The sequence below is a fragment of the Streptomyces sp. A0642 genome, from assembly GCF_004795105.1.
GTDB lineage: Bacteria > Actinomycetota > Actinomycetes > Streptomycetales > Streptomycetaceae > Streptomyces.
This window is the reverse complement of the sequence record NZ_SSBL01000006.1, coordinates 114,976-227,662: the sequence shown is the minus strand read 5'-3', so window position 1 is coordinate 227,662 and position 112,687 is coordinate 114,976. Positions and strand designations below refer to the sequence as shown.

104 protein-coding genes and 1 pseudogene (2 of these 105 running past the window's edge) are annotated in these 112,687 nt (G+C 70.9%); 54 read left to right on the top strand and 51 right to left on the bottom strand.

What is annotated here, in order from left to right; translation table 11 throughout:
* Together E6R60_RS14675 and E6R60_RS14670 are read left to right on the top strand one after the other, a co-directional pair.
* A protein-coding gene (locus tag E6R60_RS14675) for a MarR family transcriptional regulator (protein ID WP_240802556.1) crosses the window boundary here: on the top strand, window positions 1-207 show its final stretch. 252 nt of this gene lie to the left of the window's left edge; 207 of the gene's 459 nt are visible here — the last part of the coding sequence; its start codon lies beyond the left edge, outside the window; its stop codon occupies window positions 205-207.
* A gap of 56 nt (window positions 208-263) precedes the next feature.
* Complete coding sequence (locus E6R60_RS14670; RefSeq protein WP_136327116.1) at window positions 264-1,667, top strand: MFS transporter; 1,404 nt, start codon at window positions 264-266, stop codon at window positions 1,665-1,667.
* Between the two features lie 115 nt (window positions 1,668-1,782).
* Here E6R60_RS14670 and E6R60_RS14665 read toward each other — a convergent pair whose 3' ends face one another.
* The 4 genes from E6R60_RS14665 to E6R60_RS14640 form a co-directional block, all read right to left on the bottom strand.
* Entirely contained in the window at window positions 1,783-2,763 is a 981-nt protein-coding gene (locus E6R60_RS14665; RefSeq protein WP_136326987.1) for an NADPH:quinone reductase, read from the bottom strand.
* The gene (locus tag E6R60_RS14660) at window positions 2,705-3,340 is read right to left on the bottom strand and encodes a PadR family transcriptional regulator (protein WP_136326986.1); all 636 of its coding nucleotides are present in this window, start codon (window positions 3,338-3,340) and stop codon (window positions 2,705-2,707) included. Before E6R60_RS14660 ends, E6R60_RS14665 begins: the two co-directional genes overlap by 59 nt.
* A gap of 921 nt (window positions 3,341-4,261) precedes the next feature.
* The gene (locus E6R60_RS14645; protein ID WP_136326984.1) at window positions 4,262-4,600 is read right to left on the bottom strand and encodes a thioredoxin family protein; all 339 of its coding nucleotides are present in this window, start codon (window positions 4,598-4,600) and stop codon (window positions 4,262-4,264) included.
* Between the two features lie 484 nt (window positions 4,601-5,084).
* Window positions 5,085-6,224 carry a PucR family transcriptional regulator gene (locus E6R60_RS14640; RefSeq protein ID WP_136326983.1) on the bottom strand — a complete coding sequence of 380 codons (1,140 nt, stop codon included), beginning with the start codon at window positions 6,222-6,224 and terminating at the stop codon, window positions 5,085-5,087.
* 86 nt (window positions 6,225-6,310) lie between these two features.
* Between E6R60_RS14640 and E6R60_RS14635 the strand changes: the two genes are divergently transcribed.
* The 4 genes from E6R60_RS14635 to E6R60_RS14620 all read left to right on the top strand — a co-directional run bounded on the left by E6R60_RS14635 (window position 6,311) and on the right by E6R60_RS14620 (window position 10,910).
* Complete coding sequence (locus tag E6R60_RS14635; RefSeq protein WP_136326982.1) at window positions 6,311-7,366, top strand: ferredoxin reductase; 1,056 nt, start codon at window positions 6,311-6,313, stop codon at window positions 7,364-7,366.
* 7 nt (window positions 7,367-7,373) lie between these two features.
* The gene (locus E6R60_RS14630) at window positions 7,374-8,492 is read left to right on the top strand and encodes an acyl-CoA desaturase (RefSeq protein WP_136326981.1); all 1,119 of its coding nucleotides are present in this window, start codon (window positions 7,374-7,376) and stop codon (window positions 8,490-8,492) included.
* Window positions 8,493-8,822: 330 nt separating this feature from the next.
* Window positions 8,823-9,083, top strand: a complete 261-nt coding sequence (locus E6R60_RS14625; protein ID WP_136326980.1) for a hypothetical protein — start codon at window positions 8,823-8,825, stop codon at window positions 9,081-9,083.
* 369 nt (window positions 9,084-9,452) lie between these two features.
* Window positions 9,453-10,910: a serine/threonine protein kinase gene (locus E6R60_RS14620; protein ID WP_136326979.1), complete on the top strand. Its 1,458-nt coding sequence runs from the start codon at window positions 9,453-9,455 to the stop codon at window positions 10,908-10,910.
* Window positions 10,911-11,237: 327 nt separating this feature from the next.
* Here the strand turns inward: E6R60_RS14620 and E6R60_RS14615 are convergent, their stop codons facing one another.
* The 4 genes from E6R60_RS14615 to E6R60_RS14600 all read right to left on the bottom strand — a co-directional run bounded on the left by E6R60_RS14615 (window position 11,238) and on the right by E6R60_RS14600 (window position 15,270).
* A complete protein-coding gene (locus tag E6R60_RS14615; protein WP_136326978.1) occupies window positions 11,238-11,576 on the bottom strand; it encodes a MerR family transcriptional regulator in 339 nt (112 codons plus the stop codon).
* Window positions 11,577-12,520: 944 nt separating this feature from the next.
* Window positions 12,521-13,123, bottom strand: a complete 603-nt coding sequence (locus E6R60_RS14610; RefSeq protein ID WP_240802554.1) for a DUF6328 family protein — start codon at window positions 13,121-13,123, stop codon at window positions 12,521-12,523.
* 273 nt (window positions 13,124-13,396) lie between these two features.
* The gene (locus E6R60_RS14605; protein ID WP_136326977.1) at window positions 13,397-14,464 is read right to left on the bottom strand and encodes a glycoside hydrolase family 43 protein; all 1,068 of its coding nucleotides are present in this window, start codon (window positions 14,462-14,464) and stop codon (window positions 13,397-13,399) included.
* A gap of 299 nt (window positions 14,465-14,763) precedes the next feature.
* Entirely contained in the window at window positions 14,764-15,270 is a 507-nt protein-coding gene (locus tag E6R60_RS14600; RefSeq protein ID WP_240802553.1) for a TspO/MBR family protein, read from the bottom strand.
* A gap of 154 nt (window positions 15,271-15,424) precedes the next feature.
* On the opposite strand from E6R60_RS14600, the gene E6R60_RS14595 reads away from it, so the two are divergent.
* The 3 genes from E6R60_RS14595 (at window position 15,425) to E6R60_RS14585 (ending at window position 17,936) form a co-directional block, all read left to right on the top strand.
* Window positions 15,425-16,429 carry a YdcF family protein gene (locus E6R60_RS14595; protein WP_136326976.1) on the top strand — a complete coding sequence of 335 codons (1,005 nt, stop codon included), beginning with the start codon at window positions 15,425-15,427 and terminating at the stop codon, window positions 16,427-16,429.
* A gap of 238 nt (window positions 16,430-16,667) precedes the next feature.
* Window positions 16,668-17,234 (top strand): DoxX family membrane protein, encoded by a 567-nt coding sequence (locus E6R60_RS14590; RefSeq protein ID WP_240802552.1) that lies wholly within the window; start codon window positions 16,668-16,670, stop codon window positions 17,232-17,234.
* 189 nt (window positions 17,235-17,423) lie between these two features.
* Window positions 17,424-17,936 (top strand): hypothetical protein, encoded by a 513-nt coding sequence (locus E6R60_RS14585; protein WP_136326974.1) that lies wholly within the window; start codon window positions 17,424-17,426, stop codon window positions 17,934-17,936.
* Between the two features lie 369 nt (window positions 17,937-18,305).
* Here the strand turns inward: E6R60_RS14585 and E6R60_RS14580 are convergent, their stop codons facing one another.
* The 3 genes from E6R60_RS14580 to E6R60_RS36690 all read right to left on the bottom strand — a co-directional run bounded on the left by E6R60_RS14580 (window position 18,306) and on the right by E6R60_RS36690 (window position 20,123).
* A complete protein-coding gene (locus E6R60_RS14580; RefSeq protein ID WP_136326973.1) occupies window positions 18,306-18,599 on the bottom strand; it encodes a DUF1330 domain-containing protein in 294 nt (97 codons plus the stop codon).
* A 382-nt stretch (window positions 18,600-18,981) separates the two neighbouring features.
* The gene (locus tag E6R60_RS14575) at window positions 18,982-19,839 is read right to left on the bottom strand and encodes a PhzF family phenazine biosynthesis isomerase (RefSeq protein WP_136326972.1); all 858 of its coding nucleotides are present in this window, start codon (window positions 19,837-19,839) and stop codon (window positions 18,982-18,984) included.
* Complete coding sequence (locus tag E6R60_RS36690) at window positions 19,827-20,123, bottom strand: hypothetical protein (protein ID WP_168713602.1); 297 nt, start codon at window positions 20,121-20,123, stop codon at window positions 19,827-19,829. The genes E6R60_RS14575 and E6R60_RS36690 overlap by 13 nt, the downstream gene beginning before the upstream one ends.
* Window positions 20,124-20,709: 586 nt before the next feature.
* On the opposite strand from E6R60_RS36690, the gene E6R60_RS14565 reads away from it, so the two are divergent.
* From E6R60_RS14565 to E6R60_RS14555, 3 genes are all read left to right on the top strand, one after another.
* Entirely contained in the window at window positions 20,710-21,078 is a 369-nt protein-coding gene (locus E6R60_RS14565) for a helix-turn-helix domain-containing protein (RefSeq protein WP_136326970.1), read from the top strand.
* 316 nt (window positions 21,079-21,394) lie between these two features.
* Window positions 21,395-21,784, top strand: coding sequence for a hypothetical protein (locus tag E6R60_RS14560; protein ID WP_168713600.1), 390 nt, complete (start codon window positions 21,395-21,397; stop codon window positions 21,782-21,784).
* 184 nt (window positions 21,785-21,968) lie between these two features.
* Window positions 21,969-22,631 carry a DUF4230 domain-containing protein gene (locus E6R60_RS14555; RefSeq protein ID WP_136326969.1) on the top strand — a complete coding sequence of 221 codons (663 nt, stop codon included), beginning with the start codon at window positions 21,969-21,971 and terminating at the stop codon, window positions 22,629-22,631.
* Window positions 22,632-22,886: 255 nt separating this feature from the next.
* On the opposite strand, the gene E6R60_RS14550 is transcribed toward E6R60_RS14555, so the two are convergent.
* The 3 genes from E6R60_RS14550 to E6R60_RS14540 all read right to left on the bottom strand — a co-directional run bounded on the left by E6R60_RS14550 (window position 22,887) and on the right by E6R60_RS14540 (window position 25,783).
* On the bottom strand, window positions 22,887-23,669 hold the full coding sequence (locus E6R60_RS14550; protein WP_136326968.1) for a phosphotransferase: 783 nt from the start codon (window positions 23,667-23,669) through the stop codon (window positions 22,887-22,889).
* Window positions 23,670-23,746: 77 nt separating this feature from the next.
* A complete protein-coding gene (locus E6R60_RS14545; protein ID WP_136326967.1) occupies window positions 23,747-24,055 on the bottom strand; it encodes a hypothetical protein in 309 nt (102 codons plus the stop codon).
* Window positions 24,056-24,988: 933 nt separating this feature from the next.
* On the bottom strand, window positions 24,989-25,783 hold the full coding sequence (locus E6R60_RS14540) for an SDR family oxidoreductase (protein WP_136326966.1): 795 nt from the start codon (window positions 25,781-25,783) through the stop codon (window positions 24,989-24,991).
* 332 nt (window positions 25,784-26,115) lie between these two features.
* Between E6R60_RS14540 and E6R60_RS14535 the strand changes: the two genes are divergently transcribed.
* From E6R60_RS14535 to ppk2, 3 genes are all read left to right on the top strand, one after another.
* Window positions 26,116-26,388: a hypothetical protein gene (locus E6R60_RS14535; protein ID WP_136326965.1), complete on the top strand. Its 273-nt coding sequence runs from the start codon at window positions 26,116-26,118 to the stop codon at window positions 26,386-26,388.
* A gap of 575 nt (window positions 26,389-26,963) precedes the next feature.
* Entirely contained in the window at window positions 26,964-27,137 is a 174-nt protein-coding gene (locus E6R60_RS14530) for a CsbD family protein (protein WP_136326964.1), read from the top strand.
* A 300-nt stretch (window positions 27,138-27,437) separates the two neighbouring features.
* Window positions 27,438-28,388 (top strand): polyphosphate kinase 2, encoded by a 951-nt coding sequence (gene ppk2, locus E6R60_RS14525; RefSeq protein ID WP_136326963.1) that lies wholly within the window; start codon window positions 27,438-27,440, stop codon window positions 28,386-28,388.
* 6 nt (window positions 28,389-28,394) lie between these two features.
* Here ppk2 and E6R60_RS14520 read toward each other — a convergent pair whose 3' ends face one another.
* Together E6R60_RS14520 and E6R60_RS14515 are read right to left on the bottom strand one after the other, a co-directional pair.
* Window positions 28,395-29,168, bottom strand: a complete 774-nt coding sequence (locus E6R60_RS14520) for a DUF4097 family beta strand repeat-containing protein (RefSeq protein WP_136326962.1) — start codon at window positions 29,166-29,168, stop codon at window positions 28,395-28,397.
* Window positions 29,169-29,352: 184 nt separating this feature from the next.
* Entirely contained in the window at window positions 29,353-29,628 is a 276-nt protein-coding gene (locus E6R60_RS14515) for an SMI1/KNR4 family protein (RefSeq protein WP_136326961.1), read from the bottom strand.
* A gap of 420 nt (window positions 29,629-30,048) precedes the next feature.
* Here E6R60_RS14515 and E6R60_RS14510 point away from each other — a divergent pair, with 420 nt between their 5' ends.
* Both E6R60_RS14510 and E6R60_RS14505 read left to right on the top strand, forming a co-directional pair.
* Window positions 30,049-31,284, top strand: coding sequence for a lycopene cyclase family protein (locus E6R60_RS14510; RefSeq protein WP_206309422.1), 1,236 nt, complete (start codon window positions 30,049-30,051; stop codon window positions 31,282-31,284).
* A gap of 340 nt (window positions 31,285-31,624) precedes the next feature.
* A complete protein-coding gene (locus tag E6R60_RS14505) occupies window positions 31,625-33,121 on the top strand; it encodes an FAD-dependent oxidoreductase (protein ID WP_136327112.1) in 1,497 nt (498 codons plus the stop codon).
* Window positions 33,122-33,175: 54 nt separating this feature from the next.
* Here E6R60_RS14505 and E6R60_RS14500 read toward each other — a convergent pair whose 3' ends face one another.
* The 5 genes from E6R60_RS14500 to E6R60_RS14480 form a co-directional block, all read right to left on the bottom strand.
* Window positions 33,176-34,180, bottom strand: coding sequence for a DUF5914 domain-containing protein (locus tag E6R60_RS14500; RefSeq protein WP_136326960.1), 1,005 nt, complete (start codon window positions 34,178-34,180; stop codon window positions 33,176-33,178).
* Complete coding sequence (locus tag E6R60_RS14495; protein WP_136326959.1) at window positions 34,177-35,181, bottom strand: phytoene/squalene synthase family protein; 1,005 nt, start codon at window positions 35,179-35,181, stop codon at window positions 34,177-34,179. Before E6R60_RS14495 ends, E6R60_RS14500 begins: the two co-directional genes overlap by 4 nt.
* Complete coding sequence (gene crtI / locus E6R60_RS14490; RefSeq protein WP_136326958.1) at window positions 35,168-36,742, bottom strand: phytoene desaturase family protein; 1,575 nt, start codon at window positions 36,740-36,742, stop codon at window positions 35,168-35,170. Before crtI ends, E6R60_RS14495 begins: the two co-directional genes overlap by 14 nt.
* Window positions 36,739-37,953 carry a polyprenyl synthetase family protein gene (locus E6R60_RS14485; RefSeq protein WP_136326957.1) on the bottom strand — a complete coding sequence of 405 codons (1,215 nt, stop codon included), beginning with the start codon at window positions 37,951-37,953 and terminating at the stop codon, window positions 36,739-36,741. Before E6R60_RS14485 ends, crtI begins: the two co-directional genes overlap by 4 nt.
* 207 nt (window positions 37,954-38,160) lie before the next feature.
* On the bottom strand, window positions 38,161-39,465 hold the full coding sequence (locus E6R60_RS14480; protein WP_136327111.1) for an APC family permease: 1,305 nt from the start codon (window positions 39,463-39,465) through the stop codon (window positions 38,161-38,163).
* Between the two features lie 551 nt (window positions 39,466-40,016).
* On the opposite strand from E6R60_RS14480, the gene E6R60_RS14475 reads away from it, so the two are divergent.
* The 5 genes from E6R60_RS14475 to E6R60_RS14455 all read left to right on the top strand — a co-directional run bounded on the left by E6R60_RS14475 (window position 40,017) and on the right by E6R60_RS14455 (window position 44,925).
* A complete protein-coding gene (locus tag E6R60_RS14475; protein WP_136326956.1) occupies window positions 40,017-40,277 on the top strand; it encodes a hypothetical protein in 261 nt (86 codons plus the stop codon).
* Between the two features lie 517 nt (window positions 40,278-40,794).
* Entirely contained in the window at window positions 40,795-41,661 is an 867-nt protein-coding gene (locus E6R60_RS14470; protein WP_240802550.1) for an SDR family oxidoreductase, read from the top strand.
* A 197-nt stretch (window positions 41,662-41,858) separates the two neighbouring features.
* A complete protein-coding gene (locus tag E6R60_RS14465; RefSeq protein ID WP_136326954.1) occupies window positions 41,859-42,461 on the top strand; it encodes a DNA starvation/stationary phase protection protein in 603 nt (200 codons plus the stop codon).
* Window positions 42,462-42,581: 120 nt separating this feature from the next.
* Window positions 42,582-43,448, top strand: a complete 867-nt coding sequence (locus tag E6R60_RS14460; RefSeq protein ID WP_136326953.1) for an oxygenase MpaB family protein — start codon at window positions 42,582-42,584, stop codon at window positions 43,446-43,448.
* 190 nt (window positions 43,449-43,638) lie between these two features.
* On the top strand, window positions 43,639-44,925 hold the full coding sequence (locus tag E6R60_RS14455; protein ID WP_136326952.1) for a PP2C family protein-serine/threonine phosphatase: 1,287 nt from the start codon (window positions 43,639-43,641) through the stop codon (window positions 44,923-44,925).
* A 117-nt stretch (window positions 44,926-45,042) separates the two neighbouring features.
* On the opposite strand, the gene E6R60_RS14450 is transcribed toward E6R60_RS14455, so the two are convergent.
* The gene (locus E6R60_RS14450; protein WP_136326951.1) at window positions 45,043-45,693 is read right to left on the bottom strand and encodes a type III effector protein; all 651 of its coding nucleotides are present in this window, start codon (window positions 45,691-45,693) and stop codon (window positions 45,043-45,045) included.
* A gap of 152 nt (window positions 45,694-45,845) precedes the next feature.
* On the opposite strand from E6R60_RS14450, the gene E6R60_RS14445 reads away from it, so the two are divergent.
* Both E6R60_RS14445 and E6R60_RS14440 read left to right on the top strand, forming a co-directional pair.
* Window positions 45,846-46,280, top strand: a complete 435-nt coding sequence (locus tag E6R60_RS14445; RefSeq protein ID WP_136326950.1) for an Hsp20/alpha crystallin family protein — start codon at window positions 45,846-45,848, stop codon at window positions 46,278-46,280.
* A 387-nt stretch (window positions 46,281-46,667) separates the two neighbouring features.
* Complete coding sequence (locus E6R60_RS14440; protein ID WP_240802549.1) at window positions 46,668-47,102, top strand: DUF2267 domain-containing protein; 435 nt, start codon at window positions 46,668-46,670, stop codon at window positions 47,100-47,102.
* 222 nt (window positions 47,103-47,324) lie between these two features.
* Here the strand turns inward: E6R60_RS14440 and E6R60_RS14435 are convergent, their stop codons facing one another.
* Window positions 47,325-47,660: a MerR family transcriptional regulator gene (locus E6R60_RS14435; protein ID WP_136326948.1), complete on the bottom strand. Its 336-nt coding sequence runs from the start codon at window positions 47,658-47,660 to the stop codon at window positions 47,325-47,327.
* 1,050 nt (window positions 47,661-48,710) lie between these two features.
* Between E6R60_RS14435 and E6R60_RS14430 the strand changes: the two genes are divergently transcribed.
* The 3 genes from E6R60_RS14430 (at window position 48,711) to E6R60_RS14420 (ending at window position 51,672) form a co-directional block, all read left to right on the top strand.
* Complete coding sequence (locus E6R60_RS14430; protein ID WP_136326947.1) at window positions 48,711-49,511, top strand: alpha/beta hydrolase; 801 nt, start codon at window positions 48,711-48,713, stop codon at window positions 49,509-49,511.
* A complete protein-coding gene (locus E6R60_RS14425) occupies window positions 49,508-50,761 on the top strand; it encodes a SpoIIE family protein phosphatase (RefSeq protein ID WP_136326946.1) in 1,254 nt (417 codons plus the stop codon). Before E6R60_RS14430 ends, E6R60_RS14425 begins: the two co-directional genes overlap by 4 nt.
* 272 nt (window positions 50,762-51,033) lie before the next feature.
* Complete coding sequence (locus E6R60_RS14420) at window positions 51,034-51,672, top strand: hypothetical protein (protein ID WP_136326945.1); 639 nt, start codon at window positions 51,034-51,036, stop codon at window positions 51,670-51,672.
* 210 nt (window positions 51,673-51,882) lie between these two features.
* Here the strand turns inward: E6R60_RS14420 and E6R60_RS14415 are convergent, their stop codons facing one another.
* The 4 genes from E6R60_RS14415 to E6R60_RS14400 all read right to left on the bottom strand — a co-directional run bounded on the left by E6R60_RS14415 (window position 51,883) and on the right by E6R60_RS14400 (window position 54,974).
* Window positions 51,883-52,053: a hydrophobic protein gene (locus E6R60_RS14415; protein ID WP_136326944.1), complete on the bottom strand. Its 171-nt coding sequence runs from the start codon at window positions 52,051-52,053 to the stop codon at window positions 51,883-51,885.
* Window positions 52,054-52,306: 253 nt separating this feature from the next.
* The gene (locus E6R60_RS14410; protein WP_136326943.1) at window positions 52,307-53,677 is read right to left on the bottom strand and encodes a DEAD/DEAH box helicase; all 1,371 of its coding nucleotides are present in this window, start codon (window positions 53,675-53,677) and stop codon (window positions 52,307-52,309) included.
* A gap of 389 nt (window positions 53,678-54,066) precedes the next feature.
* Window positions 54,067-54,501, bottom strand: coding sequence for an SRPBCC family protein (locus E6R60_RS14405; RefSeq protein WP_136326942.1), 435 nt, complete (start codon window positions 54,499-54,501; stop codon window positions 54,067-54,069).
* 92 nt (window positions 54,502-54,593) lie between these two features.
* Complete coding sequence (locus tag E6R60_RS14400) at window positions 54,594-54,974, bottom strand: VOC family protein (protein ID WP_136326941.1); 381 nt, start codon at window positions 54,972-54,974, stop codon at window positions 54,594-54,596.
* A 275-nt stretch (window positions 54,975-55,249) separates the two neighbouring features.
* Between E6R60_RS14400 and E6R60_RS14395 the strand changes: the two genes are divergently transcribed.
* On the top strand, window positions 55,250-56,137 hold the full coding sequence (locus E6R60_RS14395; protein ID WP_136326940.1) for an NAD-dependent protein deacetylase: 888 nt from the start codon (window positions 55,250-55,252) through the stop codon (window positions 56,135-56,137).
* A 736-nt stretch (window positions 56,138-56,873) separates the two neighbouring features.
* Here E6R60_RS14395 and E6R60_RS14385 read toward each other — a convergent pair.
* A complete protein-coding gene (locus E6R60_RS14385) occupies window positions 56,874-59,324 on the bottom strand; it encodes an ABC transporter permease (RefSeq protein ID WP_136326939.1) in 2,451 nt (816 codons plus the stop codon).
* Window positions 59,321-60,013, bottom strand: coding sequence for an ABC transporter ATP-binding protein (locus tag E6R60_RS14380; RefSeq protein ID WP_136326938.1), 693 nt, complete (start codon window positions 60,011-60,013; stop codon window positions 59,321-59,323). The genes E6R60_RS14385 and E6R60_RS14380 overlap by 4 nt, the downstream gene beginning before the upstream one ends.
* 221 nt (window positions 60,014-60,234) lie before the next feature.
* Between E6R60_RS14380 and E6R60_RS14375 the strand changes: the two genes are divergently transcribed.
* Window positions 60,235-61,533 carry a histidine kinase gene (locus E6R60_RS14375; protein WP_136326937.1) on the top strand — a complete coding sequence of 433 codons (1,299 nt, stop codon included), beginning with the start codon at window positions 60,235-60,237 and terminating at the stop codon, window positions 61,531-61,533.
* Window positions 61,530-62,219, top strand: coding sequence for a response regulator transcription factor (locus tag E6R60_RS14370; RefSeq protein WP_136326936.1), 690 nt, complete (start codon window positions 61,530-61,532; stop codon window positions 62,217-62,219). The genes E6R60_RS14375 and E6R60_RS14370 overlap by 4 nt, the downstream gene beginning before the upstream one ends.
* 189 nt (window positions 62,220-62,408) lie before the next feature.
* Here the strand turns inward: E6R60_RS14370 and E6R60_RS14365 are convergent, their stop codons facing one another.
* Window positions 62,409-63,416, bottom strand: coding sequence for an arabinan endo-1,5-alpha-L-arabinosidase (locus tag E6R60_RS14365; RefSeq protein ID WP_136326935.1), 1,008 nt, complete (start codon window positions 63,414-63,416; stop codon window positions 62,409-62,411).
* Between the two features lie 902 nt (window positions 63,417-64,318).
* On the opposite strand from E6R60_RS14365, the gene E6R60_RS14360 reads away from it, so the two are divergent.
* Both E6R60_RS14360 and E6R60_RS14355 read left to right on the top strand, forming a co-directional pair.
* The gene (locus E6R60_RS14360; protein WP_136326934.1) at window positions 64,319-65,875 is read left to right on the top strand and encodes an alpha-L-arabinofuranosidase B; all 1,557 of its coding nucleotides are present in this window, start codon (window positions 64,319-64,321) and stop codon (window positions 65,873-65,875) included.
* Window positions 65,876-66,521: 646 nt separating this feature from the next.
* Complete coding sequence (locus E6R60_RS14355; RefSeq protein WP_136326933.1) at window positions 66,522-66,725, top strand: cold-shock protein; 204 nt, start codon at window positions 66,522-66,524, stop codon at window positions 66,723-66,725.
* Window positions 66,726-66,852: 127 nt separating this feature from the next.
* Here E6R60_RS14355 and E6R60_RS14350 read toward each other — a convergent pair whose 3' ends face one another.
* The 3 genes from E6R60_RS14350 to E6R60_RS14340 form a co-directional block, all read right to left on the bottom strand.
* Window positions 66,853-67,248 carry a DUF2267 domain-containing protein gene (locus E6R60_RS14350; protein ID WP_136326932.1) on the bottom strand — a complete coding sequence of 132 codons (396 nt, stop codon included), beginning with the start codon at window positions 67,246-67,248 and terminating at the stop codon, window positions 66,853-66,855.
* Between the two features lie 66 nt (window positions 67,249-67,314).
* Window positions 67,315-67,740 carry an Hsp20/alpha crystallin family protein gene (locus E6R60_RS14345; RefSeq protein WP_136326931.1) on the bottom strand — a complete coding sequence of 142 codons (426 nt, stop codon included), beginning with the start codon at window positions 67,738-67,740 and terminating at the stop codon, window positions 67,315-67,317.
* Window positions 67,741-68,084: 344 nt separating this feature from the next.
* Complete coding sequence (locus E6R60_RS14340; protein WP_136326930.1) at window positions 68,085-69,542, bottom strand: cytosine permease; 1,458 nt, start codon at window positions 69,540-69,542, stop codon at window positions 68,085-68,087.
* Window positions 69,543-69,610: 68 nt separating this feature from the next.
* On the opposite strand from E6R60_RS14340, the gene E6R60_RS14335 reads away from it, so the two are divergent.
* The 3 genes and pseudogenes from E6R60_RS14335 to E6R60_RS14325 all read left to right on the top strand — a co-directional run bounded on the left by E6R60_RS14335 (window position 69,611) and on the right by E6R60_RS14325 (window position 72,612).
* Window positions 69,611-70,303: a TetR family transcriptional regulator C-terminal domain-containing protein gene (locus E6R60_RS14335; RefSeq protein WP_136326929.1), complete on the top strand. Its 693-nt coding sequence runs from the start codon at window positions 69,611-69,613 to the stop codon at window positions 70,301-70,303.
* Window positions 70,304-70,325: 22 nt separating this feature from the next.
* Window positions 70,326-71,951 carry an amidohydrolase gene (locus E6R60_RS14330; protein WP_136326928.1) on the top strand — a complete coding sequence of 542 codons (1,626 nt, stop codon included), beginning with the start codon at window positions 70,326-70,328 and terminating at the stop codon, window positions 71,949-71,951.
* Window positions 71,952-72,052: 101 nt separating this feature from the next.
* Window positions 72,053-72,612, top strand: a pseudogene (locus E6R60_RS14325) (GNAT family protein).
* A gap of 243 nt (window positions 72,613-72,855) precedes the next feature.
* Here the strand turns inward: E6R60_RS14325 and E6R60_RS14320 are convergent.
* The gene (locus tag E6R60_RS14320; RefSeq protein WP_136326927.1) at window positions 72,856-73,269 is read right to left on the bottom strand and encodes an SRPBCC family protein; all 414 of its coding nucleotides are present in this window, start codon (window positions 73,267-73,269) and stop codon (window positions 72,856-72,858) included.
* Between the two features lie 234 nt (window positions 73,270-73,503).
* Here E6R60_RS14320 and E6R60_RS14315 point away from each other — a divergent pair, with 234 nt between their 5' ends.
* Window positions 73,504-74,004, top strand: coding sequence for a metallophosphoesterase (locus E6R60_RS14315; protein WP_136327110.1), 501 nt, complete (start codon window positions 73,504-73,506; stop codon window positions 74,002-74,004).
* A gap of 78 nt (window positions 74,005-74,082) precedes the next feature.
* On the opposite strand, the gene E6R60_RS14310 is transcribed toward E6R60_RS14315, so the two are convergent.
* The gene (locus E6R60_RS14310) at window positions 74,083-74,709 is read right to left on the bottom strand and encodes an alpha-ketoglutarate-dependent dioxygenase AlkB (protein ID WP_136326926.1); all 627 of its coding nucleotides are present in this window, start codon (window positions 74,707-74,709) and stop codon (window positions 74,083-74,085) included.
* Window positions 74,710-74,991: 282 nt separating this feature from the next.
* Here E6R60_RS14310 and E6R60_RS14305 point away from each other — a divergent pair, with 282 nt between their 5' ends.
* The 3 genes from E6R60_RS14305 (at window position 74,992) to E6R60_RS14295 (ending at window position 80,316) form a co-directional block, all read left to right on the top strand.
* A complete protein-coding gene (locus tag E6R60_RS14305; protein WP_136326925.1) occupies window positions 74,992-75,204 on the top strand; it encodes a hypothetical protein in 213 nt (70 codons plus the stop codon).
* 176 nt (window positions 75,205-75,380) lie between these two features.
* Window positions 75,381-76,118, top strand: a complete 738-nt coding sequence (locus E6R60_RS14300) for a dienelactone hydrolase family protein (RefSeq protein WP_136326924.1) — start codon at window positions 75,381-75,383, stop codon at window positions 76,116-76,118.
* A 286-nt stretch (window positions 76,119-76,404) separates the two neighbouring features.
* Window positions 76,405-80,316, top strand: a complete 3,912-nt coding sequence (locus E6R60_RS14295; protein WP_136326923.1) for a glycoside hydrolase family 2 TIM barrel-domain containing protein — start codon at window positions 76,405-76,407, stop codon at window positions 80,314-80,316.
* Window positions 80,317-80,409: 93 nt separating this feature from the next.
* On the opposite strand, the gene E6R60_RS14290 is transcribed toward E6R60_RS14295, so the two are convergent.
* Window positions 80,410-82,236 (bottom strand): NAD-binding lipoprotein, encoded by a 1,827-nt coding sequence (locus E6R60_RS14290; protein ID WP_240802548.1) that lies wholly within the window; start codon window positions 82,234-82,236, stop codon window positions 80,410-80,412.
* A gap of 580 nt (window positions 82,237-82,816) precedes the next feature.
* Here E6R60_RS14290 and E6R60_RS14285 point away from each other — a divergent pair.
* Both E6R60_RS14285 and E6R60_RS14280 read left to right on the top strand, forming a co-directional pair.
* Window positions 82,817-84,607, top strand: coding sequence for a cellulase family glycosylhydrolase (locus E6R60_RS14285; RefSeq protein ID WP_136326922.1), 1,791 nt, complete (start codon window positions 82,817-82,819; stop codon window positions 84,605-84,607).
* A 619-nt stretch (window positions 84,608-85,226) separates the two neighbouring features.
* Window positions 85,227-86,396, top strand: a complete 1,170-nt coding sequence (locus tag E6R60_RS14280; protein WP_136327108.1) for an aromatic acid exporter family protein — start codon at window positions 85,227-85,229, stop codon at window positions 86,394-86,396.
* Between the two features lie 128 nt (window positions 86,397-86,524).
* Here E6R60_RS14280 and E6R60_RS14275 read toward each other — a convergent pair whose 3' ends face one another.
* Complete coding sequence (locus E6R60_RS14275) at window positions 86,525-86,728, bottom strand: cold-shock protein (protein ID WP_136326921.1); 204 nt, start codon at window positions 86,726-86,728, stop codon at window positions 86,525-86,527.
* 381 nt (window positions 86,729-87,109) lie between these two features.
* Here E6R60_RS14275 and E6R60_RS14270 point away from each other — a divergent pair, with 381 nt between their 5' ends.
* From E6R60_RS14270 to E6R60_RS14260, 3 genes are all read left to right on the top strand, one after another.
* Window positions 87,110-87,598, top strand: a complete 489-nt coding sequence (locus E6R60_RS14270) for a flavin reductase family protein (RefSeq protein WP_136326920.1) — start codon at window positions 87,110-87,112, stop codon at window positions 87,596-87,598.
* Window positions 87,599-87,814: 216 nt separating this feature from the next.
* On the top strand, window positions 87,815-87,985 hold the full coding sequence (locus E6R60_RS14265; protein WP_136326919.1) for a hydrophobic protein: 171 nt from the start codon (window positions 87,815-87,817) through the stop codon (window positions 87,983-87,985).
* Window positions 87,986-88,135: 150 nt separating this feature from the next.
* Window positions 88,136-89,026, top strand: coding sequence for an LLM class F420-dependent oxidoreductase (locus tag E6R60_RS14260; protein ID WP_136326918.1), 891 nt, complete (start codon window positions 88,136-88,138; stop codon window positions 89,024-89,026).
* Between the two features lie 129 nt (window positions 89,027-89,155).
* On the opposite strand, the gene E6R60_RS14255 is transcribed toward E6R60_RS14260, so the two are convergent.
* The 3 genes from E6R60_RS14255 to E6R60_RS14245 form a co-directional block, all read right to left on the bottom strand.
* Window positions 89,156-89,605, bottom strand: coding sequence for a spore-associated protein (locus E6R60_RS14255; RefSeq protein ID WP_136326917.1), 450 nt, complete (start codon window positions 89,603-89,605; stop codon window positions 89,156-89,158).
* Window positions 89,606-89,732: 127 nt separating this feature from the next.
* On the bottom strand, window positions 89,733-90,830 hold the full coding sequence (locus E6R60_RS14250; RefSeq protein ID WP_136327107.1) for a serine hydrolase domain-containing protein: 1,098 nt from the start codon (window positions 90,828-90,830) through the stop codon (window positions 89,733-89,735).
* A gap of 184 nt (window positions 90,831-91,014) precedes the next feature.
* Window positions 91,015-92,532 carry an isocitrate lyase/phosphoenolpyruvate mutase family protein gene (locus E6R60_RS14245; RefSeq protein WP_136326916.1) on the bottom strand — a complete coding sequence of 506 codons (1,518 nt, stop codon included), beginning with the start codon at window positions 92,530-92,532 and terminating at the stop codon, window positions 91,015-91,017.
* A gap of 65 nt (window positions 92,533-92,597) precedes the next feature.
* Between E6R60_RS14245 and E6R60_RS14240 the strand changes: the two genes are divergently transcribed.
* Complete coding sequence (locus E6R60_RS14240; RefSeq protein ID WP_136326915.1) at window positions 92,598-93,275, top strand: winged helix-turn-helix domain-containing protein; 678 nt, start codon at window positions 92,598-92,600, stop codon at window positions 93,273-93,275.
* A 486-nt stretch (window positions 93,276-93,761) separates the two neighbouring features.
* On the opposite strand, the gene E6R60_RS14230 is transcribed toward E6R60_RS14240, so the two are convergent.
* Window positions 93,762-95,783 (bottom strand): prolyl oligopeptidase family serine peptidase, encoded by a 2,022-nt coding sequence (locus tag E6R60_RS14230; RefSeq protein WP_136326914.1) that lies wholly within the window; start codon window positions 95,781-95,783, stop codon window positions 93,762-93,764.
* 209 nt (window positions 95,784-95,992) lie between these two features.
* Here E6R60_RS14230 and ligD point away from each other — a divergent pair, with 209 nt between their 5' ends.
* From ligD to helR, 5 genes are all read left to right on the top strand, one after another.
* Entirely contained in the window at window positions 95,993-96,961 is a 969-nt protein-coding gene (ligD, locus tag E6R60_RS14225) for a non-homologous end-joining DNA ligase (RefSeq protein WP_136326913.1), read from the top strand.
* A gap of 124 nt (window positions 96,962-97,085) precedes the next feature.
* Window positions 97,086-97,496, top strand: a complete 411-nt coding sequence (locus E6R60_RS14220; RefSeq protein ID WP_136326912.1) for a VOC family protein — start codon at window positions 97,086-97,088, stop codon at window positions 97,494-97,496.
* A gap of 124 nt (window positions 97,497-97,620) precedes the next feature.
* The gene (locus tag E6R60_RS14215) at window positions 97,621-98,133 is read left to right on the top strand and encodes an AraC family transcriptional regulator (RefSeq protein ID WP_136326911.1); all 513 of its coding nucleotides are present in this window, start codon (window positions 97,621-97,623) and stop codon (window positions 98,131-98,133) included.
* A gap of 85 nt (window positions 98,134-98,218) precedes the next feature.
* A complete protein-coding gene (locus tag E6R60_RS14210; RefSeq protein WP_136326910.1) occupies window positions 98,219-98,674 on the top strand; it encodes a pyridoxamine 5'-phosphate oxidase family protein in 456 nt (151 codons plus the stop codon).
* A 307-nt stretch (window positions 98,675-98,981) separates the two neighbouring features.
* On the top strand, window positions 98,982-101,141 hold the full coding sequence (gene helR, locus E6R60_RS14205) for an RNA polymerase recycling motor ATPase HelR (protein WP_136326909.1): 2,160 nt from the start codon (window positions 98,982-98,984) through the stop codon (window positions 101,139-101,141).
* 144 nt (window positions 101,142-101,285) lie between these two features.
* Here the strand turns inward: helR and E6R60_RS14200 are convergent, their stop codons facing one another.
* Both E6R60_RS14200 and E6R60_RS14195 read right to left on the bottom strand, forming a co-directional pair.
* Window positions 101,286-102,851, bottom strand: a complete 1,566-nt coding sequence (locus E6R60_RS14200; RefSeq protein WP_136326908.1) for a right-handed parallel beta-helix repeat-containing protein — start codon at window positions 102,849-102,851, stop codon at window positions 101,286-101,288.
* Window positions 102,852-103,437: 586 nt separating this feature from the next.
* Window positions 103,438-103,848, bottom strand: a complete 411-nt coding sequence (locus E6R60_RS14195; protein ID WP_136326907.1) for an SRPBCC family protein — start codon at window positions 103,846-103,848, stop codon at window positions 103,438-103,440.
* Window positions 103,849-104,061: 213 nt separating this feature from the next.
* On the opposite strand from E6R60_RS14195, the gene E6R60_RS14190 reads away from it, so the two are divergent.
* Window positions 104,062-104,760, top strand: a complete 699-nt coding sequence (locus tag E6R60_RS14190) for a DUF2470 domain-containing protein (protein ID WP_136326906.1) — start codon at window positions 104,062-104,064, stop codon at window positions 104,758-104,760.
* A gap of 4 nt (window positions 104,761-104,764) precedes the next feature.
* On the opposite strand, the gene E6R60_RS14185 is transcribed toward E6R60_RS14190, so the two are convergent.
* Both E6R60_RS14185 and E6R60_RS14180 read right to left on the bottom strand, forming a co-directional pair.
* Window positions 104,765-105,256, bottom strand: a complete 492-nt coding sequence (locus tag E6R60_RS14185; RefSeq protein WP_240802547.1) for a hypothetical protein — start codon at window positions 105,254-105,256, stop codon at window positions 104,765-104,767.
* An 83-nt stretch (window positions 105,257-105,339) separates the two neighbouring features.
* Entirely contained in the window at window positions 105,340-106,440 is a 1,101-nt protein-coding gene (locus E6R60_RS14180; RefSeq protein ID WP_136327105.1) for a M20 family metallopeptidase, read from the bottom strand.
* Between the two features lie 248 nt (window positions 106,441-106,688).
* On the opposite strand from E6R60_RS14180, the gene E6R60_RS14175 reads away from it, so the two are divergent.
* On the top strand, window positions 106,689-107,588 hold the full coding sequence (locus E6R60_RS14175) for a LysR family transcriptional regulator (protein WP_136326905.1): 900 nt from the start codon (window positions 106,689-106,691) through the stop codon (window positions 107,586-107,588).
* 65 nt (window positions 107,589-107,653) lie between these two features.
* Here E6R60_RS14175 and E6R60_RS14170 read toward each other — a convergent pair whose 3' ends face one another.
* A complete protein-coding gene (locus E6R60_RS14170) occupies window positions 107,654-108,769 on the bottom strand; it encodes an alkene reductase (RefSeq protein ID WP_136326904.1) in 1,116 nt (371 codons plus the stop codon).
* A 52-nt stretch (window positions 108,770-108,821) separates the two neighbouring features.
* On the opposite strand from E6R60_RS14170, the gene E6R60_RS14165 reads away from it, so the two are divergent.
* Window positions 108,822-109,199, top strand: a complete 378-nt coding sequence (locus E6R60_RS14165) for a MerR family transcriptional regulator (RefSeq protein WP_136326903.1) — start codon at window positions 108,822-108,824, stop codon at window positions 109,197-109,199.
* Between the two features lie 106 nt (window positions 109,200-109,305).
* Here E6R60_RS14165 and E6R60_RS14160 read toward each other — a convergent pair whose 3' ends face one another.
* On the bottom strand, window positions 109,306-109,650 hold the full coding sequence (locus E6R60_RS14160) for an NIPSNAP family protein (protein WP_136326902.1): 345 nt from the start codon (window positions 109,648-109,650) through the stop codon (window positions 109,306-109,308).
* 459 nt (window positions 109,651-110,109) lie between these two features.
* Here E6R60_RS14160 and E6R60_RS14155 point away from each other — a divergent pair, with 459 nt between their 5' ends.
* Entirely contained in the window at window positions 110,110-110,298 is a 189-nt protein-coding gene (locus tag E6R60_RS14155; protein ID WP_136326901.1) for a DUF6381 family protein, read from the top strand.
* 172 nt (window positions 110,299-110,470) lie between these two features.
* Here E6R60_RS14155 and E6R60_RS14150 read toward each other — a convergent pair whose 3' ends face one another.
* From E6R60_RS14150 to E6R60_RS14135, 4 genes are all read right to left on the bottom strand, one after another.
* A complete protein-coding gene (locus tag E6R60_RS14150) occupies window positions 110,471-110,869 on the bottom strand; it encodes a DUF6221 family protein (protein WP_136326900.1) in 399 nt (132 codons plus the stop codon).
* A 121-nt stretch (window positions 110,870-110,990) separates the two neighbouring features.
* Entirely contained in the window at window positions 110,991-111,437 is a 447-nt protein-coding gene (locus E6R60_RS14145; protein WP_136326899.1) for a nitroreductase family deazaflavin-dependent oxidoreductase, read from the bottom strand.
* Between the two features lie 198 nt (window positions 111,438-111,635).
* Window positions 111,636-112,151, bottom strand: a complete 516-nt coding sequence (locus E6R60_RS14140; protein ID WP_136326898.1) for a DinB family protein — start codon at window positions 112,149-112,151, stop codon at window positions 111,636-111,638.
* 40 nt (window positions 112,152-112,191) lie between these two features.
* Window positions 112,192-112,687, bottom strand: partial view of a DUF4389 domain-containing protein gene (locus E6R60_RS14135; protein WP_136326897.1) — the 3' portion only. 287 nt of this gene lie beyond the right edge of the window; only the last 496 of its 783 coding nucleotides appear in the window; its start codon lies off the right edge, out of view; the stop codon is at window positions 112,192-112,194.

Below are 112,687 nucleotides of genomic sequence, written 5' to 3'. Positions count from 1 at the left end.
GTGTCCGACAAGCGGGTCACGCTGGTGTGCCTGACCGACGCCGGCGCCTCCTATGTCCGGACGCGGCGCCAGGCCGGCGTCCACGCGTTCGAGCGGTTGATCGGCGAGCTCACCGGCGACGAGGTCGACGCGCTGGTGAAGGCGCTTCCCGCGCTGACGCGTCTGGCCGAGCTCGAAAGTCACGACCGCGAAGGGCCGAAGCAGTGACCGGGCAGCCGGTCGGCGGAGAGGCGGTCGGCGGAGAGGCGGTCGGCGGGAAGGCGGTGAAGACGTTCCCGAGGGCGCATTCCGAGGCATGGCCGCTGGTCCCGGCCCTGGTGTTCATCGCCCTGGTCGTGGCGGCGGTCGCCAGCCTCGGAACGCCGCTCATCACCAGCGTGGCCACCTCGTTCCACGTCTCGCTCGGCAGCGCGCAGTGGACGCTGACCGTCGCACTGCTCAGCGGCGCCGTCGCCACGCCGGTCCTGGGCAGGCTCGGAGCCGGCCCCCACCGGCGGGTCGCGATCCTCGCCACGCTGGCGGTCGTCGTCGCCGGCAGCGCGCTCACCGTCCTGCCCCTGCCGTTCTCGTGGCTGCTGACCGGCAGGGCGGCCCAAGGCGTCGGGCTCGGGCTGACGGCGCTGATGATGGGCGTGGCCAGGGACCACCTCCCCGAGCAGCGCAGCGCGGCCGTGATCGCCCTGATCTCGGTGGTCTCGATCATCGGGGCCGGCGTCGGTTACCCGCTGGCCGCACTGCTCGCCGAGTTCGGCGGAGTACGGGCCGCCTATGGCCTCGGCCTGGTCGTCACCGCCGCCGCCCTCCTGACCGCGTGGCGCTCCCTGCCCGAAGCCCCCGAAGGCCGATCCGCCCACGTGGGCGTGGCACGTGCGGTCGTCCTGGCCGCTGCGCTGCTCCTGGTGCTGTTCCTCGCCGGCGAACGGAATCTGTGGAGCCGGCACCTCGCCGGGGCGGTGGGCCTGGCCGTTGCCGCGGTGGTGCTGCTCTGCGTCTGGGTCGTCATCGAGCTGCGCAGCACGACGCCCTTGGTCGATGTGCGGGCGGTGCGGCACCCGGCGGTTGCCGGGGCGAACCTCGCGATGTTCGTCGGCGGAATCGGCATGTACCTCCTGCTCACGCTCATCACCCGGTACGCGCAGACGCCGCACCGCGCCGGCTACGGCTTCGGGCTGACGACTTTCGTCGCCGGGCTGGTCCTCATCCCGTTCTCGGTGCTGGGATTCGTCGCCGGCAAGCTCACGCCGCGGGTCCGGACGCGGATAGCCGACCCCCTGCTCCTGGCCGGCAGCGCCGTCGTGGTCGGCGGCGGGTTCGCCCTGTTCGCGGCGGCCCGGTCGAACGTGGTCGAACTGTTCGCGGCGATGGGCGTGCTCGGCTTCGGCGTCGGCGGCTTCTCGGCCGCGATGCCCGGCGTCATCCTGGCCGTCACCCCCAGGAGCGAGACGTCGAGCGCCATGAGCTTCAACTACGTCGTCCGCAGCGTCGGGTACTCCCTGGGCAGTGCCGTCGGCGGCCTGATCCTCGCCGCGGGCACCGGCCCCGGCCACCTCTTCCCCGACGACGGCGCCTACACCACCGCGGCGCTGGTCGGCATCGGCGCCATGGCGATCACGACGCTGACAAGCGTCGCTCTCGCCCGCCGACGCTCGTCCGAAACCAACCCGTAAGTCAGATGCACTCATGGGAAACGCCCTGATCGCGACCGTAGCGGCGGCGGGGGCCACCCGGCCGATGCCCGGGCAACGACCGTGGGAGGAGTAAGGAGGTTCCGCCAGGTCTTCTCTACTGGGGGACGTCGATCAGGACGCGGCCGTGGCCACCGGCGTCAACGCGGTCGTGGGCCTTGGCGATGTCGGCGAGCGGGAAGCGGTCGCCGACATCGACGGTGAGGGCGCCGACGGCGGCCGCGGCGGTGAGGTCGCGGGCGGCCTGGCGTTTGGCCCGGCCGGGGAAGTCGTCGCTGCCGAGCAGGCGCAGGGTGACGTTGTTGAACAGCAGCGTCCAGAACGGGATCTCGGTGCGGTCGTCGCGGGTGGCGTACGCGGCGATGACGGCCCCGTTCGCGGCGACGGCGTCGTCCAGGTCGGCGTTGGCGGACAGGGCGACCTCGATGATCCGGTCCACGCCGGCGGGTGCGTGCGCACGGATCGCGGCGGCCGGATCGCCCGAATCGAGGGCGACGGCGTGGGAGACGACCGCGGGATCGATCCGCCCCAGGTCGGTGCCGCGTCGCACGGTGCCGATGACCGTGGCCCCGCCCCAGCGGGCGAGCTGGGCGGCCAGGGAACCGACCCCGCCCAGGACGCCGTTGACAAGCACGAGTTTGCCGTCGACGGGGCCGTCGGCGAAGACAGTGCGGTGCGCGGTGATGCCGGGGATGCCCAGGCCCGCGCCGAGGTCGTCGGACAGGTGGTCGGGCAGCGGGACGGCGAGGTCGCCGGGGACAACGGTGTACTGGGCGGCGGTCCCGAAGGGGCGGTAGGACTGGGCCCCGTACACCCACACGCGCTGCCCCACGCGGCGCGCGTCGACGCCATCGCCGACGGCGTCGATGACGCCGGCGGCGTCGCTGTGCGGGATCACCCGCGGATAGGGCATGGCCGAGCCGGTCCAGCCGCGCCGCTTCTTGGTGTCGCCGGGGTTGGCGCCGGAGACAGTGACGCGGACACGCACCTCACCGGGGCCGGGGGTGGGCTCGGGCACCTCACCGAACTGGAGCACCTCGGCGGCCGGGCCCTGCTGGTCGTACCAGGACGCAAGCATGTTCAGTCCTTCCGATCACGGGTGTGGGTCTGGGGCGGGGCTGCCCGTCCGCCCCTGGGATGCCGTTACCGTCCAGCACCTCGTGGAGCCAGGCGCGTTCGGCGCGGCTGGTGGCGCGGGCGGTGAGCATCATGCCGCGCCGGTAAGGGTCACTGACCTGCTCGGCGCGCAACGGTGTGTGGCCGTCGTAGAAGAAGCTGGCGGGAGCCTCCAGGAAGTCCAGGCGGCGGCGCAGCACGGCGCGCTGCTCGGCCCTGTCGGGCAGCAGCGAGAGGAACGCCAGGATCGCGAACCAGCGGGAGAAGTCGGTGATCTCGTGCTCGGCCGGTTCCCGCAGCCGCCGCAGCATGTCCTCGCGTCCCGCATCCGTCAGGTTCAGTACGTACCGGCCGCCGCCCGACTCGGGTGCAGGGCGCCTTTCGATCAGCCCGGCCTTCGTCAGCCGGCTGATCGCCGGGTAGAGGGTGCCGTCACTGACCGGACGGCTGTAGCCGGTCAGGTGCGTGATGCGCCGTCGCAGCTCGTGACCGTCCAGGGGGCCTTCGGCGAGGAAGCCGAGTATCGCGAGTTCCGGCATGACCCCAGGATCTCAGAGGGCGATACGTAAGCTGACGTCCGTTGACCTCGTCGGCGGCGAGTCGTGTCAGCAAGGTTGGGACCCGGGCGCCTGCGGCAGTGCGGCCCGGAACACCTCGCGGACCGTCCGGCATCAACCGTTCGACCAATCCTGTCGCTGGTAGCCTTCGCCGCGGTGTCCGGGCGTTGGAGCCGTGTGCGGGCCGCGCCGACGACCAGGTGGATCCCTGTGCCGAGGAGTGCGAGGTTCAGCAGCATCTGCAGTGAGACCACGATCCTCGCCCGTCTCACTGACCGGGGTGACGTCTCCGAACCCGACCGTAGGGAAGACGGTGATGGTGAAGTACAGGGATTTCACGCGGGTCAGCGGGTCGCTGAAGGCGCCGGGGCCTGCCAGGGAGAGGGTGAGGTAGCACGTGGCGAATGAGCACAGGAACAGTGCCACGAGCGTGAGCAACGCCCGTGCCGCCCGCAGGACGGGGCGCTCTGCGCGCGAGATCGTCCGCACCCGGTAGGCCATCACGACGGCCACCGGCAGCACGGCCCCGGCCCGTCGCAGAGCGAACGACCATGGGTGTCGGGGTGTGGTCGGCACCAAGGCGTAGGCGCCCGGCAGGAGGCCGGCGGCTGCCAGGCACTCGACGATGGTCCGGGTCAACGCATGTGTACCGCCAGACCCCGTTCTGGGCCATCCGTGCGTCCATGACCCCGACGTGGGCCCGCGAGATGCGCGCGATGGACAGCTTCGGCGATGGCCTCCCCCGCTTGAAGTCGACACTCCTTGCTGCACACCGTGCTGCGACGCCGCGCGAACGGCGAGTCGGTCGAGCAGATCCAGCCCGGCCTGATCATCCCCACCGGTACACGCAGGGGCCCTTTGCGAGACGTGACGGGCGTCGCAGCCGCGTACCGCAGACCCCGCTCAGAGGTGGTCGCCCAGGAGCGTGCGCACCTCGGGGACGGTCATGGGCCCCGCGCCGTGCGCCACCACCTCCCCCTCCTTCAGCAGGACGCAGGACGGGGCTCCGGTGATGCCGTATCGCTCGGTGACGGCCGGACAACGCGTGATGTCGATGCGGACGGCCGTAAGGCGGCCCTGGTACTCGTCGGCGATCCCACCCACGACGAGGTCCATCACTCGGCAGGGCTCGATCGCCTTGGGCCAGGTCCCGGTGAAGTACGCGAGGACCGGAACCGCGCTCATCCCGAGGATGAAATCGAACTCCGCGTCCTCACGGGGTCGGTGAACCCGCATCGCCATGAAAGCTCCTGACCTCACGTTCCGTCATTCCGGCCCCATCATCCCCTGCGCGTGCGCCAGGCCGATCCCGCCGGTCGTCGGGTTTGACGTGTCGGAAGGGAGGCGCGGGGGCGCCGCAGAACCCGGCCGCAGCCCACCGCGTGCCCGTGGGTCGGCTCGTGCCAGGACAGCGACCTCCACGACGGCGTTCAAGCCGTTTCCTTGGGAGCGGCCCGAATCGGCCACCAGATGCCGATGAGCCGGCCGGTGCAGATCGTCCACGGGATCCGGTCGAGCCGCATCCGCCCACCGTGATTCTCAGAGACAGCTCCCCCGACGGCGTCCCTGGGCCGAGTCCGGTTTTCACATCGGTCTTCACGTCACCCCCGGCCTCAGCCGCCTCATACCGCTCCTCACCAGGCCGATGGGCCCTCTGAGGACACGGAGAACGAGGCACGATTCCCGGACCACTCGCGGACGCAGTCGTGGACGGTCGGAGCCCGTATCAGCCGCCCCGCAGACCGAGCGCCAGCGTCAGTTCAAGGACTCGTCGCGGCGTGGCGAGATCCGGAAACAGCTCCCGCAACTGCGACATCCGGTACCGCACGGTCTGGGGATGGACGAACAACTCCGCCGCCACCTCGTCCCGCCTGCCCTGGTGCAGCAGCCACGCCCGCAACGTCTCCTCCAGCCGTCGCGCCGTCGCGCCAGGCAAGGTCCGCAACGGTGCGAGGGCTCGCGCACGCAGGTCTGCGAACGCGTCCGCGTCGGCGCTCAGCACCAGTTCGGGCAGGTGGTCCTCGGTGTCGCAAATTGCAGCGGAGAGGGACCGCGCGCGTACGGCTCGGGCGTACGAGGCGGACGCACGAGTCCATGGCCGGGCCGGCCCGACGACGGCGGTGCGCTCCTTCAGCTGCCGCAGGAGATGTGAACGGTCGGCATCGGGCACGAGCAGCACACCGGTGGCATCCGGCAGATCGTCGAGGACGAGGGTGCTCGGGTCGAGCACGCGGTAGGCCGGCCGGGTCTGGGCGGCGGGCAGCAGGACCGCGGTCAGCGAAACCGGAGGCTGCCACCCGGCCAGCTGAACGGAGGCCAGCAGCACGTCCGGGCTCGCGCCGGCGAGGAGGGCGCGCGCCAGGTGTTCCAGGTGGCGCTCGTGGGCCCTCCCCCGGGCCGCCAGTTCGTCGGCGTGGCCCGCGGCGCTCGCGGCGGAGAGCTCGTCGATGTAGGCGAAGGTCAGCTCGGCGAACTTGGCGACCTCGGCGGCGGGCAGACCTGCGGGTACGGCGCCCGCTGCCAGGCATCTCCAGGCCACGCGGGCGCCGACGCGGTAGGCGCTGAGCAGGGCGTCCATCGAGCGGCCTTCGCGCACCTCGCCGCGGCCCAGCTCGTAGGCCGCGTCACCGGCGTCGCCGCCTGTGGCGTTCCCGCTCGCGAGGTCCAGGTAGTGCCCCAGAGCGGTGCGGACGGCTCGGCGGATGGTGCCGCCCATCCGGCCCGAGAGGGCGTTGGCGTAGGAAGGGACCTCGTCGATGATCGCCTGGACCACCTCGTCGGCGGTGGTCTTCAGCTCGGCCCGAAGTGCGGTGACCGTCGTCTCGTCCAGCGCCAGTTCTCTGGCCCTCCGGATTGCATGGCTCACGTTTTGTTCCCTACGAACAATTCTGCCGACCAGATTTACGTCCTGCGGTCAGGACTTTACGCCTTGAGGCGCAGCAAGCTGGATTCATGACGAGTGCAGCCCTCCGCAGCAGGGCGTGGAAACTGCTGGAGATGGTCACGACGCCGCTGCTGCCGTCGGACTACCTCGACCTGGTCAGCCCGCTGCGGGCGGGCGCCGACCTGCGTGGGCGCATCGAGGCCGTGCACCCCGAGACGGGTGACGCAGCGACCCTCGTGATCAGACCGGGACGGGGCTGGCGCGGCCACACGGCCGGCCAGTACGTGCGGATCGGGGTCGACGTCGACGGGACGCGCCTGTGGCGCGCCTACTCCCTCACCTCGCCGACCACCCGCCAGGACGGCCGCGTCACGATCACTGTGAAGGCGATCCCGGACGGCAAGGTCAGCAACCACCTGGTCCGCAGGGCGAAACCGGGCACGCTGATCCAGCTCGACCAGCCGGCCGGTGATTTCGTGCTGCAGGGAGCCACGCCCGCCAAGGTGCTCTACCTGACGGCCGGCAGCGGCATCACGCCCGTGATGGGCATGCTGCGCGACATCGAGCTCGACGACGTCGTCATGGTCCACTGCGCGCCACAGCCGCAGGACGTGATCTTCCGCGACGAACTTCACGGCCTGGTCGCGGACGGGAAGCTGCGGCTCACTGAGGTGCACACCGACACAGACGGCATGCTCGACATCGCCCGTCTCGACGAACTCGTGCCCGACTGGGCCGAGCGCGAGACCTGGGCCTGCGGGCCCGCAGGCCTGCTCGACGCTGCCGAAGAGCACTGGACCGAGCACGGCGTCGAGGAGCGCCTGCACACCGAACGCTTCCGCCCCGGCATCGTCGTCGCAGGCGACGGCGGCAAGGTCACGTTCAGCGCCACCGGCAAGACCGCCGACGCGGGCGGCGCCACGCCGTTGCTGGACATCGGCGAGGAGGCCGGGGTGCTCATGCCCTCCGGGTGCCGCATGGGCATCTGCTTCGGCTGCGTCTCGCCACTCAAGGCGGGCGCCGTCCGCGACCTGCGCACCGGTGAGATCACCGAGGCCGCGCCGGGCGTCCTCATCCAGACCTGTGTGTCCGCCGCGGCGGGCCCCTGCGACATCGAACGGTAGGAGCACCTTGACCGCCATTGACCCCACCGCCCACCTGACCGCGCAGCAGATCGAGGAGCTGGGCCGCGAGCTGGACGCGATCCGCGACGAGGTGATCAGCAGCCGCGGCGAGAAGGACGCCGCCTACATCCGTAAGGTCATCGCGGCGCAGCGCAAGCTCGAGCTGGTCAGCAGGGGCGTGCTGCTGTTCTCGATCTTCCCTCCCGCGTGGCTGATCGGCACCGCCGGTCTGTCGGTGGCGAAGATCATTGACAACATGGAGATCGGCCACAACGTCCTGCACGGCCAGTGGGACTGGATGCGGGACCCGAAGATTCACTCCACCAGCTGGGAGTGGGACCACGTCTCGCCGTCCGAGCAGTGGAAGCACTCGCACAACGAACTGCACCACACGTACACCAACGTGATCGGCAAGGACAACGACCTCGGCTACGGCATCATGCGCGTCGACGAGGACCAGAAGTGGCATCCGCTCCACCTCGCCCAGCCGCTGTGGAACTTCATCAACGCCTGCTTCTTCGAGTACGGCATCGCCGCGTACGACCTGGAACTCGGCAAGAACCTGCCCAAGCACCGCCGCACGAGCCCGGAGTTCCGCGCGCGGGCCAAGGCCGTGGGCCGCAAGATCCGCAAGCAAGTGCTCAAGGACTACGTGATCCACCCGCTCCTGTCGGGCCCGTCGTTCGTCACCACGCTCGCCGCCACGTTCACCGCGAACCTGGTCCGCAACGTCTGGTCCCACTCGGTGATCATGTGCGGGCACTTCCCCGAGGGCGTGCAGGTCTTCGAGCGCCGGTCGATCAACGGCGAGACGCGCGGCCAGTGGTACCTGCGCCAGATGATGGGCTCGGCGAACATCAGCGGCAGCAAGGCGATGCACTTCATGACCGGGAACCTGTCCCACCAGATCGAGCACCACCTGTTTCCCGACCTGCCGAGCAACCGGTACGCCGAGGTCGCGGTGAAGGTGCGCGCACTGTTCGAAAAGTACGAGCTGGAATACGTCACCGGCCCGCTGCCCAAGCAGGTGTTCTCCGCGTGGCACAAGGTCTTCCGGCTCTCACTGCCGAACAAGAAGCCCAAGGTCAGGACGCCGGACCGCGCGCAGGAACTCGTCGCGGCCTGATCCCGGTACCGGGTCGGACGTTTCGGCCGCCCCGGCGCCAGCGGGTCCGGTGAGAGCCGTCGGGGACGGTGGGCGGCCGCGACGTCGGACGTACGACACGGAATCCGGACAGCCCAGCGCCCGGCTGCGCCCGAACGGAGGCAGCGACGACTCGCCCGGCACGGGGCAACTGGCGCTCAGGCGGCGCGGAAGTGACCAGCGCCCTTCGGGGCCCTGGTCGGCGGGGGCGCGTCTTGTCCGGCCGGTCGAGTTGTCCGAAGGCCGGTCTCTCGGATTCCGAGGTGGCGAGGCCGCGGTTTCGGGCTGGGGCGCAGGGGCACCCGCCCTTTCATGGACGCTATTGAGGACAACGCGGAAGTAGTTCCTACGCAGGGCGATGAGCACCATGTCGTTCTCAGCGCCGACACCAACGGGGACGGCAAGCCCGATGTCTGGATGACGGACACGACCGGTGACGGCAAGGCCGACCTGTACCAGTTCGACACCACCGGTGACGGGGTGATCGACGTGACGGTGGTCGAGGGAGCCGAGGAGCCCGGAACCGACCGGCTCGTGGTCGAGGGCGACGGTGGTCACCCGCAGGCCGTCTGAGCCAAAACCCAGGCGGGCGGCCGAAGGCCGCAGCCTCCTGCCCGGACCACCAGCCGCAGCACCCGGTCCACTTCGCGGTCCTGGAGCAACGGGCCGGGGTGCTGCCGTACAGGGGACGAGGGGCGGCTGTGGAAGCGGCCTCACCTCGCTGCCGTCGAGAGGGAAGGCATGCCCCGCGATGCCCGCGCCTCCGACGGCCGGCGCCTCTGGGCGGCACCCGGGCCTCGTACATCCGGCATCGGGAAGCGCCGACGGCGGCCCACGAGGCGGCGGGGCGTTACACGGCACTTCGCGGGTACGCGAGGTCTGAAGGTGCGTCGGGTCCGGATCACCGACTGGCGTAAGCCCTCCGACTCAGTAGGAGAGGGAATGAGGCTGCACGAATCTGCTCAGGCCACAGCTTCCCGGCTTCACGCCCAGGTGCTGGGCGGCCGGTACCGACTTGACGAGCTTCTCGGTTCGGGCGGTGTTGCGGACGTCCACCGGGGCTTCGACCTGCGGATGAAACGGCCGGTCGCGGTCAAGGTCTTTCGGCCCGATGCCTGCATCGACGCCGAGGAGAGCTGGCGGGGCGAAGCAGTGATCCTGGCCCAACTGCATCACCCGGGGCTTGTCACCGCCTTCGATGCCGGGCACCACGACGGGCGCGCCTTTCTGGTGATGCAGCTGATCGAAGGCACCACGTTGAAGGAGCGCATCACCAAGGGGCCGCTGGACCCCGCTGTGACCGCTGAACTCGGAGTGGGCCTTGCCCAGGCGCTGGCTCACGCACATGAGGTCGGAATCGTCCACCGAGACGTCAAACCGTCCAACATTCTCCTGGACTCCGCGCGGCGGCCCTACCTGGCCGACTTCGGCATCTCCCGGCCGCTGGACGCCACCACCCACACCGCGACCGGCACGCTCATGGGCACCGCCGCCTACCTGTCTCCCGAGCAGGTGCTCGGCCGGCCCGTGGGGCGGCCCGCCGACATCTACGCCCTCGGTCTGGTGCTCCTCGAATGCCTCACGGGCAGGCTCGAGTACGGCGGCGGCCCCGTCGAAGCCGCGATCGCCCGACTGCACCGTCAGCCTGCGCTGCCTTCCGACGCACCGGAACCATTCCGTGCTCTGCTCAGCGGGATGACGGCGATGAACGATCAGGACCGCCCGACGGCCCATGACTGCGCCCGCGCTCTGACGGCGTTGGCCGATACGGCACCCACGGTGGCCGGCTCGCCGGCCACCACCGTGCACCTCTTCGCCGACCCCGAGCCGGCAGACCTCACGCACCCGAATCGGCTGCTCGACAGGGACGAGAACGCCGCTCTCGGCGCACGGACACGAGGACGCACCCTTATGGCGGGCGGGGGTGTGGCGCTCGCCGCCGTCGCAGCAGTCGTATTCGCGGTCACCGGCAGCTCTGCCCCGCCCGACACCGACCGGAGCGCGACCGGGACTTCCACCGCTCCCACCGAAAGCACTCACGCTCCCGACCGCGGAGCACCGCGTGGAACGACCACACCGCCTTCGACGGCTCGGTCCTCCACCCCGCACGCTGCCGCCGGTTCGCATTCCGCCGAGGCGCCCGGGCTCACCTCCTCCTCCGCCTCCCCCGATACGGCAGGCGAGCCCACCGACGGCACCGACTCGAACGGCTCGACCCGCTCGGCTGAACCCACTCCGAGCACAGCGCCCACCACGTCGAAGCCCTCCACCGCCTCGGCCACACCCAGTGACCAGGCCACATCGGCACCGGCGACACCGAGCGCCACGGTGACCGAGTCCCCCCGCCTCCCGCCCGGCCAGGCGAAGAAGACAGAAACGGCCGGGAGCGGGGAGAGCTGAAGCACCGACTCGGTGCCACGGTGACCCTGCGGGACCGTGTCTCGTCCGGCCCGGCATCTCGTCTTCCGATCGCACGGAGCACCCCGGCCGCACACCGGCCCACCGGGCCGCTTACCCCGGCGCGGGGCTGAGTGAGGCGAAGGCCAGGATCAAGGTCGGCGGCGCGGAGCTCACCGACCCTCCCAAGGTGGGGACCACCACCGCACGTCGAAGACCCCCTCCTCGCGGGTGGCCCCGTCGTCACCGCGACTACCGCGCCCGTGCGCGTTCCTGCTCACCGGCCGGTCGGCGTGGGGCCCGCCGGTATTCCGGCGGGCGCGCAGGGCTTCAAGCCGCGGGCGGTGTGCCGGCCGACTGGCTGCCTCGGTGGGATTCGGCGTTGATGCGTCGGGCTTCCTCGAGTTGGTCCTCGAGGATGACGATGCGGCAGGCGGCCTCGATGGGGGTGCCCTGGTCGACGAGTTCCCGGGCGCGGGCGGCGATGCGCAGCTGGTAGCGGGAGTAGCGGCGGTGCCCGCCGGCGGAGCGGAGCGGGGTGATCAGGCGGGCTTCACCGATGGCGCGGAGGAAATTCTGGGTGGTGCCGAGCATCTCGGCGGCCCGGCCCATCGTGTAGGCGGGGTAGTCGTCGTCATCGAGACGGCCGAACGAGTCGTCTGCTGTCATCTGTACCTTCCTGTGGAGCACGCGTGGGAGGGGCCCTGGTGCCAGTGACACCAGGGCCCCGAAGGAACTGCTACACCATCAGCCGGCCTCGATTGGCTACGCCGGCTCTGTGTTTCCGCATACCGGCCGGGAAGAGGTCCGGGGGTTGCGGGGATCGCGGTTGCTTGACCGGAGACCACCTCACTATCGATGTTCTGCGGTACCCGGGCCCACATCGTTCACCCGGGCGATCCTGATGGCGTTCAACTCCTCCGTTCTTCCTCTGGGATCAACTACCTACTCAGCGGAAACTGCTTGCCCGCTGATACCTCGAACCGCTGGTGGCCTCTCACAGCGCCACTTCGGCAGCCAGCCCCGTCGCCCGTCCTGCGTCTGCTCTTGGCTTGGAACCCCACTGCCGAACGTCCCGGTACGCGCGCCCGCAGCCAGACGCCTTTACCGAGGTGCTGCTCTGTTCGCTGCTACGTGGTACTCGCGGCGGCCCCTGCACCTGCGGGCCACCCGGTCCGGTCGTCAGCCCCGTCGCCATCGTGCCTAACTCCGGCTTCGGAACTCCACCACCGCACCGACCTGCACTTACGTGTCACTTCCCGGCAGTTCATCTCTGCCGGGCCTGCTCGATCTCTTGGCTACGGACAAGACAATAACCCAGCAGCAACCAGATGTCTACCTCCGCCATGACAGGTTTCCTGTGATGACTGACAGCAATGTTCTGCGGTGCGCAGCCCTTGAAACGTGCACTGGGGGACATCGCCGGGAGCTGGGAGGAGCTACCGGAAGTTTCCGCCCGGTGCTCGCGTCCCGCCGATTCGCCGAGCAGGCAGGAAGGTGGTCTTCGGCGCGCGGAACGAGGGGCGTCTAGATGCTCGGCATCCAGACGCCCCTCGTGGCCCGAGCCCTCCGCGTCCGGCTCGGACGCAGCCCAGCAGCCGCTTCTCGATCACTCAGTCGACGCCACGGCCCGAGCGCATCTTGAGAACCAGGGGGAGTACGAACCAGGCCGCGGCGAACCACGCCATCACGGTGCCGACAAGTATCTCCGCCAGAAGGTCGGTGAGTACGGTGTGCAGCAGGAGAAGGAGCGTGCAGCCGATGGTCAGTGCGAGCAGGACCATGCCGCACACCATGAACCGGCCGGCGACGGCTACCACTTCGTCCTTCATTTGGGAGCCGGAAAGGAACCGGTGCAGCGCGACGGGCGCTATGAGGGCTCCGATGGCGGCGGCACCGAGGACGACGGTGACGACGTAGACACGGTGGTCGAAGTCGCCCAGCCTTTCGAACCTCTGAGTGAAGGCGACGCTGAGCAGGAAGCCGAAGAGGATCTGGATACCGGTCTGAGCGACCCTGGTCTCCTGGAGGATCTCGTTCCAGCGGCGGTTGACCCGCTCCCTGGGGTCTTCTTCCGCGCCCCGCTTCGGATCCCCTTCATCCTCCCCGGCCGGCCGGCGCGTCCCCTCCCGGCTCACACCCTCGGGCACGGACGCTCCGCGCTCGACGGGCCTGCGGCTCTCCGTGTCCGGGGGCGCGGAGTCCAGTGGCTTCATGATGCCTCCTCTCATTGGCTCTCATGTGCCCTTCTTGGACATGCTTACGCCCGGTATCTGCGGCACCCGGGGCCATGGACCGCACCGCCCGAAGCGTTCCCCGAGGTCCGGGCTCAGCGCTGTTCGCGCGGCGGGACATGTGCATGGCAGGGCGGCTGCCCGGCGCCCCGAAGGGGAGGGCGGCAGGCAGGGGTGGTACCCCTGCCGGGAACGCATCCTCACGCGCCCTCCGGACGGCTCCGGTTCCACGGACCCGCGCCGCACCCTGCTGCTCTACTCGAAGAACTTGAGGCTCCAGCCCGTGTCGGTGGTCGGGCCCGGGACATTGGCGCGGCTGTAGGTGGTGTTGCCCCACCAGGCGAACGTGCCGGTATACCAGTACCGGTTCTCCCACGCGTACGGCGTTCCCTTCGGCACCGCGTGGAACATCGAGGGGAATCGGGGGCCGGCGGGAGGGCTGGTGCTGATGTCCCCGTTGAGCAGGACGAAGCTGTGGTGGCCGGGACCGTTGACGTACAGCGTCGGGTCCCAGCCGGACATCATCGTCGCCCGGTTGGAGCCGAACAGGCAGCCGTTGGACTTGTACCAGTCCCAGACGTACGCCGGGTCGCCTCCGGGGCGCAGGCGCAGGTCGGCCAGGCAGTACTGGTCGCTCCAGCTGCCGTTGGCGGAGTACACGATGTGCAACTGCCCGTTCGGGTCCTTGATGGCCTCGGGGGCCTCGTTGATGAACGGGTTGCCCACCACCCGTTCCCAGCTCTCCCGTGGCTGGGAGATGACGTGGCGTGCGCCGGTCGGGGTGGTGGGAGTGCTCATACGCGCGAGGTAGAGGTTCTGCTCGACGTTGGTGTCACCGGCCCAGCCGGACCAGACGAACCAGCGTTGCCCACCGAAAGTGAACAGGGTGCCGTCGATCGCCCACTTGCCGTCCGGCAGGGCCAGTCGGCTCTCCCTGGTGTAGCCACTGTCCGGGCTCGCCGAGCTGATGACGTACATCCGGTGGGCTGCCCCCCGGCCGGCCGAGAAGTAGATGTAGTAGCGGCCGCTGTCCGTGACGATCTCCGGAGCCCAGACCTCACCGAGACCGGCGGCGTCCGACCACACCTGCCGGGCGGGCGCCGAGGCGAGAGCGGCCGTCGAGGACGCCTGCCGGACGGCGATGCCCCCACCGGCCGACTGCACCGATATGTAGGTGCCGCCGACCCGGATCACACTCGGGTCGGCGGCCCTGATGGTCTGTTCCGCCCGAGCCTGCTCCGCGGACGACAGGGACATGATGAGGGCGAGCACGCCGGACAACGCAAGGGCGGCGGCGCGGGAAAGACGGCCAGTGAGTTTCATGGTCCCGTTCCAAGGTCGGCCTCCGCTGCGTCACACGAGTCGGCGGCGGCGTTTACATCGATGGAAGGCGCTCTCGCAGGATTTCAATCCGTCCTGGACATGTCAATGACATCCGCAGACCGCCCGTCGTCCCCCGCCGCATCCCCATGACTCGCGAAAGCACGTCGCTCACCGCTCCGACAGCAGGTCACCCACCGCCCCCCGGACGCGCCCGAGGCCGACTCGGCCGCCTCGCGTCGGGTGCCGGGCAGCCGGGAGCGCGCGGCACGGAACGGATGAGCGCGCCGACCGACGTCGGATCAGCGCCTGTTCCGGCGTGCGAGGTCTGCGTTCAACAAGGTGGCGAACCCGCACCAAGCGGCATACGGGACCAGGGCGAGAGCAGCCGTTCGGTCGGCCTTCGCCGCGCGGGCGATGAGTTCCGCGTTGCTCACATCGAGCAGTACGGTCCCCACCAGACCGGCTTTCGTGCTGCGCATCCGGAAGAACATCCAGTTCCAAGCCGTGTTCACAGCGAGGTTCGCGCCGAGACTCACCGCCAGGGCCCCGCGCTCCTGCGGACGGGCTGCCACGAGGGCTCGCCCACCGGCCCAGGCGACACTCGCGTAGAGGGGGGTCCATACGACCCCGAAGAGCCGGGCCGGCGGTTGCCAGGGCGGCTTGGACAACGAGCGGTACCAGCGGGTGTCCGGCGCGACGGCCCAGCTCCCGAGGGCCGCCGCCCCCGTCACAGCCGCCGTGACGGCTGCGTACGTGTTCCCCCGGCCCGACGCGGGCTGCCGCTCGCCTTCGCTCATCAGCCTCATGCGTCCACCCCTACCCGCTCCCGCCGAGGTGACAGCCTGCCCTCCCCCACGTTGCCCTCCCCCACGTGGCTTCGGCTCGGGGCCCTCCCGGTCCCTCCGCGTCGATGATCCGGCCTCCTCAGGGGCGTCCCGGCCCTCCGCTTAGCATGTGCGCATGTTGGCCTACGTCCCGGCGGTCCTGATCTTCGTCGCCTTCTGCATCGGCACACTCCACGAGCGGCGGCGTTTCAGCAACGCCGTCCTGCTGGGGCTGTCGCTCATCTTCGCCGCGGCCGCCTGGCTCGCCGAACTCGCCCGATCGCAGCCGGCCACGGGAAGGGAGATCGGTATCGCCCTGCTTCTCATCGTGGCGGTGGGCATCGTCATCCTGGCCTGGTTCCTGATCTCCAACGGCGTGACGATGGTACGCAAGGAGGGCAGAAGCCCCGCCAACCTCCTGTCCCTGCTGACGGGACTCGCGCTGGTGGTCCTTCTCGCACTGATGATCACCGCGCTGGTCCTGAAGAACGACACCCTGGTGGTGGTCACCGGCACTGTGCTCGCCCTGGCCGGCTACATCGCCTTCCTGTTCGTCTGCTTCGTCGTCTACGCGTTTCTCTACGGCCGCCTCCACATCCACCGCAAGGCCGACTACGTGGTCGTGCTCGGTGCCGGTCTCATCAACGGCGCCACGGTGTCGCCGCTGCTGGCCGGCCGACTTGAGCGGGCCCGGGCCCTGCACACGAGGCTGACGGCTCGCGGCAGGCAGCCCGTACTCCTCGCCTCCGGCGGTCAGGGGCCCGACGAGACCCTTCCTGAGTCGCACGCGATGTCCGAGTACCTGATCGAACGCGGATTCCCGGCCGCCCTGATCGAACGCGAGGACCGCTCGACGACGACCGAGGAGAATCTGCGGTACAGCAAATCGATCATGGAGAAGGCCAAGCCCGACTACCGGTGTGTCGTGGTCACGAACAACTACCACGTGTTCCGCGCCGCGCTGACGGCCCGCCGGACAGGGGTCAGAGGCCACGTCGTCGGGTCACCCACTGCCGCGTACTTCTGGCCCAGCGCGATGATCCGCGAGTTCGTCGCGATCTGCCTGACGTACTGGCGCACCAACCTGGCCATCTGCCTGCTCCTCGTCCTGGGCGGGGCATGCATCTGGCAGCTCAGCTGAGCAGGACCGCCGAATATCTTGGAGCAAAGCACCCACGCTTGGAGCGGGGGTTCCGAGGGACAAGTGCCCGTCCCGGAGCCTCCTCCGTGACGCCCCTTCGCCCACGGTCGTCCCCTGGCGAGGCTGCCCGGGACACGGATGCCGGAGAAGAAGGTGAAGACTCCACCGGACAGGGCGGCCGCCGCGTGTGACACATGCTTCCAGGGGCACACGGGGATACATGGCTGTCCTGAGAAGAATGACCCGCCCGCTGTTGGCAACCCCGTTCGTCATCGAGGGGGCACGTGCGCTGCGCCGACCGCTCCCCCTCGCAGCGGGCACCGAGTCATGGACGCGGCGCCTGGGGGCCGAGGTCGACGATCCGCTGCGCGTGGTGAAACTCAACGCCGCGGTGCAGATCGGTGCGGGCGGGCTGCTCGCCCTGGGGCGGCTCCCTCGTACTGCCTCCCTCGTCCTGGCCGCGAGCCTCGTGCCGGCCACCCTCGCCGAGTACGCGTGGTGGAAGGAGGAGGACCCGGAGCTGCGGAAGGACCAACTCCTCGTATTCGCCCAGCGCCTCGGGCTGTTCGGCGCTCTGCTGCTCGGCGCGGCCGACACCCACGGCAAGCCGTCGGCGGCCTACCGTGCCCGCACCGCGACCCGGCGAGGCCGGAAGAAGGCCCACCGCGCGGCGGTGAGGGCGGGCGGACATGTGCACGCGGCGATCGACACCGTCGGCTCCGGGGCCTCGGCAGCCGCGAGCGGGACGGGACGGGCCCTTCACTCCGCCGCCGATTCCGCACGCACGAAGCTGCCTCACCGGTAGTACGTGGGTGTAGGGGCAGCCCCGCCCCGACCGGGAGCCGCCATGTGCACTGACCCTCCCGGTCATGGGTCTGATCAGCGCGTATGCGGGCAAGAGAGGTCCAGTCGGAGGGGCGGGCAACCGAGCGTCACCGCCCCGAGCAGACCCGTGCGGTCCGTGCACCATCATCACGTCGAAAGGCCACCAGCCATGCCCCCCGTGACCGAGCAGTGGGAAGACATCCTCAGCACCCGTTTCGCCCTGGGTGGGAGCCACCCTGCTGTGCGTGCCGTGGCGGCGTTCTCGGCCGAATCGGGTCTCTTCGCCACTGCGGGCCGCGAGGGCGAGGACGGCCGGCAGTTCTTCGGCGGCGGCGCCGGACAGGGAGACCGGCAGCCCCCCGTCGAAACAGACCACTCGCCGGACCGGGCGGAGATGGCGGCGCTGTGGACGGCTGGTGAGGACCCCGGCCGCCCTCCCATGCTCCGGCTCGCCGGGGCGGAGTGGCGCCGTGAGGAACTGGACCGGATCACGGACGCGGTGACAGGGACCGAACTCGACCTGGCCCTCCTGCGCGACGGGAACCGTGTGATGTGGGTAGCGAGAACCGGGCGGGGCATCTGCGTTCTCGTCCTCGTCGACGGGGATGACGAGGGGCACGCGGCTGAAGCACGTTCTCTCACCCTCGACTTCGACTCCTTCCTGGTCGGCCAGGGTTACTGATCCCCGGACCGGGGGCGCCGAGGGGCCGACGGTGTCTCGCCTGCCCTAGCGGGCGCGCAGACCCTTGCGGTCGTCGGCGCGAACGGGTCGGGGGAAGTCCCCCGCTCTGCTCCTCCACCAGCGCGACCCCGAACCCGTACGCCGCCCTGATGACCCGCATCGGGCGCTGGACCCTCGTCGCACCGACCCCCGCCCCCATCGAGGCGGACGTCCGAGCCGCCCCGCCGCCGGGGAGGAACCGTCGCCGGACCGGACATCACCGCCGGTGCCACCGGCCCGACGCCTTTCGCGAGCTGCGGCGCGCTGACGAGCCTGGGTGATCCCCGCAGCCGGCATCGTGTTCCTCCCCGACGCGGCCTCGGTCGGTCGTCAGTCGAGGCCTTCGATGATGCGGAAGTCGCGCTCGACGCCGTCGGCAAGTACGGCCAGTGCCTCCTGGTAGGCCGCACTCGCGCGTGCGGCGACCGCCTGTTCGAAGCTGTCGAACTCGATCAGGACGGTGCGCTCGGCAATTCCGGCGTCGTGTACGACGACGCGGCTGCCGCGGGAGAGCAGCCGCCCGCCCGCGGCCCTGACGGCCGGACCGGCCAGTTTGTCGTAGGCGGCAACCTTCTCGGGGTCTGCGATGGTGCGGTAGACGCTGACCCAGTAGCCCTTGGCCACGGTACCTCCTGTGTTCGGAATCGATGATCAGAAGCATGCTCGGATCCAGGGCCCGCACGCTGAGGGGTCAGCGAGCCGGCGGAAGCGGCGTCGAAGTCGGACGGCCGCCGTGAACCGGCCGGGCTGCGACCGGACGGGGCTCGGGTGAGCCTCGGCGGGCGAGGACGAACCCGAGCGGGTCGAGTCGACGACGGCTCGCCGGAAGGGCCGCGGCACGGACTGGCACGGAGAGAAGCCGACAAGTAGGTACGAGTCGCGCCCGTACGACGTGCTCGGCCATCGGCCCTGAGCCCTTGCCGCAGATGCCGCCAGACTGACCGGGCTCTCACAGGAGCAAGGGGACCTGCCGCCGACCGGCACCCGCTCCTTGGCCGCGCAGGCCTCATCGCACGACCGCGCGCACGATCGCTGCCTGGCCGCCGACTCGGATCCGCTGTCCCGTGCGGTCGCGGTGGACGGTCGCTGTGACGGTGGACGGCCTGCCGAGGTGATCACCCATGTCGACGGCGAGGCGGCGTGGGCCGGCCCCGGCAACATGGGCTGCCAGACAGGCCGTGCTGTTGGCGTTGGCGATGTCCTCGGGGACGCCGATCGACGGTGCGAACATCCGGGCCGCTGCTCGGCCGTGCCGGTCCGGGAGCGAGTAGGCGTAGCAGCCCAGCAGACCGTAGCGCTCACAGGCTGCCCGCAAAAGGGTCGCGTCCGGCGTGAGTTCGGCCAGTGCGGCGCGGGATCGGAGGGGGAGGAGAAGCCTCGGCCGCCCGTTCGACGCCACGCAGGCGTCGGCGGCTACCGCGTTCTCCGTCAGGCCGAGGCCGGCTACGACTGCCCTCAGTTCGGGCCCACCGGCGCTACGCAGGCTGACCGGGCCCGGGTCGAACGACGCCGTCAGGCCGTCGCCGTTGCGGGTTGCCCGGCCGTCGAAGCTGCGGTGGGCCGTACGCAGAGTGGCGCGGTAGTCGTGGTCGCCGCCTTCCCGTTCGGCGAGCACGGCGAGGGCGGCGAGGGTGCCGTGGCCACAGGCGGGCAGTTCGCCCTCGGCGGTGAAGAACCGCAGCGTGTACGCGGGCTGGTGACGCTCGATTCCGGTCGCGCGGAGGAAGACGGCGTGCGAGGTTCCCCACTCCGTGGGAACGCGGCGGCGCTCCTCGTCGGTGAACGCCGCATCATCCAGAACGGCGGTCGGACTGCCACCCGCGCCCTCTCGCTGACACGCCTCGACGATGGCTACCTCGGACATGACACCGCGCCGGTGGTCAGCAGCAGGGTCACGTCCGGTGCGGGCGCGCTGTGCGTCAACGCCCCGACCGGGATGAGGTCGAAGACCGTCCCGGCGATGGTGCGAACGGTGTCCGGGCGGAGGGTGCCCGAGGGCTCCAGCAGGATCCGGGAAGCGCGGGCCCGCCCCGCCCTGGGCTTCACTACCTGCTCGACGCCGGCCACCAGCCCGTTGTCGAGCGTTATCCTGCGGTCTCCGGCGGCGAGGGCCCTCGACGGCCTTTCTGACGGTCTGCACCTCGACATCGCTCTCCCCGTTCTGCTCGGTGCGCACCATCCCGCGCCTGCCCCCTCGCTCACGGCAGTGGGAATGTCCTTCCCTGCCGCGTCCTCGGCCAGGGCGGCAGCGGCGGCGACTCGTGCTGCGGCCGAGGGAAACCCGGCCGTGGTCATCTGGTCTCCAGCCATGAGTGGACGTTGGCTCGGTGGCGGCAACCGCCGACGAGCCAGCACTGACGTCCCGCTGGGCCGGTTCACAGGACCTGGAAGGTCCTGCACTCGATCTCCCGTGTCCCGCCCCCCGTCCCGCGCCACGAACAAGTTCCGAGTGATCGGTGCCACTCGGCACCGACGTCGAACTCTGGGCACCGTGCGCATCGGACCGCTCCTCCCCGCCGGCCCCGCCCCCGTCGACACGGGCGGCCGGGAACGCCTCTCGCCCAGGTCGTGGGTACACATGCCACAGCCGTCTCCTCCGTTTCGATTTCCGAAGCGGTCGCTGATGCTAGCGTGTCGGTATTCGAAGCATCAACCCTGGAGAGCTGGACATCCCGACATGGCAACACCCAGGCCTGGCAATTCTGTTCGCGGCTCGACCACCGGCCTCCCCCTCATGGCCGCACTCGATCTGTTCGGGCGGCGGTGGAGTCTGCGCATCCTGTGGGAGCTTCGCGCCGGCCCGCTCGGATTCCGCCCCTTGCAGAAGCGGTGCGACGACATGTCCTCCAGCGTGATGCGGCAGCGCCTGACCGAACTGCTGGATGCCCAGGTGATTCACCAACTCCCGGACAGCCGTTACGAGCTCACCCCGCTGGGGCAGGAGGCGCGGCGCGCCCTTAACCCCCTCGCCCGCTGGGCGGGACGCTGGGCAGCCACTATCGACCCGCAAGGGGCGAACCACACCGACGACCAGTCCGCCGGCCGCACCCCACATCCGAACGCCGTGGACGACGGGAAGCCTGAGAGGGACTCCGCGGACTGACCCACCGCGTCGGGGCGGAGGCGGGACGGGGCCGCCGGCCCCCGAGCTTGCTGTGGCTCGCCGAGCGCCGGGGTGAGGGGCGAGGCCTCTGCCCATGCGCCTCGGATTTCGAACCGATGCGTCCAGCTTGCGACAGCGCTTCGACCCTCGAAGCACACGTGGTGCGACGTCGATCGCGAAGGCGGCATGACTCACCAGAACACGGACATGGAACGCTCCGCCCTCATGTGATGGAGGGCACCAGGGCCGCTCTTCCCTTTCCAAGGGAACCGGCGGACAAAGCCAACACCGCTGCGGCACACCACCAGGAGGAACCATGTCCTACCCGCAACCGTTCACCCCCGAGGAGAGGCTCGCCGATGCGAAGGAGCAACTGAGTCTCCCGCGTATCGTCGTGATCTGCGGCTCCACCCGTTTCATGGCCGAGATGACCGAGGCCGATCTCCGGGAGACCAAAGCCGGAAGGATTGTCGTCAAACCGGGTTGCGACCTGAAGTCGCCGCACGCACTCTGGTCCGATCCTGTCGAGGCCGAGGCGCTGAAGATCCGACTCGACGATCTGCACCGAGCGAAGATCCGGCTCGCTGATGAGGTGCTCGTGGTCGGCGACTACATCGGAGACAGCACCCGAGCCGAAATCGCCTACGCCCGGTCACTGGGCAAGCCCATGCGGTTCACCCACCCCGAAGTCGACCCCGACGCCTGACCGCCGTCCGCAGGCACCCCTTGGAACGATCATCTAGCCGTCGGCCGGCCCCACGCGAGAGGCGGGATCGTGCACCGGGGAGCGGTAGCGCCCCCTCCTACGCCCTTCCTGGACCTGTTCCTCAACTCCCCTGACTCTTAAGGGTTTCCCGGGGCATTCGGAGTACAGGAAGGAGGGCCATCGGATGACGACTCCCCTCAGACGACTGCCCCGACGCATGCCCCTGTGGGCGAAGGTGGTGACTGCCTTCGTGCTGGTGCTCGTGGTGCTGTTCGCCGGAATCAGGCTGGCCGTACTGCCGGGCATCAAGAGCCTGTTCGGAACCGAGACGACCGACCGCTCGGGTCCCGCTCTCCTCAGGTCCATCCAGGACATGAGCCGTTACGACGCCGCCTCCGGGAACTTCCAGGTGGTCGTCGACCTGGAGAAGGACGCCAAGTACCTGCCGGACGCGGTTCGCGGCTCCCGCACGCTCTATGTGGGTGCGGGCACCGTGGAGGCGTACGTCGACCTCGGCCACGTCGGCGCGAACGGCGTCACGGTGAACGAGGACCGCACCTCGGCCACGTTGCGCCTCCCGCACGCGCGGCTCGGCAAGCCTGCCCTGGACGCCGACCACTCCTACGCCGTCTCCAAACAACGCGGCTTGCTCGACCGCCTCGGGGACGTGTTCTCGGACAACCCCAACAGCGAACACGCCGTACAGAAACTCGCGGTCTCGCACATCGGCGAGGCCGCCAAGGACAGCGGCCTGACCACGAGGGCCGAGGCCAACACCACCCGAATGCTGGAAGGCCTCCTGCACTCCCTGGGCTTCAAGGACGTGCGCGTCTCCTACGGAACCTGACGGCGGGCACTACGGTTCGCCGGACGCCGGCGCCCCCGCGTACGGCAAGTGCCGTCGCTCCTTCGATGGCGCACACGCAGGCCAGGACCAGAGCCAGCCGTCGGCGGCCCGCGGCATCGGCAGACCGGCCAGCGCCTGCCGCAGTGGGGCGCGTCCACGTTCCCGCAGTCCAGAGCCTCGTACTGCAGCGCCATGCCCGTGCCGGTCCTCGGCCACTTTCGTTCGTCGGCGGGAGCCAGGCACGGGCACTGACGCTCAGCCGGCGAGCAGAGCCCGCATCCACTGGTCTTCGCGCTGCTCGATGTATGCGGTGTCGTTGCGCCACGCGTCGCCGTGGCCTTCGGCCCACAGCCTTGCCCAGGGTGGGGCTCCCAGGGCCGCCTGGTCGCGCAGGAAGTCGTGCATGGAACGCGTACGGCGCGCCAGCAGCGGGACCAGGCGACGACGCTCGGGCTCAGCCAGACCGTAGGCGTCGACGAAGGCTCTCAGTCGGTCCGCCGCATCAGGGCTCTCCCAGTCCGGATGCGCGGACAGCGGGATGAACCCGTGAAGGGCGTATGCCACATCCCACAGGCGCGAGCCGGGACCTGCGGTGTCCCAGTCGATGAAGGCCCAGCCCGCCTCACCTGCGACCACGAGGTTCCAGGGGGCCAGGTCGTTGTGGGCGATGATGTCACTGCCCACGGCAGGGATCAGCGTCTGCCACTGCGCATCGGGAGGCGGCGTGAAGTCCTCCACGGCGTCGTGGAAGTCCCGGATCAGCCGTGCCACGCGAGCCAGTCGTCGAGCGGGTTCCAGCAGCGAGAACCGGTCGGGCCAGACCACGTCTCCCGGCATGAAGGTCAGGACCTCACGCCCCTGATCGTCGATGCCGAGCGGACGCGGCGCCGCGCCGAATCCTGCCTCGTGCAGGTGGGCGAGCAGGGCATGCACAGCGGGAGTCCATGGTCCGGCCGGACGGCGAACGGTGTCCCCGACGCGAACGACACCCTCGCTGACGTTGCCGCCGGACAAAGGCTCTTCCTCATCGTTCCGCATCGGACCAGTGTGTCGGATCAACCCGTCACGATCACCCTGTTAAGCGGGAGCGTGGAGTCGGGACGGAAGGGAAGGACTCAGAGGTCGCTGTCGATCCCTGTGACGGCGGGCGTTCCCAACGGTGCGTCCTCCTCCGAGAACCCCGTCTCCTGGAGGGCGGTGGATACGAGCCCCACGGCATCCAGTTCCGCCTGGTACCGGTCCCCCGCTTCGACTTCGAGGCGGATGGAGAAGGTGCCGTCCTCGTTGACCGTGAGCAGATCGAGCCCCTCACTCTCGCTCAGGTCGGTGTGCTGCCCGGCCAGCTTGCCCTCCAGAGTCGCGCAGGACGCCTCTGAAACGCCGGCGACAAAGGTTCCGGGCACAGTGATGACAAAGGTGGTCATGACAGCTCCTCACGTACGGGGTACGTTCTCGCGTATCGCTCCGGCTTCCCTGATTCTCAGAAGTTATCGAGGATCCCGCCGCGAGGCCGCTGATCCCGATCCGGCGCGCGCGGTGGACGCCGCACCATGCTCCTGCTGCGGCCAGCGCCCCGGTCGGCGGTGCGACGAGCGGCGTCGCGTACGGGGTGGCAGGGGTGACACGACCGACGCCGCCGGGCCCAGCCCCGGACCGCCGCGTCTTCGCGCGCTGCCGGAGCGACGGAATGGGGCCAAGGTGGCGCGCCCCTGGCCGTTCGTCGCGCCGAGGAGACAGTCGCCGCGCTTGCGGCTGCCCCACCAGGCGCCGAGATCACGGAGCTTGCCCGGTCCCCCGCCGTCGTGCGCGTCGTACACGGGCCGGCCCCGGGGCTGAGGGTGCGGCGCGGTGGGGCGGAATCCCGCACCGCCCCGTACGGACGTCCCGACCGGCCAGGCCTCCGAGGTGGTTCATCCGGCCGGTATGAGGGCCGCGGAGGCGTGGGCTCCGCGCTCGGACCGTCGCCGTCACCGCAGGTGCCCCCGGAGTCCGGGGCATTGAGGCGGTGGCCACGCGCCTGATGACGGACGCAGTGACACCCCTCAGACGCGGGAACCCCCTGAAAGAGTTTTTCACCGTGCGAACGGGTAAGGGGTCAGTGGTCGCCACAGGCGACAAATCGGCAGAAACATTCGAACGATGCAGATCAGGGAGAGCTTGATGTCCTCGAAGCGACGTCGCAAGAAGAAGGCCCGCCGCAAGAACGGCGCTAACCACGGCAGCCGTCCGCAGACCTGAGGGACACCACGCATCCGGGGGCATCGTCCCCCGGATGCGTGCCCCGAAGGGACATCGGCCACCAGGCCGGCGCCTCGCCCGTGCAGCCTGAACTCAGGCCGTACCTTCGCCGACCGGTCTCAGGGCAGGATCGAATCCACATAGCCGCCGTCCACCCGCAGGGCGCCGCCCGTGGTGGCTGACGCGTACGAAGAGGCGAGGTAGACCACCATGTGGGCGATCTCCTCCGGCTCGATGAGCCGCTGCAGCAGGGACTGCGGCCGATGGATGCGCATGAACTCACGTTGCGCCTCGTCCCACGGAAGATTCTTGTCGACCAACTCATAGACGAACTCCTCGACACCGCCGGTGTGCGTGGGGCCGGCGATGACGGAGTTGACCGTCACGCCCGTGCCTGCGGCGTCCTTCGCGAAACCGCGGGCCACCGCCAGCAGCGCCGTCTTGGACATGCCGTAGTGGATCATCTCGGCCGGGATGGCCACCGCCGAGTCGCTTGCGATGTATTGCACCCGGCCCCAGCCGTTCTCCTTCATGCCCGGCAGATAGGCCCGGGTCATGCGGACCGAGGCCAGGACGTTCACCTCGAAGTAGCGACGCCACTCCTCGTCGGCGATCTCCAGCGCCGGCTTGGCTCCGAAGATGCCGAGGTTATTGACGAGGATGTCGGCGTGCGGCAACGCGGTGTGCACCTGTCGGGCCCCGTCGGCGGTGGCGACGTCGCCCGGGGCGGCGACGAATTCCGCCTCCGGGCACTGTTCACGCAACCGCTCGACGGCGGCTGCCACGGAGTGATCACTTCGCCCGTTGACCGCGACACGGGCACCCGCATCTGCGAGTCCGGCAGCGATACACGCACCGATCCCCCGCGTGGAGCCGGTGACCAGAGCGGTTTTTCCGGAAAGATTCACGCGCATGGGAGTCGCCTTCCCTGGATGCATCAGAATCAATCACCCGAGAAGCGTCATTTACTGCGATCCCGGTCTTATTCGCATGATGACGGTATTTGCGCGCGGGCTTGGTCCTCGCTTCGCATCTCTGGCGTGGCGTACATACAGATGCTCGCGTCTCCGCTGGACTCGACTGCCGCCCCTTCGGCGGCGGGCGTTCCGGCCTGAGGTTCGAAGGCCGGATCCGCCTCGCCTGATCCAACTCAAGTCCCCTTGTAAAAGCGGGACTTCAGGGTAAGCGTGCATCAGGCCGGTCGATTCGCGATCAGCCACAGGGAAATCACGAAGGAGTGGCACCCATGACGACCCAGTACGGAAATCATCCGACCGGACAGCAGCCCCACGGCGCGTCCCCGCGCGCGGCGACCGGCAACGTACTGAGCATCATCGCGATGGTGTTCGGCGTGGTCTCGCTCATCTTCCTGCCCATCGTCTTCGGTGTGGTGGGCCTGGTGCTGGCCATCGTCGCCAAGACAGTCCGGCACGAGCGCCTCGCCGTGGCCGCCATCGTGGTCAGTGCCGTGGGCCTGGTCGGCGGGATGATCCTTGGAGCCATTGTCGCCGGGTCCTGATCATCGCCCGTCCCGGGTGTCGCCCCGGCCAGGCGATGAAGCCACGTCGCACCAGCCGTTCTGTGTCCTCAGCCCACGCGCGTCCGACGGCCGCTCCCGGCCATGGAAGCAACATGGAAGGGCCGGCTCCGCCCAGGAATCCGTACCGGCGAGCCGGCCCCCTCCCTGAACCGTGGCCACGCAGCCACGGAGAGGCCGGACGTAGCTGCACGGGACGTTCGGCCAGTCCCGGACCGGTCCATCAGGGATCGGTCCATCACGGCCGACGCCCGCCCGGACGTCGGGCGCCCGGGACAGCCCGGACGGCACATGTTCCAGGCGGAGAAGTCCGGTCGGTTGCCATAGAGGCACCCGATCACGAACATCCGGCCGCCCTCGCCCCACGGGTGCGCGAGGGCGCCGAGCCGCACCCCCTGAGGGCCGCCGACGCTTGCGGCCGCACTCCGGCCGATGGCCCCCAAGACCGGAACCTCCGCGCCTTCGTTCGACAGGTCACGAGCGGGGATGTTTGGACAGGCAGATCCGGGTCAGGCGGTGGTTGTTCCTGAAGTCGACCACAGCAAGGTGTGAGTGACATGGCTGCCAATGAAAAGGCCCAGGCCAAGACCGAACAGGCCAAGGGAAAGATCAAGGAAGCCGCGGGGCGCACCACGGGCAACGAACGCCTCACCGCCGAAGGCCGGACCGACCAGGCCAAGGGCGACGCCCGCGAGGCCAAGGAGAAGGCGAAGGACGCCTTCGGCCACTGAGGTGGCCCCCCGTTCCGTCGGAACGGACGGCCACCGGAGGAGACAGAAGAGGGCCCGGCACTCGGTGCCGGGCCCTCTTCTGCCATGACGGCGGCCCAGAGGGCCTGGAACAGGCCCGTCAATACGTCGCGTCGAGATGGGTCCGTACCCCTGTGCTCACCGGGCTCTCGTCCCGCACGACGCGGGCCACCGGCGCGGCTGCCGATGTCGGCCTCACCCAGGTGGCGTGCGGGCACGCCCGCGCTCGCCGCCGCCAGCGCCTGGTGGCGCTGCGCCCGGACGGGTGACAGGCTTGATCAGGTGGACCGTGACTGGATAGACAAGCAGCTGCTGGACGGTTTGACCGTCGACACCAGCCGCCCCGAGCAGCCGATCCTGCTCGACGAGGCGGGCCGGCCGATCAGGACCTGGCGCGAGAACTACCCCTACGACCGCAAGATCCGCCGCAAGGAGTACGAACGGATCAAGCGCATCCTGCAGATAGAGATGCTCAAGCTCCAGCGGTGGACCAAGGGCACCGGCGCACGGGTCGTGGTGGTCTGCGAGGGGCGGGACGCGGCCGGGAAGGGCGGCACCATCCAGCGGTTCACCGAGCGCCTCAACCCCCGTGGCGCGCGCATCGTGGCCCTGGACAAGCCCACGGACCGAGAGCGCGGCCAGTGGTACTTCCAGCGCTACGTGGCCCATCTGCCGGCACCCGGCGAGCTCGTGTTCTTCGACCGCTCCTGGTACAACCGGGCCGGAGTCGAACGCGTCATGGGCTTCTGCACCCCGTCCGAGTACGAGCTCTTCCTCAGGCAGTGCCCGGAGTTCGAGAAGATGCTCGTCGACGACGGCATCATCGTGGTCAAGTTCTGGTTCTCGGTCTCCCGCGCCGAGCAGCGCACACGCTTCGCCATCCGCCAGGTCGACCCGGTCCGCCAGTGGAAGCTCTCCCCCACGGACATCGACTCCCTCGACCGCTGGGACGACTACACCACGGCGAAGGTCGACATGTTCCGCGCCACCGACACCGAGCACGCGCCCTGGACGGTCGTGAAGAGCAACGACAAGCGCCGGGCACGCCTCGAGGCGATGCGCAGCCTGCTCGCCCGCATCGACTACACGGCGAAGAGCGACGAGGCAGTCGGCAAACCGGACCCCCTCGTCGTGGGACCGGCCGCCACGCTGCTGGAGCCGGGCGAGGAGGACACCGTCCTCTCGCCCACTCCCCTCGCTCCGCACACCGAGGGGCCGGGCGAACACCCATGACCGCTCTCAGCCACGCTGGGCTGTGACGTCTCCGTTGACAGTCGCCAGGGTCATCTCGTGCCCGTTCCGCTCCGTGGCGGAGGGGAACCCCACCGAGGTCCGGCCGTTCCGCGTCGTGGCGCCGACGGCGTAATCGGGCGCGTCGCCGGGCAGCGTCACCCGCACCGAGCCGTTGGTCGTGGCAGCGTCGAGAAGGGACGGCGAGGTGGCGCTGGTGAGCGTCACGTCACCGTTGACGGTTTCCGCGTGCAGACGCGCCGAACTCAGGGTCCCGGCGCGCACAGAGCCGTTGCGGGTGACCAGCCGGAGGGCGGCGTCGTCGAGGCCTGACCGGGCGACCGTCACGTCCCCATTGACCGTGGTCAGGTCCAGCGCCGCCGCGACGCCGGCCACATCGATGCCCGCGTTCCTGGCGGTGACCGTGACCGGGACGCCGGCAGGGACGCCGACCGAAGGCATGCGGGGGCACTCCCCTTCGTGATCGCCCTGCTCGTCGGGCTCGGTCTCCTCGTGCCCGGCGCAGGACAGATCGAGGACCCACGTGTCGTCGCGGTGGGACCAACGGCTGTCGATCCGGGCCTCGAGGACCACCTGGTCGTCTTCGGCCGGCCGCAGACGCACGCCGTTGTCGGTCGTGATCACCAGTTTCGATCCCCGGCCCAGGTCCGGCGGCGCTCCGTCGAGCCGTGCCCCGGGGTCCCCACCGCACGCGGCCAGGAGGGGAACGGCCGCCAGCAGGAGGGGCCATCGCGATCTATGCGTGAACGCCGTGAGGTTCATGTTTCCCGCCTTCCCCGCGCCGGGCCGTCTCATGGCACGCGACCGGGGTCCCCCGCCGAACCGCCCGGCCCTCCGCCTTTGCCCGGTGCGTGCTCGCCAGTGCCGCATCAGGCAGCGTTCGCCCCGCTGTGACGTCTCAGTTGGTGCCGTGTCACGGATGGACCATGCGATCCCCCATCAGACGTCAGTCGGGTACGTCTTCGTCGTCGAAGTCACTGGCGGAGGTGAGGCCTTCGATGAAGGATCGGAAGTCCGAGGCGAGGGCCAGCTCTTCATTGCGGTCGGCGTCGAACCACGTCACCGATGGTTCCCGGTGCCGGCCGCATGCCCGGTAGTCGAGCGCAACCCAGGAGTGCCCGTCGCCCGAGAGAAGCACGGTCGGCGCGGGCAGTCCCCATTCCTCGATCAGGTACGGACTGTCCAGCAGAGAGGCTGAGCACTCGTGGTCGCCACCCTGCACCCAACGGCTGGGTCCTCTCCCCACCGCCGCTGATGCCGAAGGCCGGATCGACTGGAGCCTCCACGAGCCGCCGCACCCCTCAGCACGCGGCCGGGGCTGCCACTCGTTGGGATCGCGCTGGTCGGCCTGCGATGGTTCCGGCAGCACCAACGGCGGGCGTGATGCGACGAATGGCGTGTGCGGGGGCGGGGACGCTGTGCCGGACGGCGTCCCGCACGAACCGCCGACCTCGGTACTGGACAGCCGGGCGGGCCGCTTGGAGACTGGCCCGACCGACCTTTCGTCCCGGTTGGTGGCCAAAGATGCCGGCGGGAGTGGCACCGGCACAGCAGTGGCAGCCGTCGCGGGGGTGCGGGACACGGGTGCTGAGGGCCTGCACCGCCGCGAGGGAACCATCCCGTCAGAACGGTGAGACCGGTGATCAGACTCTCCTCCCAGCATTCCGGCATCACTTCGGACGTCATCATCGTGGGCGGCGGCGCGGCCGGACTGAGCCTGGCGCACCGGCTGACGGAGGCCGGCACCACCACGGCGACCGTTGTCGATGCTCCGGACGGACCGCTGAGGCCCGCGGAACGAACGTGGTGCTACTGGGAGGAGGGCCCGGGCGACTTCGAGGAAGCCGTCAGTGCCTCGTGGTCGCGCCTGCGGGTGCACGGCGTCGACGGGGCCCCCGTGACGGTCACTTCCTCCCCTTTGCGTTACCGCATGCTGCGCTCCGGGCCGTTCGAGCGATTGGTGCACTCCCGGCTGGCAGGAAGCCCTGGGTCGCAGGTGGTGCGCGCGACGGTGGACGCTGTGCGCGACGTGGGCGACGGTGCGCAGGTCCTCTGCACGATGCCCGGTGGTGAGGCGCTGACGCTGCGGGCCCGGCTGGTGTTCGACTCCCGGCCCGTTGCCGCGCTTCCGCCCGCCAGGACGCAGTTGCTGCAGCACTTCCGGGGGTGGTTCATCCGCACGGCCCCGGACCGCTTCGATCCATCGATCGCGGACCTGATGGACTTCCGGGTGCCTCAGCCCGCTCATGGGCTGGCCTTCGGCTATGTGCTCCCTCTGGCGCCGGACCGGGCACTCGTGGAGTACACGCAGTTCTCCCGCGCGCCGCTGGACACCGCTGCGTACGACGCGGCGCTGGAGCACTACAGCCGCGCCGTCCTGAGGCTGGGAACCTGGACCGTCGAAGCGGTGGAGCAGGGTGTGATCCCGATGACTGACGGGCGCTTTCCGCGCAGGGCCGGGCGCGCTGTCTTCCGCATCGGGGCGGCCGGCGGCGCCACCCGTCCGGCTACGGGCTACACCTTCTCCGCCGTGCAGCGGCAGAGCCGTGCCCTCGCGGACAACCTTCGCTCCGGGCGGACGGCGGTGCCTCCGCCGCCCCATGGACGGCGGGCGCTGGCTATGGACGCGGTGCTGTTGCGTGCGCTGGACACCGGCCGGATCGACGGGCCCGATTTCTTCACCGGCTTGTTCCGGCGTACGCCTCCCCAACGGCTTCTGCGCTTCCTGGACGGCGCGACCACGCCGTGGGAGGAGTGGTGCATCGGCTTGCGCAGCCCGGTGGGCCCGATGCTGCGGACCGCCGTGGAACTTCCCTTCCTTCGCCGCCGCCCACGGACCGCACCAGTCACCGCTGCCCCCTGCGAAACGAGCCGCTGATGACCCTGCCGCGCGACCATGACCTTCCGCACGCCTTCTCCTTCCACGAGGCCGTGGGCTGCCCGCATCCGGCCGCCGGGCAGATGCACCCGCTGCGGAACGGACCCTTCGGCCCGGTCTCCCCCGCCCCTCCGTTCCGTAACGCCGCGGATCCCGACAGGCTCTTGCCGCCCGACACGAACCGGCTGCGATCCGGTGGAGCGCCGGCGGCCGGGTGGCGGACCGGAATGTCGCATACGTACCCGGTGGGCATCGGTTCTTTCGCCCTCGCGGAGCGTTGCCGGTGAGCGCCCACCGTGGCCCGGCCCGGCGGGGTCGCGACCGCAAGGCCGAAGTACTGATGCCCGTGGCCGGCCGGGACCGGTTCAGCCGCCGTGACGCCCCTCGTGTCGCCGTGATCGGGGGCGGCATCGCCGGCCTCGCGGCCGCCACCGCGCTGGCCGAACGAGGCGCCCGCGTAACCCTGTACGAACGAGGAGACGCGCTCGGAGGCCGGGTGGCGGGGTGGCGGACCCGCCTGGCTGACGGCTCCACGGCGACCATGAGCCGTGGATTCCACGCGTTCTTCCGGCAGTACTACAACCTGCGTGGTCTTCTGCGGCGCACCGACCCCGCCCTCGCGCGTCTCACGCCCCTGCCCGACTACCCGTTGCGCCACAGCGGTGGTCTCACCGACAGTTTCGCCCGCGTTCCGCGGACACCGCCCCTGAGCGCCCTCGGGTTCGTCGCCCTGAGTCCGACCTTCGGCTGGCGGGATCTCGCCGCGATGAATGCCCGAGCGGCGCTGCCGCTTCTCGATGTGCGCGTTCCCGAGGTCTACGCACGCTTCGACTCGGTCAGCGCGACCGCGTTCCTCGAACAGGTCCGGTTTCCCGAGGCCGCCCACCACCTGGCGTTCGAGGTGTTCTCGCGCAGCTTCTTCGCCGACCCCCGCGAGCTGTCCGCGGCGGAACTGGTGCTGATGTTCCACATCTACTTCCTCGGCTCCGCCGAGGGGCTGCTCTTCGACGTGCCGGACGCCCCGTTCCCTCAGGCCCTGTGGGAGCCGCTGGGTGATTACCTCCAGCGCCTCGGGGCCGAGGTCCGGACGGGAACCGCGGTGCACGGCGTCCGGCCGTGCGACGGCGCGGGAGCCGAGGTGCTCACCGAGGCCGCGGCGGAGCCTTACGATGCCGTGGTCCTGGCCCTCGATGCGCGGGGGCTGCGCCGGCTCGTGGCCGCGTCGCCCGGTCTCGGTGACCGTGCCTGGCGCGACGACATCGCCGGGCTGCGCACCGCCCCGCCGTTCCTCGTCTCGCGGCTCTGGCTCGACCGGCCGGTCGCCGCGCACCGCGCGGCGTTCCTCGGTACCAGTGGATACGGCGGTCTGGACAACATCAGCGTCCTGGAACGCTACGAGGACGAGGCGGCCCGGTGGAGCCGGAGAACCGGCGGTTCGGTGGTGGAACTGCACGCCTACGCCGTGGATGACCGGGCCGAGCCGGGCGACGTGGAGGCCGGCCTCCTCGATCAGCTGCACGAGGTCTACCCGGAGACCCGAGGGGCCCGGACGGTGGACGCCCGCCATGAATGGCGCTCGGACTGTCCGCTCTTCCCCCTCGGCTCCTACCACCGGCGCCCCACCGTGCGGGGCCCGCACCGCTGGTTGACGCTCGCCGGTGACTCGGTGCGTTGCGACCTGCCCGTGGCGTTGATGGAGCGGGCCGCCACCACCGGCTTCCTCGCCGCCAACGCCCTGCTCGCCCCATGGGGCGTGCGGGGCCAGGTGCTGTGGACGGTCCCGCGGTCGGGGCGCTCACCGGTGCTGCGAGCACTCGGTGCGCTGGCGGAGCGCTGACACGGTCCGCGCGCGCCTCCCCGGGCCTCACTCCCCCCGGCGCAGCTGTGAGGATCACCCGGGGAAGCGTCCCGTACTGCGCAGGGCCCAACGGCGTTCGGCGTAGGCCAGGTCGTCGCGCCACAACCGGCCGGCCGTGCGGCGCATCAGGGGCCGCAGCGCGGGGGCGGCGGCCCGGGCCAGTGCGAATCCCCGGCGGTCCGAGGCGGCGACGATCGCTTCGATCACCGCCGTCCGTGGCCGCCCGGCGCGCGGACCGGTGAGCGGGGTGGCATGGGTCTCCACCACCGAGGAGGCTCCCTCGCCCCCGGTGACGCGCATCAGCACGGTGCGCGGGCCGGGTGCGGTGAACTCGGCCCTCACCGGCACGACCAGGCGGCCGGTCACCCGGAAGGAGACGTCCACGACGAAGGCGTCGTCGTCCACCCCCGCGGGTGCTTGCTTCACCGTCAGATTCACGAACGAGTACGGGTGGAACCACGCGCCGTGCCAGGGATCGAGCCGGTTGGCGACGACGTCCTGCGGTTCGCAGCGCCCCACAGCGGTGAACACGGCATCCAGGGCGGTCCCCGGTGCGGGACGGGCAGGGACCACCGGGCGTTCGGAGGGCTCCTCACCGCCGACCGCGTCCAGTCGTACCCACAGCAAGAGCCCGTCGTCGTGGACGGGGTACGGTTCCCAGCCGGCGAACGGCCCGCCGTCGAGGGCCAGTCCGTGCCAGCGGCAGACCAGCGTGCCGCACACCACACGGCCGTCGCGCAGCGGAGCGCCCAGGTGGGGGCAGGCGCCCGGGCCCGCGTGCGGTTCGCCCGTCTCCGTGCGCCACACCACGACCTCTACGCCTCCCACGGTTCTGCCGCGCGGGCCGGCACCGGCACGCACGTCCCGGGAGGCTCCCACGACGAACCAGTTGCCGGAGGGCCGCGCGGACGCCCGGTCGAGCGCAGCGGCGATCACAGCGGGCCGGGCTGCCTGCCACGTCGGCCTCTGCGCCGCCCAGGCGGAGCCGCGGCCCCAGCGCAGGGGCGGTGTCCAGGCCGCGCGCCGCTGGTCGGTCACTGTTCCGTCCCTTCCGCCCGAGCACCGGTGGCCATCCGGACGGGGCCCTCGGCCGCGGTGCCCGGCACGCGGGAGCGGCAGCGCGCCCCGATGGTGCGCAGGACTCCGTCCGCGGCTGTCATCGCGCGGATCCTGCGGGAGACCACGGCGCGACGGTGCAGCACGGTGTAATCCTGGCCCGCGATCACGTCGAGGATGCCGCCGTACAGGTGGAACGCGGTGCGGATACAGGGGCGTACTCGAGGGTCGAGCATCGCGATGCCCGGCTCCGCCTCCCGGTACACGTCCCGCGTGAGGGCTTCGGCCGTGACCAGGGCCCCGCGGATGCGCCGGTCCTGGCGCCCCGTGCTGCGGCTCCACTCCAGCAGCGCACGGTCCACGCCGTGGGCGGCGAGCAGGTCGGCCGGGAGGTAGACGCGGCCCCGGTCGAGGTCTTCACCCACGTCGCGGAGGAAGTTGGTGAGCTGGAACGCCACACCGAGGGCTGCCGCGTGCGGTGCCGCTTCCTCGCGGGGCGCGGTCGTACCGAGTACCGGCAGCATCTGCAGCCCGATCACCGCGGCGGAGCCGTGCATGTAGGCGAGCAGGTCGGCGTAGGCCGGATAGTCCGTGACGCTCAGATCACTTCGCATCGAGACCATGAAGTCGGAGAACAACGTGTGATCGATGGCGTACCGGGCGGCCGTGTCGGCGACGGCGCGGACCACGGGCTCGGCGCTGTCGCCCGTGGCCAGACCCTGCGTCAGTTCGGTTTCCAGGCGCTCCAGCAACCGGTCGCGGGCGCCGGTCGTCAGGCGCCGGTCCAGGTCGTCGACGATGTCGTCGGCCCAGCGGGCGAACCCGTACAGGGCGTGCACCGCGCAGCGGCGTTCCACCGGCAGGAGCCGGGTGGCAAGGAAGTAGGTCCTGCCGTGACGGGCGTTGAGCCGCCGGCAGCGGGAGTACGCGGCACGCAGGGCGGGATCGGTGATCCCGGCAGCGTTCAGTTCACGACGGGTCATGGGCACCTCCCGCGAGCACGGCCGACGCGGAGGCACTGACAGCCGCTGATGCCGGCGGTCTGACGGGAGGCGTGCGGCGGACGTGGCCGGTGACGCGCGCCGCGGCGAGCTTTCCGCTGATGAGCACGGTCGGCACCCCGACGCCGGGAGTGGTCCCGCAGCCGGCCAGCACCACGTTGTCCAGGCCCCTCACCAGGTTGCGGGGTCTGAACGGACCGGTCTGGGCGAAGGTGTGGGAGACGGAGAAGGGACTGCCCGCCGCGTGCCCCTGAGCGGTCCAGTACAGCGGTGTGACCAGCAACTCCTCCTGGATGCTGTCCCGGAAGCCTTCGAGGCCACGGCGTTCCAGGGTCGCGGCCAGGCTGTCGCGGTAGCGCGGCCCCAGGTCGCGCCAGGTGGCGGCGGAGGGGCCGACCTCAGTGTTCGGGCAGGGGGCCAGGACGTAGTGCAGGTGCTTGCCCGGGGGCGCGAGGGCGGGGTCGTGCGCCGTGGGCCGTGTGATGAGCAGGGACGGGTCGCTCATCAGCCTTCCCGTACGGGTCAGCTCGTCGAAGGTCCGGTCCCAGGCTGCGCCGAAGGAGAGGGTGTGGTGGGCGAGGCCGGGCCAGGTGCGGTCGGTTCCGGCATGCAGGACCACGGCGGACGGCGCGTGGCGCAGCCGTACCGGGCGTCGAGGTGAAAGCCCCAGCAGCTCGTAGGCGGAGCGCAGTTCGCAGGACAGCACCACCGCGTCACAGGCGATCCGCTCCCCGGTGGCCAGGCGTACCGCGCGTACCCGTCCGGCCGATCGCTCCAGCGCGTTCACTTCGGCGGACCAGCGCAGGTCGGCGCCGGCGTCACCGGCGGCGTCGGCCATCGCCCGAGGAAGGGCGTGCATGCCGCCCCTGGGAAACCAGACGCCGGCCACCGTGTCCATGTAGGCGATCACGGCGTACGCCGCGAGTGCCTGCGCGGGTGCGACTCCGGCGTACAGGGCCTGGAACGTGAAGATCCGGCGCAACCGCGGGTCGGAGAGGAAGCGCCCGACGCGCCGGTCCAGCCGTCCGAAGCCGCCGAGTGCCGCCAGCCGTGCCAGATCCGGGTGGAGCAGTTGGAGCGGTGAGTCGAAGTTGGTGTCGATGAAGCGCCGCATCTGCGCCTTGTAGAGGCGCTCCAGCCACGCGCGCAGTTCGCGGTATCCCGCGGCCTGGGCCGGTCCTGCGAAGCGCCGCACCTCCGCCTCCATGGCTTCGCCGTCGGTGTGGACGTCGAGGGTGCTTCCGTCGGCGAACGCCGCCCGGTAGGCGGGGTCCAGAGCCATCAGTTCCACGCGCGCGTGCAGGCTGTCCCCGACCGCGGCGAAGGCTTCGTCAGCCAGGTGCGGCATGGTCAGCACCGTCGGCCCGGTGTCGACCTGGTAGCCGCCGAGGTTCACTCGCCCGGAGCGGCCGCCGGGTGAAGCCTCCCGCTCGACGACCGTGACCCTCCGGCCGGCACCGAGCAGGTGGAGGGCGCACGCGAGACCGGACAGCCCGGCTCCGACGACGACGACGTGGTCGGTGGGCCCCGGGACCGCCTTCACCGCTTCTCCTCGCTGAGGCGCGGGGCAGGGCCCGCCGCGCGTTCGACCAGGGCGGCGAACTCCCGTCGCACCTGCGGGCTCGCCCCCGTCCGTGCGAAATGCCGCAGGCTCGTGACCACCAGGTCCGCGATCTTCGCCTCCACCGCTGAGCACGCCCCGGTCCGCACGAGCGCGCTGCGCATCCGCTCCACGGTCCGGGCGGAGCGGTTGCCGCCGCCGGGCGCGAGCACGGCGGCGGCGTCGGCGTCCCCGGAGTCCTCGGCCAGGGTGAGAGCGACAGCGAGCAGGTAGGTGAGTTTGCGCGTACGCAGGTCCTCACCGGCCGGCTTGCCGGTCAGTACCGGATCGCCGAAGGCTCCGAGCAGGTCGTCGCGCAGCTGAAAGGCGAGTCCTGCGCTCCGGCCCGCGGAGCGCAGGGCGTCCAGGATGTGCTCGTCCGCCCCTGCCAGCGTCGCGCCCAGGGCCAGGGGGCGCTCGACCGTGTACCGCGCGCTCTTCAGCGTGGCGATGGCCACCGCTTCGTCGAGACCGGAAACGCCGGCTGCCTGGGCGTGGATGTCGCGGTACTGTCCGGCGACCATCTCACCGCGCGTGGCGCGCCACTCCTGGTACAGCCCCGTTCCGTGCACCGAGCCGAGGGCCGTCTCGGTCAGCAGGTCGTCCGCCCAGGCCAGGGCGAGGTCCCCGGCGAGCACTGCGGCGGAGCGTCCGAACGAGTCCGGTGAGCCGGTCGTTCGGCCGGCGGGGAATTGACGTGCGAAGTCGACGTGCATGGCCGGCCCGCCCCGGCGCATGAGTGATCCGTCCATCACATCGTCGTGGACCAGCGCGCATACCTGGAGCAGTTCAAGAGCGGCCCCCGTCCTCAGCACGGGCAGGGCGTCGCCCGAGCCGCCCGCCGCCTGCCAGCCGCACCACGCGAACGCTGTGCGCAGGCGCTTCCCGCCGCGCCGGGCGAAGGCGGTCACGCGGCACACGACGTCCCGTGCGTAGACGGGGTCGGTCTGACGGGCCCGGCGCAGCCCGGCATCGAGGACGTCGTCCAGGACCGCTTCCGCGGACCGGACGGCCTGGCCGACCGTGAGGGGTGCCTCGCCGAGTCCGTCCCGTACGGCCTCCTCGGGCCCCGGTGCCGGGCCCGGCGTGGCCGGCCTCCCCTCCTTTCCGGTCACCTGCCCACCACCACTCTTGCCGCAGACGGGAGCTCGCATGTGCCGATCCCTGCCCCGTACGCGAGCGGTCCGGTACCGCGTTCACACCGTCGGCCCAGTGACCCCATGCGTATGGCGGCGGGGCGGCGGCTCGTCCGGGCCGCGCGTCATTCCTGTGGCGCCCGGGCCCGCCGTGCACCGGACCTCGTCGACCGCGCTCCGGGGAGCCGGCGCTGTGACGCGGCCGGACCGCGCGCGCTCATGGCGTCAACGGGTGCGGCGCAGGCGCAGTGCGGCTACGACGCCCAGGACCGCGCCCACCGCGAGCACGGCCAGCCCCCTGAGCCATACGTCGCGTTCGATCTGGGTGGCGAGCCCGATACAGGAGGCGGCGCCGAGTACGGGCACGACGATCGGCGCGGTGAAATGGCCGGGCCGTCCCGGGTCCCGGCGCAGGACGAGCAGAGACGTGTTGACGAGGAAGAAGACGACGAGGAGAAGCAGGACGAGGGTCGAGGCGAGCGTGGAGACGTCGCCGGTCAGGGCGAGAAGCAGCGAGAGGGCGGTGGTGGCGGCGATGGCCGCCCACGGCGTGCGCCGACCGGGCAGCACGACCGTCAGGAAGCGCGGCAGCAGTCCGTCGCGGGCCATGCCGTAGGCCAGCCGCGAGGACATGATGCCCGTGAGGAGCGCTCCGTTGGCGACGGCCACCAGGGCGATGGCACTGAAGAGCCACGTGGGCACGCCGCCGGCCGTGCGGACGACTTCGAGCAGCGGACCGCTGGAGCGGGCCAGGGTCCCGGTCGGCACCGCGGCCGCGGCGGCGGCACCGACCAGTACGTACACCGCGCCGGCTGTGACCAGAGCGCCGAAGAGCGCCCTCGGGTAGGAGCGCCGGGGATCGCGCGTCTCCTCGGCCACGTTGACGGACGTCTCGAAACCGACGAACGAGTAGTAGGCGAGTACCGCCCCGCTCAGCACGGCCGTGACGGGTCCCTCGCTCACGGTTCCCAGGTCGGTGAGCCGCCCCATGTCCCCGCCGCCGCGCAGAACGATCCAGGCGCCGAGCCCGATGACGAGCAGCAGCCCACCGACCTCGATGACCGTGGCGACGGCGTTGGCTCTGGTCGACTCGCTGATGCCCCGGGCGTTCAGCAGCGCCAGCGCCACGAGGAAGACCACCACGACGAGTACCAGCGGAAGCGAGACGAACTCGGACAGGTAGTCACCCGCGAACCCCCGGGCCAGTGCCGCTACGGACACCACCCCGGCCGCGAGCATGCAGAAGCCTGCCACGAACCCGGTGAAGGGGCCGTACGCCAGGGTGGCGTAGTGGGACGCACCGCCCGCGCGCGGGTACTTGGTGGCCAGCTCGGCGTAGGACGTGGCCGTCAGCAGGGCCAGGCCAAGTGCGACCACGAGGGGCACCCAGACGGCGCCGCCCGCCTCGGCCGCGACTTCGCCGACCAGGACGTACACGCCCGCGCCCAGCACGTCTCCGAGGATGAAGAAGTAGAGGAGCCAGGTGGTCAGCTCCTTCTTGAGGCCGGGGGCATCGGGTTTCTGAAGCATGGTTCTGGGAGCGTTCACGGGGCCCGTATACCCGGTCGGACCTGCTGCATTCGGCGGTTCTATCGCCCTTGCCGGGCCCGTTGGGTGCGCCCGTGGGCAGCCATCGTCCGCCGACCGGTGAAGACGTGCGTGCTCTCCTCGGCACGCAGGGCTGCGCCATCCGGCATCGCCGCACACGGCCGTGGGAGCCACGAGGCCCGGGCACGTCACACCCGTCGGACGCCGCCCTGGGCAGATCGTGGACCTGATGTTCCTCCCCCTCGTCACGTTCCATGACGGGAGCCCATCCGAGAAGCGCGTGGCCAGGAGGGCTCGCGGGCCGGTGCGGGCCGTGGACTCGTGAGTGAGTCGCGCCGCCCGAAGGCAACGCGTCAGCGGATGCGCGTGGCGCCCGGACGGCGTGGAATTGTCCTTGCCCTACTACGTCACCCCCGTGGCGCCGGAGGGCGCACGGCAAGCGCCCGTGCGTCGCACCGGGGGCAGGGGGTACGCGGGGTGCAACACCGGCCTGCCCCGCACGGGGGCGGGCGCGTACTGACGGGAGCAGGACCATGACCGACCGCAGGCCCGAGGGCACCGCGTACACCGGAGCGAAGGGGAGCCCGCCGCCGGTACCCGCCGACATACCCGACCAGCAGGTGCAGGAGGGCGAGGACCCCCTTGACGTGGTTCTCCCGCCCGATTCCGACGAACACACCGGGGATGCGGAGCCCGGGAGGCCCGACCCCGATGAGGCGGGCTCGGGCCGCAATGCCGCCCGCAACGCCGGCACGCACGCGGAACACCCCACCCCGGATGAGTCAACGGGGTGACGGGTAGCCCAGCACGCCGGGGCCCGGCTCGCACAGACTGGGCCCCGGCGGGGACCACTCCCATCTTGCGAGGCGTTCACCGCTCGGCCGGCTGACTCGGCCCGGCGGGGGCGGACGCGTCGACCTGGGCACGGAGATCTTCTTCGCCGTCTTGCCCACGGTGGGGGTCCTTGCCGCTCGCCACCGGATGCGGGTTTTCCGCAGAGGTCGAGCGGGCCCCTCTCCCCCCGCTCCCGAGGCACCACCGTGCGCCTTCGGCGCCGAGCGAGTGATACAGCCACAAGGCCGCCGAGGAACGAGCGCCACGAGCCCACGGGCGGGGATCCGCCTTCACCAGCGCGCCGTCGGAGACGGCCGGCGAGCCGGCCTCGGCGGCCCCGCCGCAGGACCGCCCGCCCGTCGCGGCGCTCACCCGTACGCGCTCCCGCCCGGGCGCCCGCTCCCCCGGGCGGGGAGCATGGGAGCGGAGCGGCGGGGATTTCCCCGGGCTGCGGACGACGGACGTGAAGGATCTCCGGTGGGTACTGACCGACAGGTACTACGAGGCCGTACCGCTGTGGTGACCGGGGCCGCCCGAGGCGTGGGAGCAGCCGTCGCCCGTCGGCTGGCTGAACGGGGAGCCCATGTGGCCCTCCTCGGGCTGGAGGAAGCGGTGCTGGCCGACGTGGCCGCCGGCCTTCCCACCCCGTCTCAGTACTGGCACGTGGACGTGACGGACGACGCGGCGATGGACGCGGTCAGCGCAGCGGTTCGCCACAGCATGGGCCCCGCGTCCATCGTGGTGGCTAACGCGGGGGTCGCTGAAGGGGGGCCCTTCGCCGGCTCCGATCCGGTCACCTGGCGTCGCGTGATCGAGGTCAACCTCGTAGGCAGCTCCATCACCGCGCGGGCGTTTCTGCCCGATCTGTTCGACACGCGCGGTTACTACCTCCAGATCGCTTCCCTGGCGTCGATGGGCGCGGCCCCGTTGATGAGCGCGTACTGCGCCTCGAAGGCCGGCGTCGAGTCCTTCGCCCATTCCCTGCGTGCCGAGCTGGCTCCGCGAGGGGTCGGCGTCGGGGCCGCCTACCTGAACTGGACCGACACGGACATGATCAGGGACGCGGACCAGCACGCGGTGCTGCGCGAGCTGCGGGCGCACATGCCCCCTCCGGCACGGAAGGTCTACCCGGTGGGGCAGGTGGCGGAGGCCCTGGTGCGTGCGGTCGAACGGCGGGCGCCGACGGTCTACGTTCCCGGGTGGCTCCGGAACGTCCAGGCGGTGCGCGCACTGCTCCCGGGCGTGGTGACGCGGTATACCCGGCGGACGCTGATGAACTCGGAGTTCTCCGCCACGGGGCTGCTGGGCTCCGGTGGGCGGGCGGCCACCGGGCGGAACACCTGATGCCCTGACGGCGCCGCGCATCCGCGCTCGCGCGTCGGAGGGCCTCGTGCGTCCCGCAACCCGTTCGCCGCGTTCCCTTGCCGTCGGCCCAGGGTTGTCGCCGGGCAGGATCCGACGCCACTTGCCGCGCTCCCTGTTAAAGATCGCCGACGAGGGGGCAGACAAAAGGGTCTATATCACTCCCACGAAGGAGAGCCATGGCAGTCGGCAGTCCTCGCTACACCGTTCCGGGTCTCAGCACGAAGGACGCTAAGCAGATCGTTTCGCTCCTGAGCATGCGCCTTCATGCGCTCAACGATCTGGCGCTCACCCTCAAGCACATCCACTGGAATGTGGTGGGCCCCCACTTCATCGCCGTTCACGAGATGCTCGACCCGCAGACGGTCGCCGTCAGGGCGATGGCGGACGACACGGCCGAGCGCATTTCCGCGCTAGGTGGCGAACCCCACGGCACACCCGGCGCCCTGGTCGCCGAGCGGACGTGGAACGACTACAGCCTCGGCCGTGCGGACGCGCTGGCACACCTGGGCGCCCTCGACCTCGTCTACACCGGCGTCATCACGGACCACAGGTCCGCGGCGTCCCAGGCCGCCGGCGTCGATCCCGTCACCGAGGACCTCCTCATCGAGCACCTGCGTTCTCTCGAGCAGTTCCAGTGGTTCGTCCGGGCCCACCTGGAAGGCGCCGGGGGCTCCCTGTCCACGACGGGAGCCAAGACCGAGCAGCAGGCTGCCGCGGCGGCCGCCCGCAAACCCGCCACGAAGCGGACCGCGAAGAAGACGAGCAGGTCCAAGGGCTGAGCGGAGTACGGGAGGCCCACGGCCCTGACGCCTGCGGGTAGGGCAGCGAACCCGGCCGCCGGCGCACAGCATCGGGGCGCAGCCCCCTGACCTCAGGGGGCGGAAGCGCATACTGGCCGTATGGACTCGTCCACACGTGCCGGCTTCGGCCTGCGGGAGCGGCTGGGCAGCGCGATCTTCGCCCAGGTCGCCGGTCCCGCAGGGCCGGAGAACCGCGCCCGTATCCATGGAGCACCCGGTCCGCGCTGGTTCGGTCCGGACCGGCCGATCCGCACGGTCCACGGCGATGCCTCCATGTTCATCGGCGGGCTGCGGGCGCTCCTGCTCCAGTCCTTGCACCCGTTGGCCATGGCCGCCGTGGAAGCTCATTCCGGTTACCGCGGCGACCCATGGGGACGGCTCCAGCGCACCAGTACCTTCCTCGCCGTCACCACGTACGGAACAGCCGACGACGCCCAGCAGGCGGTCGACCGGGTGCGGGCCGTCCACGACCGGGTACGCGGGACGACTTCACGGGGCGAGCCCTACTGCGCCGCTGATCCCCGCCTTCTCGGCTGGGTGCATGTGGCCGAGGTGGAGAGTTTCCTGCTCGCCCATCAGCGATACGGCGTCCATCCGCTCGACGGGGCGGGGTGCGACGGCTACATCGCCGACACGGCGCGGGTGGCGGAAGCACTCGGCGTCGCCGATCCTCCGCGAAATCGCAGAGAACTCACTGCCCGCCTCGGGGCCTACCGGGGTGAGCTCCGCCCGACGAGGGAAGCGCGGGAGGCCGCACGTTTCATCCTGCTGCACCCTCCGCTGCCGTGGGCCGCCCGCGCTCCCTACGCGATCCTCGCCGCGAACTCCGTCGCCACCCTCCCCCGATGGGCCCGTACGTCGCTGGACCTGCCCCGGCTCCCCGGCGTGGCCGATGCCTGCGTGACCCCGACCGGGCGCGCCCTGACCGCCGCGATTCGCTGGGCCATGGTCCCCCCGCGCCCCTGAGGGCTGCCTCTCGGTTCCCGGGGTCCGGCGGCGCGGACGGCCGGCTCATCCGTTCCGGGCACCAGGAGACCTGCGGGGGCACGCCCTTCCCGTGTCCCTCGCCTCCGCACCAGTCTCTCGGCCGGGTGCGCGGTACCCGGCTATCGTCGGTCGTGACGCACTCCTGCGGGTGGTGAAGAAGGTGTCGTTCATGAGCGGCAGGGAAGTGGCGCGTGCCAGTGTTCTGGGCGAGCTGATCTCTGCGAGCCATCTGATGACCCTGGAGCAATTGCCCGGCACCGTCGCGTCGTACGCCGATCGTGCGGGCTGGCCGCAGGTGCTCATCTATCTGGCGGATCTGCGCCAGGAACGGTTGTGCCTGCTCGCCGGCGACCGTGACGCCCTCCCCGGCGCGGCGGACGCGCCGACCGATCTGGCCGTCGACGGCACGGTGGCCGGGCGAGCCTTCCAGCTGGGAAGGATCTCGCCCGCTTCGGCTTCCACGACCGGGCAGTGGTGGGTCCCCCTGCTGGACGGAACCGAGCGTCTGGGCGTACTCCGGGTCGGTCTGCCGGGCGCGCAGGTCGAGGCGGACGACGATCTCGACGGGCTCGCCGGCCTCGTCGCCCTCTTGGTGGAGAGCAAGCGCGGCACAAGCGACTTCTACTCCAGACTGGTGCGTCGCCGGAAGATGCGAGTGGCAGCGGAGATGGAATGGCGGCTGATGCCGCCGCGGACCTTCGCCACCGACCGGCTCCTGATCAGTGCGGTCATGGAACCGGCGTACGAAGTCAGCGGAGACGCCTTCGACTACGCCCTGGCCGGGGACATCATGCATCTCTCCGTCTTCGACGCCATGGGGCACGACACCGCCGCCGGGCTGACTGCCAATCTCGCGTTGGCCGCTGCGCGTGTCCAGCGCTGCCAGGGCGCCGGCCTTCTGCAGACGGCCGAGGGCGTGGGCGCGGCACTGACCGAGCAGTTCGCGGGCCGTCGCTACGCCACGGGCATCATGGCCGAACTGAACCTGGGGACGGGCATGCTGACCTGGACGAACTACGGCCATCATCCTCCGGTGGTCATGCGCGGCAACCGCACCGTCCTGCATCTGTCCTGTCCGCCCGCGCCTCCGCTGGGGACCGGCCTGGGCGTGCACGGTGCACTGGGCCATGACCAGTTGGAGCCCGGGGACCGCCTGGTGCTCTACACCGACGGCATCACGGAAGCACGCAACGAGAAGGGGCAGGAGTTCGGCCTCGAGGGCCTGACCAGCTTCCTGATCCGCCACCACGCCGACGGCCTTCCGGTACCGGAGACTCTCCGGCGACTGATCGGGCACCATGTGGCCTACCATGACGGCCGTCTCGACGACGACGCCACCGTGATGCTTCTGGAGTGGCACGGTCCGACGCCCTACCAGCCCGCTCAGTTGAAGGCGCTGACGGGTCTGCCCCCGACCATCACCGCGGACACCATCGCCTCCGCGTGGCACCGGTAGCGGTTCACCGGCACCTGACGATGCCCCTTGCGACCGCTGCCGACGGGTTCGCCGCGTCCCGCGAGCGTCCGGTCCACGTGGGTTGTCCCGCCGTCCGCGGCGAAGTCACGGGGCGGTTCAGCGGGGGTCGCCCTGCGAGCGGCGCAGCTGGTCGGCGCTCTTGGTGATGCTGTCGACACGGGCGGCGAAGTCGGGGTGGCCGACCTTGAGGTAGATGTGGGTGTCGGCGAGCGGGCCGATGAGGTTGGCGGCGTCGTTGTCGGCGAGGGCCTCCGCGAGGCGCGCCAGGGGCGTGCCCGCCCGGGCGGGTAGGTCGGTGAGGGCCGTGATCTGGCCGGCGAGCTGGCGCAGGTCCGCGGCGTTGGTCCGGGCCCAGGCGGTCACGGTGCGGTCGGCGGCGCGGCGGCTGCGGGTCGCCTGCACCCGTTGCTCGCCGGTGGCTCCCGGGGCCCCCGGACGTACGCGCAGGTAGCGCTTCTCCGCCGCCTGGCGGCTGGCGACTCCCAAGGGATGGGCGAGGTCGGCCCAGCTCGAGCCCGCCTCACGGGCCGCCTCGATCAGACCGGGCTCCCATTCCGCGAGCTGGTCGCGCAGCTCCCGCAGGAGGAGGAGCGCGGCCAGGGCCTGCTCGGCACCGATCTCCCCCGTCTGGGGTCGCGAACCCGTTCCCGCGGCCCGGGCAGTGCGGACCGCCTCGTTGATCGTGTCCAGCGCCGCCGCCGCGGCGGCGAAAGGGGTGGGGTCGCGGGGCTCGGGAGAAGCGGTCATGACGATCCCTTCCTGGCGTCACCGTTGGGATGACGAACCCGTTGTCACCCTTTCGATGACGGCCGCATTGTCATCGTTCCGATGACATGTTACAACGGAACCAGACGAAGCGCATTGGCAGTTCCTGCCAGACCTGTGGAGGTGTTTTCGCGATGTTGATGCGCACTGACCCGTTCCGCGAACTCGACCGTCTCGCCCAGCAGTTGACCGGTGTGTCCGGCACCCGTTCGAGGCCCTCGACGATGCCGATGGATGCCTACCGCGAAGGCGAGGAGTATGTGATCGCCTTCGACCTGCCAGGGGTCGACAAGGACGCCGTCGACATCGACGTCGAGCGCAACATGCTCACCGTCAAGGCGGAACGCCGCCCCGTCACGAAGGCGGACGACGTGCAGATGGAGCTCTCCGAGCGTCCCCTGGGCGTCTTCTCCCGCCAGCTGATGCTGGCCGACACCCTGGACACCGAGCGGATCACAGCGGACTACGAGGCCGGGGTGCTGACCCTGCGCATCCCGATCGCCGAGCGCGCCAAGCCCCGCAAGATCACGATCGGCGCGAACTCGGACCACAAGCAGATCAGCGGCTGACGGCCCGGGCCGCCGCTCTGCTCACCCCCTCGCAGGCCGCCCGGCCGCTTTCCTGCGGCCCTGCGGGCAACGCGGCGCGGCTCGAGGGAGCCACCGAGCAGATCGCGGCACGGGACCTCAGCGCCCTGCCGAGCGTGACCGCCGATGCGGCGCGCAAGGAATTCTGCCGCGCATTCTGCTCCGGCTCCCCCGGAGAAGGGACGCCCGCTTCTCCGGCCGTCGGCCGAGGGCCGCCCCCGGGACGGCTGAGTACCTTGGTGTGACCGCGTTCCTGAGCAACCCACGGTGCACCCGCTCATCAGATCAACCCGGCCGACCTGGCTCGCGCCGGTCCGCCCCACCTTCGGGCCGGAAGGCCCCTCGAACGAGAAAGGCAACAACTCCGCGATGCTTCCGCTGCGTGAACCGACCGCTGTCCGGCCGGGCATGACGTTTCACCAGATGCTGGAATGGATCCGCTACGAAGGCGCGTACCCCACCCGGGACCGGGCCGAGGAAGTGACGCGTGCCGTGCTGGCAGCCCTGGGCCGTCAGCTCACCGGCGACGAGCGTGTCGACCTCGCCGGCTGCCTCCCCACCGAGGCGGCACTCGAATTCACCAGCCAGGTCCCGGACCCCCAGCCCTTCACCGGGTGGGGCTTCGTCAAGGATCTGGCCACGCGCACCGGCGGCACCCCGGCCACCGTGCGCTGGGACACCGGAGCGGTACTCACCGTCGTCGCCCGTCTCGCCGACTCGGGCCTCCTGGACCGCATCCTCGCCCAGCTCCCCCCGGGGTATGCCCTGCTGTTCGGCCGCGCCGAGCTCACCCAGGCCGCGTGACCGATTCCCGACGGAGGCACACGGGCGGAGACAAGCGGGCCGACGGCAGTAGCTGAGGGCAGTGCGTGCCTGGTCAAGGGCTCCGGCGACACCGCGCCGGAGCCCTGTCGGCACGCCTGCACCCGTCGGTCGGGGCGTCGGCTCGCCGGGTTCCCCTGCGGCCCGTAAACGCGAGGGCGCACGCGAGGGGTGGGGCGGGCGAACCGGCCGACCGGGCTTCGATCAGGCGTTCGCCGTGTCGACCGGCCTGGCACCCTCGCGGTATTCGGCGTTGATGCGCTGTGCCTCTTCGAGCTGGTCCTCGAGGATGACGATGCGGCAGGCGGCCTCGATGGGAGTGCCCTGGTCGACGAGTTCCCGGGCGCGGGCGGCGATGCGCAGCTGGTAGCGGGAGTAGCGGCGGTGGCCGCCGGCAGAGCGGAGCGGGGTGATCAGGCGGGCTTCACCGATCGCGCGGAGAAAGCCCTGGGTGGTGCCGAGCATCTCGGCGGCCCGGCCCATCGTGTAAGCGGGGTAGTCGTCGTCATCGAGACGGCCGAACGAATCATCTGCTGTCATTTGCACCTCTCTGTGGAACGCGTGGAGGGGCCCTGGTGCCATCTGGCACCAGGGCCCCGAAGGAACTGCTACACCATCTGCCGGAGACTAGTGCGCCGGCATTCTATTTCCGCGTGCCGCGACGTGGGGCCGTCGGGGGTGCGGGGATCGCGGTTGCTTGACCGGAGACCACCTCACTATCGATGTCCTGCGGTACCCGGGCTCAGTCGTTCCGCCCGGGCGATCCTGATGGCGCCCGGCTCCTCCGTTTCTTCCCTCTGGGATTGATCACTCATCTGACGTACTGCTTTGTGGCCCGAACCAGCGCCACTCTTCGCCAGTCAGTCCCGTCGCCCGTCCTGCATCTGCTCCGGCTTGGAACCCCACTGACGAACCTCCTGGTGCGCGCGCCCGCAGCCGACGCCTTCACCAAGGTGCTGCTCACTTCCTTCGCTGCTGGGTACTCCTGCAGGGCGGCCCCTCATCACTGCGGGCCACCCGGTCCGGTCGCCAGCCCCGTCGCCATCCTGCGAAACCCTGGCTTCGGAACTCCACCACCGCACCGTCCTGCGACTGCAGCCTCCTGTACCGCGCGTTCTGCTTCCCGGCAGTTCGTCCCTGCCAGGCTTTGCGGTCTGTCCGGCTACGCGAGAAACCCTAGCCATGAGGCCATCCAATGTCTACTGCGGCCGACATAGTTTTTCCTTTGTTCGACCATGAGGTAATCCGCATCGAACACCGACCCGCCGCGGGCCCGCCGACGCCGGGGCCGAAGCTCACCGGCGGGCAAGCCGCACCGGGGCGGATCGGGATCCGGTGGGGCCGACCGCTCGCCCACCGGGGAGGAGGAACCGGAGGCGCCGCCCCGGCCTTCCTCGAGACGCCCAGACGCCGGGGAATCCGTGGCCGCACACGGGGGCGGAACACGCTGACACCCGGAGGGATGGCTTTGACTCCCTCAAGGGCCGGGGGCCGGGCGAGCCGCCACGCGCCGCTGGCGGGCCGGCTCGGACAGGCGGTGTCCGCACCGCTGAGCAGGCTGGCTCGGACAGGGGGTGTCAGGATATTCCCATGGATGTCCGCATACGGAACAACATAGCGATTACGGGCCGGGACGGGGGCCCGGTGGTCATGCTGGCCCACGGATTCGGCTGTGACCAGAACCTGTGGCGTCTCACGGTGCCCGCACTGGAGGAGCACTTCCGGGTGGTCCTCTTCGATCACGTGGGGTCGGGGCGCTCCGATCTGTCCGCCTGGGACCCCGAGCGCTATTCGACCCTGGACGGTTATGCGCGGGATGTCATCGAGATGTGCCAGGAGCTGCGGCTCGGGCCCGTGGCCTTCGTCGGGCATTCGGTCAGCGCCATGATCGGTGTCCTCGCCGCCGTGCGGGAGCCCCGGCTCTTCGACAAGCTGGTCCTCCTCGCCCCCTCCCCCTCGTACATAGACGACGGTGACTACCACGGCGGCTTCAGCGAGCAGGACATCGACGAGCTGCTCGAGTCGCTCGAAAGCAACTATCTCGGCTGGTCCGCGACCATGGCACCGGTGATCATGGGCAACCCGGACCGCCCCGAACTGGGTGAGGAGCTCACCAACAGCTTCTGCCGAACGGATCCCGACATGGCCCGGGTCTTCGCGCGAGCCACCTTTCTCTCCGACAACCGGGCGGATCTGGCCAAGGTGACCGTGCCGACACTCATCGCCGAGAGCGCGCGCGACACCATCGCCCCGCGTGAAGTGGGTGCATTCGTCCACGCACAGATCCCCGGCAGCCGCCTGGTCACTCTGGACTCGACGGGTCACTGCCCCCAGCTGAGCGCCCCCGAGGAGACGAACCGGGCGATCATCCCCTTCCTGCGGGAGTCATGACGGTGCACCCGGGCGGCGAGGAGAGCGACGGGCTGTGGGCGGCAGGGGACCGCGAGCAGGAACAGCTGTCGTTCTCGGCCCTGTTGGAGGACAGTACGGAAGACCTGTACGAGAACGCGCCCTGCGGCTACCTCTCCACACTCATGGACGGACGGATCGCCAAGGTCAATGGGACCTTGTTGAAATGGCTCGGCTACCGCCGGGAGGACCTGGTGGGCCGCAAGAAGTTCCCCGACCTGCTGACCGTCGGCGGCAGGCTCTACCACGAAACGCACTTCGCGCCCCTGCTGCGCATGCAGGGGGAGATCAGCGGCATCGCGCTGGAGCTCAAGGCCGCCGACGGAAGCCGACTGCCCGTACTCGTCACCTCCGTGGTCAAGCAGGACCGCGACGGCGAACCGTTGCTGATCCGCACCACGCTCCTGGATGCCCGGGACCGACGCACCTACGAGCGGGAGCTCCTGCGTGCGCGACAGGAGGCCGACCGCGACCGGGAACGGTTGCAGCGCCTCGCCACGACCCTTCAGCGCACCCTGCTCCCGCCGGCGCTCGAACCGGTTCCGGGCCTGGACGTCGCCGCGCACTACCACTTCGCGTCATCCGACGAGGTGGGCGGGGACTTCTACGATCTGTTCCCGCTGGCCGACGGTCGCTGGGGCTTCTTCATGGGGGACGTGCGCGGCAAGGGTGCCGACGCGGCCGTGGTGACGTCGTTGGTGCGGTACACCCTGCGCGCCGCAGCCGTCTCCGATCCGGAACCGGCTGCGGTCCTGGCCAACCTCAACACCGCGCTCAACCTGCAGGCGCAGGACGACGAGCCCCGGTTCTGCACGGTCATCTTCGGCCTGCTGGCCCCCGGCGGGAACAGCACGGGATTCCACGTCGTCCTGGCCGGCGGCGGCCACCCCCCGGCCGTCCTGTTGCGCGCGGACGGCAGTGCCGACTACCGGCCGACGCCGGGCGGCCAATTGGCAGGGGTGGTCGAGGACGCCCAATTCACCACGGTCACCGTGGATCTCGGTCCCGGTGACACCCTGCTGCTCTACACCGACGGTCTGACCGAAGCGCGTACGCCGAACGCGGGCGAACGCTTCGGCGACGAAGCTCTTCTCGACTTCGCCCGGGCCCTCGCACCGGCCTCGGCAACCGGCGCCGTGAAGGCTCTCACCGGGCTCCTGGACTCGTTCGGCGAAGGGCTCGACGACGACACCGCACTGCTCGCGATGAGTGTGCCGCCCGTCGGCGACTAGCGGCTCGGAGCCGCAACGGCCACGGGGCACGCCGGCTCCGGCCGTGAGCAGGACATCGTGGCCGAAAGGCCAGGCCTGGAACCCGAACTGAACGGGGACGTTCCGGAGCGGTGACCCACGGACCCCATCCGAAGTCGTACGGCCGCGTCCTGCCTGCCGGCGCTCCCCGGGACCGTCCGAGCGACCGCGCGCAGAGTCCGTCTCCTCGTTGGTGGGTGGGCAGCGGGCGTCGATGCCGGTCCGATCCGCCCCGGCAGGCCAGACTGGCGGCCATGGCAAAGGAGCGGTTGCACTTCGACGGATGGATCGGAGCCCTCGGTACGACCTCGGGAACGCGGCTCGTGTGGGGGCATTGGCCACGGTCCCCGTTCGGGGCGTTCAGCGACGTCATGATCGAGCAGCCGGACGGAGAGCGCCGTCTGCTCGCGCCCTCCCGCCGGATCGCCGACTTCGTCGCAGCCACCTACACGTTCGAGCGCGTGGAAGTGCTCCCGGTGCAGGTCAGGTCAGAGGGGAACCGTTGGTACGTCAGGGCGGGGCCGCTCGTGCTGGACGTCGTGACCGGTTCGCGGACCGCTCTGGGACTGCTGCTGCGCACGGTGCCCGCACCCCTGGCCCGCAGTCGCACGTGGGCCGCCGTCTGCGACGTACCGGCTCGCCTGCTGCCCGGTGTCCGCACGCTGGGGAGCGCGGGCCCCGACCGTCGCGAATGGTACGGGGCCCGGGATCTGCACCGAGTGCGAGCGGCGAGCGCGATCCTCGGGGGGCGGCATCTCGGCGCGCTCGCCCCCGTCGACCCGCCGGTCGCCTTCGGGTTCGGGTCGGCGCCCCGCGCCCCTTCGGTGGTCCGGGTCACCTCCACCGTGGAGATCGCCGTGGGCCCGGTTCACCGGCCCCCCTCCACGGCCTGACTGGCGCGGTCCCTCGTAGGACGTCGGATCGCGGTAATAGGGGCGTGCTCGGCGGCCGGGGCCGGCTCTGCGTGGACCTGGGACTGCGCCGCCGGCGCGGCGGGCGGCTGACCGGCCTCCGTCGGCAACGACGCTCCGGAGCACAGCAGCGCGGGGTGGCACCGGCCTGTTGGCCGGTGCCACCCCGCGCTGCTGACTGGTCGTCGATGACTACCAGCGGTACCAGCGGCCACGGCGGCCGCCCGCTCCGGCGGAACGCATGACGAAGCCGAGCAGCCAGACAGCGAGCACGATCACTGCCACGATCCACAGGGCCTTCAGTGCGAATCCGGCACCGAAGAGAACGAGGGCGAGCAGGAGAACGAGAAGCAGGGGAACCATAGTTATCAACCTCCAGGACATCGAGTGCCCTGGTCAACGCCTCTTATGCATCCGACTTCGCGGGTTTCTCCGAGCGGTCCGCGAACGCCGTGACCCACCCGCGGAAGGCGGTGGGCCGTTCCTCAGCCCCCTTTGTACGGGGCGGAGGCAAGGGCTGCGGAGGAGGCAGGGTCCCTCGAGCGAGCGCCTCGCGCCCGCGTCCCGCGGCATGGCCGCGCGACACTGCGGCACGTACGTCCGCAAGCCCTCCGGGTCAACGGCTCTTGCGCACCCGCGCCGCCGCGCGTGCTTCCGCCGCCTTGCGGGCGTCGGCGGCCTTGCGGGACTCCTTGGGGCGGCCAGGACGGGTGCCCATGCCCCGGAAGGCCACATTGCCGCTGCCCTTGCCTTCGATCGGCGGGCGCTTCGCCCCCGTGATGGCGGTCAGCTTCTCCTCGCCGGAGCGCACCTGGGTGACGGTGGGCCGGATGCGGGCGTCGGTCATGATCCGGTTGACGTCCCGCCGCTGGTTGGGCGTGACCAGGGTGACCACGTTCCCGGCCTCCCCGGCGCGGGCCGTACGACCGCCACGGTGCAGGTAGTCCTTCGCGTCGGCCGGCGGGTCGACGTTCACGACGAGGTCGAGGGCCTCGATGTGAATTCCTCGGGCCGCGACATTGGTGGCCACCAGCACGGTGATCTCGCCCTCCTTGAACTGGGCGAGCGTGTGTGTGCGCTGCGGCTGCGACTTCCCGCTGTGCAGGGCGGCAGCCCGCACACCGCTGGCCCTCAGGTGCCGGGTGAACTGGTCCACGCCGGCCCTGGTGTCCAGGAACATCAGGACCCGGCCGTCCCGCGCCGCGATTTCCGTCGCGGTGGCGTACTTGTCGGCGGGGTGGACGTTCAGTACGTGGTGTTCCATCGTGGTGACCGAGCCCGCCACACGGTCGAGCGAGGCCACTGCGGGGTCGTGCAGGTAGTTCCGCACCAGCTGGTCGACGTTGCGGTCGAGCGTGGCCGAGAACAGCAGCCGCTGCCCGTCGGGACGCACCTGGTCCAGGATCTCCGAGACCTGCGGCAGGAACCCCAGGTCGCACATCTGGTCCGCCTCGTCGAGCACGGTGATCCGTACCTGCTCCAGATCACAGAACCGCCGCGATACCAGGTCGGCCAGCCGCCCGGGCGTGGCGACGACCACGTCGGCGCCGGCCCGCAGCAGCGCCGCCTGCCGGTTGATGGCAAGCCCGCCCACCACCGTCGCCAGCCTCACGTCGAGCGTCTGCGCATACGGGGCGAGCGCGTCGCTGACCTGCTGGGCGAGCTCCCGGGTCGGCACCAGGACCAGCGCGCGCGGCCTCTTCGGCTCCGCTCGCACCCCTGCCGTCCTCGCCAGCAGCGCGAGCCCGAAGGCGAGCGTCTTGCCGGAGCCGGTCCGCGCGCGGCCGAGGACGTCACGGCCGGCCAGCGCGTGGGGCAGCGTCGCCGCCTGGATCGGGAAGGGCTCCGTCACGCCGAGGCGGGTCATCGTCGCCGTCAGACTCGACGGCAGCCCCAGCGCCTCGAAGGACTCGACCGGGAGCAGGCCGGAGGCAGCCGTCTGCTGCGGGGTGAGTTCGCCCTTCGGGGCGGACTGCTTGGCGTTCATGGGGAACCTTCCTCGGCCTGGCGCCCGGAACGCGCCGGGGCCCGTACCCCTCGGTACGGGCCCCAACGGTTTCGAAGCGTGTCCCCCAGTTTACCAGTGGCCGCCCCGGCACAGTCCGGACCGGTCGGCCCCCGGCCAAGGTCACCGGCTGCTTGACGCGGGTGCCCGGGGCGAGCCTGTCCCGGCGGCCGGCGACGACAGACCGGTGTTGCCGCTGAGCCCGGCGAGCGGCAGGAGGCCAGGCCGGCAGGAGCCGACGAACACACCGGCCTCTACCCGTCCACCTGCCCCGCCGTGCCCCGGCATCCGCGTCCTTCCGCGTCGTCGAGCGCGGCCCCTGGCTCAGCGCTCCGTCTGCTTGAAAGGCGATCAGGGCACGCCGAAGACGTTCAGAACACGCCGCCCGCAGCCGTCCGCTCCGCCAGCCTCTGGAACTCGCCGAGGTCGTAATTGGCAAGAACCGAGTCGAGATTGGTCAGGGCTCCCAAGTGCTCCACGAATCCCTGGGGGTCGTACTCGATCTGCAGGGTCAACCGGCTCGACTCGTCGTCCAGCCGATGGAACGTGACCACACCGGCATGGTGGACGCCCTCCGTCGTCTTCCAGGCGATCCGGTCCTCCGCCACGACCTCGGTGAGTTCAGCGACGAAGCTCTTGTCGACCCCAGGCAGGGCGAGCTTCCAGGCAAACCGGCGCTCGTCCAACGGATCGACGCGCTGGACATGGCTCAGGAACTTGGGCCACTGCGTCACATCGCTCCACAGGGCCCAGCTGACGGCGACCGGGGCCTTCATATCTACGGTCTCGACGATCGAGGAGGACATAAGGACTCCTTCGTAGGTTCGCGGTGTTATTGATCAAGCGACGGAACGCACCGTCCGCGCCGCACAGCGGAACGAACACGCCTCTCGGCGAATCAGCCGGATGTGGCCAGCGTGAAGGGGTGACCGGCTGGATCGGAGTAGAGGCGGGCGTCTCGCACGCCCCCGTTGTTCTTCGTGTCCAGAGGACGCGCGCCGAGACCGACCGCCTCGCGCTCCGCCTCGTCCATATCCTCGCGCGCCACCAGAAGCAGCAGGTGAGCCTGCTGGGAGTCATCGGGCCTCGGCCAACTCGGCGGCGCGAACCCGTGGTCCTTCCGGATCGCGAGACGCACCCCTGCCTGCCCCACTACCTCGAGGGTCTCGGGCTGGGGGCCGACGCGGACCTCCGCATTGAGCAGCGCGGCATAGAAGTCGGCCAGTTCCTCCGGCTCCGCGCAGTCCAGCACCAGCACACTCGACTTCGGTACCGCCATGGCCATCCTCCCTTTTCACTGCCTCCGGGCTCCGGACGTCGTGTCGCCTACCCCCGCGCAGGGGCAGCACACCCGGGAGTGCGGGGCGCCCGGGACCAGGGCCTCTCATGGGATCAAGCCGGGCTCGCGCGGTCCGGCACGCGCATCTGCCGCGTTGTCGTGGGTCACCCCGGCTCCGCCGTGACTCCCTCCCCCCCCGTCCGGCTTCCTCGTACCCACGAGAGCGGGCCACGGGGCTCACGGGTGACGGCCGGCCCGTTCCGTACTCTGGAGGCATGCGCATGCGCCCCACCCTGAGCTGGTCTCCCACCGAAGATCTGCCCCCCGCCATCACTGATCTGGAGCCGGTCGCCGATGCGCTGAGCACCGGCGGTGTGCTGGTGCTCAGCGGGGCGGGTATTTCCACCGAGACGGGGATCCCTGACTACCGGAGCGAGGGCGGGAGCCTGAGCCGGCACACACCGATGACCTATCAGGACTTCACTGCCAGCGCCCAGGCCCGTCGCAGGTACTGGGCGCGCAGCCATCTCGGCTGGCGAACCTTCGGGCGTTCCCGCCCCAACGCCGGACACCGGGCGGTGACCGCGTTCGAGCGGCATGGACTGCTCTCGGGTGTGATCACCCAGAACGTCGACGGTCTGCACCAGGCCGCGGGCAGCAGGGACGTGGTGGAACTCCACGGAAGCCTCGAACGAGTGGTCTGCCTTTCCTGCGGCACCTTCATCTCGCGCCGCGAGCTCGCCCGGCGGCTGGAGGAGGCCAACAGCGGTTTCGATCCGGTGGCTGCCGCGATCAATCCGGACGGTGACGCCGATCTCACCGACGAGCAGGTCGGGGACTTCCACGTGGTTCCCTGCACGGTCTGCGGCGGCATCCTCAAGCCAGACGTGGTGTTCTTCGGCGAAGCGGTGCCCGCGGAGCGGGTCGAGCACTGCCGCGAACTGGTCCGTGACGCCGCCTCGCTGCTGGTCCTGGGCTCCTCGCTGACAGTGATGTCCGGCCTCCGGTTCGTCCGCTACGCGGCTGAGGCCGGGAAGCCCGTCCTGATCGTGAACCGGGACCCGACCCGGGGCGACCGGCACGCCGTCGCCCGCGTCGCGCTGCCGCTGGGGGCGGCCCTCACCACCCTGGCCGTGGAACTGGGCATCGCGGTCGACGGCTAGGCGTCGCGGCTGCTGGAGCAGTGGCTGCAGCACAGCGCCTTGCTGCGCGGGCATGCCCCGGCCGAGCTGGCCGAGCGTGTGTGGCTGGTGACGCGGCAAGGCAGGCTGGCCCGCGCGGCCTAACCACTCGCCTCGGGTCGAGGGCGATCGCTACCTGTCAGCCGCGACCCCGGCACAGCAGGCGGTGGTCGATCCTCCGCAGCGAGCTGAGCACGCTCAGCCGCGAGTTCCCGGCGCCGATCCCCGACGAAGGGCAGACCCGGACGGTGCCAGGAGCGTTGTCCCCCTACCTCGGCTCGGCGCTGAGTAGCTGGACTGGCTATGGGGCCTGACGCCGCTATCGACTCCGGTATCGGCAGATGAGGCGGCGCCGCCAGCCGAGGGCCAGACCTGTGCTGCGGCGTATGCGGAGGCAGGAGGATGAGTGAGTCGCAGTGCGGCGTTTCACGGATGCCGGGTAGCCGTGCGTCGGTGAGGTGGCCCTACCGCGTTTCGGGGGACTCTGCGGATGGGCAGGAGCCGGATGTGCGGCGGCGAGACCGGGTCGGAAGCTGCTGCCCCCATCGTCTCGCCGCCGGTGCCCCGCACCGCTTTCCGCTGCCGGCCCCCACCCGGGCCTCCCGAGTACCTCTCAAGAAACAGGCCTGGACGGAGCATCGGCATCTGTGCTTGCACGGGAGCCCGACCACCCCGCGGAGCTGGCGGTCTGTCCCAGCGGCTCGCGCTCCGCAGGGCGCTACTCGGTGCGCAGTGCCGTGGCCGTACGTGCCTTGGCGGCCCAGCCGGCCGGGATCAGTGCGCCCAGCATCGCGATCACGACGCCGCCGAGCCCCAGCAGGAGCAGTCGGAAAGGCCCGTACACCTCGAGGACAAGCGACGGCAGGCTGGTGCCCACGGCACTCCCCATCACCGGCATGACGACGCTGTGCAGCGCGTACCCCGCCGGCACGCCGATCAGCCCGCCGATCACGCCGATCACGGCCACCGAGGCGAGCACGAGACCCATGGTCTGCCGCGGCGTCATGCCGATCGCCTTGCAGACGCCCAAGTCGTGGATGCGTTCCCTGGTGTCAAGAACCACGGAGTTGAGTACGCCGAGGCCGGCCACGGTGATCAGCATGAGGGTGAGCACCGCCGCCATTGCGGCCATGACGAGGATGACGCCGTCCTGCCCCTCTTCGGTGCTGGTCGTGGCGTCGCCGCCCAGCGGCTGTACGACCGCGGCGACCTTCTGGGCGTACTCGTCGGCGGAGACGCCGGACTTCGTTTCGACGAGGAAGGTACGGGGCTCGGCCGACTTGAAGTCGGCCATGTCCGCGTGGACCTTCAGCCGCCTGCCCGAGGTGTCGAAGGACTCGCCCACGATCCGCAGGTTCGCAGTCTCCTTCTCGTAGGTCACCCGCACCGTGTCACCGATCTTGGTGCTGGTCCTCTCCAGGAAGCGCGAGGGCACCACGATCTGCCCCTTACCGGTGATCCAGTGCCCGGAGAGCATCTCGTAGCCGCCGGAGCGCGAGTCGCCCTCGTAGAGGCTGGCCTGAACCGAGCCGGAGACCCCAGCCACGGCGACCTCGATCTGGGCCTTGCCGTAGTACGAGTCCATCCCCGGCTGCGACGTGACGGCGGACCGCACCTTCTCCGGGTCGGCGACCTTGGGCTTGTTGGACGTGCTCGCCGCACTGTTCTCCACGGGAGGGGGGCCGGACTCGCTGCCGCCGGGGGGAGGCGGATCTCCCGCGTCGCCCCCCACAGGAGGAGGCGGCGGGGGAGCGACTTCGATCGCCTTGGTCGTCGTGACCGTGACCGCGGCGCGGTTCTCGGGGTCCTGCGAGGTGCCGATCGCGTTCAGGGACGAGGTCAGCCCCACCGCGAACGTCGCCGCGGCCGTGCCGAAGGCCACCACGAGCAGCATCGCGAGGGTACGTACCGGATGCGTGAAGGGGGCGGCGAGACCGTAGGTCACCGGCCGCGGCAGCGGCAGCATCCCCGTCACCCGGTGCGCCCACCGACCGCGCCCCGTGCGCGGCGCCCGGCCGACCGCGATGGCCTCGACCGTCCGCAGCCTTCCAGCCCGCAGCGCGGGAATCAGCGCCGCGAGCCCCACGACGACCAGGGCGGCGGCCGGCACGGCGACATCCACCCACCAGGCCACCGAGAGCGAGACTCCGCCGTACACCGGCTCGGTGTCGGACAGCAGTGGCACTGCCAAGAGATTGCCCAGGGCGACACCCAGGCTGATGCCGACGATGGCCGGGATCAGCGCCTGGGCCACGTAGGCGCGTACGACCTCGCGCGGGGTGAAGCCGATGGCCTTGAGGATACCGATCCTGCGCAGGCTGGTGCCGACCGCGCCACTGATCACACTGCTGACGATGATCACCGACATCACGATGCCGAGCGCGCCGAAAGCCATGACGAACGGAACGGTCGCCGCCGCACCCTGATCGGCGGCGCGCTTGGTGTCCAGCCAGGACTGGGTCCCAAGGAGCGTCGCGGGACCGACGGAGTCGGCGAGCTCCTTCCGGTCGGCGAGGATCTGCTGCTTCGTGCTCGCGGAGTCGAAGCGGTAGAGCATCTGACTCGCGACCGGGTAGCCCTTCGAGGCCAGCACATCGACCTGCGCGGGGGCCGCCCAGGCATCGGCGGTCCTGCTGGCGGAGACGGCGAAGCCGACGATCGAAAGGGTCGGAGCATCCTTGGCGTCCGACGTCCTCATGGGGGTGCCGATCCCGAGGGCGGGCCCCTCGAACGACGCGTCGAGCACGATCTCGCCCGACTTCTGCGTCCACCGGCCCGACTTCAGATCGACCCGGTCCACGGCGCCGTCAGGGCCGGACCGCCCGACCAGAGTCAGCGTCGGCAGTTGGAAGCCCGACCGGTCCACCGGACGGACCGACGTGGACGGGTACGGTCCCGCGCTCGCGGCGACGCCAGGCAGCTTCCTGGTCTTCGCCAGCTCCGCCGCACTCGCCTTGCCCGGATCGAACTGCGCGATGATGTGCGCGCCCCGCTGCTTCTTGAAGGCCGTGTCGAAGGGGGCGGCCGCGGCGACCATCAGCGATCCTGCGACCACGGCCGATGCCACGGCCATCATCGTGGCCACGGCGATCCCCACGGTCCGCACCCGCCGCCTGCCGACGCCGGAGCGTACGATCCGGCCCAGCGCGCCGGTACCGAACAGGCTCACCGGACGGCCTGTGCGTACGTGTCGCGGGCGAGGTGGCCGTCGCTCAGGTGGATCGTGCGGCTCGCGCACGCCTCCGCGAGGGACAGGTCGTGCGTCACCAGGACGATCGTCTGTCCTGCGCGGTGCAGATCAAGGAGCAGGTTGCGGACGGCGTGGCCCGAGGCGGTGTCGAGGGCACCGGTGGGCTCGTCGGCGAGGAGCAGCGCGGGCCGGTTGACCAACGCCCTGGCGACACCGACTCGCTGGCGTTCACCTCCGGACAGTCGGCCAGGGTAGGCGCGGGCGTGTTTCTGGATGCCCAGCATCTCCATGAGCTCACCCGCGCGGGCCGCGGCCGCGCGTCGGCTGCTCCCGGTCAGCTGGGCCGGGAGTTGGATGTTGTCGGTGACGGTGAGGTCGTCGAGGAGATTGAAGAACTGGAAGGCCATGCCGATGTGCTCGCGACGGAACTTGGCCAGGGCGTGCTCGCTCAACTGGTCGATCCGTTGGCCGGCAACGATCACGGCGCCGTCGGTCGGCTTGTCCAGGCCGGCGACGAGGTTCAGCAGCGTGGACTTGCCGCTGCCCGAAGGGCCTGTCACGGCAAGGGCCTCACCCCTGGTGACGCTGAGGGTGAGCGGTCCGAGCGCAGGCGCACCCGCGCTGTCGTAGCGCTTCGCCGCACCCTCCAGTTCGATCACTTGATGCATATGAGTTGTCCGTTCTTGCGGTCGCGAGAGGCACATGCCGTTGCCGGTCCTGCGAACCTAGGGGGGGCCGCGTACGGGGCGCGTCGGCCGCGGAACCAACATCAGGTCCTTCCTGCGGAGGATTCAGCCGTGGGGTCATCCCTGAGTAGGAGGCCTATAGGGCAATGCCTCGGCCGGACAGGTGGACGCGGGCCGGGCGGCGAGCGCAGCACAATGCACAGATGGAGACGGACGACCGACCTAGCCGGCATCGGCAACTCATCGACGCGCTACGCCCGGAGGCGAAGGCCGCTCCGCTGTCCCGGCGAGCGGTGCGCGCCGATGTGGTGCTGGCGTTCGTACTGACCGTCATCGCCCTGGTCGTGGCGGTGCGCTATCCCGGCGACGGGCCGGTGAACAGCAGCCCCCCTGCGATCGACGTGGGGACCGGGGTCCCGGCCCCACCCTCGCCGCCCGACCCTGGTCAGTTGCCCGTGGAGGAAGAACCCTCCTCGGTGCCTTGGGCCCTGGTCGTCCTGTCGACGCTGCCGCTGGCAGCCCGGCGCCGGTATCCGCTGACCTTGTTCTTGGTAGTGCTGGGCGCAGCACTGGCCATCGGCAGCTCCGCCTCCTGGATCACTGTCCTGGCCTGTGTCATCGGCGCCTACAGCGCCGTCGTATACAGCCGTTTCCGGATAACGGCGATCGCCGTCCTCGTGATCGCCGCCGCGCTGTCCGGTTTCGCGTTCCGCAACGCGGACCCCGTGCTCCCCGGATGGTCCAGCCCGGGCTTCGTGCTCCTGGTGGCCGGGATGCTGGCCAGCCTCGTCCGCCTTCTGCAACTTCGGCTGGCGTCCAGCCGGGACCGGATGACAGAACTGCGGGCCGCTCAGGAGGAGGCCACGCGCCGCGCCGTCGAGGAGGAGCGTGCCCGCATCGCCGCCGAACTGCACGACGTCGTCACCCACAATGTGAGCGTGATGGTGATCCAGGCCGGCGCGGCCCGCAAAGTAATGGACATGGCGCCCGAGCAGTCAAAGGAGGCACTCCTGGCCGTCGAGGCGGGCGGTCGGGCCGCCATGGCCGAACTCCGTCACGTGATGGGCCTGCTGGCCGCCCCGGACCACGAGAGGCCCAACGGCCTGGAGCCCCAGCCCGGGCTCGCACAACTCGAGGCGCTCGCCGCACGAGTGCGCGCCGCCGGTACGCCCGTGAGTGTCGCGGTGTCGCTCCCGCCGGATCCGCTTCCCCCGGGTCTGGACCTCGCGGCATACCGCGTCGTGCAGGAGGCACTGACCAACACGATCAAACATGCGCGCGGCGCGCAGGCGTCCGTCGCCATCGGCTACACGGACGCCTATCTGGAGATCGAGATCACGGACACCGGCGGCACCAAGGATGCCTCGCCGACGCAGAACAATGGCCGGGGCCACATGGGGCTGCGCGAACGGTTGGCCGTCTACAAGGGCGAGCTGACGGCCGGACTCACCCACGCGGGCGGCTACCGGGTCACCGCCCGCATCCCGCGGAGCACCGTATGAACAAGGTCCAGCCACCGCTGCGTGCCGTCATCGCCGACGACCAAGCCCTCGTACGCACCGGCTTCAAAATGATCCTGGCCGCGGACGGCATCGAAGTGACGGCCGAGGCCGCCGACGGGGCCGAGGCTGTCGCAGCGGTGCGCCGTACGCAACCCGACGTCGTCCTCATGGACATCCGGATGCCGCAGATGGACGGCATCGAGGCCACCAGGCGCATCATCGGCAACGCCGGCCCGGCCGGAACGCGGGTCATCATCCTCACCACATACGACCTTGACCACTACGTCTACGCCGCGCTCACAGCCGGCGCCAGCGGCTTCCTGCTCAAGGACGTCACCCCCGAACATCTGGTCTCCGCCTTGCATCTGGTGCAGACCGGCGACGCTCTCCTCGCGCCCACGATCACTCGTCGGTTGATCGAGCGCTTCGCCCCTCACGACGAACCGCAGACCATCGCCCCGCACCGCGATCTGTCCGGCCTGACCCCACGCGAGCTCGAGGTGCTCCGCCTCCTCGCGACGGGCCTCAGTAATGCCGAACTCGCCTCCCGGCTGTTCCTCAGCCCGACCACGGTCAAGAGCCACGTCGGCCGCATCCTGTCGAAGCTGGACCTGCGCGACCGCGTCCAGGCCGTCGTCTTCGCCTACGAGACGGGGCTGATCGCCCCAGGCGGGGGCGCCTCGTAGATGATCGATGCAAGGTCAGTGGTCGTAGCCGATCAGCTCGCGCCCCTCCCGGGCCCCGCCGCGGGCCCACTGCCCGAGGCCACGAGAACGTGGGCGCGCCGGCAGGTCGTCAGGGAGGGGCCCGCGTGAGGCGGCCCGCGCCGCCCAGGGGGCGGCAGGGGCCGCCTTCGGGTGGTCAGCAGACGTAGGTCAGTAGACGTAGGGCCAGCCGGCGGAGTCGTAACCGATCCAGTTGATGCCCAGGAGCGGGGTGCCGTTGTCGGCGTAGTAGTGGTAGTTGAGGATGTCGTGGTCGGTGTCGGCGAAGACACTCTGGCCGCCGGGCCCGTGGACACTGCCGTGGCCGGCCAGGATCTCGGTTCCGCCGCCCGCCGTCAGCGCGACTCCGTTGCGGTCGGTGTAGGGGCCGGTGACGGACGTGGACCGGCCGACCATGATGCGGTAGGTGCTGGACGCGCCCTGACAGCAGTAGTCGAACGACACGTACTGGTAGTAGTAGGTGCCATGGTGGAAGATGTACGGCGCCTCTATGGGACCGCCGTTGCGGCCGGCGAGGGAACGGATGGCCGTGTCGGCGCGCAGGCCCGAGGAGGGGTTGAGGGCGATCATCTTGATGCCGGACCAGAAGGATCCGAAGTCCAGCCACCAGCGGCCCTGGGCGTCCACGACGAGGTTGGGGTCGATGGCGTTGAAGTTGTCCGTGCTCTGCGAGGAGATGACCAGGCCGCGGTTGGTCCAGGTGCCGGGGTCACCGCTGGGGCTGGTCGCCAGGAAGATCGCTGAGTGGTTGGAGCCGAAGGTCGAGGCCGCGTAGTACATGTAGTACTGGCCGTTGTGGTACGAGAGGTCCGGGGCCCACAGGCTGTGCCCGTTGTTGGTGTAGGCGTACGTCCAGGGCGCACCGCCGGGGAACGCGGAGCCGGTGTTGCGGAAGGCCGTGCGGTCCGGGGACGTCTTCAGGCCGATGTTGTCGCCGGTGTAGGCCACCAGGTAGCCGCCGTTGGGCCGCTTGGTCATGGACGGATCGTGCACACCGGTGTCACCGGTGACGGCCCCGGGGCCGACGTACGTGGCCGCGGCGGCTGCCGGGAACTGCGCGAGTGCGCCGAGCAGGACGGTTACCAGGGCTGCGACCAGCAGCGTGTTCACCGGTCGGCGGGTCGGGGTGGCCGGGCTCCTTCGTAAGCGTCTCGACATGCGAGGTCTCCTTCGTCGGATGAAGTGGAACGGATACGACCGCGCAGCTTTCGGCACGCCCCGGCCGAGGAGGCCGGACGCGTCGGCCCCGACTGGCCGCGGCGCGGGACAGGCGGATCCGGTGGTCCAGGTGGTGACGACGGGTCGAGGCGCAAGGGGACTCGCACTCCCAGGTCGGCGCGGCGTAGGTGGGGGGACGCGACTCACGGGCGAAGCGGCGGGAATTGTTAGCGCTCCCGAGCGTGGCGAGGCACACCGACTCATGTCAAGAGGAAGGACAACATCGCCCGCTCAGCCAAGGCGCCGGGCATTCGCAGGGCTGGAACCAGACCTGCGCCGCGGTGGGTGTCACAGCACGCCACGATGCTTCGAAGCCGCCGTGTGGAATGTTTTGCCTGGTCAGACCGGCATTGCATCATCTGAAAGCATCTCGGTGACCCGTGGAGCAGCCCGCGCCCGTCCCGTGCGGATGGACGATGCCACGCGGATCGCTGCCACTGTGCGGGGCGGCGTGCCGGCCTGAAGGGCGAAGACATGACAAGCACCGGGCCCTCCGAGCGAGTCCGGATATCGCTCGATCGGAGCCGTTTGAGCGCACGCTCACATTGCACGGGCGGCACTTACGACGGACTCTGCGCGATGCCTTGACGCCTCCCTCAAGTCGCCTCATAGTCAAAGCCGTTCAGCCTCCGGTACCTGCGGAGTGCAGGTGGAAACAGAGGCTCCACGACGCGACGGGTTGTTAGCGCTAACAACCCGGGTGCGGACAGACCGCCGACTCCCCCGCGTTCCGTGGTGGTCCCGCACGGCCGGGCTTCGCCGGCCATCGTGCCCGTCCGCCATCTGTCCGGCGCGATCGGCACCCCAAAGGAACGCGACGCCCCCACAACGGAAGAGGTCCCATGAAGGCTCGCTCACTGATACGGCCGCTGCGAAGAGCCCTGCTCGCGGTGGGCTCCGTCCTCCTGCTGGTGACCGGCGTACTGGTCGGCACCGCGGCCTCGTCGCAGGCGGCCAGTTCGCTGCCGTGCGATATCTACGCGGCGGCCGGCACCCCGTGCGTCGCCGCCCACAGCAGTACGCGAGCGCTGTACTCCTCGTACGGCGGGCCTCTGTACGAGGTGCAGCGTGCCTCTGACCGGCGTACGGCGAACATCGGGCTGCTGACGGCCGGGGGTTACGCGAACGCCGCCGCCCAGGACAGCTTCTGCGCCGGCACGACGTGCATCGTCACCGTGATCTTCGACCAGTCGCCGCGGCACAACGATCTGACCATCGAGGGCCCGGGAGGCGCGGGGGGCCAGGATGCCGGTGTCCCCGCGGACGCGTTGCCGGTGACGGCGGGCGGCCACCAGGTGTACGGGCTGTCCTTCTCGGGACAGATGGGATACCGGGACAACACCACGTCCGGCGTCGCCACCAACGGCCAGCCCGAGGGCATGTACATGGTCACGTCCGGCACCCATGTGAACAACCGCTGCTGCTTCGACTACGGCAACACCGAGGTCACCAACTACGACACCGGCAACGGCCATATGGACGCGATCAACTTCGGCACGGAGTGCTGGTTCTCGCCGTGCAGCGGCTCGGGCCCGTGGGTGCAGGCGGACCTGGAGAACGGCCTCTTCCAGTCCGACGCCGGCTACAGCAAGAACTCCGCCAACACCGGCAACGGCAACCCGTTCGTGACCGCCCTGCTGAAGAACAACGGGCAGAACTACTTCGCGCTCAAAGACGGAAACGCCCAGAGCGGTGGCCTGACCACCCGTTACGCGGGACCGGAACCCACCCGGAGCGGCTACTCCCCGATGCATCAGGAAGGCGGCATCGTCCTCGGGACCGGCGGCGACAACAGCAACGGCTCCATCGGCAGCTTCTTCGAGGGAGTCATGACCGCCGGTCTGCCCAGCGACGCCGCCGACAACGCCGTACAGGCCGGCATCACGGCCGTCGGCTACGGCGCGCCCAGCCCCGTCGCGTCCGGCAGCCTGACCGCCGGCTCCACCATCTCCCTGCGGGCCACCACTCCCGGCTACACCGATCGCTACCTCCGCCACCAGCTCGACGACGCCGTCACCTCCGTCATCGGCTCCGGCAGTCCCGCACTGGACAAGAACGATGCCTCGTGGATCGTGCGACGCGGCCTGGCCAACGCCTCCTGTGTGTCGTTCGAGTCCCGCAACTTCCCCGGTGACTTCCTCCGGCACTCCGCGTACCAGCTCCACCGCCAGCCCATGGACGGCAGCGCCGTCTTCCGCGCCGACGCCACCTTCTGCCCGCAAGCCGGCAAGAACGGACAGGGCACCTCGTTCGCCTCGTACAACTACCCCGACCGCTTCCTCCGCCACTACAACAACACCGTCTACATCGCGAGCAACGGCGGAACCAACCCCTTCGACAACGCCAACTCCTGGGCGAACGACGTGAGCTGGGCCGTGAACCAGCCCTGGACGCCGTAACCCGGCGCGTCACCGACCTCACCGGGCGGCCCGGTTCCCGACGACCAGCGGGAAGCGGGCCGCCGCTCCGAGCGGAGAAACGGTGGCGCGATGACCGAATACGAACGTTCACGCACCGCCCTCGGGGGAGAACGCCGCGGCCCCTGGGGCGGCGGCCGTAGTGCCCTCCGCTCTGTTCGGTCCGCGGAACGAGACCGGCATGAGCGAGGGGGGCGCGGGCGTGCCCGCCCGCGTCCCGTCCGGCCCACCGGCGGCTCCGGGTCCGCTGAGGAACGCCGTCTTTGCCCGCCGTCCCCGCGGGGTGTCGTTGTTGCACGGCGTGCAGGAGCCGGCCCGGCAGTAACGGGGCCTTGAGGCACCTGTGACTCAACCCCGCGCGCTGGTCCGGACACCTCCAGGGCGAACCCGGACGACCGGGCTACGCCGCCGAACGGAGGATTCGTCCCTGCTCCCACCTGTGCCTTCTCATGGTGACGGGGAGAGTCCGGTTAGCGTCGGGCCCAGTTGTCATGGTTCCGCAGTACCCGTCGCCCATGAGCAGGCGTTCATGGGCGGCCGCGCTGTTCAGAGGCTTGCAGGGGCCAGGACGATCACCTCCGGTCCCGCACGGTGCGGGGCCGGTTTCGAGTCCCCTTGGAGGACAGACATGGCCAGCGGAACCGTCAAGTGGTTCAACGCGGAAAAGGGCTTCGGCTTCATCGAGCAGGACGGCGGCGGACCCGACGTCTTCGCCCACTACTCCAACATCGCCGCCCAGGGCTTCCGTGAGCTCCAGGAAGGCCAGAAGGTGAACTTCGACGTCACCCAGGGCCCCAAGGGTCCCCAGGCGGAGAACATCACTCCCGCCTGACCCCTGTCACACAGCCCGCCCCGAGCGTTCGCCGGAACCGAGCCCGCCCGGCCGTTCGCCGGGCGGGCTCCTTGCGCCGGCACGGAGCCCACGACGACTGCCCCGAACTCCCGGCGGTCGTCCTGGGTCAGGTGTGCTGCGGGTGTCCGAAGAGCACGTCGTAGCCGGGCGGGAGCTGGAGCAGGATCTGCTTCATCAGGTCCTCCCCCGCGCAGTCCGCCACCACGCTGAGCACCGCGCTGACATCCCACGTCGCGGTCTGCTCCGTGGCCCCCTCGATCCACGCCGCGGTAGCCCGGATGAACCGCTCGGGCGGGAGCGGCTCGTGTGCTTGGAGCGGATTGAGCAGCACGAGCGAAAACGTTTCGGGCAGCCTCGCGGCGAGCTCTGCCCGGGCGTCGCCCACCAGGTGGGCGCCCAGCAGGGCCAGCACCACGCGTCCCGCCCGCTCGGCCTCATGGGGCGAGGCGTAAGCCCCGCGGTCCTGCACCGCCGCCAGAAATGCGTCCCATCGCATCGGCATGCTTCCTCCTGGGGTCCAGGGGGCCGCGAGCGCGGTCACGGCCCCCGTACCGGCCTGCGAGCCGGGTCAACTGCCGCTGATCTGCTTCGCGGAGGAGTCGCCGCCGATGGCGATCTTTCGGGGCTTCGGCTGTTCGGCGACCGGGATCCGCAGTCGGAGCACGCCCGCCTCGTAGGCCGCGTCTATGCGGTCGGTGTCCAGCGTCTCACCCAGGAAGAGCTGGCGGCTGAAGACTCCGGTCGGCCGTTCCGCGATCAGAACGTCCGCGTCCTGGCCGGCGGACGGATGCCGTTCGGCCCTGACCGTCAGCACGTTCCGCTCGACGTCGAGGTCGATGGATTCCGGTTCCACGCCGGGCAGGTCCAGCTCGACCGTGAACGAGTCGCCGTCACGGAAGGCATCCATGGGCATGGCCGCAGGTCGCGCGGCGGTGCCGAGGACCTGCTGGGTGAGGCGGTCGAGTTCCCGGAACGGGTCCGTGCGCATGAGCATCTCTGTGACTCCCTTCCCGAACGATGGCGGGGATGCACATGAGGACACCACTGGTATACCTCGGCGGAGAAAAGCTGACAAGACAGACTCAACCTTGCCGATCGGCGCTGGTCAGAGGGGGCCCTCAGCCGTCTCGGCGGGCGTTTCCCCCGATGCCCTGACCGTCCGGCGCGGGCATGATCCACGTGGGGGCGAAGACGGGGCCCGGGCCTGCGGGCGGCCCGGCCGCTTACGCGTGCCGGACCGCCAGGGAGAACCAGGCTTACCGCTACCGCCTGGTTCCCCCTCTCCGGGAGAGCGGCCGGCGGCCGCGACCCGGGCCGACGGGCGTGCCCCGGCCGCGTTCAGGGCCGGCTGTGTCCGGCGGGAAGAGTGCCGAAGGCGCGCACGAGGACGGCGTACGCCACCGAGGCGACGACGATGCCGGCGGGCAGCGCCAGGTCCACGCCGCCGAGGGCCTGGGCGGCCGGGCCCGTGTAGACGGTGTTCACGCACAGGGCGGCCGCCGTGACGCCGGCCGCCAGGGCGAGGGCCCCGGCGGGGTTGACCCCGGCGGTGTACCAGAAGGAGCCGGCCGGTGTCTCGTCCATGAGCGCGGGGCCGTCGTAGCGGTTGCGGCGCAGCAGGATGTCCGTGGCGTAGACGGCCATGGAGGGGCCGAGGAGAACGACGGTGAGCTGGAGGACGTTGCCCACGGTGTCGAGGAAGTTGGATATGAGCAGCCCGTAGAGGGTGAGGGAGACCGCGGCGATACCGTCGACGAGCACGCTGCGGGTGCGGCGGATGCGTATGCCGACGGCCTGCAGGGCGAGTCCGGCGCTGTAGGAGGTCAGTGCGTTGATGGCGATCGTGCCGAGGACCAGGGCCAGCAGGAAGAACGGGAAGAACCAGGCCGGCAGGATCGTCGCGAGACCGGTCTGGGGGTCGCTCATGTCGACCGCGGTCGCGGCGCAGGCTCCGAGGGAGCAGACGATGACGCTCGGCACGAAACCGCCCAGGGCTGTCCAGCCGAGAACGGACTTCGCGGATGTGGTGCCGGGCAGGTAGCGCGAGAAGTCGGCGCTCGTGGTGTAGGACAGCGGTCCGGAGCCGATGAGGGCCACACCGGCGACGAGGACCGACCAGAGGCCGACGCCGCTCAGCGGCGCGTCCGGGGTGTAGCCGAAGTCGGTGTGCCCGAGCACCGGGACGGCGGCCACGGCGAAGACCGCCGTCAGGACGAGGGTGATCGGCAGGTACAGCCTGGTGATCAGGCCGTGGCCGTAGACGCCGATGGCCAGGGTGAAGGCGGCGATGACCACGACGACGGCGATCTGTACGCCGGTGGTGGCGGTGATGCCCGCCTTCTCCACCAGGGAGAAGGCGACGGACGCGGCGGCGGCCAGGTTGAGGGCGAAATAGCAGACGGAGATCAGCCAGCCGACGATCGCGTTGTTCACCCGGTTCCCGAGGACTCCGTACATCGCACGGGTGATCACCTCGCTCGGGGCGCCCGCGGCCGGGCCGGAGACCGCGAGGAGCCCGGTGAGCAGCCAGAAGAGATTGCCCACCACGATGACCGCGAGGGCCTGCCGGAGGCTCAGCCCCATGAGGACCAGGGCGCCGCCGGTGACGAGGCTGAGGTAGTTGACGTTCGCGGCCGCCCAGATGGAGAACAGTTGCCGCGGGCGGCCGTGGCGCTCCTCGTCGGCGATGTGGTCGATGCCGTGTACCTCGGTGCGGCCCGCCCGGTCGGAGCGGGCCGGTACCGCCTCGTCCGCAGCGTACGGGCCTGGTTGCGGGTCGGGAATCGTGGCTGCCATCGAGCTCCTCCGGAGGCTGCGTACCCACCTGGTTGTTTATTGGTCGCAAACTCAATAGCATCGATTCCATGCCGTCAAGCGTCTCGCACAAGCGAATCCGTAGAAGTCCCGCCGCAAGACGTGCGGAAATCGTTGCTGAGGCCTCGATGGTCGCTCTACGGGAAGGGCTGGAGTGCATCACGCTCCGGCGGATCGCCGAGGAACTGGGCGTGCGGCCGGGGCTGATCAGCCACTACTTCCCCGCCGTCGAGGACCTCGTCGCGGAGGCGTACGGTGACGCGGCCGGCGGCGAGCTGGACAGCCTCCTTCCGGCCGACCGCGCAGGCGCCACCCCGACCCAGCACCTGGCCCGGTTCTTCTCCCGGGCGACGGGGGCGGCGTACGACGACATCAGCCGGCTCTGGCTCAACGCCCGGCACCTGAGTCGATACCGGCCCCTCCTGCGTGACCGCGTCGCCGCGCAGGAGAGCGCCTGGCGCGGCCGGCTCGAATCGCTCATCCGCGAGGGCGTGGCCCAGGGCGAATTCCGCGGCCGTGACACCGAGGTGGCGGCCATGCAGATCCTTGTCGTCATCGACGGTCTGGGCGCCCACGCCAACGCCGCCCCCTCGGACCGGCCCCCCGAGATCGCGCGGATGGCCGTCCTCACGGCCGAACGCGAACTCGGCCTGGCACCGGGGGCCCTGAGCATCGACGCCCCGGCCGAAACCACCACGGACGCCACCGACGCCACCGACGCCACCGACGCCACCTCGAACTGACCGCCCCTCCAAGGAGTTCCCTGTGCGTACCTCTCTCGTCCTGCTCTCGGCCGGTCTGCTCGACCCCGTCTCCGGAGACCTCCTCCCGCAGACCGCCCTCGCCGCGGCCGGGGGGCGGATCACCGCCCTCGGCGACGATCAGGAGATCCGCGCGCTCGCGGACGCCTCGACCACGGTCATCGACCTCAAGGGAGCCGTCGTGACCCCGGGGCTGGTCGACGGGCACATCCACCCGGTGACGGGCGCCGAACTCACCCACGGGCTCGATCTGTCGCACTGCACCGATGTCGAGGGCGTGCGCGAGGCGCTGGCCCGGGAGGTGCGGTCGCTCGCGCCGGGGGCATGGCTGCACGGCTGGGGCCTGGACCCGAACGTGTTCGGCGACCTGCCTGTCGAGGTCGCCCCCTTCGACGCCGTCCTCGACGGCGTCCCGGCCCTCCTGCTGCTCTTCGACGCCCACTCCATGCTGGCCAGCCGCCGCGCCCTGCAACTGGCCGGGGTCGACGGGCCGCGCACCTTCGAGCAGGCCTCCGCCCAGGTCGTGTGCGACGACCGGGGAAGGCCGACCGGCCTCCTCCTGGAGGATGCCGCCTGCGAGGTCGTGGAACGCGTCGCTCCTCAGCCCACCCGTACGGAACGCCGCGACCGACTGGCCGCCGCCCTGCGTGCCATGGCCGCCTCCGGACTCACCGGCGGCCACGTCATGGACGCGGGCGGTGACAGCCTCGCCTTCTACTCCGAGCTGGATGCCGTCGGCGACCTCCCGCTCCGGCTCCGTGTCGCCCCCTGGTGCCAGCCCGGCACCGACGCCGACGAACTGCGGGCCCTCATCGAGCAGCAGGGCACCGGTGGGCAGTTGTGGCGGACCGACGGCATCAAGATCTTCATGGACGGCACGATCGACAACGGCACCGCCTGGCTGGAGCACCCCGACCGCCACGGCGAGTCCACACACGCCTTCTGGCCCGACCCGTCCGTATATACGCGGATCATCGGGGAGCTCCACCGGGCCGGGGTGCCCACCGCGACCCACGCGATCGGCGACGCCGCCGTCCGGCACGTCCTCGACGCGGTCGAGAAGGCTCAGGCCGAGGGCGGACGCGGGGTGCGGCACCGCGTCGAGCACATCGAGACCGTCCCCGACGACACCCTCCGCCGCTTCGCGGAACTGGGCGTCGCCGCCTCCATGCAGCCCACCCACTGCTGCGACTTCACCCGGGCCGACCACACCGACAACTGGTCCCGCCGCCTGGGCCAGGAACGCGCTGCGCGCGCCTGGCGCTGCCGCGACCTGTGGAATTCCGGCGCCACCGTCGTCCTCGGCTCCGACTGGCCCATCGCGCCCTACCCTCCGCTCGGTGTCATGGCCGGAGCCCGCCACCGGCGCCCGACCCGCGATGTCACGCTGCCTCCGCACGGCCCCGACCAGGCGCTCACCGCGCTGGAAGCCCTCCAGGGCATGACCGTCAACGCCGCATGGGCGGCGGGTGAGGAGCGCGAGGCGGGCCGGATCGCCGTCGGCTGCCGCGCGGACCTGACGGCCTTCGCCGGCAACCCCCTCACCACCGCCGCCACCGCACTGGCGGACCTGCCCGTGCTCCTCACGGTCCTCGACGGGCAGCCCACCCACCGGGCGGCGAACGTGTGAGGGTGGCGGCTCCGCGTCACTTCCCCGGCGCGGAGCCGTCACTTCGCGGGCACCGGTACAACTGATCGCCGCCCTGATCCTGTGCGGGTTGGATGGGTGGCATGCGAGAGCTGCGCACCGGTCGTCTTCCGCTCCGCCGGTGGCGGGAGCCCGACCTCGCACCGTGGGCGGCCATGAACGCCGACCCCGAAGTCCGCGCACCTCCGGGGCCGTTGCTGACGCGCGAGCAGAGTGATGCCGTGGTAGCGGGGGCGGACCGCGTTCGACGAGCGCAGGTTCGGGTGGTGGGCGGTCGAAGCACGCCGGACCGGTGCGTTCCCCGGGCCTCGCCGGCCCGGACGAGGTGGGCCGGGGCATGGCGTTCGCCGGCGTGGATGTCCGCTGGCGGCTGACGCGTTCGGCGTGGGGTCACGGTGACGCCACCGAGGCCGCCCTGGCCTGCCTCTCGTGCGGCTTCGAGGTCCTCGGGCTGCCGGAGGTGGTCGCCTCGACGACCCTCAGGAACCTGCGTTCGCGGGCGGTGACGCGCTGGATCGGCATGACCCGGGACCCGGCCGACGACTTCGAGGATCCGAGCGTGCCCGAGGGACCGCTTCGTGCTTGTGTGCTCTACCGGATCTCCCGCCAGGAGGCTCGCCACGACCTCCTCGCGGCGGGGTGAGTCCCCCGTACTACGCATGCCGGCGGATCGGCCCCTCGTTGATCGCGGGCCCAGCCGGGACGGGCCGGTCACGTCTCGGCGGCAGCGGTGGAGATCCACCGCGCCGAGGACGGCCTGGTGCGCACGATCGACGTCTCCACCGAGAACCGCCACGAACTCGCCGCGTTCCGCGCTCGCGCAGAGGCGGGCGCCGCGCACACCCTCTGATCACGACGCTCGTCGCCCGGCCGCACGGGCTGACGGTCACCCGCCCGCGTTGTCCACGCGCAGCCGCACCTGTTCCTCCAACCGCTGGAGGCTGCTGTCGAGGGCGCCCCGGACCGCCTCTTCGCCCGGGTCGTGGCTCTCGTCGAAGAACGACAGGTGCACCGTCACCTCGCTCACTCCGCTGCCGATGCCGGCGACCTGGAGCCAACCGGTGTAGCTCCCTTGGTCGCGGGTGCCCCATTCGAGCCGCATCTGGCCTGGCCGGGCTCGCAGCAGGGCGGAGACGTCTTCATCGGTACGGTCCTCGTGCACGGTGACAGCGGGCGGATCCCCCGCGTGCACGTGCAGGCCCTGCGGCAGCCAGGCGTCCAACCGGTCGGCGTCCGCGGCTTGGTCGAAGACGTGCTCCGGCAGGGCGGGCATCGTGCGTGAACGTTCGTATTCAGTCATCGCGCCACCGTTTCTCGGCTCGGAGATATACGACCGAACGCATGCCCGGCCCGCCGGATCCGAAGCCGTACCCTCGGAAATCCACCCGTTCGCGCGAGCGGGGAGCGGCGGCGGCCGCCACGCCGGGCGGGCCCCCTCCCCCGGAACGACGCCCGCGCGCGGTAGACCGGGCGGACCCGAGGAGAAGGCAGGCGGATGGACGACGACACGACGCAGGCGGCGACGGAACTACCCGTGCGGCTGCTGTTCGTCTCCGACACCCATGTGCCTCTGCGTGCCAGGCGGCTCCCCGACGCGTTGCTGGCCGAGATGGACAAGGCGGACGTCGTCGTCCATGCCGGGGACTGGGTCGACGTGGCCACCCTTGACGTTCTGGAGAAACGCGCGCGCCGCCTGGTCGGCGTGTACGGCAACAACGACGGTCCGGAACTGCGGGCCCGTCTGCCCGAGGTGGCACGCGTGCGGCTGGGCGGTCTGCGGTTCGGCGTCGTCCACGAGACAGGGCAGGCCCGCGGGCGGGAGGAGCGCTGTGCGGCGCTCTATCCGGACCTCGACGTCCTGGTCTTCGGCCACAGCCACATCCCGTGGGACACCGAGGCACCGGGCGGACTGCGCCTGCTGAATCCGGGGTCGCCGACGGACCGCCGACGACAGCCGTACTGCACCTACATGACGTGCACGGTGACGGAGGGCGTGCTCGGCGAGGTCGTCCTGCACCGTCTGCCGAGGCGCTGACCGCTCCCCGCGTGAGCCCGCAGTGTCTCCCGAGGCGCTGACCGATCCCGGCCGGGGGCCTCCCCGGCCGACCTGGGGTCAGCGCACACCGTGGGGGCGGAACTGGACGCTGATCCGGGGCCCTCGGGCGTGGGCGGTCTTGGGGATCGCGTGCTGCCAGGTGCGCTGGCACGAGCCGCCCATGACGATCAGGTCGCCGTGGCCCAGCGGCCGGCGCACCGTCTCGCCGCCGCGGCACGGGCGCAGGAGCAGATCGCGCGGGGCGCCGAGGGAGAGGATGGCCACCATCGTGTCCTGATACGAACTGCGGCCGTTCACGTCCCCGTGCCAGGCGACGCTGTCGCGCCCGTCCCGGTAGTAGCAGAGGCCCGCCGTCGTGAAGGGCTCGCCCAGTTCGTCGCCGTAGTGGGTGGACAGCGCGTCGCGGGCCTCGTCCAGAACGGGACTCGGCAACGTGTCCTCAGCCCGGTAGAAGGCGAGCAACCGCGGCACGTCGACGGTCCGGTCGTACATCTGCCGGCGCTCCGCACGCCAGGGCACCTCCGCAGCGAGTTCGGCGAAGAGCTCGTCGGCGCCGCTCAGCCAGCCCGCCAGCACGTCGATCCACGCCCCGTCACCGAGGACTGTTCTGCGCAGCCCGGTGAGACGGCCCAGTTGAGGCCGGTCGGCCTGGTCGAACAGCGAACCCTGGAGAAAAAGGGACATGGGACAAGCCTACCTCGCATATCGAACATGCGTTCCCCTCGGCGGGCGGGACTGCTCGGCCCCGGGGGCGTCGCGGTTCGACGGAGGCACCGTGCGGCTCCGGGGGCGTCGCCGTTGGACAGGGGCACTGTGCGGCCCGGGGCACGGTCGCCCGGCAGAGACACCTCGGCCGGCCCCGGGTCGCCGCCGTTCGGCCGAAGCACCCCGATCAGCCTCTGCCGGAGGCCCCATACGCCCTCATATGATCCAGGCTCGGCTTGTCCGCCTGCTCCTGGAGGTGTCGTGCCACCCGACGTCAAGTTCTGCTACACCTGCGACTCCGACGAACCGCACCGCCCCCTCACCGGGAAGGAGAAGGCGTGGCTCAAGAACCGCACGGGCCGGAGGAACGTCGACGAGTTCCTGATGTGCAAGGCGCCCAGCTGCCGCAATGTGCGCACCGGCTTCAACAAGCGCCCCTTCGACCCGGTCATCCGCGTACCCCTTCCCGACTGAGCGTGTCTCCCCGGTCTGGTCCGCCGCAGGTGGACTGACCGGGGTGCGCACGAGAGGGCCGACGAGATGATCGTGAAGCCCTGAGCGCTTGGCTCCCCGTTCCCGGGACATGCTCTCCGTTCCGCCGGCGGCGGAACAGCGGCCGGAGGGGGCTCGACGATCACTACAGTCCAGTCATGGCGACGATGACGACGCGTACGGTCGAGTATCCGGCGGACGGTCTGACGATGATCGGGCACCTCGCGCTCCCGGCCGGTGCCGACCGCCGGCCCGCGGTACTGCTCGGCCCGGAGGGCATGGGGCTCAGCGAGGTCGAGCGCGGCAGGGCCGACGCTCTCGCCGAGCTGGGATATGTGGCACTGGCCTTCGACCTTCACGGCGGGCGCTATCTGGGTGACCCCGAGGAGATGTTGGGCCGTTGCCTCCCGCTGCTCGCCGATCCGGACCGTATGCGGGGCATCGGCCGTGCGGCGCTCGACGTGCTGCACACCGAACCGCGGACCGACCCCGAGCGGATCGCCGCCGTCGGCTATGGCACCGGCGGCGCCATCGCGCTGGAACTCGGGCGCGGCGGCGTGAACCTGCGCGCGATCGGGACAGTCAACGCAACCACCACCGGCCGACCGGGCGAGGCCGCGCGCATTCGCTGTCCGGTGTGGGCGGGGGTCGGGTCGGAGGACCCGATCATGGCGCCCGCACAACGCAAGGCGTTCACCGCCGAGATGCAGGCGGCGGGCGTCGACTGGCGCCTCACGGTCTACGGCGGAGCCCTGCACGCCTTCCACCACCCGCCGGTGGACCACCCCACCGTCCCCGGCGTCGGCTACCACCCACAGCACGCACGGCGAGCCTGGCGCGATGTGGTCGCCCTGCTCGCCGAGTGCCTGCCCGTGCCGGAGAACCCGGGGGCATGACCCGAGCAGACACCCTGGCACGGTCGCGCCTGGTCCGCGGCGGGCCCCCACTCGCACGACCCCCGACGGTGACCACCGGATGACCCCTGGGCCTGCTTGACGGGGGGAGGGTGGGGGCCGGAGGGGAACGCGGGCGGGACACGACGGGCACTTCTCCGCCAGAAAACAACAGAACCTGACGCCATCATTGTGTCGGGTTGTGTTCTCTTTCTAGGGTGGGCGCGTCTCAACAGGTGTTACCCGTCACACCGGTTGCACATCTTGGCGCACGAGGAAGGCCCCCAGCATGGCCCACCCGAACTCGTCCCCCCACCCCCACCGCGGTTATGTGAGCCGCCGCCGCCTTCTCGAGGCGAGCGCCGCCGTGCTCGGCGGTCTCGCCCTGTCCGGCGCGCCGTCGGCGCCCCCCGCGTTCGCCGCCGCCGGCCTCCCCCTCCCGGACGGCGGCGGCGGCGGCGAGTGGAACGGGCACATCGACGTCTTCCGGCTCGGCACCGAGCCGCCGCACACCACTCTCATGCCGTACGCCGGCCTCAGGCAGGCGCTCGCCGCCGACCGCACCGCCTCTCCGTGGCGTCAGAGTCTCGACGGCACGTGGAAGTTCGCGTACGTGGACCGGCCCTCTGACAAGATGGCGGAGTTCTACCGCACCGACCTCGACGACTCCGGGTGGGAGACCACCCCGGTCCCCTCGGCCTGGCAGCTGCACGGCCACGACTACCCGGTCTACGTCAACATCACCTACCCGTGGTGGGGGCCCAACGGCCTCGGCGAGGACGCCCAGCCGCCCGCCGCGCCGACGCTGTACAACCCCGTCGGGCAGTACCGGCGCACCTTCACCGTGCCGAAGGGCTGGGCGGACCGGCGCACCTTCCTGCACTTCGAAGGAGTCAAGGCCGCCCACTACGTCTGGATCAACGGCCACCTGGCCGGCTACCACGAGGACTCGTACACGCCTGCCGAGTACGACATCACCCCGTACCTGAAGGACGGCGCCAACCAGATCGCCGTCGAGGTCTACCGCTACTCCGACGGCGACTGGCTCCAGGACCAGGACATGATCCGGCTGAGCGGCATCTTCCGGTCGGTGTACCTGTACTCCACACCCGGCGTGCACGTGCGGGACTTCAAGCTCGAGACCCCTCTCGGGGACGGGTTCACCACGGCCGAACTGTCCGTTACCGCACACGTACGGGACTACGCGGGCGATGCCGCCGGAGCGGCCTACACGGTCGAGACGCAGCTGTACGACGCCGACGGGCACGCGGTGTGGGCGCGACCCCTGGCCGAGCGCGCGACACCGGCCGCCGGCGAGGTGACCGTGAAGAGCGTCAGGGCCATTCCCTCGCCCCGTCTCTGGTCCGCCGAGGACCCGTACCTCTACACCGCCGTCCTCCAGCTCCGCGACCCGTCGGGCAAGGTCGTGGAGACGCTGTCGCACCGGCTCGGTCTGCGGGCGTTCGAGCTGACGGACGGGCTGATGCGCATCAACGGGCAGCCGGTGACCTTCCGCGGCACCAACCGTCACGAGATGCACCCCGCACACGGTTCGGCTCTCAGCCGCGCCGACATGGTCGACGACATCACGCTCATCAAGCGGCTGAACATCAACTCGGTCCGCACCTCGCACTACCCCAACAACCCGCTCTGGCTGGAACTCGCCGACGAGTACGGTCTCTATGTGGTCGATGAGACCAATCTGGAGACGCACGGCATCCGCGACCAGTACCCGGCCGGCAGAGCCGACTGGACCAAGGCGTGCGTGGACCGTGCGCAGAACATGGTCCACCGCGACAAGAACCACGCGTGCGTCGTCATCTGGTCGCTGGGCAACGAGGCCGGCTCGGGTTCCGCCTTCCGTGCCATGCACGACTGGATCCGCTCCTACGATCCGACCCGCGTCATCCAGTACGAGGGCGACGACGGCCCCGCCACCAGCGACATCCGTTCCAGGATGTACGAGTCGCCGAGCCGGGTGGAGGCGCGGGCCAAGGACACCTCCGACACCCGGCCGTACGTGATGATCGAGTACGCCCACTCGATGGGCAACTCGACCGGCAACTTCAAGGAGTACTGGGACGTCGTCCGCCGCCACGACGTCCTCCAGGGGGGCTGGATCTGGGACTTCGCCGACCAGGCACTCAGCTGGCCGGTGCCCACGCGCAAGCTGCTCACCGAGACCGGACCTTCCGGGCTGAAGGGCGAGGTCATCAACCCCTCGGGCTCGTTCAGCCCTGAGCACGGAGTGAGCGGCGCGACCGTCTTCGCCCGTGACGACCGGCTCGATCTGACCGGCTCACTCACTCTGGAGGCCTGGCTGACGCCGCACGTCCGCGGCTTCCACCAGCCGATCCTGGCGAAGGGCGACACCCAGTACGCGCTGAAGCAGACCGACAAGCGCGTCGAGTTCTACATCTATGCCGACGGGCAGTGGGTCGCGGCCTCCTGGACGACACCGGACAGCGGCTGGACGGGCGAGGAGCATCACGTCGCGGGGGTGTACGACGCGGCCGCGGGCACACTGACCCTGTACGTGGACGGCGCCGCCAAGGCCGCGACGCGCACCGCAAACGGGCCCAGCAGCACCACGGCGCCGCTGTCGCTCGCCGGTGAGGTCGAGAACCCGACGCGGGAGTTCAGCGGCACGATCCGCCGGGCCCGGGTGTACGCACGTGCCCTGACGCCCGCCGAGCTGGCCGACGACGGGCGTGGTCCCGGAGACGACGGCGTGCGCTTCTGGTTCGACGCGCGGACGGCCCGCTACCAGCAGGTGAAGGCCCGGGCCAAGACCTTCCACGCCTACGGCGGCGACTGGGGCGACAACCCCAACGACGGCGCGTTCGCCGGTGACGGCATCGTCCTGCCCGACCGCCGTCACACCGGCAAGGCGGCCGAGGTCAAACGCATCTACCAGACGGTGCAGGCGACCCGCGCGGACGGTGCGGCGCCCGGCGAGATCACCCTCACGAACGAGAACCTCTTCACTAATCTGCGCGACTACAACGGCAGTTGGGAGCTCTCTGCGGACGGCGAGACGGTACGGCGTGGCAGGATCGGCCGCGAACAGCTCGACGTGCCGCCGATGACCGCCAGAACCATCACGCTGCCCGTGGAGCTGCCCGCCGCCCCCGCGCCCGGGACCGAGTACTTCCTCCAGCTGTCCTTCACGACGAAGGAACGAACCCCGTGGGCCGAGGCCGGGTTCGAGGTGGCGCGGGTGCAGCTGCCCCTGGACGACGTGCACAGCCCCGGCGTCGAGCCCGTCCCCCTCGCCGGAGTGCCGGAGCTCGCGTACCGGAGCGGGGCCGGCGGCATCACCGTCACCGGCCGCGGCTTCGAAGTCGTCGTCGACAGGACGACCGGGCTCATCACCTCGTACGAAGCGGACGGCAGGAAGCTCCTCGTGTCCGGCCCGGTCCCGAACTTCTGGCGCGCCCCGACCGACAACGACCACGGCAGCGGCCAGCACACCCGCAACCAGACCTGGCGGGACGCGGGCGCGCGGCGTCAGGTGACCGGCGTGACGGTGCGCGGGCTCGACGGGCGCGCGGTCGAGATCACGGTCACGGGAACCCTGCCGACGAGCACCGCATCGGCGTACACGACGACCCTCACCGTCTTCGGCAACGGTGAGATCAAGGTCGACAACACCCTGGCTCCGGGCGCGCCGAGTCTCCCGTACATCCCCGAGATCGGGACGATCCTGCACCTGCCCGCGGCCCTGGAGCAGCTCCACTACTACGGTCGCGGCCCCGAGGAGAATCACTGGGACCGCAAGGACGGTACGGACGTGGGGCGGTGGTCCGGGACCGTGACCGGGCAGTGGACCCCGTACCTGCGTCCGCAGGAGAGCGGCAACAAGACCGACGTGCGCTGGGCGGCCCTCACCGACCGGCACGGTCGCGGCCTGCTCGTCAGCGGCGACGGTCTGCTGGAGGTCAACGCCTCGCACTTCACACCCGAGGACCTGTCCGTGGGCGCTCGCCACGACTACCAGCTCACGCCCCGTGACGAGGTGGTCCTGCGGGTCAACCACCGGCAGATGGGCGTCGGAGGGGACAACAGCTGGGGCGCGCAGACGCATGACGCGTACAAGCTGTTCGCCGACCGGGACTACACGTACACCTACCGGCTGCGGCCGCTCACCGACGTGCGGGACGCCCCCCGCCTGTCCCGCCGGCCGACGGCGCTCGGCTGACCGCTGCGAGCCGGTGCCCGTGGGCGGGCACCGGCTCGCGGCAACGCCCCTGCGGGGGCGAGCCGGCTTCCGACGGGGTGTCACCGCGTCGCGTCATGGCCCGGCAGCCAGCACGATCACCTCGTCATCCGCGTGCCAGTACCGGACCTCCGCCTTGGCGGGGTTGACGCGCACCTCATGGCCGCCCCCCATCCGCTCAGGGCCGCGACTGCGGTATCCGAGGGCGCACTCCCCTCGGCGCGAAGCGGCCTCGACCACCGTGGCGAAGGATGCCCGCTGTCCTGTCCGGACGTAGTCACCGACGGGCTTGAGGTGGATCGCGTTGCCCCGGGGGGCCAGCAGCTCCGCGAACAGGCCGGCGAGATGCCAGTTCTGGGAGATCTGCGCCATCAGAAGACCGACCAGTTTCCCGCTCACGATGAAGTCGGCGCCGCCGCCGGCGGGGGCGAGGACCCTGTTGCGGTCGTCGGTCATCTCGGTGACCACCCGGACCGGGACCCCCGACGTGCGTTCCCGGTCACGCAGGAGCAGCAGCGTGACCAGCGTCCGGTCGTCCGGCGCGTCGCAGCCGGGCCCGTGGTCCGGGCCGAGCACGATGACGCAGTCGTGGCCGGAGAGGTCCAGGTCGTTCACCGTGCCCGGAAGGGTGGGGTCGCCCCAGCCGAAGGTGACGGTCAGCGTGGGAGCGGCTTGCGCGGCGGCCTCCCCTACCTCCGCGGCCAGGCCCTCGCCGCCGTGGGCCACCACGTGGAGAACGGAACCGGCCGCGACATGGCCGGAGAGGTGCCCGACGATGTGCCGGGCGCGGCGGTTCCACCCCAGGAGGAGCACCCGCTCGGGGAGCGCCCCCGCCGGCGCGTGGCTCACGATCACCGACTCGTCGAATGCGGCGGGTTCCTCGTCGGGGACCGTGGTGTCGTCGTCCTGGGCGATCACGACAAGCCGCTCACCCGGGCGAAGCACCGAGGCGGCCGGCGGGTTCAGGTGAAGGGTTCCGTCCGCTCGTACGACTCCGACCACGCTGGAGGCGGGGCAGGCCCTCGCCACCTCGGCGAAGAGACGGCCGGTCCGGGCCGGTGCGTCGACCACGTAGAACTCGTCGCCGGCGAAGTCGAGCAACTCCTGGTAGACGAGCGACAGCCCGGGTTGTCTGGCGCACTGGGCCACGAGCCGGGCGGTGATGTCGTCGATCTCGAGCACGACCGCGTCGGGGCCGCCCGCGAGTTCCGCGGCGAGCCGGTACCGGGCGTCTCGCACCACCGCGACGGTCCGCACGCGGCAGCCGGCCTCGACCGCGGTGCGCAGCGCCAGCAGGTTCTTGACGATCTCCGCGTCCTCGTCCGGCCGGTCACGGGGCAGGACCAGGACGACGTCCGCGGTAGCCGGGCTGACGCGCGTGAGGGCGGCCGGGTCGGTGGGGTGCCCGTTGCGGCAGACGATCCTCGTCCGGCCGGTCTCCCCCACCTCGCTGCGCAGGCGCTCCTCCATCTCCGTCACGTCGCGGTCGGCCAGGACCGCGACGGCGCCCCGGCGCTGGTTGGCGCCGGCGACGACGAGCTCGGCCACCACGGTGAAGATCTGCTCCGACCAGCCGAGCACGACGGTGTGACCGCTCTCCAGCACCGTGGAGTGGCCACGCCTCAGGGCGACGAGCTCTTCGGTGATCGCCGTGGTGATGAGACCCACGATGGTGGACGCGTAGAAGAGCGCCATCAGCGCCAGCAGGACCGACAGAACGACGCGCATCGGTGTGCCGACTTCCCCTCCCAGCCTGAGGGTCTGCCCGACGCTCCGCCAGACCTCCGCGGTCTTGGCCGAGACCGTGTCCGGGGCCCGGTCGTCCGTCCACACCAGAAGGACGCTCACCGGCACCACAACGGCCAGGCAGGCGACCGCAAGCCATCCGATGAGAGCGGTCACGCCCCTCGTCAGCGTGTTGTCGAACCAGTACCGGGCGCGCTCGCGCAACGGTGCGCGGGGCGGTGGCCCCGGCGCCGGCCGCGGCACTCGGGCCGGTGTGCTCCGAGGCTGTCTCTGCCGCCCCACGCGGGCGCCGCCCGCGCTCCGGCGCCGGCGCTGATCCTTGATCATCCTGTACACAGCAGCAGCGTGGGGACTCGGCTCCTGCGCCACGCGGGTATCCGGCGACGTTTCATCCGATAGGGATCAGAACGAGGGCGGCGACCTCGCGCGCGTGATCGTTTCGGCCGGGGAGGGGCGGAGCACGCGCGGGCCGGCGTCCGGGCCGGGCAGCCCTCCTTCAAGTGATGAACACTGCGCATCCCATTGACATGCCCATTGCTCTATCGCTTTTATGGCGCCGGGCCGCAAGCCCTCGCCTCCCACCCCCCGCAGCAAGGGAGTTGGGCCCGACACCGGGACCGGCGATCGCTCACGCCACCCCCATCCCCCATGCCATCAGGGGTACGGTGCGCGACAGAATGGGAGCGCTCCCATGATCATGTCGCCGGACCGTGCTCCCGAGAGAGGAACCAGCACCGTGCTTCACCCTCTCCGCCTCCTCCGACGAGCGGTCCGAACGGCCACCATCACCGCGGCCGCCCTGCTCCTTCCCCTCGCGGGTTCTCAGGTGGCCCACGCCGCCGACGCCGCGCCGGGCGCCGGCTACTGGCACACCAGCGGCCGGCAGCTGCTGGACGCCGCGAACCACCCGGTCCGCGTCGCCGGAATCAACTGGTTCGGCTTCGAGACGTCCAACTACGTGCCGCACGGCCTGTGGTCCCGCGACTACAAGAGCATGATCGACCAGATGCAGGCCCTGGGTTACAACACCATCCGGCTGCCCTACAGCGACGACATCTTCACCGGCACGGCGCCGACGAGCATCAACTACTCCGCGGGCATGAACAGTGATCTGCAGGGTCTCGACTCGCTCGGGGTGATGGACCGCATCGTGGAGCACGCGGGCAGCATCGGCATGAAGGTCATCCTCGACCGGCACCGGCCCGACGCCGCCGGGCAGTCGCCCCTCTGGTACACCGCGTCCGTCCCGGAAGCGACCTGGCTGGCCAACCTCAAGGCGCTGGCCGGCCGTTACGCCGGCGACGACGCGGTGATCGGCATCGACCTGCACAACGAGCCGCACGACCCGGCCTGCTGGGGATGCGGCGACACCACGAAGGACTGGCGGCTGGCGGCACAGCGCGGCGGAAACGCCGTCCTGTCCGTCAACCCCTCCCTGCTCGTCTTCGTCGAGGGCGTTCAGACCTTCAACGGGGTGTCCGGCTGGTGGGGCGGGAACCTCATGGGGGTCGGGCAGTATCCGGTGGAGCTCAACGTGGCGCACCGGGTGGTCTACTCCGCGCACGATTACGCGACCAGCGTGGCCCAGCAGCCCTGGTTCAGCGACGCGGCCTTCCCCGGCAACATGCCCGGCGTCTGGGACAAGTACTGGGGCTACATCTTCAAGCAGAACATCGCGCCGGTGTGGGTGGGCGAGTTCGGCACCACGCTCCAGTCCGCGACCGATCAGAAGTGGCTGAAGGCGCTGGCCGACTACCTGCGGCCCACCAGCCAGTACGGCGGCGACAGCTTCTCCTGGACCTTCTGGTCCTGGAACCCCAACTCCGGTGACACGGGCGGCATCCTCAAGGACGACTGGACGACCGTCGACACGGTGAAGGACGGCTACCTGGCCACCATCAAGGCCCCGGGATTCGGCGGCGGGGGCGGCGGTGAGGGCGGCGACACCCAGGCTCCCTCGGCGCCGGCCGGCCTCTCCGTCACCGGGACCACCAGCAGTTCCGTATCGCTCTCCTGGTCGGCGGCGTCCGACGACACCGGGGTCACGGGGTACGACGTGTACCGCGGCGCCGCCAAGGTCGCAACGGCCACCGGCACCGCCTACACGGACTCCGGTCTGACGGCCGGGACGTCGTACGTGTACTCCGTCCGGGCGCGCGACGCCGCCGGCAACACCTCCGCGGCATCCGCCTCCGTGACGGCCACCCCGGGCGGCGGTTCCGGCGGTGGCGGGTGCACAGCCACGTACACCGTCAGCGGGGACTGGGGGAACGGCTTCGGCGTGGACGTGACCGTGACCAACACGGGTACCAGGAGCGCCTCCGGCTGGAAGGTGAACTGGACCTGGTCGGGAAGCCAGAAGGTCACCAACATGTGGAACGCGGCCTACACCCAGACCGGATCCGCGGTCAGTGTCACCAACACCCCCTACAACGGCAGCCTCGCGCCCGGTGCGCACACGAGTTTCGGCTTCCAGGGGTCGCCGGGTGCGGGCGGCGTGCCGACCGTGAGCTGCACCCTCTCCTGATACGGCGCTGCACCCCTCCGCCCCGGCCGCCCGACATCGGCCGGGGCGGAGGTGTACCGGGGCGGAGGTGCACGGGGGCGGAGGCTCAGGGCTGCTCGTCCCGGCCGCCGGCGCACGGGGCGGTCCGGGTCCTGGCGGTCAGGACGCGGCACCACGCATGGTCGGGCAGGTCACGCCCGTCACCGGACCGATGGCGATCGCGCCCTGCACCGTCCAGGTGAACGGGGAGCGGCCCTGCACGTCCAGTCCGGCCGGGGACGGGAGTGGTCCCTGGTCCCGACGAAATCGAAACCCGCTGCTTCGACGAGGACCGCCCGGGCGGATGAGCTCTTCCGGTCCGCATGCATCGGAGGCGCGTTTGCAGCCGGTCTCCATGAGAACACCCTGCCCTCCGGCGCGCACCCGTCGGACGGACACCCCCGACCGCCCGCATCACCATCCGAACGGCGGGCGGAGAGCAGGACCCGCGGGCAGAGGGGCTGCTGTCACGCAACGCGACTGTGCTTCGTTACGGCTCGCCTCTTCGGGGAAGAGGACGTACGGCAGCAGGGGGCTCCAGCGGGCGGCGACCCGAGCGGGCCCCATGTGAGGTCGGCAGGGCCGAAGAAGGGCGGTGAGTATGGGCACGGCCGGTACGGCGTCGGGCCGGATCGGACGTTGGTGGCACCGGGCCCGGGAGGTACCCGGCTCCGAGCGTCAGACGGTGCTGTTGATCGTCAAGAGGACGCTGGCCGCGACTCTGGCGTGGCTCGTCTCCTTCTACCTCCTCGACGCGCCGTCACCCGCCTTCGCCCCGTTCTCCGCGGTGCTGATCATGCAGGTGACGGTGTACCAGTCCCTGCTGCAGTCACTGCGCTACCTGGCGGCGGTGGCGGTCGGCGTGGTCATGGTGGCGGTCATCGGTTCCATGGTCGGCTCCGACCTGCTGAGTTTCGTCGTCGTCACGGTCATCGCCCTGGCCATCGGACGATGGCCGAAGCTCGGCTCGCAGGGGTCGCAGGTCGCGACGGCCTCCTTCTTCGCCTTCTCCGTCTACTCCCTCGCCCCCTCCGCCCACGAGAAGACCGCTCAGCTCGCCGAGATCGTCCTGCTGGTCGTCATCGGCTGCGGCATCGGCGTCGCCGTCAACCTCACCGTGGCCCCGCCGATGCGCTACCGCAGCGCCGAGTACGCCCTGCGCACGCTGTCCACCGCCCTGGGCGGGCTGGTGAGCGACATATACCCGGTGCTGCGCGAGGACAAGGCGGACGAGGAGCACACCAGCGAATGGCGCAGCAGGGCCGAGAACACCGGCAGGCTGATCGCTCAGGCGAGAGACGGGTTCCGCACCGCGCAGGAAAGCCTCTACTACAATCCCCGGCTCCTGCTCCGCCGGTCTCCCGGAAGGCGGCCCTCCTTCGAGGGGTACGGCGCGGTGCTGGAGGCGCTCGTACGCTCCCTGTACCAGGTCGGGTCGCTGACCCGCAGTCTCGACCAGTGGCGGAGAGACGACGGCGGGCACGACGATGCCGCGTTCTTCCGCAGCTACGCCGACTTTTTGGAGAGCGTGAGCAGGATCGCCGAGGTGCTCGGCGAACTGGACGAGGACGTCCTGGAGGACCAGACCCGGCAGATCGGCCGGCTGACCAGGGAGGCTCAGGAGTGCTGCAGCGCCGTGGCCGGGCAGGCGGGCCGGTCCCGTCTGCCGCTCACCGATCCGACTCACCCGTACGGAGTCCTCGTCGTCGAGTCGACCCGTCTCATGGAGGAGCTCCAGCACACCAGCGACGTGCTGGGAGCGATCTGCTGAACGGCACCGCGGGCAGGCCGGTCACGGCGAGCGTCCACGTTCGGCCGGGGACCGGAAAGCCCGCGGGCCGCCGGAGCTTGCTCCGACGGCCCGGGTCGCCCTTGGATCAGGCGGACGTGATCCGTGGATCAGGCAGACGTGATGTTCTCCGCCTGCGGGCCCTTCTGGCCCTGGGTGATGTCGAAGGTCACCGCCTGGCCCTCCTGGAGCTCACGGAAGCCGGTGGCGTTGATGTTCGAGTAGTGTGCGAAGACGTCCGGCCCGCCGCCGTCCTGCTGAATGAAGCCGAAACCCTTTTCGGCGTTGAACCACTTGACGGTTCCGCTGGCCATGCCGGTACTCCTCAGTCGTTTCCAGGTTCCGCACCACACGGACCCCCAGATGCCCCGGCTCCCGCACAGCATGGCGCCCGCGACGGAACGCGGGCGGTGGGAGAGCCCCGGCATCTGGAAAAGACGCTACATGTCGAAGCCCGCTGCCACCAGAGGTTGACGGAGTGTTGCGGACGGTCCGTCTTCGGAGCACCGGGCCAATGTCCGGACCGCTCCCCTCCACGGCATACGTCCCCCCGAGTGAGAGAGGACGGACAGCACCGGGCACCGAGGGTGCAACCGGACTGGTCACAGCGCCGTCCCGGTGCTGGAGCAGCAGGCCCCCCGACCTCTCGACCGAGACTCCCGCATCCCCCATCCCGCGCACAGGAGACCGGAATTGTGACTGTTTTGGATCCCTTCACCGACGCCCTCGATTACCCGCTGTATGTCGTGACCGCCGAGGCGGCCGGTGAGCGGGGCGGCTGCCTGGTCGGTTTCGGTTCCCAGTGCTCGATCCGTCCCGCCCGGTTCATGGTCTGGCTGTCGAAGGCCAACCGGACCTATCGCATCGCGGCCCGCGCCGATCGCCTCGCGGTGCACCTGCTGGGCCGTGACCAGGAGCGTCTGGCGCGGCTCTTCGGCGGTGAGACCGGTGACAGGACCGACAAGTTCGCCGAGGCCGCCTGGCATCCCGGCCCGGGTGGGGCACCGGTCCTCGACGAGGCGCCGGCCTGGTTCGTCGGCCGCGTCGAGAGCCGTGTCGACGGCGGCGACCATGTGGGATTCCTGCTCGTCCCGGAGGCCGCCGAGCACCCCGGAGGCGACGGGTCGCCTCTCCTGTTCCTGACCGACGGCCTCGACATCACGCCGGGGCATCCGGCGGACTGAGGGGGGCGGTGCAGAAGAAACGGGACTCCCTCGGATACGTCTGCGGCCTGGACCGCCCGGCCGACGGCGGAGAGCCTGACGCCCTCCCTCCCCGAGCGCTCCGGTCGCGGCCCGGGCCGCCACGGCGACGGCCGGCAGACCCGCACCCCGGTCCCGGAACCCGGCAGGAAGGGAGCCCTGATGCCGGGGCACCGGAGGTCCCGGAGGTTGATACCCATGGTTCCCGTCATTCTGGTTCTTCTGCTCGCACTGCCTCTCTCCGGGGCCGGATTCGCGCTGAAGGCCCTGTGGTGGATCGCCGTCATCGTGCTGGTCGTACGGCCCCTCGGCTTCGTGATCCGCCCGGCAGCCGGGGGCGGCAAGCGAGGACGCTGGTATCGCTGGTAGGAGTGACCGCATCCGCGGACGGGGCTGGGTGGGGTACGGCGATGCGCCGTACCCCACCCCGCCTCGCTGCTACGGAGACGGGAATGCCCCCGGACGGCGTAACCGCTCACCGCGAGGGAATAGTGCGCGGGCCTCGCCGTTGATCACGGTATGACTTCTGAAACACGTGAGACGTTCGGGCAGATCGGCATCTGGAGCAGCGCCCTGCACCGATCGCGCGCCGACGACACGGGAAAGGCCGCCATCACCGAGGCGGTCGCCGAGCTCGAGGAGCTGGGATACGGAACGCTGTGGATCGGAGGCAGTCCCTCGCCCGAGGACGCCGCCGCGGTCGTCGCCGCCACCCGCTCGGTCACCGTGGCCACCGGCATCCTCAGCATCTGGGACCACTCCGCAACGGACGTAGCGGCCCGCATCGCGACGCTCGACGCGAGCGCCCGCGGGCGGCTCGTCCTCGGACTGGGTGTCAGCCACGGCCCGATGGTGCCGCAGTACTCGAAGCCGTACAGCGCCATGGTCGCTTACCTCGACGCGCTGGACTCCGCCTCCCCGCCGGTGGATTCCGGGCATCGTGTCCTGGCGGCGCTCGGCCCGAAGATGCTGAAGCTCTCGAAGGACCGGGCACGCGGCGCGCACCCCTATCTCGTCACCGCGGAGCACACGGCGGAAGCCCGCGAAGCCCTGGGGCCGGGCGCCCTGCTCGCCCCCGAGCTCTCCGTCGTACTCGACACGGACCTCGACCGGGCCCGCACCACGGCGCGGAACATGCTCGCGATGTATCTGCAGCTGCCGAACTACACCGACAACCTGCTGCGTCTGGGGTTCGCGGAGAGCGACTTCGCGGACGGCGGAAGCATCCGCCTCCTTGACGCACTCTTCGCCCTGGGCGACGCCGAGCAGGTGAAGGCGCGGACACGGCAGTACCTGGACGCGGGCGCCGATCACGTCGCTCTCCAGGTACTCACGTCCGACGAGGGCGGCGGCGGGCTCCCGCGAGCCGAGTGGCGCGCCCTCGCCGAGGCCTTCGGTGACGACCTCTAGCGGCATGTCGCGCGGGTAGAAGCATCCGCCCCCGGGCGCCGTCCTGCCGCCTCGCCCCTCGGTGGACCTGAGGTGCGAGGCGGCGGCCGGGGTGCGCCCGGTGGGACGGCTCGGTGCGCCCCGCGCGGATCAGCGGATCTCGGTGACCCGGTGTTCGGTCCGCGCGGCGCAGTTGGAGTTGTCCACGGACACGTACACGTTGGCGATGTTGCCGCCCCAGCTCACGCAGTGGGCCTTGCCGTAGGCGTAGGCCGGTCCGGCGTACGACGTGTAGTTCCCGGAGTCGCCCGCCCACTGGTCGGTGTCGGGCACGTAGACGTACACGGACATGTCCTTCGCCGTACCCGGGTTCGTACGGATGGTGGCGACGCAGTTCTTCCCGTTCGAGGAGTTGTACGTCAGGTAGACGGTGCCCAGTGAGCCGATGGGCGCGGAGTTCACCGTCCGGTAGGCACTTCCGCAGACCCCCTGCGGTGTGACGTTGGGGGCGGCGGAGGCTGCCGTGCCGCCCACGACCGTGGCCCCCGCCACCAGTACGCCCAACGCCCCGATGATCCCGGCTTTACGCATGTTTCTCATTTATCCCCCTTGCGACTCCAGGAGCGGTTTGCTCCTACTTGGTGTGACCCATGGGTGACTGAGATGGTTGTGCCGGACACACCCGTGGATTTCGCCGCAGGGGGCTGGGCTTCTCACGCCGCCCGGGTCACGGCTTGCGCAGCAGCGCGCAGACGAAGTTCTCCTCCACGGTCCGCAGCCGCGCGAGCAGTCCGGGCTTGTTCGTCTTGTTGACCTGAGTCGTGAGGGAGAAGGTCAGCGACCGCTTGCCGTCCGGGGTGGCGGCGATCAATTGCGTGTAGCCGGGGAAGTTGCCCGTGTGGCCGTACACCACACCGCAGCGGGTGGTGTACCTGAAGATCGCCAGACCGGCCTTGTTCTCCCCCGGCCCCGCGGGTTCCGACGCACCGTTCACCCAGGCCAGTTGCCGGCGGCGGGTCCGGTCGGAGATCAGTTTCCCGCCCGCGTAGGCGCGGACGAAAGCCGTCATGTCCTTCGGTGTCGAGATGATGCCGCCCGACGCCCAGACGCCCGAAGCGCTCAGCACCTCGCTGACGTCCTCGGGCGGGGCCGGCGGGGAGACGTCGTAGCCGTGCATGTACGGAGGGGGCATCCGGTACCCCTGCGGCAGGCTGGTTCCGCGCAGACCGAGCGGGCGGTAGACGAGCCGGGCGAGCAGATCCTCGTAGCGGCGTCCCGTGACCGCCTCGGCCATCAGCGCCACGGCGATGTTGTCGGAGTTGGAGTAGGCGTAACGGGCCCCCGGACGGAAGTTCAGCGGCTCGGCGGCGACGAAGTCCAGCAGCCGGCGCGAGTCGAAGTGGCGGCGGGGGTCCGCGGTCAGCAGGGAGAGGAACTCCGGGGCCTCGCTGTAGTCAGGCAGCCCGCTGGTGTGGTTCAGGAGCTGCCGCAGCGTGACCTGGTGCCAGGCGCGGGGCAGTCGGGGAAGCACCCGGCCGATGGTGTCGTTCAGGCGCAGCTTCCCCCGGTCGACGAGCTGGAGGGAGACCGCGCCGCTGTACGCCTTGGCCGTGCTGGCGATGCGCATGTGGTCGGTCGCCTCGATCGGACGGTCGGTGCCCGTCTCGGCGACGCCGGCCCGGAAGATCTCGGTGCGGGTCCCGCGTGTGAGGACGGCGATCACTCCCGGCGGGCCGCCGGGGGCCTCGGTCAGTTCCCGCAACTGCCCGCGCAGTGCGCGGTCGTGGTCGGCGGGGGCCTCGGCGGCGTCGGCCGGGGAAAGCATCAGCCCGGCCGTGCAGGCGGCGGCAAGCAGGGCGGCGAGGGGCAGGCGGAGCTGCGCGGAGCCGGGAAGCGGCACGGGAGTTCTCCTGGGACGTGGGCTCGGTGGAACGCCAGCTTCGCCCCGCGCTCCGCACGCCGCTCGCGGCTCTGCTCCATCCGGCCGAGAGCGGCGGTCTTGAGACCGGTCACGCGGCGTCGTGGGGCCCCTCCGCAGGCGCCAGTGCCTGGACCTCGGCGTAGGACGGGGCAGCGAGTTCCGCCGGCCGTCCGTCCCGGAGGCCGGTCGCCGCGGCCACCGCCGCGGCCAGCGCCGTGCGGTAGAGCAGCGAGCCGAGGCTGACCCTGCCCACGCCCAGCGCGGCCAGTTCGGGAAGGGTGGGCCCGGCCGGTGAGTACAGGATGTTCAGCGGCACGAGGACCGTCGAGGTCAGCGCGGCGATCGCGTCGGGATCCGACAGCCCCGGCACGAAGACCCCGTCCGCCCCGGACTGTTCGTACAGGGCGAGGCGTGTCGCGGTCTCGTTCTCATGGCGGGCCGCTTCCCAGTGGGTGTCGGTGCGGGCGTTGACGAACAGTGCGGGAACCGCGCGTTTGACGGCGGCGATCTTCGCCGCGTGCAGTTCCATCGGCGCGAGTGCTCCGTCCGGGCGGCCGTCCTCGAGGTTGATGCCGGCCGCACCCGCCGCGTACAAGGCCCGCGCCAGCTCGGCCACTTTCGCCGCATCGTCGCTGAACCCGCCTTCGGCATCGACGGTGAACAGGAAGCGGCCCTTGCCCAGGCGGCGGGCCAGTGCCAGGGTCGCCGCAGCCGTCGCGGCCGCCCCGTCCGGCAGACCGGCGGCAGCGGCGACACCCAGGCTGGTGGTGCCGACGGCGGCGAAACCTTCGGCGGCCAGTGCGGCAGCGGAGGCGTAGTCCCAGGCGTTGGGCAGCAGCAGGGGGGCGCCCCGGCGGTGCAAGCGGGCGAACGGGGTGGGCGGGTGGTGCCGGGGCAGTCCGCCGGCGGGCGCGAGAGCGTGGGCCCGGCCCGCGCACAGAACGGGCCGGGTGCCGAGGGTGAGAGGCACCGGGTCCACGAGGTCGGCGGGCGCCAGGCTGAGGAGCACGACGTCCCCTTCGGCGATTTCGCGTCCCGCCACCCGGGTGGGCCGGACCGCGACACGACACATGACCCCTGCCGGAGGCCGATCCCGATCGCCGGCAGATGCCGGTCCGACGCGCACGGCCTCCGTCTCGGACGCCCGGCCGAGCAGACCGATGCGGCCGGCTGCGGCCGCCGGAGCGGCCTCCTCCGACACCCGCGCGGAGGTGCGAAGAGCCGCCTCCCCGGCCGGCCCGGATTCCCGACAGCCCGCCTCCGACGCCGGCCCCGGTTCCTCCCGAGCAGGGGCGGCCCGTCGGCGCACAGACCGGGCCACTGCCTCGCCGGCAGCCGGGTCCTCGCCACGGAAGCCGGCCTCGGCCACCACGGTCCCCGCCTCCGCCACGCCTGCGGAATGCTGCATCCCCAGGGTCTCGGGCGGAGTCCGTACCGCCCTCGCCCGTGCCTCTCCCCCGGGCGCCACGGCGGCCGCCTCCCGCAGGGATGCGGTCCGCAGGCGGGCCGGCTCGGCCGCGACCGGAAGTCCGGGGACGAGCGCCGGGTCAGCGAGGGCCGCCCGCACGTCCTCGAAGCGATCGAACTCGTGTGCCATGTGCGTCATGGAGCCGACGGTAGGGCCGGGACGGTTCGGTGCACCCCGAACCGTCCGCGCGGCATCATGGCTGCATGTCCTCGATCTCCGACACCGCCTCTCTGCTCGCCGACCGCACCCGGGCCGCCTTCTGCCTGGCCCTGCTCGACGGCCGTGCCTGGACCGCGGGCGAGCTCGCCCGGAGTGCCGGGGTCAGCGCTTCCACGGCGAGCGAGCAGCTCTCCCGTCTCGTGGAGGGCGGCTTGCTGGCCGAGGAGCGGCAGGGCCGGCACCGCTATGTGCGACTGGCGGGCCAGGAGGCGGCGTCCCTGATCGAGGCCGTCGCCTCGTACGCCCCCGCCTCCCCGCGCCCACGGAATCTGCGCCAGTCCGGCCAGGCGGGCGCTGAGGCGAGAGCCCGGACCTGCTACGACCACCTGGCCGGTGAGCTGGGTGTGGCCCTGGCCGACGCCATGGTCTCCCGGGGCCTCGTCTCCGACGACGCCGGGCTCACCGTCACCCCGGCGGGCCGGGACTGGCTGGCCGAAGCCCTGGGCTACCGGCACGCGGCGGGTACGCGCCGCCCTCTGGTGCGGAGCTGTCTGGACTGGACGGAGCGCCGTTCCCACCTGGCCGGAGCCATGGGAGCGGCCCTGTGCGCCACGTCGCTGGAGCGGCAGTGGGTACGGCGGATCGGCTCCGGACGTGCGGTGAAGGTGACTCCGGCGGGGGCCGGGGCGTTCCGGGACCTGCTGGGCGCGGAGGTCGGCTGAGCGGTGCCGGTCCGCCCGCCCCCGCCCGCCGCCGGTCCGCCGGTCCGAGAACATTCCCCCGGCTCTCCCCGCTCAAGCACCGCCACCTGAACCTGCTCGGCCGCTACGACCTCACTGCCCCCACCCCGGCCATTGCGCGACCCGGACGCCGTTGGGCTTGACGACGATGGCCACGGCGCGGCGGAGTCGGCGTCCCCGGCTTCAGCCGCCTGCGGACTTGGTGCGGCTTGTCGCCGAAGGGGCGTGGACCTACTCCTGATCCATGCAGAGCTGGGCAGTGAGAGCCGCGCAGGCCCACTCCTCCCAAGCTTCCGGGGACCAGCCCCGGTCGCGGACGAGGATCAGGTACGGCTCCGGGCTGAGCAGCCCGTACAGCAGGTCAGCGGCGCGGGCGGTATCGACGCCGGGGCGGGCGTCGGGCTTGGAGATTGGTCACCGGCTCGGCGTCAACCCTGTGCCGCTGTACCCCTGTGCCCCAAGGGCGTTTCACTCGACGGCCGTGGGTGAGAGGTGGCGCCACAGGAAGGCGTGCTTCAGTGCGTTGTTGTGGGCGTACTGCTCGTTGTCCCCGCCCGCATGGCCTCCCCCCGTGTTCTCGTGGAACAGGACACGGTGACCGAGTTCGCGCAGCCGTGCCGCCGCCTTGCGGGCGTGGCCGGGGTGGACGCGGTCGTCACGGGTGGAGGTCATGAGGAGCAGCGGCGGACAGACCCGGTCCGCGGCGATCCGGTGGTACGGGGACAGCTCACGCAGGTGCACGCGATCCTCCGGGTCGTCCGGGTCGCCGTACTCCGCGATCCAGGACGCACCGGCGAGGAGCTGGTGGAAGCGGAGCATGTCGAGCAGCGGGACCTGCGCGACGATCGCACCGAACAGCTCCGGGTAGCGGGTGGCCATCGCGCCCATGAGCAGTCCGCCGTTGCTGCCTCCCGTCGCGCCCAGCATGGCCGGGGTGGTGACATTCCGCGCGACGAGGTCGCGTGCGACGGCCGCGAAGTCCTCGAAGGCCCGTACCCGGTCCGCGCCGAGTGCGGCCCGGTGCCAACCGGGTCCGTACTCCCCGCCGCCCCGGATGTTCGCGACCACGTAGGTCCCGCCGCGCTCCAGCCAGGCCCGCCCCGGCACCGCGCCGTAGGAGGGGGTGAGCGAGACCTCGAAGCCTCCGTAGCCGTAGAGCAGGGCGGGACCGGGGCCTGCGGCGGCGCGGTCGGGGCCGATCACGAAGTACGGCACCCGCGTGCCGTCCGGGGAGAGCGCGAAGAACTGCTCCACGGCCAGACCGGCCGCGTCGAAGCGGGCCGGGGCCTGCTTGAGGATCTGCGTGGGGCCGCCGATCGTCCCATGACAGAGCGTCGAAGGCTGCAGGAACCCCGACACGTCCAGGAAGAACTCGTCGGAGACGTCCGGGTCCGTGTCCAGGACGGTGACGGCGGACAGCGCCGGGACGTCCGCGAGTGACGATCGGGCCCACCCGGCCCCGGGGGCGGGGGTGAGCACCTCGATGCGGGTGCTGACGTCGTGCAGGATCTCCAGGATCAGATGGTGGCGGGTCCAGGCGTGGCCGGCCAGGGCGGTCCGGGCGTCCGGCGTGAACAGCGCCTCCGCGGTCCGGTCGCCGGCCAGGAAGGAGTCGAAGCCGAAAGCCAGCAGCGAGCCCGCCCGGTGTCCGAGCCAGTCGGACTTCAGGAGGACGATCAGATGCTCGCGATGGGCGTACGCGGAGGAGTCGGCCGGAACCTCGATCCTGACGAGTGAGCCCTCGCCGGTGACGAGGTACAGCTCGCTGTGGTGGAAGTCCACCGACCGCTCGACGAAGTCCCGCTCGAAACCGGGTGTGGAGTCGTGACGGCCTCCGGCTGCCACGTCGTCGGTCTCGCCCTCGAAGACCAGGGCTGCCGCCGCCAGGGGCGTGCCCCGGCGCCAGCTGCGTACCGTACGCGGATAGCCGGATGCGGTGAGGGTGCCCGGGCCGAAGTCCGTGCCCACGAAGACGGTGTCGGCGTCGATCCACTCGATGTCCGTCTTCGCCTCCGCCACCTGGAACCCGCCCTCGACGAAGGCCCGCGTGGCGAGGTCGAACTCGCGGACCACCACGGCGTCACCGCCGTCGCGTGAGAGGCGGACCAGGGCCCGGTCGCACTCGGGGTGGCGGATCCGCGCACCGGCCCACATCCACTGCGTGTCCTCCGCGGCGGCGAGCGCGTCGACGTCGAGGAGGATCTCCCACCGGGGAGCGTCCGTGCGGTACTGCTCCAGTGTCGTGCGCCGCCACACACCGCGCGCATGCCCGGCGTCGCGCCAGAAGTTGTAGAGGAACGCTCCGTGACGCGCGACATAGGGAATCCGGTCCGGCGCGTCCAGCGCCTCCCGCAGGCGCTCCTTCAGTGCCGCGAACCCGGGGCCGGACGCCAGAGCGGCCTGCGTCTCGGCGTTCCGCTCGGCCACCCAGGCGAGGGCGGCCTCGCCTTCGACTTCTTCCAGCCACAGGTACGGGTCTTCGCTGATCATCACCGCATTGTGCAGGCCGGGCGGGCGCGGTGGGTGCGTATCGGCCACCCGGGCCCCCTGGAGGCCCGGCCGGCATGCCCCGATGGCCTGTAGTTCTCGATGCGGACGCCCGAGATCCGCGCTCCGGGCACGGCGCCGCCGCCCGACCGGGAAGGGATGCCGCCGCAGATGGATCGCGCGGTCGCGCCGGACGTTCGATCATCGACGGTATGGCTCCGCCTCCTCCCGGCACCCTCTGGTCGCCGCCGTCGATCGCACCGATGATGGCCGTGCCGGGTCCGCTTCCCGTGCCCGACTCGGACTGGGCGTTCGAGACCAAGTGGGACGGTGTCCGCTGCGTCCTGAGCACGACGGGCGACGGATCGGTGAGGCTGACCTCCCGGAACGGCAACGACATCACGGTGACGTATCCGGAGCTGCAGGCGCTGGGCGGCGAACTGCGCGGGCGCGGCGTGGTCCTGGACGGCGAACTGGTGGTCCTCGACGCTTCCGGACGGTCCGACTTCGGCCGGCTCCAGAGCCGGATGGGCGTGGTCAACGCGCGACGCGCCGGACGCCTGGCGCTGGACTGCCCCGTCCACCTGATGATCTTCGACGTCATGTACGTCGACGGCCTCCTGCTGCTCGACGCCCCGTACGGGGAGCGTCGCGAGACCCTTTCCGCCCTGGGGCCGAGCGGGGCGCACTGGTCGGCGCCCTCCTACGTACACGGGCGCAGTACGCAGGTGTGGGAGGCGGTGATGCGCGGAGGCCTGGAGGGCGTGGTGGCCAAACGGCTCTCCTCCCCGTACGCACCCGGCACCCGATCGGCTCACTGGCGCAAGACCAAGCGGGTGGAGACCCTGGACGTGATCATCGGCGGCTGGACCCAGCGGCGAGGCGCCGCCGCGGGTGTGCCGGGGGCGGTACTCGTAGGCGTCACCGGGCCGTCGGGGCTGCGGTACGCGGGGTCGGTCGGATCCGGGCTGTCCGAGCGCGAACAGAGCGAACTCACGGCGTACTTCACGGTCCTCGCACGGTCGACGTCCCCGTTCACCGATCCTGTCGACGTGGCCGGCGCCCATTGGGTGGAACCGCGACTGGTCGCGGAGGTCACGGCGTCGGAGTGGACCAGGACCGGCCGGCTGCGCCATCCGGTCTGGCAACGACTGCGACCGGACCTGACCCGGCTGGACTGACAGGCCTTCGCGGCTCCCTGGCCCGGGCGGCTTCTCCGGCGGCCGACGAACTGACGGAGGAAGCGGCCGCATCGATCAGGAATCGAGAAGCGCGGCCCGCGGAAGCGGCTCTAGCCTGATCGTCATGGACATCAGCATTCACACCAGCTTCCTTCCGCACGACGACCCGGACGCGTCCGTGGCCTTCTACCGCGACGTCCTCGGCTTCGAGGTCCGCAGCGATGTCGGTCAGGGCAAGATGCGCTGGATCACGGTCGGCCCCGTCGGACAGCCCAGCACCTCCCTCCTGCTGGCGCCGCCGGCCATCGACCCGGGGATCACCGAGGACGAGCGCCGCACCATCACCGAAATGATGGCCAAGGGCACATACGGATGGATCCTCCTGGCCACCCCGGACCTCGACGCCACGTTCGAGAAGGTGCAGTCGAGCGACACCGAGGTCGTCCAGGAGCCGACCGAGCAGCCGTACGGCATCCGCGACTGCGCCTTCCGCGATCCGGCGGGCAACCTGGTCCGCATCCAGGAGCTTCGCTGAACCGTCTCGGTCATCGACCCGGCCGCGGAGGCCGGCACGGCGACCACCCGTAAGGAGTCCGGCGGCCGGGAGCCCGTGCCGCCGCGCTCCCTGTGCGCACGGCCACCGACGAATGGGAGCTCACATGTGTCGCCCCGCGTGGGGGCGCGCCCGCATCGCGGCGCAGCGCCTGAGCGACTTCGCACGACTGCGTCGCGTACGCGACCGGATCGACCGCGAGTACGCGCAGCCACTGAACGTCGAAACACTCGCCCGCGACGTGAACGTGCCGGCCGGGCTTCTCAGCAGGCAGTTCCGGCTGGCCTACGGCACGTCTCCGTACGCGTATCTGATGGCCCGTCGCGTCGAACGCGCGGCCGTCCTGCTGCTCCACGGTGACCTCGGTGTCGCGGAGGCGCGTCGTGCGGTCGGCTGTCTCTCGCCGGGCATCTTCCGTACGCACTTCACCGAGTTCGCCGGCGTAGCGCCTCACCTCTACCGGCGCCGTGCGGCGGGCGGCGGCGCCGTGATGACGCCGTGGGTGCCTGAACAGGCGGGGCGGCGGCACGCGTCGGCCGTCGAGCCGGAACCCGCCTGCGTCCGAGGGGAGTCGGCGCGATACGGACATCCCCTCGTGAAAGCGGGCCGGACGTCGTGACTCCCACCGGTGAGCCGCCGGCCCGCGCACATCACCGCGGAGCCTCCCCCGGGGGGAGGCTCCGCGCCGAGTGACTGGAGGCATCATGACGGGAGCGCCACCGCGTGCGCTTGAGGAGAGGCTGCGGGACACCCGCGCACGGCTGGAGAGCGAGATCGATCTCTGGGTCGCCACATCGGGTTCCCCGGGCGGCGTCCACCTCGTCCCGCTGTCGTATCTCTGGGACGGAGACGTGTTCCTCGTGTCGACACCGCGCGCCTCCGCCACCGGCCGCAACCTGCTGGCGGACGCCCGCGTGCGGCTCAGCCTGGGGCCGACCCGCGACGTGGTGATCGTCGACGGGACCGCCGAGCCGGTGGACGTCGCGGGGCTCGCACCCGGGACGGCCGACGCGTTCGCGGCCCGGACCGGCTTCGACCCGCAGGAGTCCGCCGAGAGGTACCAGTACTTCCGGATTCGGCCCCAACGGATCCAGGCCTGGCGTGAGGCGAATGAGCTGCGGGGGCGCGACCTGATGCGCGACGGCGACTGGCTCGGCTGACGGCGCGAACGGAAGGAGGCGACCGCCGGAACCGCTGAGGAAGGGCAAGAGGGAGTGCCCACCTCTCGCCACTCTCAACTTATAGCGCAGTGGGGGGCTTGCGGCAAGGCCCCCGTCCTGCCGCAGAATCACCCACCGATGCCAGAAACCGCGGACATGGGAGATTCACGAAGTGCGTATGTTTTCGCCGGTTCACGGGTGGTGCGGCAACGGCGGCCGGAGGGTGGGGCTCAGCCTGCGGCACCGCATGCCGAGGTGCGCGCGTGCGCACCGGCCGCATGCGCGAGCGCGGACCGGAGCCGCTGACGTGAGCCCTCTGAGCAGCGGCCTTCCGGCCACCAGCGCGTTCGGCCTTCCCGACCGTCTCGCCTCCAAGGCCGCCCCTGATCTCATCGCCGGCGACGAGAGGCATTTCGCGGCCATCGCCGCGTGCCTCGATCAGTCGGTCACCGAGTTGTCCGCGCGCCTCGACGCCGCGCGCAGGTCGCCCGGCGGGATGGGCCGTCAGGCGATGGACCGGGACATCGAGATCCACCGGCTGACCGCGCGGCTGCGCACGCTGCGCCGGTTCGGCCTGGATCTGTGTCTCGGCCACATGGCCGGCGCCGGAGACGCGGAGCCCGTGTACGTCGGGAGGCTCGGCCTCACGGACAGCACGGGCCGTCGGCTGCTGCTCGACTGGCGCTCCCCCGCGGCCGAGCCGTTCTTCGGCGCCACCCATGCCGATCCGATGGGTCTGGCGAGCCGCCGCAGGTACCGCTGGACCGGGGGCCGGGTCAGTGACTTCTGGGACGAGGTGTTCACCCCGGAGGGGGGTGCCGGTCATGCGGCGCTGGACGACCAGTCCGCCTTCATCGCCACCCTGGGTGCGAACAGGTCGGCACGGATGCGCGACGTGCTCGGCACCATCCAGGCCGACCAGGACGCCGTCATCCGCGCGGGGTCCCGTGGTGCGCTCGTCGTCGACGGTGGCCCCGGCACCGGAAAGACCGTCGTCGCGCTGCACCGTTCCGCGTATCTGCTCTACTCCGACCCCCGCCTCGGCCACCACCGCGGTGGCGTGCTGTTCGTCGGTCCGCACGAGCCCTACCTGGGGTACGTCGCCGACGTCCTGCCGAGCCTCGGGGAGGAGGGCGTGCAGACCTGCACCCTGCGCGACCTCGTCGCCGAGGGAGCCGGAGCAGCCGTGGAAACGGATGCGGACGTGGCCCGGCTGAAGGCGTCGGCGGAGCTGGTGAAGGCCATCGACGCGGCCGTCGGGTTCTACGAGGAACCTCCCGCCCAGGGGATGACGGTCACGACCCCGTGGTCCGACATCCGGCTGGGCGCCGACGACTGGGCCGTGGCGTTCGAAGCGGCGCCCGGCGTTCCGCACAACGAGGCGCGCGACCAGGTCCTGGAGGAGCTGGTCACGATCCTGGTGGACCGGCACGACGGCGACGTGCCGGACGACCTGCTCCACAAGTCCCTGTCGGGTAACCGCGAGTTGCTCACGGCCTTCGACCGTGCGTGGCCACTGATCGAAGCGGCCGACCTCGTCGGGGACCTGTGGTCGGTACCCGCCTATCTGCGCGTCTGCGCTCCCTGGCTGGGCCGCGACGACGTGTCGCGGCTGCAGCGCGCGGACGCCCGGGCCTGGACGGTGTCCGATCTGCCCTTCCTGGACGCGGCACGCCAGCGGCTCGGCGACCCGGAGGCGTCGCTGCGCCGGCGCCGGCACAGCGCGACCCTCTCGTCCGAGCGCGCACACATGGCCCACGTCATCGACGCCCTGCTGGAGGCCGACGCCGACGGCGAAGGGGCGGTCACGATGCTGCGCGGTCAGGACCTGAAGGACACCCTGGCCGACGGGTCGGCGCTGCCCGGAGGCGAGCCGGATCCGCTCGCCGGGCCGTTCGCGCACATCGTCGTGGACGAGGCGCAGGAACTGACCGATGCGGAATGGCAGATGCTGCTGCTGCGCTGCCCGTCCCGGAGCTTCACCATCGTCGGGGACCGCGCCCAGGCCAGGCACGGATTCACGGAGTCCTGGCAGGAGCGGCTGGAGCGGGTCGGCTTCGACCGGATCAGCCAGACCTCTCTGAGCATCAACTACCGGACGCCGGAGGAGGTCATGAAGGAGGCCGAGCCGGTCATCCGGGCCGCGCTCCCCGACGCCAACGTGCCGGTCTCCATCCGCAGCAGCGGAGTTCCCGTGGAGTACGGGAATGCCGCCCGGCTCCACACGGTCCTGGACACCTGGCTCACCGCGCATGGCGACGGAATCGCCTGCGTCATCGGCGATCCCGCCTTCCGCGCGACGCCCCGGGTCCGGTCACTGACTCCGGAACTGTCGAAGGGGCTCGAGTTCGATCTCGTCGTCCTCATCGACCCGGAGCAGTTCGGCACGGGTGTCGAAGGAGCGGTCGACCGCTATGTCGCGATGACCCGTGCGACCCAGCGGCTCGTCATCCTCACGAGCCGCTGACGGGGACGAGGATGCCCGGCCGCCGTCGAGCCGGCATGGCCGCCATCGCGGCGGTCATGCCGGCAGCCCGGCGAGCGGGCCGTCCGCAGGGGCGCTCCGCGAGTCCCGCCGGCGTACGGGATCCGCCGGAGGGGCTTTACCCCCTCACCCCGCGTACGTCTCGAATTCGGCGATCTTCGGGGTGCCGGTCGAGCCGGTGATCTGGAAGGTGATCTTGCGCAACGAGGTCTGCGGGATCCTGATGGCACCCGCGCCGGTGCCGGAACTCAGCACGGCACCGGTGTCGCCGTTGAGCACCTTCCAGGACTGGATGCTGCCCGCGGAACCGGACGCCTCCCGGATGTTGACCGAGGAGACGGTGGTCGCGGAGCCCCATTTGACGGAGACCGAGCCGGTGGCTCCGGCGGGAGACCAGTAGGTGCTCAGGTCACCGTCCCGCACGTTGCCGTAGCTCGTCCCGTCGGCCTTGCTCGATCCGTCGGAGCCGGCGCCGATGCTGAGGTTGGTGCCGGTGGGGCCCGTCGGGTCCGGGGTGGGGTCGGTCGGGTCGGGCGTCGGGTCGGTCGGGTCCGGGGTCGGGGTCGGGGTCGGCGTCTGCGTCTGCGTCGAGCAGTTGCCGTCCGACACCTTCAGCCCCTTGTTGGCGCCTGCCGTCTGCGCCACGATGCCGGGCACGCACGCCGCCGCGTCGAGGCTGTAGGCGTAGGGGATGCTGACCGTGGTGTTGGACTTCGGGTCGGGCCCGGCCGGGTTGTACTCACTGCCGTGCGCGGACCACGTCACGTTGTCGAACGTGTTGCCGCTGACCTGCCAGTATCCGGCGGCGTCGGTGTAGAACGTGCCCAGGACGTCCTTGGAGTCCTTGAAGTAGTTGTTGTCCACCTTCGCGTGGGCGCCGGCCCGGGAGTTGATCCCTGACTCGTTGAGCTTCACGTAGTAGTTGTTGTAGATGTGGGCGGTTCCCCCGCGCAGCAGCGGGGTGCGGGAGTCCAGGTTCTCGTACAGGTTGTGGTGGAACGTCACGAAGCCGTTGGAGAGTTCGGTCTCACTGGACCCGATCAGACCGCCGCGGCCGGAGTTGCGCAGCGTGCTGTAGGACAGCGTGACGTACTGCGTGTTGTCCTTCATGTCGAAGAGGCCGTCGAACCCTTCCGCCTCCCCTCCCGACGCCTCCAGGCTGGCGTGGTCGACCCAGACGTTGCGGACGTCGCTCTCCATGCCGATGGCGTCACCGCCGTTGGACGTGGGCGATCCCGACTTCTTGACGTTCCGGACGGTCACGTTCTGGATGATGATGTTGCTGGACTGGCGTATGTGGATGCCCAGTTGATCGAAGACGGCTCCACTGCCGACACCCACGAGGGTGACGTTGCTGATCTGCTTGAGCTCGATCACACCGGCTGCCGTGTTGCAGCTGTCGCCGGACACCTTGGCGGTGTTGGCGTGGTTGATGGTCCCCTCGACCTCGATGGTGATCGGGGTGCTGCTGCTGGCCCGGCTGCACAGGGCCTGGTGGATCGCGGTGCCCGTGGTGGCCCGGACCGTCTGCCCGCCGGCCCCGCCGGTGGTCCCGCCGTTCTGGGTCGCATAACCGGTGACGCCGCCGGTCGCGGCCGACGCCGACGGCATCGACACGACGACACCGGTCGCGGCGGCGAGAGCGGCCGTGGTCAGCGCCGCGTAGAGTCGCATGGAAACTGGTCTTTTCATGCTGGTTTCTCCCTGTACGTCTTCGTAGGCCGGACGCGAAATGGCATGCCCATGTCATCCCGACAGCCTGTTTCGGCCGCCGTTCCTCTCCGGGCAGACCCTGCTCAGCGTGGTTGCGGGTGCACTTCTTCGGGGCGATCGACGGCCGCGCCGTTGCGGCCTGGAAACGAATCGGTGGCGGCTCGCTCGCGATGTCGCGGCGGTTGCCCTCAATGCACTGCCACCGGAGCGGACGGGACTCACTTTCATGGAAAGCGCTTTCTGGTCCGTGAGAATAGGGCGGCGCCCGCGAGGCTGGCAAGACTCTGGACGCACGGGGAGTGGGCAACGCCACATCTCTTGCGTCAACTGCCCCGCATTCTCCGGACTTCGGGCGTGATTCGAGCCCTCGACGGGGATCCCCGGAGGGTGCGTCGCCCGGGCTGCGCGCATGACGAGGGTGCGGAGCAAGCGCATTCTTTATCCCGCCACTCCTGCACCCCGACCGGAGGGCGAGCCCCGCCCCCGGCGCCATGGCCGCGAGGCGCCCCTTCCAGGCGCCCCGGGCCTTTCGCGTGCACTGCGTGCCCGCCATCAGCGGACCGGGTCAGACGGCCTCCGTGAGCTCCTTGAGCCGCACCAGGTCCGCGGCGACCATGTCGGCGTCCCGCTGGAAGTCCGCGTCACCGACGCCGGGCCCCCGTCGCAGGGTGAACACCACCTCGCACGCGGAGCCGTCGGCGATCACCCGCACCGGGTTGTAGACGGTTTCCCCGGAGGGCAGCGTGACATCGTGATCGAGGACGCCCAGCTCGTTCCGGGGCGTGAAGGCGACGACGACCCGCCCCATGGGAGAGGACTCCGCGACCCATTGGCCGTCGATCTCCTCGATGGAGCCGCCCAGCCCTTGCGCCCACGCCGGCAGATTCCCGGGATCGGAGGCATAGGCGTAGACAGCCGCGGCCGGGGCTGCGATGCGGATGCCGATATGACGCGATTCTGTTCCGGTGTCGTTCATGGCGGTGACGATAACGGCTGCCCGGCGCCGCATCCCTGAGCGCGGCCGACGGGGAACGGGCCGCCAGGGCGCCGCACCCGACCGCACGTCGCCCCCGGCCCGTAGCGGCCATGCACCGTGCCCCGTTCCAACCTCCCGCCATCGTACGTTAGGTTAGGCATGCCTAAGTTAGCGTCGACGGAATCTCGTCGCCCTCCCCTCAGGAGACCTCGCATGCGTCCTTTCAGTGCCCGTGGCTCGCAGCCGGCTCCCGCCGAACGCATGCGGTCGGTCCTCACCGCGGCTCATTCGATGACGGTGGTGAGTGACGGCCTCGGCCCCGTCGAGGTCCACCGCCTCGACGGCACGGGCGCCATGGGCCACGTGCACCTCCACGAACCCTCCGGGACCGGCCCGGCCGCGCCCGTCCCGGTCCGGCTGGAGTTCACCGATGTGGCGCCCACGCCCGTACGCGACCGGCTGCGCGCCCGCGTCACGATGACCGGCCTGTTGGCCGCCCCGTACGACCCGCAGGCCACGGGCAGCATCTGCATGGAGTTCGGCCAGGCGGTCCTCGACGACGGCGGCGCCCGCACGTTCGTCCCGCTGTCCGCGCTCCAGACGGCCTGCCCCGATCCCCTCGCCCCCCACGAGGCGGACATGCTGACCCACCTCATGGACAGTCACGCGGAACTCGTGCCCTTGCTGCTGCGCCTCGTCCGCCCCGCGCCGGACAGGACCCTGCTGCGCGCCCTCCCCGTGGCGCTCGACCGGTACGGCGTCACCCTGCGCCTCGAGTACGCCCGCACGCGGCGCGACGTGCGGCTGCCGTTCGCGACGCCGCTGACGGAGATGAGCCAGGCCGCACCCCGGATCCACGCCCTGCTGACGGCCGCCCGTCGGGCTTCCCATCCCAGCCGGCTGTTCGTCTGACGGGTCAGCGCCCCACGCCGTTGGCCGCCGCCCGCGCCATCAACGGTTCCGCCAGGGCCGGCCGCATCCCCAGGGCCAGGAAGGCCAGGGGTCGCCGTGCCCCGCGCCGCCGCACCTCGAACCGGTGGAAGGCGAGGAGGAGCGAGCCCGAGACCAGCACGTTCAGCGACGTCACTTCGCTCCAGGCCACCACTCCACGCGGTCGGCCGAACAGATCGGTGACCACCACGCCGCCCACGAACAGATAGCACCTGCGGAGCCCGAACCTGGCCGAAACGACCCGCCAGGCACGGGTGAGTCCCCATACGGCGAGCGCGATCCCCACGATGAGGGCGCCCTTGGCAGACGCCGCCGGAGGCCGCTTGACGACCAGGAGGACGAGCAGCACCAGGCCCAACAGGGTCAGCGTCCGCCGTGCCATCTGGGCGAGCCCGCCTGCCACCCCGGCGACGGCGTAGTCACCGCACGCCGCGCCCAGACCGAACCTGTCTTTCACATCAGGTCTCATTCGAATCGTCTCCCTGAGAAGGGCCGTGGTCGAGGATGTCGTGCTCTGTACGGCCGATGAGGACGGGCACGTCAACGGCCCGCCCGGGCGACGAGCCCGGCGAGCAGCCGGGCGCGGGGAACCATCCGGGCGACGTCGACGTATTCGGAGTCCGCGTGGGCCCCGCCTCCCACGGCCCCGAGACCGTCCAGCGTCGGACAGCCCATCGCCGCCGTGTAGTTGGCGTCGGAGGCGCCTCCGACGGGCACACCCCTCAGTGGTTCCTGCCCCAGTTCGGCGGCGATCCGCGATGCCAGCGCGAACAGGGCGGCGGAGGATTCCGGCCCCATGGGCGGCCGCTGTCCCCCGCCCCTCACTTCCAGTCGCGCGCCGGGCGTCCGGGGCGTCATCCCCCGTACCAGCACATCGATCGTCTCCTGCGCGGCCGCGCTGGGCACCCGTACGTCGAGCGACAGCCGCGCCAGCGCGGGCACGGTGTTGCGGGCGGTTCCCGACGACAGGAGGGTCGGTGTGACGGTCGCCGCCCCCAGGGGGTTGCCGTCCTCGGACCCGGCTGCCGAGATGCCGAGGCCGGCGGCGGACAGCACCTGGTGCGCTGCCTCGACCGTGGCGTTGACCCCTTTCCCGGGCTCCTGACCCGCGTGCGCGGCCTTGCCGTGCACCACGATCTCGTAGCGCGACGTGCCCTTGCGGGCGGTCTTCAGCGCGCCGCCCTCGTCGGCCGACGCCTCCAGCACGAACGCGGCCGCGCAGCCGCCCGCCGACTGCTCGATCAGCTGCCGGGAGGTCGGGGAGCCGACCTCCTCGTCCCCGTTGACGATCACACACACCCCCTCGGGCGAGGGCAGCGACGCCAGCGCGTGGAACATCTGCACCAGCCCCGCCTTCATGTCCAGAACCCCGGGCCCGCGCGCTCTCCCGTCTGCCACCGACCAGGGGCGGTCCCGGATCGAGCCCATGGGCCACACCGTGTCGTGATGCCCGACCAGCAGGACCCTCGGGACGCCGAAGGACCACCGCAGATGGCTCACTCCACCGACCACGATCCGTTGCGGTGCGACCCCCAGCAGCCTCTCCCCGAGGGCGGCGACCACCTCGGCGCTCCGGGCCACCGCGGCCAGGTCGGCCGAGAAGGACTCGCACCGCACGAGTTCCTCCAGATCGGTCAGCATCACCGGAAGGGACAGCGCCCCCTCGCCCGTCACCGGACAGGCCCCGTCATCGCTAGCTCTTGCGTGAACACGCCTTCTCCTTCGGCTACTTGAGGCATCCGCTGCTCGTCCGCCCCACCGTGTGACCGACGTTAGGAGGGGGCCGGGCATTCCACCAGCGACTGCATTGCATGCAAGCCATGCGCTCCAGGAATGGGTGGGCAAGAATGGCGGGCGGGGACGGCCCCCGACCGGAAGGTGGTGAGCGGGTGTTCGAGAACGATGCGCTGCGGCTGCTCGTGGCGGTGGCGGACTGCGGTTCGTTCACGCAGGCGGCAGTCCGGCTCAACTACACGCAGTCCGCGGTGTCCCGGCGGATCGCGACGCTGGAACAGCAGGCGGGCGGCCCGCTGTTCGACCGGCTGGCCAGAGGGGTACGGCTCAACCCCGCCGGCCGCTCGCTGCACCGGCATGCGATCGAGGTACTGGACCGGCTGGCGCGGGCGGAGCGGGAGCTGGCCGTCCTCCATGCCGGGCAGGGCGGGCTGTTGCACGTCGGGGCTTTCGCCACCGCCAACATCTCCCTGGTGCCCGGCGCCTTGCGGGCGCTCCGCGACACCAGGCCCGGGGTCGAGGTCGTGGCTTCCGAAGGTGCGACCGGAGTGCTCATGCAGCAGCTCGTGAACGGTGCGCTCGATCTGGCCGTCGTCAGCGACTACCCGTCCGGTCTGCCACGGACCGAAGGGGTCACCACGACGGTGCTGTGCGAGGACGAGTTGCGCGTCGCCCTTCCCCGGGAGCACCGGCTGGCCGGAGCCGGTGCGCTCGATCTGCGGGACCTACGGGACGAGGCCTGGCTCCAGAGTGCGTACGGCGACCGTCCGACCATGCTCGCGGACGCGTGCGCCCGGGCGGGCTTCAGCCCCAGGAAGGTCGTGCGCATCGCGGAATGGACGGGCAAGTTCGGCTACGTCGCCGCGGGGCTCGGTGTGGCGCTCGTCCCCTCGCTCGCCGCCCGGGCGGTCCCCGGCACACTCGTCCTGCGCTCCCTCACCGACCCGGCTCTGCGCCGGACCGTGCACGTCGCGCTGCCCGCCACACCGCTCCCGGCCGCCCTGGAACTGCTCGGCCTGCTGCGCGGGGAGGCCGGGCCGCGGCCACCCGCCTGAACTGCGGGGGGCGGAGGGGCCGGGGGTGGCGCCCTCCCGTCCGCCGAGGATCTCTGTGGCCGCGTTCAGAGCCGCGGCAGCACGGGGTAGTCGTTGTACCCCTCCTCTCCGTGTACGTGCATCAGGAACTCCGGCCGGATCTCGTTGAGCGGTGCGCCCCTGCGCAGCCTCTCCACGAAATCGGGGTTGGCGAGGAACCCCCGGCCCAGGGCGATCAGTTCGGCGCCCTCGGCCAGCAGGCGCTCCCCGCGCCTCAGGCCGCCGTCCGCCGCTGCCTCCTCACGCGACAGGACCGGGTTGGCGATCAGCGTGCCCGGCCAGGCCTTGCGGATCCGGGAGAACAGGGGCTGGTCCGGGTCGGCGTGGACCAGATGCAGATAGACGGGGGCGAGGCGCGCGAGGGCGGGCACGAGCGCCGCGTAGATGTCCTCGGTGTCGCCCTCTTCGATGCCGTTGACGCGCTGTCCGGGGGAGACGCGTACGCCGACCCGGTCCGGGCCGATGGCGTCGGCGACGGCGCGCACCACCTCGACGGTGAACCGGATCCGGTTCGCTGCCGGGCCGCCCCAGTCGTCGGTGCGGCGGTTGGTGTTCCCTGCCAGGAACTGGTGCAGCAGATGGCCGTTGGCGGAGTGCACCTCCACGCCGTCGAAGCCTGCCGCGACGGCGTTGCGGGCTGCGGCGGCGAAATCGGCGACGGTGGAGCGGATGTCCCGCTCCGACATCTCGCGCGGCGCGACGGCGCTCCGGAGCCCCTTCGGCGTCTGGAGCTCCTCCGGGAAGCGCACGATGGACGGTGCGACCGGGATGTGGCCGCTGGTGTCGGGGTGGCCGACCCTGCCGCCGTGCTGCAACTGGAGGAACATGTGGCTTTGGCCGGAAGCCGCCCGCACCGCGTCGGTGACCCGACGCCATCCCGCGATCTGCGCGCGGTTGTGGATGCCCGGGATGTGAGGGTAGGTCTGGCCGACGGCGTTCGGTGTGGTCGCCTCGGCGATGATCAGACCTGCCGAGGCGCGTTGGGCGTAGTGCGTGGCCATCAGCTCGCCGGGAACGCCGTCGGCCGAGGCGCGGTTACGTGTCAGCGGAGCCATGACCAGCCGGTTGGCCAGTGCCAGACGGCCGAGGCGGGCGGATTCGAAGAGACCGGTTGCGGCGGGTGCCTGCTGTGTGTGCGTCATGCCGGTAACGTAAAACCTGACATTGATGTGAGATTCAAGCCCTGGGGGGACCATGCGCATCGGAGAACTGGCGGCTCGCACCGGTGTCGGGGAGCGTTCGCTGCGCTACTACGAGGAACAGGGGCTGCTGGAGGCCGACCGGACCCCGGGCGGTCACCGCGACTACCCCGAGAGGGCCGTCGACCGGGTCATCCGCATCCAGGAGCTCTACGCGGCCGGCCTGCACAGTTCGAAGATCGCTAGGATCCTGCCCTGCATGCGTGACGAGGACGGCGGTCCGTCCCTGCGCGCCACGCCCGAACTGGTTTCCGAGCTCACCACCGAGCGGAACCGGATCGACCGCATGATCAGCGACCTGCTCCGCTCGCGCGAGGTCCTGGACGAGGTCATCGACACAGCGGCGGGCCGCACCTCCGCCGAGCGGGCGTAGGGACCGCGCCGAACCCGCAGGCCGTCCGGTACGTCCGCCGAGGCAGCCCGGCCCTTCCGGCAGCCGTCTCCGCCGAAGAGGGACGACGGCTGCCGTTGGCGCACCGTCACGGGGCCCCGGGGGCCTGGGGCGCTTGCGGTGCCGTGCCGGTGTCGAGGGGGCGCAGGAAGCGGCGTTCGTACCGTCGGATGCAGCCCGTGCGGCGGGCCAGCTCGAACGCGGCCTGGCACTCGGGGTCGGTGGCACTGTCCTTGCGGTACTGCTCGTAGGCGGCGAAGCCGGGGAACGAGAAGAGCGCGTAGGCGATGTCGCTGTCGCCCTCGCTGGGCAGGAAGTAGCCGTGGTGGGTGCCGCCGAACCGATTGACGAGGACGACCCATCTCCGGCCGTACTCCTCGAAGTCCTCGATGCGGTCGGGGTCGATCTCGTACTTCAGATGAATGGTGATCACCGGCCCCATGATGCCTCAGCGGCCGCACGGCCCCAGGGCCTCTCGTTTGGATCATGCCGGGCTCGCGACGCCCGGCACGCGCGTCTGCCGCGTTGCCGTCGGTCACCACGGCTCCTTCCTCGCCCTGCAGTCGCACGCACCCGACCCCCCGCTCCCTTATCCGGCCCGATCCGGACGAGAGGCCCTAGCCGGCTCGCGCGGCGGAGTGCCCGCCCCCTTCTCCCGGCGTGCGTGCACTCGGTCCGCGGCGGATCAGAGGCACCGGCCCCCGACCCCGGGGCGCCGGCCGGCCGTCAGTCTCGCCGGAAGGGGCGGCGGCGCGAGGGGCAGCCGCGGGGCGGGGACACGGGCGGCTCGCGCCCCGCATTCCGTAGCGGCGTGTGACCGCTCGAGATGCAGGGGTGCGGGCGCGCTGATTCGCTGGTGGAGTCGGCTCTCCCCCGAGACCCAGGAGCGATCATGAGTGTTGCGGATGAAACCGGCGGCCGCGCCGAGCGTATTCGCGCCAAGGCAGAGGAGCTGAAGGAGGCAGCCGCGCGCGTCTCCGACCCGCAGGAGCGCCGGCGTCTCGAGGACAAGGCCCGCCGCCTCCAGGAGCGGAGCGATCAGGTGTCCGCCAAGGGCGACGGCGGCACGAACCCGCTCTGACCGCCGGCGCTCTTCACCGCGGCTGCGGGTGACCCGCAGGCGCGCGGTCGCCGGGGCGCGCGGGTCCGGACGCTGCGCCGCGCCGGGGAGGAGCGTGCCGGCGGCCAAGGCACGCGAGCCCGGCGCTGCCCGGCCGGGGAGGCCGGGCAGCCTCCGCCGGCACGGGTGTGGCCTACTGCGTGAAGCGGGGCAGCCACTTCACCTGGTAGCCGGGGTGCCGTGCGTGTTCCGCGGCCATCTGCCGGACCACGAAGCCCAGGCCGAAGGCCCGGCCAGAGGCGAAGTCCCGCTCCGGGCGGTCGACGTCCAGGGCGGCGACCTCCGCGTACTCGTCGAGGAGCACCCTGCTGGTCTCGATGCGGCGTAGCGTCCGCGCGGGATCCTGCAAGGCGATGTGGTGGTCATAGCCGTGCGTCCTCAGAGTGAACGCGATGGCGCCGGTCCGGTCGTGGATCTCGCCCGGTACTTCGGCCGGGCATCGCCACCCCTCGCCGCCGGCCGCACGGGCGACCTCTTCTTCCTCGTCGAGGCGCGCACGGACGAACGCGACCAGCTCGGAGTTGTCTGTCATCTGGTTGTGCATCCTTCCGCTCGGCCCCACGCCTCGGGAACCGTGCTGGAGAGTATCCCGTGGCGCCGCCCCACCGGTGCGTGGCGGCCGGCCGGCGCCCGTCCGCTCGCGTGCGTGCTGCTCAGTGACCCGCGTCCACGGGTTCCAGCACGAGGACGGGGATCTCCCGGTCGGTCTTCTCCTGGTAGTCGGCGTAGTCGGGGTACGCCTCCACGGCGCGCTCCCACCAGAGCGCCTTCTCGTCCCCGGTCACCTCACGGGCCCTCATGTCCTGGCGTACCGGGCCGTCCTGCAGTTCGGCGCGGGGGTCGGCGGTGAGGTTGTGGTACCAGACGGGGTGCTGCGGGGCCCCGCCCAGTGAGGCGACCACGGCGTACGAGCCGTTGTGCTCGACGCGCATCAGGGGCGTCTTGCGGATCTTCCCGCTCTTGGCGCCGATCGTGGTCAGGATGATGACCGGCATGCCCCGCATAGTGGTCCCCTCCGTCCCTCCCGAGCTCTCGTACTGCTCGACCTGGTCCCGCACCTGCGGGGTGGGGCTCGGCTCGTACTCACCCTGAAGCGGCATGGCAGTTGTCCCGTCGTCGTCCGGCCGCGGCGCCTCGTCGGCCGCGTCCCCTCATCATGACTTCCGCTCGCGCGGCCGCCGGGACACCGCGCCTGCCCCGACGTGTCGGTCTCCGCGGACCGTGCGGCTCGCGTCGTTCCGAGCGATAAAGGCGGCCTCCGTCTCCGTCCGCCGCCCTTCTCGCCCGGTCCCGCCTGCTCAGTCCCCGGTGACTCCGTCCAGCCGCTCGCGCACCAGGTCGGCGTGGCCGATGTGGCGGGCGTACTCGCCGATCATGTGGACGTGCACCAGGCGCAGGGAGATGACCTCGCCGTTGTGGAGGAACGTGTCGTCGAAGGACGCGCCGGCGATGATCTCGTCCGCCAGGCGGCACTCCTCGACCAGCCGGGCGTAGTCCTCGGCGGCCCGGGCCGGATCGAGGTCCTCGAAGTCGGCGTCTTTGCCCTTCTCGGGGTCGTACAGCGGCGGAAGGTCCTGACCGTCGAACCGCTGGCGGAACCAGGTGCGTTCGACCTTGGCCATGTGGCGAAGGAGCCCGAGCAGCGAGAGGTTCGACGGCGGCGTGGTCCGCTCGGCGAGTTGCTCGCCGGTCAGCCCGGCGCACTTCTGGAGCAGTGTGGCGCGGAACCACCGCAGGTAATCGGTGAGCATCTCCCGTTCCGCGGCGACGGGCGAGCCGTCGGTCCGGGTGACTTCAGGTGCTGTCCATGTCATCGGACGATCATGCCGGTCGGCGGGCCGTGCGCACAGCTCTTTACGGCTCCGTGTGGTATTCGGTGCCGTCGGACGACGCCCCGGTCACGGAGGTCGTGATGCTTCCGACGAGCCCGAGGACCAGGAAGAGGACCAGCAGGGCCTTGCCCGCGGTGCTCATGACCAGGGGGCTGGTCGCGGAGCGGCCGTGCCGGGCCGGCACGGAGAGTGCGTCCTCGCCGAAGAAGCCCTTGGGGTAGGCGGGGCTGAGCATCGACACGTAGGCGGACACGCGCATCTCGTACCGGAGGGTGGCTGCCGTGGCTTCGAAGAGGGGGCGGGGCATGCGCCCGAGGATCAGCGTGATGAGCCACCACACGATCGCGAGGGCGTACCAGCCCGAGGTGGCGAGGCTCTGCACGACGGCGGCCGGGATCACCAGGATCAGCCGGAAGAAGACGGCGAGCCGGTTGAGCCGGGTCGGGCGGACGTCGATCCGGACCGGATAGTCCGGCGGCTGCGTCAGCGTGAACGGCGGATAGCTGTCGATGAGCAGC

Coding starts and splice junctions, on each gene's coding strand:
- E6R60_RS14600 (WP_240802553.1), bottom strand. CDS start 15,270: ATGAGGCTGATGAGCGAAGGCGAGCGGCAGCCCGCGTCGGGCCGGGGG.
- E6R60_RS14375 (WP_136326937.1), top strand. CDS start 60,235: ATGGAGACGGACGACCGACCTAGCCGGCATCGGCAACTCATCGACGCG.
- E6R60_RS14530 (WP_136326964.1), top strand. CDS start 26,964: ATGGCTGCCAATGAAAAGGCCCAGGCCAAGACCGAACAGGCCAAGGGA.
- E6R60_RS14340 (WP_136326930.1), bottom strand. CDS start 69,542: ATGGCAGCCACGATTCCCGACCCGCAACCAGGCCCGTACGCTGCGGAC.
- E6R60_RS14140 (WP_136326898.1), bottom strand. CDS start 112,151: ATGACATGGACAGCACCTGAAGTCACCCGGACCGACGGCTCGCCCGTC.
- E6R60_RS14245 (WP_136326916.1), bottom strand. CDS start 92,532: ATGACGCACATGGCACACGAGTTCGATCGCTTCGAGGACGTGCGGGCG.
- E6R60_RS14415 (WP_136326944.1), bottom strand. CDS start 52,053: ATGGTTCCCCTGCTTCTCGTTCTCCTGCTCGCCCTCGTTCTCTTCGGT.
- E6R60_RS14555 (WP_136326969.1), top strand. CDS start 21,969: ATGACGACTCCCCTCAGACGACTGCCCCGACGCATGCCCCTGTGGGCG.
- E6R60_RS14665 (WP_136326987.1), bottom strand. CDS start 2,763: ATGCTTGCGTCCTGGTACGACCAGCAGGGCCCGGCCGCCGAGGTGCTC.
- E6R60_RS14165 (WP_136326903.1), top strand. CDS start 108,822: ATGCGCATCGGAGAACTGGCGGCTCGCACCGGTGTCGGGGAGCGTTCG.
- E6R60_RS14170 (WP_136326904.1), bottom strand. CDS start 108,769: ATGACGCACACACAGCAGGCACCCGCCGCAACCGGTCTCTTCGAATCC.
- E6R60_RS14200 (WP_136326908.1), bottom strand. CDS start 102,851: ATGAAAAGACCAGTTTCCATGCGACTCTACGCGGCGCTGACCACGGCC.
- E6R60_RS36690 (WP_168713602.1), bottom strand. CDS start 20,123: ATGTCGAGGTGCAGACCGTCAGAAAGGCCGTCGAGGGCCCTCGCCGCC.
- E6R60_RS14505 (WP_136327112.1), top strand. CDS start 31,625: ATGCCCGTGGCCGGCCGGGACCGGTTCAGCCGCCGTGACGCCCCTCGT.
- E6R60_RS14280 (WP_136327108.1), top strand. CDS start 85,227: ATGGGCACGGCCGGTACGGCGTCGGGCCGGATCGGACGTTGGTGGCAC.
- E6R60_RS14190 (WP_136326906.1), top strand. CDS start 104,062: ATGCGTCCTTTCAGTGCCCGTGGCTCGCAGCCGGCTCCCGCCGAACGC.
- E6R60_RS14605 (WP_136326977.1), bottom strand. CDS start 14,464: ATGAAACTCACTGGCCGTCTTTCCCGCGCCGCCGCCCTTGCGTTGTCC.
- E6R60_RS14475 (WP_136326956.1), top strand. CDS start 40,017: ATGACCGACCGCAGGCCCGAGGGCACCGCGTACACCGGAGCGAAGGGG.
- E6R60_RS14565 (WP_136326970.1), top strand. CDS start 20,710: ATGGCCGCACTCGATCTGTTCGGGCGGCGGTGGAGTCTGCGCATCCTG.
- E6R60_RS14405 (WP_136326942.1), bottom strand. CDS start 54,501: ATGTCCTCCTCGATCGTCGAGACCGTAGATATGAAGGCCCCGGTCGCC.
- E6R60_RS14535 (WP_136326965.1), top strand. CDS start 26,116: ATGACGACCCAGTACGGAAATCATCCGACCGGACAGCAGCCCCACGGC.
- E6R60_RS14635 (WP_136326982.1), top strand. CDS start 6,311: ATGACGAGTGCAGCCCTCCGCAGCAGGGCGTGGAAACTGCTGGAGATG.
- E6R60_RS14395 (WP_136326940.1), top strand. CDS start 55,250: ATGCGCATGCGCCCCACCCTGAGCTGGTCTCCCACCGAAGATCTGCCC.
- E6R60_RS14445 (WP_136326950.1), top strand. CDS start 45,846: ATGTTGATGCGCACTGACCCGTTCCGCGAACTCGACCGTCTCGCCCAG.
- E6R60_RS14220 (WP_136326912.1), top strand. CDS start 97,086: ATGGACATCAGCATTCACACCAGCTTCCTTCCGCACGACGACCCGGAC.
- E6R60_RS14440 (WP_240802549.1), top strand. CDS start 46,668: ATGCTTCCGCTGCGTGAACCGACCGCTGTCCGGCCGGGCATGACGTTT.
- E6R60_RS14575 (WP_136326972.1), bottom strand. CDS start 19,839: ATGTCCGAGGTAGCCATCGTCGAGGCGTGTCAGCGAGAGGGCGCGGGT.
- E6R60_RS14380 (WP_136326938.1), bottom strand. CDS start 60,013: ATGCATCAAGTGATCGAACTGGAGGGTGCGGCGAAGCGCTACGACAGC.
- E6R60_RS14360 (WP_136326934.1), top strand. CDS start 64,319: ATGAAGGCTCGCTCACTGATACGGCCGCTGCGAAGAGCCCTGCTCGCG.
- E6R60_RS14215 (WP_136326911.1), top strand. CDS start 97,621: ATGTGTCGCCCCGCGTGGGGGCGCGCCCGCATCGCGGCGCAGCGCCTG.
- E6R60_RS14350 (WP_136326932.1), bottom strand. CDS start 67,248: ATGCCGATGCGATGGGACGCATTTCTGGCGGCGGTGCAGGACCGCGGG.
- E6R60_RS14460 (WP_136326953.1), top strand. CDS start 42,582: ATGGACTCGTCCACACGTGCCGGCTTCGGCCTGCGGGAGCGGCTGGGC.
- E6R60_RS14455 (WP_136326952.1), top strand. CDS start 43,639: ATGAGCGGCAGGGAAGTGGCGCGTGCCAGTGTTCTGGGCGAGCTGATC.
- E6R60_RS14355 (WP_136326933.1), top strand. CDS start 66,522: ATGGCCAGCGGAACCGTCAAGTGGTTCAACGCGGAAAAGGGCTTCGGC.
- E6R60_RS14230 (WP_136326914.1), bottom strand. CDS start 95,783: ATGATCAGCGAAGACCCGTACCTGTGGCTGGAAGAAGTCGAAGGCGAG.
- E6R60_RS14255 (WP_136326917.1), bottom strand. CDS start 89,605: ATGAGAAACATGCGTAAAGCCGGGATCATCGGGGCGTTGGGCGTACTG.
- E6R60_RS14155 (WP_136326901.1), top strand. CDS start 110,110: ATGAGTGTTGCGGATGAAACCGGCGGCCGCGCCGAGCGTATTCGCGCC.
- E6R60_RS14560 (WP_168713600.1), top strand. CDS start 21,395: ATGTCCTACCCGCAACCGTTCACCCCCGAGGAGAGGCTCGCCGATGCG.
- E6R60_RS14180 (WP_136327105.1), bottom strand. CDS start 106,440: ATGCTGACCGATCTGGAGGAACTCGTGCGGTGCGAGTCCTTCTCGGCC.
- E6R60_RS14450 (WP_136326951.1), bottom strand. CDS start 45,693: ATGACCGCTTCTCCCGAGCCCCGCGACCCCACCCCTTTCGCCGCCGCG.
- E6R60_RS14615 (WP_136326978.1), bottom strand. CDS start 11,576: ATGACAGCAGACGACTCGTTCGGCCGTCTCGATGACGACGACTACCCC.
- E6R60_RS14365 (WP_136326935.1), bottom strand. CDS start 63,416: ATGTCGAGACGCTTACGAAGGAGCCCGGCCACCCCGACCCGCCGACCG.
- E6R60_RS14310 (WP_136326926.1), bottom strand. CDS start 74,709: ATGTCCCTTTTTCTCCAGGGTTCGCTGTTCGACCAGGCCGACCGGCCT.
- E6R60_RS14335 (WP_136326929.1), top strand. CDS start 69,611: ATGCCGTCAAGCGTCTCGCACAAGCGAATCCGTAGAAGTCCCGCCGCA.
- E6R60_RS14430 (WP_136326947.1), top strand. CDS start 48,711: ATGGATGTCCGCATACGGAACAACATAGCGATTACGGGCCGGGACGGG.
- E6R60_RS14435 (WP_136326948.1), bottom strand. CDS start 47,660: ATGACAGCAGATGATTCGTTCGGCCGTCTCGATGACGACGACTACCCC.
- E6R60_RS14210 (WP_136326910.1), top strand. CDS start 98,219: ATGACGGGAGCGCCACCGCGTGCGCTTGAGGAGAGGCTGCGGGACACC.
- E6R60_RS14145 (WP_136326899.1), bottom strand. CDS start 111,437: ATGCCGCTTCAGGGTGAGTACGAGCCGAGCCCCACCCCGCAGGTGCGG.
- E6R60_RS14595 (WP_136326976.1), top strand. CDS start 15,425: ATGTTGGCCTACGTCCCGGCGGTCCTGATCTTCGTCGCCTTCTGCATC.
- E6R60_RS14425 (WP_136326946.1), top strand. CDS start 49,508: ATGACGGTGCACCCGGGCGGCGAGGAGAGCGACGGGCTGTGGGCGGCA.
- E6R60_RS14480 (WP_136327111.1), bottom strand. CDS start 39,465: ATGCTTCAGAAACCCGATGCCCCCGGCCTCAAGAAGGAGCTGACCACC.
- E6R60_RS14275 (WP_136326921.1), bottom strand. CDS start 86,728: ATGGCCAGCGGAACCGTCAAGTGGTTCAACGCCGAAAAGGGTTTCGGC.
- E6R60_RS14195 (WP_136326907.1), bottom strand. CDS start 103,848: ATGAACGACACCGGAACAGAATCGCGTCATATCGGCATCCGCATCGCA.
- E6R60_RS14150 (WP_136326900.1), bottom strand. CDS start 110,869: ATGACAGACAACTCCGAGCTGGTCGCGTTCGTCCGTGCGCGCCTCGAC.
- E6R60_RS14465 (WP_136326954.1), top strand. CDS start 41,859: ATGGCAGTCGGCAGTCCTCGCTACACCGTTCCGGGTCTCAGCACGAAG.
- E6R60_RS14495 (WP_136326959.1), bottom strand. CDS start 35,181: ATGACCCGTCGTGAACTGAACGCTGCCGGGATCACCGATCCCGCCCTG.
- E6R60_RS14545 (WP_136326967.1), bottom strand. CDS start 24,055: ATGACCACCTTTGTCATCACTGTGCCCGGAACCTTTGTCGCCGGCGTT.
- E6R60_RS14400 (WP_136326941.1), bottom strand. CDS start 54,974: ATGGCGGTACCGAAGTCGAGTGTGCTGGTGCTGGACTGCGCGGAGCCG.
- E6R60_RS14345 (WP_136326931.1), bottom strand. CDS start 67,740: ATGCTCATGCGCACGGACCCGTTCCGGGAACTCGACCGCCTCACCCAG.
- E6R60_RS14250 (WP_136327107.1), bottom strand. CDS start 90,830: ATGCTTTCCCCGGCCGACGCCGCCGAGGCCCCCGCCGACCACGACCGC.
- E6R60_RS14585 (WP_136326974.1), top strand. CDS start 17,424: ATGCCCCCCGTGACCGAGCAGTGGGAAGACATCCTCAGCACCCGTTTC.
- E6R60_RS14610 (WP_240802554.1), bottom strand. CDS start 13,123: ATGAAGCCACTGGACTCCGCGCCCCCGGACACGGAGAGCCGCAGGCCC.
- ligD (WP_136326913.1), top strand. CDS start 95,993: ATGGCTCCGCCTCCTCCCGGCACCCTCTGGTCGCCGCCGTCGATCGCA.
- E6R60_RS14240 (WP_136326915.1), top strand. CDS start 92,598: ATGTCCTCGATCTCCGACACCGCCTCTCTGCTCGCCGACCGCACCCGG.
- E6R60_RS14590 (WP_240802552.1), top strand. CDS start 16,668: ATGACCCGCCCGCTGTTGGCAACCCCGTTCGTCATCGAGGGGGCACGT.
- E6R60_RS14520 (WP_136326962.1), bottom strand. CDS start 29,168: ATGAACCTCACGGCGTTCACGCATAGATCGCGATGGCCCCTCCTGCTG.
- E6R60_RS14540 (WP_136326966.1), bottom strand. CDS start 25,783: ATGCGCGTGAATCTTTCCGGAAAAACCGCTCTGGTCACCGGCTCCACG.
- E6R60_RS14410 (WP_136326943.1), bottom strand. CDS start 53,677: ATGAACGCCAAGCAGTCCGCCCCGAAGGGCGAACTCACCCCGCAGCAG.
- E6R60_RS14300 (WP_136326924.1), top strand. CDS start 75,381: ATGGCGACGATGACGACGCGTACGGTCGAGTATCCGGCGGACGGTCTG.
- E6R60_RS14620 (WP_136326979.1), top strand. CDS start 9,453: ATGAGGCTGCACGAATCTGCTCAGGCCACAGCTTCCCGGCTTCACGCC.
- E6R60_RS14260 (WP_136326918.1), top strand. CDS start 88,136: ATGACTTCTGAAACACGTGAGACGTTCGGGCAGATCGGCATCTGGAGC.
- E6R60_RS14265 (WP_136326919.1), top strand. CDS start 87,815: ATGGTTCCCGTCATTCTGGTTCTTCTGCTCGCACTGCCTCTCTCCGGG.
- E6R60_RS14320 (WP_136326927.1), bottom strand. CDS start 73,269: ATGACTGAATACGAACGTTCACGCACGATGCCCGCCCTGCCGGAGCAC.
- E6R60_RS14295 (WP_136326923.1), top strand. CDS start 76,405: ATGGCCCACCCGAACTCGTCCCCCCACCCCCACCGCGGTTATGTGAGC.
- E6R60_RS14550 (WP_136326968.1), bottom strand. CDS start 23,669: ATGCGGAACGATGAGGAAGAGCCTTTGTCCGGCGGCAACGTCAGCGAG.
- E6R60_RS14370 (WP_136326936.1), top strand. CDS start 61,530: ATGAACAAGGTCCAGCCACCGCTGCGTGCCGTCATCGCCGACGACCAA.
- E6R60_RS14485 (WP_136326957.1), bottom strand. CDS start 37,953: ATGCGAGCTCCCGTCTGCGGCAAGAGTGGTGGTGGGCAGGTGACCGGA.
- E6R60_RS14645 (WP_136326984.1), bottom strand. CDS start 4,600: ATGGCGATGCGGGTTCACCGACCCCGTGAGGACGCGGAGTTCGATTTC.
- E6R60_RS14625 (WP_136326980.1), top strand. CDS start 8,823: ATGGACGCTATTGAGGACAACGCGGAAGTAGTTCCTACGCAGGGCGAT.
- E6R60_RS14660 (WP_136326986.1), bottom strand. CDS start 3,340: ATGCCGGAACTCGCGATACTCGGCTTCCTCGCCGAAGGCCCCCTGGAC.
- E6R60_RS14420 (WP_136326945.1), top strand. CDS start 51,034: ATGGCAAAGGAGCGGTTGCACTTCGACGGATGGATCGGAGCCCTCGGT.